Here is a 115,343-nt window from a genome sequence, read left to right as displayed (position 1 = left end):
CGTGGTTCCGTTTCTCAAGGTCGACAAGGGACTGGCGGACGAAGAGAACGGTGTCCAGCTGATGAAGCCGATCCCGGATCTTGATGACCAGTGCAAGGCCGCTGTCGCCAAAGGCATGTTCGGAACGAAAATGCGGTCGGTGATCAACAAGGCCAATGCGGAAGGCATTGCCGCCAATGTCGAGCAACAATTTGCATTCGGCAAACAGATCCTCGGACACGGTCTCGTGCCGATGATCGAGCCCGAAGTGAATATCAAAAGCGACGAGCGGGCTGAATGTGATCGCCTGTTGCTCGGCGAACTGACCAAACATCTTGATGCGCTGGATGATGATCAGCGCGTGATGCTGAAATTGTCTATCCCGGTGGAACCCAATCTCTACAAGCCGCTGATTGATCACCCCAAGGTGGTACGGCTTGTTGCCCTGTCCGGCGGATATTCCACCGATGATGCCTGTATCGAGCTCTCCAAAAACAATGGCATGATCGCCAGCTTCAGCCGCGGATTGCTGCAGGATCTCCGGGTGTCGCAAACCGATGAGGAATTTGACGCGGTGCTCGGCGGCGCCATTGATCAGATTTATCGGGCCTCGATCAGCTGAGACCGGAAGTGAGCGAAGCACCGCCTTGCCAGCTCTATCTGATTTCTCCACCGGACGTTTCGGGAAGTTTTCCAGACCAGCTTCGTAACGCGCTGGCGGCAGGTCCGGTCGCGGCGTTTCAGTTTCGGGTCAAGGACGTCGCTCTGGAAGAGGCAGTGGCCTTGGCCCAGCCACTCCAGGCCATTTGCGATGAACATGATGTCGCTTTCGTGGTCAATGATGATGTGGAATTGGCGCAGAAGCTGGATGCGGATGGCGTGCATCTCGGGCAGAGCGACATGGCATTGGCGGATGCGCGCAAACTGCTGGGTGACCAGGTCCAGATCGGGATCACCTGTCATGACAGTCGGCATCTGGCCATGGAGGCTGGCGAGGCAGGAGCGAACTATGTGGCTTTTGGCGCGTTTTTTCCAACCCAAACGAAGGAAACCACGCACAAGCCCGATGTCGATATACTCGAATGGTGGTCCAGGGTCATGGAAATCCCCTGCGTCGCAATTGGTGGCATTACTCCGGACAATTGCGGGCCGCTGATCAAGGCAGGCGCCGATTTTCTGGCGGTCAGCGGCGCCGTCTGGAGTGACCCGCAGGGACCGGCCTCGGCTGTGGCGAGGTTTTCAGAAATTCTCGATCAACAATAGCCGGCGGGCTGTCCGGTGGTAATCGCGGCATAGGACTGCATGTAATTTTTCACGAACTGTTCGACGGAGGGCAGGGTGAAATTCGGCATTTGTTCGAGATCACGGATATAGCCATTCACCGGGTGGAACCCGTGGATTCGCCGGACGAGTGCATCGCGGCCAAACAGGCCGGCGGCCAATGTTCCCTGATATTCGGTGTCTCCTGATCTGATGATTTCAGCCGGAACGCCCCACTCGATTTCTTCCATCGATCTACAATTGCCGATTGATAATCAACGGTATTGTATAAAAAAGACATCCCCTCTCAGGAAGAGACCGCCTTTCAGGAAGAACTGAATGTCTTGCCGATGGCAGAAGAGACATAATGGGCGACAAATCTGTTGACCGGCGGCGGAGAGAAATTGGGCAATTGCTCCATCTCCCGCAAATAGCCGTCGAAGGATTTGAACGCACATCGTTCGCCATTGGCGATCGAATAGCCGAACAGGCCAGCGGCGCATGCTGAAGTCGATTTCGATTCGCGTTCGATTTGATCCATGGATTGACGATATGCGCGGGTTGGGCCGGGGTATTGTATGAAACAGACAATCGACGACCAGTCTCTGCGCCGACCCGTGATGTGCAAGGCGTGCTAATCACTTGCCTAATAGGGAGCGCCGCGATAGAGCGCCGCTCAATCCCATTATTGATCAAGCGAGACTGGCCATGAAAATTAGCGGCGTAGACATTCGGCCCGGCAATATTCTGGACTATGAAAACGGCCTCTGGAAAGTTGCCAAGATCCAGCACACCCAGCCTGGCAAGGGCGGAGCCTATATGCAGGTGGAAATGAAGAACCTGGTCGACGGCCGGAAAACCAATGTGCGTTTTCGGTCTGCCGACAGCGTGGAAAAGGTGCGCCTGGATACCAAGGAGTTTCAGTATCTGTTTGCTGATGGCGATCTGCTGACATTCATGGACAAGGAAAATTACGAACAGATCACCCTGCCTGCCGACTTGCTTGGCGATGCGGTCGAGTTTCTGCAGGACGGCATGGATGTGCAGCTGGAACTTTATGAGGAAAAGCCGATTTCGGTCCAGCTGCCCGATCAGATCGAGGCGGAGATTGTTGAAGCAGATGCCGTGGTCAAGGGACAAACTGCGTCTTCCAGTTACAAGCCTGCGGTTCTGGACAATGGTGTCCGTGTGATGGTGCCACCGTTTATTTCGGCTGGTACACGGATCATTGTCGACGTTTATGCCCGGGAATATGTCGGGAAAGCCTGATTAGTAATTTTCCCCTCCCGCTTGCGGGAGGGGTCAGGGGAGGGCCTCGCTCACCCCGCCTTTGAACACGAGAAACCCACCCCCGGCCCCTCCCGCAAGCGGGAGGGGGGAGATGCAAAATGCCAGCACATTCCGCTCTTATCACCGTCATGGAACGGGCTGCCCGCAAGGCGGGGTCGCGTCTGCGCCGGGACTTTGGCGAAGTTGAACATCTGCAGGTATCGAAGAAGGGGCCGGCCGACTTTGTATCCAAGGCGGACATGCGCGCGGAGCGGATCCTGTATGATGAATTGCAGAAGGTCCGGCCGGGCTGGGGGTTCGTGCTTGAAGAAGGCGGCATGATCGAAGGCGAAGAAGGCAAGCCGCGCTGGATCGTCGATCCGCTCGACGGCACTACCAACTTTCTGCACGGCATCCCACATTTTGCCATTTCCATTGCGGTGCAGGAACGCGGCCTGGATGGGGTCAGCTGGGGCAAGATTACCAGCGGACTCATTTATGAACCCGTGTCCGACCAGACTTGGTGGGCTGAAATGGACAAAGGGGCGTGGCTGGGCGACAAGCGGCTGCGGGTATCCGCAAGGCGTGATTTGTCCGAATCCATCCTGGCGACCGGAATTCCTTTCCAGGGACATGGCGATCTTGCCGAATGGTCCCGGATCTTCGGTGCATTTGCTCCGCAGGTTGCGGGTATCCGGCGCTTTGGTGCGGCATCACTGGATCTCGCCTGGCTCGCTGCCGGTCGCTATGACGGCTTTTTTGAAGCGGATCTCCAGGTCTGGGATGTCGCGGCGGGCATCCTGATGGTGCGGGAAGCAGGCGGCTTTGTCACCGACTATACCGGGGGCAGTGAGCCGATTGCCCAGCGCGAAATTCTGGCCTCCAACGAAGCTCTGCACAGCAAGCTGCACAAAATCCTGGCACGCGCACTTCTGTAAAAGAATTCGCCACCCCACGGGCTTAGTGCGAATCCTTCTCAAAACGGCGCAAATTTAGCCCATTTCGCCCTTGCGGCAACTCCGGCCTGCCCCTAAAAGCGGGCGCATATTCCTAGCGAAGCGAGTCTGTTTTGGTCGATCTATCCGAATATGCGCCGATCCTGCTTTTTCTGGCAGTGGCACTGGTTCTTTCCTGTGCTTTTGTTTTCCTGCCAATGGGCGTTTCAAGACTGACCGGAACGCACAATCCAAGCGCCGAGAAGCTCTCCGAATATGAGTGCGGTTTTCCGGCTTTCGAAGACTCCCGCAGTCAATTTGATGTCCGCTTCTATCTGGTGGCGATCCTGTTCATCATCTTCGATCTCGAGGCCGCATTCCTCTTTCCCTGGGCGGTGTCGCTTGACCAGACCGGCTGGGTTGGCTGGAGCAGCATGATGATTTTTCTGGTCATCCTGACCGTTGGTTTCATTTACGAATGGAAAATGGGAGCGCTGGAATGGGAGTAGAAACCAACACTCCGGGTTCGGCAATTCTCAATGCCGACGGGACTCCAATGCGTGCGGATACGCCGCCGGATGAAGCCTTTTTCAAGGATCTGAATTCGGAAGTGAACGACAAGGGCTTTTTGGTCACGTCGACCGAGGAGCTTTTTCAGTGGGCCCGCACCGGATCATTGTGGTGGATGACCTTTGGCCTGGCCTGCTGCGCGGTCGAGATGATCCATGTGAACATGCCGCGCTATGATATGGAGCGCTTTGGCGCGGCGCCACGTGCCAGCCCGAGGCAATCGGACGTGATGATTGTTGCCGGAACGCTGTGCAACAAGATGGCGCCTGCGCTGCGCAAGGTTTATGACCAGATGTCTGATCCGAAATATGTAATTTCGATGGGCAGCTGCGCCAATGGCGGGGGTTATTATCATTACAGTTATTCGGTTGTTCGCGGCTGTGACCGGATCGTTCCGGTTGATATTTATGTACCCGGCTGTCCACCGACAGCCGAGGCGCTTCTTTATGGCGTGATGCAGTTGCAGCGGAAGATCCGCCGCATCGGAACGCTGGAACGATAGAGGGGCCTGGACCGCATGCCACATAGTGCCCCCGCCATTTCCAGCAACGAAGGCGTTGCTGACGCGCTCGTCAAATCACTCGGCTCTGCCGTACTCGACACGCTGGAAGCCCATGGTGAGATCAGCTTCACCGTGGATCGCAAAAAGCTGCCCGCCGTTTTGACCAAATTGCGGGATGATCATGAATATCAGCAGCTGGTCGAGATCGCCGGCGTCGATTATCCCGAACGCGCAGAACGGTTTGAAATCGTTTATCATTTGCTCAGCCTGACCAAAAATCACCGGGTCCGGGTCAAGGTCACGACAGACGAGGATACACCGGTCCCGACCGTCACCCATATCTGGGAAGTGGCCGGCTGGCTCGAGCGCGAGGTGTTCGATCTTTATGGCGTATTGTTTGACGGCAATACCGACCTGCGCCGGATCCTCACCGATTACGGTTTTCAGGGTCATCCGTTCCGCAAGGACTTCCCGCTCACCGGCTATGTCGAAATGCGTTATTCCGAAGAAGACAAGCGGGTGATCTACGAGCCCGTGAAGCTGGCTCAGGATTTCCGCAGCTTCGACTTCATGTCGCCCTGGGAGGGTGCAGATTACATCCTCCCCGGCGATGAAAAGAGCGAAGATGGTGAAGATAAGGAGGCCGGCGAATAATGGCTGACTATATCGACGAGTTACAGGGGCGGACGGACGAGGCGGATCCGACTGTTGGCGACGTCACGATCGAAAATTATACAATCAATTTCGGTCCCCAGCATCCGGCGGCGCATGGCGTTTTGCGGATGGTGATGGAGCTGGACGGCGAGACGGTCGAACGCGTCGATCCGCATGTCGGCCTGTTGCATCGCGGCACCGAAAAGCTGATCGAACACAAGACCTATTTGCAGGCGCTGCCCTATTTCGACCGGCTCGATTATTGTTCGCCGCTGGCCATGGAATATAGCTATGTGCTGGCGATCGAGAAGCTGCTCGATCTGGAAGTGCCGGAGCGCGGTCAGTATCTCCGGGTGCTGTTCGCCGAACTGACCCGGATCTGCAATCACATGCTCAACATCGGTGCGCATGTCATGGATGTGGGCGCGATGACGCCGAATATCTGGATTTTCGAAATACGCGAACAGTGCCTCGAGTTTTTCGAGCGGGCATCCGGTGCGCGCATGCACAGCGCCTGGTTCCGGCCGGGCGGTGTCCATCAGGACGTGCCGCTGAAGCTGCTCACCGACATGGCTGACTGGCTCGATGAATTCCCGAAACTGTTCGAAGATGCGATGAGCCTGGTTGTCGATAACCGGATCTTCAAGCAGCGCAATGTCGATATCGCGACGGTGTCCAAGGACGACGCGGTGCGCTGGGGTTTTTCCGGCCCTATGATCCGCGGCAGCGGTATCGCCTGGGATCTCCGCAAATCGCAGCCCTATGACGTCTATGACCGGATGGACTTTGAAGTCCCCGTCGGTACCAAGGGCGATTGCTATGACCGCTTCATGGTGCGGGTCGAGGAAGTCCGGCAAAGCGCGCGGATCATGCGGCAATGCCTGAATGACATGCCCGACGGCCCGGTCGCATCCACCGACCGCAAGATCGTCCCGCCCAAACGCGGCGAGATGAAACAGTCGATGGAGGCGCTGATCCATCACTTCAAGCTTTATACCGAGGGCTTCCACGTGCCCGCTGGCGAAGTCTATGTCGCCACCGAAAGCCCGAAAGGCGAATTTGGCGTCTATCTGGTCAGCGACGGCAGCAACAAGCCCTATCGCTGCAAGATCCGCCCGACCGCCTTCTCGCATCTGCAGGCGATGGACTTCATGACCAAGGGCCACATGCTGCCCGACGCGACCGCCATTTTGGGCGCAATCGACGTGGTGTTCGGGGAGTGTGACCGGTGAGTTTGTTCGAGCGCCAAACAGCGATTGTATACGATCATCTTTCCGCCTTTGCGGCACTCAATCTTGACATTGCTGATGAATGGGACGGTATTTCTGCAACTTGGAACACAGGTGAAGACGTACATGACTTCGTTGGAGTTTCACAACTTTGGAGAAGCATGTCGCAAGCGTGGGATTATTTGCCATCAAATTGGCGTATTACTGAAACTGATGGAGGTGTTTCTGCTTTGATAACACTTTCAGATGGACTTCGTGCAAAATCGATTGAAGCGGATTTTATTTTCAACGGCGATAACATTTCCAGCATAAATGTTCGTGATTTGGAAAGGCCAGTAGAAAACAATGGCTGAAGCACCCAATATCCCTGACGAGACCGAAGTCCGCGCGAAGTGGGGCGATTTTGCCTTTACGCCGGAGAATGAGAAGCTCGCCAAGTGGCAGATTGCCAAATATCCCGAGGGCCGTCAGCGCTCCGCGGTGATGGCGCTGCTCGATCTGGCGCAGCGCCAGGTCGGGGCGGATACCCAGACCCAAGGCTGGCTGCCGGTGCCGGTGATCGAATATGTCGCCGCCTATCTCGACATGCCCTATATGCGCGCCTATGAAGTCGCGACTTTCTACACCATGTACAATCTGGCGCCGGTCGGTCGCTATCATGTACAGGTTTGCGGCACCACGCCCTGCATGCTGCGCGGCAGCGATGATGTGATGGCGGCTTGTAAGAACAAGGGCATGGCCAAGGGCAAAACCACGCCGGACGGACTGTTTACGCTGACCGAAGTCGAGTGCATGGGCAATTGTTCCAATGCGCCAATGGTCCAGATCAACGACGATAATTACGAAGATCTGGATTACGATATCACCACGAAGATTCTGGAAGATCTCGCCGAAGGCAAAGAGGTCACACCGGGTTCGCAAATTGGTCGCAAGACCAGTGAAGCAGTGGGCGGCCCGACCAATCTCAAAGAAATGGTCGATGCCAATCATGACTACCGGAAGGAGTGGTGATGCCATGTTTCTCGACGGATATGCAGGCTGGGTTGCGCTCGCTGTGGTCGCCATCGGCGTCATTGGCGGCATCTGGGGTCGCGGGAGGAAAAAGTAATGGGCTTTGATTTCCTGCAGGACAAGGACCGCATCTTCACCAATGTCTACGGGTTCCAGCACTGGGGCCTGAAAGAAGCCGAAGCGCGCGGAGACTGGGACAAGACCGCCGATATCATCAAGCTTGGCAACGACAAGATTATCGAGGAAGTCAAGGCCTCCGGTCTGCGTGGACGCGGCGGTGCGGGTTTCCCGACCGGTCTGAAATGGTCGTTCATGCCGAAGGAATCGCCCAAGCCGAGTTTCCTCGTCATCAATGCCGATGAATCCGAGCCAGGCAGCTGCAAAGACCGCGAGATCCTGCGCAACGATCCGCACAAGCTGATCGAGGGAGCGTTGATCGCCGGTTTCGCGATGCGCGCGCGGGCTGCCTATATCTATATTCGCGGCGAATATATCATGGAAGCCAAGGTCATGGAGGCGGCCGTCAAAGAAGCCTATGACGCGGGCCTGATCGGCAAGAATGCCGCGAAGTCCGGCTATGATTTCGATGTCTTCGTCCATCGTGGGGCAGGGGCTTATATCTGCGGCGAAGAGACCGCGATGATCGAAAGCCTCGAAGGCAAGAAGGGGCAGCCGCGCCTGAAACCGCCATTTCCTGCAGGTGCGGGCCTTTATGGCTGCCCGACGACGGTCAATAATGTCGAAAGTATCGCCGTGGTTCCGACCATCATGCGACGCGGCGGCTCCTGGTTTGCCAGCTTCGGACGCGAAAACAATCATGGCACGAAACTGTTCCAGGTTTCCGGCCATGTCGAAAAGCCGGCGGTGTTCGAGGAAGCCATGTCGATCCCGTTTCGCGACATGATCGAAAAGCATTGTGGCGGCATTAACGGCGGCTGGGACAATTTGCTTGCGGTCATCCCGGGCGGCTCATCCGTTCCGCTGGTGCCGGCCGAGCAGATCATGGACGCGCCGATGGATTTTGACGGGCTTAGCGAGCTCAAATCCGGTCTGGGTACCGCAGCGGTGATCGTGATGGACAAGTCGACCGATATCGTTCGCGCGATTTCGCGGTTGAGCTATTTCTACAAGCACGAAAGCTGTGGCCAGTGCACACCGTGCCGCGAAGGCACCGGCTGGATGTGGCGCGTGATGGAACGGCTGCGCGACGGCGATGCGACGATCGAGGAAATCGATACACTGCACGAAGTCACCAAGCAGGTCGAAGGTCACACCATCTGCGCGCTCGGCGATGCCGCGGCCTGGCCAATCCAGGGCCTGATCCGCCACTTCCGCCCCGAGCTGGAACGGCGTATTCGCGAGAATGCCGGTGCGGAACCAGTGATGGAGGCGGCGGAGTGAACGTTGTAACCAAAGCTCTGCTACTGCTATTTTTGGTTTTCGGTGGCGTGTCTCTACCTGTAGCAGCGCAGGATGGTGCTGTCAGCGAGAATCCATTGATCGGAAACTGTTCCGATGCTCAACGAATAGCAAATCGAGCTTGGTCAATGTACATCGCAAAAAATGCGGTGAGCGATGACGATACCATTGCCAATGGTGCGAGGCTTCAAGGGTTATCGAGTTTGCTTTCATATTGTATGGTTCCCGGACCTGACGGCAAACCCAAATTAAATCTCAGTTCCTTGGATACTGAAGAAATGATGCAATATACCACGTTCGTTCCCGACGGCCCCATGTCTGATCTAGCAAAGTGTTTGGTGGATTCCGCGCCAAACGAAGCTAGTGCATTCATAGTTGCCGCTGATCGATTAGCCGTTAGCAAATATTTAGCCGAGAAATCCTTTGGCGCGTTTCCAGATGATGCATTTGTGAAAATGGTGGAAGCAAGTGACGGTTGTGGCGACCTACTGAACGAGCCCGTGAAAGCGGTCATGCTATATACGGACATAAACTGGTTTGTAAGAGTTGTTACAAAGCACGATGACATCATCGCGTGGCATAAACAGGCGGGGGGATCATAATGCCTAAAGTCACCGTAGATGGTGTTGAACTTGAAGTGCCTCAAGGCGCAACCGTGTTGCAGGCGGCGGAACTGGCGGGCAAGGAAATCCCGCGTTTTTGTTACCATGAGCGCCTGAGTATCGCCGGCAACTGCCGGATGTGTCTGGTTGAAGTGAAGCCCGGACCGCCCAAGCCGCAGGCCAGTTGTGCGCTGCCCGCTGCCGATGGGCAGGAGATCCGCACCGACAGCGAAATGGTCAAAAAGGCCCGCGAAGGGGTGATGGAATTCCTGCTGATCAACCATCCGCTGGACTGTCCGATCTGTGACCAGGGCGGCGAGTGCGATCTCCAGGATCAGGCGATGGCCTACGGCAAGAGTGGCTCGCGCTATGACGAGAACAAGCGCGCGGTGACCGAGAAATATATGGGTCCGGTGGTCAAGACCGTGATGACCCGCTGCATCCACTGCACGCGCTGTGTGCGCTTTGCCGAGGAAGTGGCTGGCGTTGAAGAAATCGGTGCGGTCGGACGCGGCGAGGGGATGGAGATCACCTCCTATCTTGAAGGCGCCGTGCACAGCGAGTTGAGCGGCAATGTCGTTGATCTCTGTCCTGTCGGTGCGCTGACCAGCAAGCCCTATGCTTTTGAAGCACGTCCCTGGGAACTGACCAAGACGCTGGGCATCGATGTCATGGATGGCGTCGGCACAAACATCCGCATCGACAGCCGCGGCCGCGAAGTGCTGCGCGCATTGCCGCGGGTCAATGATGACGTGAACGAGGAATGGGCAACCGACAAGACGCGCCATGCGATTGACGGTCTGATGAAACGCCGCCTCGACAAGCCCTATATCCGCCGCAACGGCCAGCTGGAAGCGGCGAGCTGGAATGAAGCGTTTCAGGCGATTGCCGATGTGAAGGCGGGTAGCTCGGTGGCCGCCATCGCCGGTGATCTGGTCGATTGCGAAACGCTGTATGCCGCGAAAAAGCTGCTGAAATCGATGAAATCGGACATGCTCGAAGGACGCCAGACCGGCCTGTCCTATGATGTGTCGAACCTGGCGGCAGTCAATTTCAACACGACCATAGCCGGGATCGAGGAGGCAGATGTTATCCTGCTGGTCTCGACCAACCCGCGCTGGGAAGCGTCGCTGGTCAACACGCGGATCCGCAAGGCCGTGCGCAAGGGCGGGGCGAAAATATTCGGCATTGGCCCCGAAGCGGACCAGACCTATCCGGTCGAATGGCTGGGCGATGACATGGGCCTGCTGTCCAGTCTGCCGAACAGCGTGAAGGATGCGCTGGAACAGGCCAAAAAGCCTGCAATCATTCTGGGTGGCGGCGCGCTCAGTGTCGAGGGCGCACATGGCGCAGCGCTGAAACTGGCCAAGGAATTCAAGCTGGTTCGAGATGACTGGAACGGTTTCAACGTCCTGCATATTGGCGCCTCGCGCACCGGCGGCCTGATGCTCGGCTATGCCTTTGACGGCGGCATCAAGGCGATTGCGGCGAAAAAGCCGAAACTGCTGTTCGCGCTGGGTGCGGATGAAATGGATTACGCGCCGTTTGAAAAGAGCTTCAAGGTCTATATCGGCCATCATGGCGATGCCGGGGCACATGCCGCCGATGTCATCTTGCCGGCGGCCGCCTATACCGAGAAAAACGGCACTTATGTCAATCTGGAAGGCCGGGTGCAGCAATCGAACAAAGCAATTTTCGCACCGGGCGATGCCCGCGAAGACTGGTCGATCCTGCGCGCGCTGTCCGACGTGATTGGCAAGAAACTGCCATTTGACAGCTTTGCCGAGTTGCGCGCCAAGATGGCCAAGGACCATCCGGAACTGGCCAGCGAAGGGCTGGTCAGCTTCGACTGGGCGCCGCCATCGGGTTTGCCTGACAAGCCAAAGGGGCAGGGCGTGCACCCGATCAAGGATTTCTACCTGACCAACAGCATCGCCCGCGCCAGCGCCACCATGCAGCGCTGCTCGGCGGAACTGCTCCATGCCGATGACGAAGTCCTGGAGGCTGCGGAATGAGTGACTTTCTGATCGTGATCGCCGCCATAGTCTCTTCGATCGTTTTCCTGTTGCTGGTCGTTCGGGTGTTCAGCTGGCTTGCCCATCGTGAACGCAAGCGGGCCGGGCACAAATATGCAAACCGGGGATCCGGAGGTGTCGGCGTTGGCGGCTATGTCGCCGGAGGGTATGGCGATGCTGGCGGCAGCGACGGCGGAGGTGGTGACTGATGACCGAATTTCTCCAATCCGTTCTGGGATACGAAATTGGCTGGTTTGTCGCGACCCTGGCGCTGATCCTGCTGATCGCACTGCCGCTGATGCTGGCCGTGGCGATGATCATCTATTTTGACCGCAAGGTGATTGCGGCGGTGGCGCTGCGGCGCGGTCCCAATGTCGTGGGTCCCTTCGGCTTGCTGCAAAGCTTTGCCGATGGCCTGAAAGTGTTCTTGCAGGAAACGATCATTCCGTCGAGCGCCAACAAGGGGCTGTTTTTGCTCGCGCCGATCATCACCTTTACCGTTGCCCTGCTCGCCTGGGCAGTGGTGCCGTTCAGCGAAGACATGGTGCTCGCCAATATCAATATCGGCCTGCTCTACATTCTCGCGATCAGCTCGCTGGGCGTTTATGGTGTGGTCATTTCGGGCTGGGCAAGTAACTCAAAATACCCGTTTTTCTCCGCCATGCGGGCCGCCGCACAGATGATTTCCTATGAGGTCTCTATCGGCTTCATCCTGATCTCGGTGGTGCTGTTCGCCGGGACGTTCAACCTCAATGACATTATCAAGGCGCAGGAAGGCCATATCTTCGGTGTGGTGAACGCCTATGGACTGAACCCGCTGCTTTTTCCGATGGCGGTGCTGTTCCTGATCAGCTCGATGGCGGAAACCGCGCGCGCACCCTTTGACCTGACCGAAGCGGAGAGCGAGTTGGTTGCGGGTTATCAGACTGAATATTCGTCCATGTCCTTCGCCCTGTTCTGGCTTGGCGAATATGCCAATATCCTGCTGATGTGCACGCTCAACGCGATCCTGTTCTGGGGTGGCTGGCTGCCGCCGATGAACGTCGATTGGATTCCCTGGTTCGACATTCCCGGAATTGTTTGGCTGTTCCTGAAGATATTCTTCTTCTTCTTCCTGTTCAGCTGGGCCTGGGCGACAGTCCCGCGCTATCGCTATGACCAGCTCATGCGCCTGGGCTGGAAAGTCTTCCTGCCGATCAGCCTGTTCTGGGTCTTCCTGGTCAGCGGCGTGGTCATGATCGACAAATTCGGGTGGCCGCTGTGAGAAAATTGGTCGCCTTTTCCATCATGGCCGTTTTTTGCGCTTCATCTGCCGTGGCGTTGACAACTTTGCCTATGTATCCGGCAAGTAAAACAGTTAAGTGTCACCTGCATTCGTTTGACGGACAGCTTGTGTCTATTTTGACCGGAGAAATTCGCGAAACCACGACCCTCGAAGGGGAAGAAGGCCTCCATAATCTGCTGAGTTTTTCCTCCATCGACGGCGAATTTTCAGATTTGGAAGTTAGATTGCCAGCAAAACAAATTTCATTTGGGATGAGTTTTAACAAAACCGTAGATCGTGATTCAAATTCATCGGTTCAGATTCCGCCTCCGCCTCCTAATGCTTTTGATCCCTATGTCAGTTACAATTTTGTTACTAACGTTGGTTCGCAACTCCAATGGTCGGTCAGTGTATCGGAATCAGGGAACTTGTCGGCGACTGGTATTTGTGAACTTAAACCAGTCTACGCTCCCGATGATGGAGACGAAAAATGACGCTTGTCCAATACATAAAAGCCTTCACGCTCTACGAGTTCATTCTCGCGCATGCGAAGACGCTGAAATATTTCTTCAAGGCGAAGAAGACGATCAACTATCCCTATGAGAAGAACCCGATTTCGCCGCGGTTCCGGGGCGAGCATGCCCTGCGCCGCTATCCGAACGGGGAAGAACGCTGCATCGCCTGCAAATTGTGCGAGGCGGTCTGTCCGGCGCAGGCGATCACGATCGAGGCGGAGCCGCGCGATGACGGATCCCGCCGGACGACGCGTTATGATATCGACATGACCAAGTGCATCTATTGCGGTTTCTGTCAGGAAGCCTGCCCGGTGGATGCGATTGTCGAGGGGCCGAATTTCGAATATTCGACCGAGACGCGGGAAGAACTGATCTACGACAAATCGAAGTTGCTGGAAAACGGCGACAAATGGGAGCGGGCGATCGCGGCAAACCTTGCCGCCGATGCGCCCTATCGTTAAGGCGCTGGCAGGACCGGACGGGGGTTAAAAGACAACGAACATGCAGGTTTTTGCTTTTTATCTTTTTGCATCCATCGTGATTGCCAGCGGAGCGTTTTGCATCTTCGCGCGCAATCCGGTGCATAGCGTCCTTTGGCTGATTCTCGCCTTTTTCAATGCTGCCGGCCTGATGGTTCTGGTGGGGGCCGAGTTTATCGCCGCCTTGCTGGTAATTGTCTATGTCGGCGCGGTGGCGGTGCTGTTCCTGTTCGTGGTGATGATGCTGGATATCGATTTCGCCGAATTGCGGGCCGGGTTCATGAAAAACCTGCCGCTGGGTCTGGTTCTGGCGGTGGTTCTGCTGGCCGAGATCATCATCGGCATCGGCGCCTGGAGCTCTGTCGGCACCGGCAATGCCGATGCCGCCGTCGGTCTGCCAGCGGGCGGCCCTTCGAATATCGAGGCGCTGGGGGCCTTGCTCTATTCCAAATATATCTTCCTGTTTGAGGCCGCGGGCATGGTGCTGCTGGTCGCCATGGTCGGCGCCATCGTCCTGACCCATCGTCAGCGCGGCGGCGTCCGCAAGCAGAATATCGGTGCCCAGGTCTCTCGCCGGCCCGAGGAAGCCATTCGCAATGTACAGCCGGAAATCGGCAAGGGGGTCGAACTGTGATCGGCATCGAACATTATCTCGTCGTCAGTTCCATTCTCTTCGTACTGGGCATGCTCGGCATTTTCCTGAACCGGAAAAATGTCATCATCATTCTGATGGCGATCGAGCTGATCCTGCTGGCCGTCAACCTGAACCTGGTGGCATTCAGCGCATTTCTTGGGGACATGACGGGGCAGGTCTTCGCCATGTTTGTTCTGACCGTCGCAGCTGGTGAGGCGGCGATCGGTCTGGCCATTCTTGTCATTTATTTCCGTCAGCGCGGCACGATTGCCGTCGATGATGTCAACCGGATGAAGGGTTAGGGACTTGTCGATCCAGCTTATCGTTTTCCTGCCTCTTCTGGCAGCAATTGTCGCAGGTTTTGGCAACCGGATCATCGGCAATGTGCCGGCGAAACTGGTGACCACCGGCGCCCTGTTCATCTCCTGTGCCCTGAGCTGGCCGATATTCCTCAGCTTCGTGAGTGGTAATGCGGTTGAACAGGTCGTTCCTGTGCTGACCTGGGTCCAATCCGGGGATCTGGATTTCTCCTGGGCGCTGCGGGTCGATACCTTGACTGCCGTCATGCTGGTCGTGGTGACCACCGTATCGGCGCTCGTGCATCTCTACAGCTGGGGGTATATGGACGAAGACCCCGATCAACCGCGGTTTTTCGCCTATCTGTCGCTCTTCACCTTCGCCATGCTGATGCTCGTCACGGCGGATAATCTGGTGCAGATGTTCTTTGGCTGGGAAGGCGTGGGGCTGGCTTCCTATCTGCTGATCGGTTTCTGGTTCAAGAAACCCACCGCCAATGCGGCGGCGATCAAGGCATTTGTTGTCAACCGGGTCGGCGATCTCGGCTTCATGCTGGGCATATTCGGCACATTCCTGGTATTCGGTACGGTGTCCATTCCCGAAATTCTCGAAGCCGCGCCCGGCATGGCCGGCTCGACCATCACCTTTGCCGGCATGCGCTGGGATACGATGACCATCCTCTGCCTGCTTTTGTTCATCGGGGCGATGGGCAAGTCGGCACAGCTCGGGCTGCACACATGGCTCCCAGATGCGATGGAAGGTCCGACACCCGTGTCGGCGCTGATCCACGCGGCCACCATGGTCACTGCCGGTGTTTTCATGGTCTGCCGTCTGTCGCCAATGTTTGAAACCAGCGAGGTCGCGCTGGCCGTGGTCACCATTGTCGGTGCCTGCACGGCCATTTTTGCGGCAACCGTTGGCCTTGTGCAGAATGATATCAAGCGGGTCATCGCCTATTCGACCTGCTCGCAGCTCGGCTACATGTTCTTTGCTGCCGGCGTCGGCGCTTATGGCCCGGCAATGTTCCACCTGTTCACGCATGCCTTCTTCAAGGCACTGCTGTTCCTGGGAGCCGGCTCGGTCATTCATGCGATGCATCACGAGCAGGACATGCGCTATTATGGCGGCCTCAGAAAACAGATCCCGCTGACCTTCTGGGCAATGATGGCCGGTACGCTGGCGATTACCGGGGTGGGCATATTGGGGGTCTTTGGCTTTGCCGGTTTCTATTCCAAGGACATGATCATCGAAAGCGCCTTTGCCAGCGGTACGGCAACCGGCCAGTTCGCTTTCTTCATCGGTGTTCTCGCCGCCCTGCTGACCAGCTTCTACAGCTGGCGTCTGATGTTCCTGACCTTCTGGGGCACGCCGCGCTGGATCCAGTCGGAGCATATCCAGCACAGCGTCCACAAGACACCGGAAGAGGCGGGCGAAGACCAAACCGGTGGCTATCATCCGCATGAAAGTCCGCCCAGCATGCTGATCCCGCTGGGATTACTTTCCATTGGCGCGGTGTTTGCCGGTTTCCTCTACTACTATCCCTTCACCGGAGCGGTCGAAGGCGCTGCCTTCTGGGGCGACAGCATTGCCTTTAATGTCGGTCTGATGGAGGCGGCCCGTGAGGTGCCACTCTGGGTCAAGCTGGCTTCTACCGTGGCCATGCTGACCGGCTTGGGCGTTGCCTTCCTGATGTACTTCCGGGGGCAGGACCGTCCGGCCCGTCTCGCGGCGACCTTCGAACCCTTGTACAAGTTCTTCTTCAACAAGTGGTATTTCGACGAACTTTATGACCTGATCTTTGTTCGTCCTGCCTTCTGGTTTGGCTGGATATTCTGGAAGAGGGGTGATGAGGGCACGATTGACCGGTTTGGTCCCAATGGCGTGGCCGGCCTCGTCGCAACCGGCTCTGGCGTGGCCAAACGCTTCCAGAGCGGTTTCCTCTATACCTATGCCCTTGTCATGCTGCTCGGACTGGCTGCCGCCGCGACATGGATTATTGTTCGGGGAGCCGGCGCATGAACCAGCTTGATTTCCCGATCCTGTCGCTGATGATGGGCCTGCCGATGCTGGCGGCGATCATCTGCCTGTTCCTCAATGCACAGGCGGCAAGGCTGCTCGCTCTGGCAACCACTTTGGCGCTGTTTGTCCTCGGCGTCGTGCTGTGGATCAATTACGATATTGGCGGTCCGCAATGGCAATATGTCGAACGCGCCGAGCTGTTCGGCAATTTCGCCTGGGCGCTGGGTATCGACGGCATTTCGATGATGCTGATCATGCTGACCGTTTTCCTGATGCCGATCTGCATCGGTGCCAGCTGGGAAGCGATCCAGGAGCGGGTTGGCGAATATATGTCCGCCTTCCTGTTCATGGAAGTGCTGATGATCGGCGTCTTTGCGGCGCAGGATCTGTTCCTGTTCTACATCCTGTTCGAGGCCGGACTGATCCCGATGTATCTGATCATTGGCATTTGGGGCGGTGCAAACCGGATTTATGCGAGCTACAAATTCTTCCTCTACACGCTGCTCGGATCGGTTGTGATGCTGATTGCAATGCTGTGGATGGTGCAGGAAGCCGGGACTTCGGATATCCCGACATTGCTCAATTACGACTTTGACCCGGCCGCCCAGACCTGGCTGTGGCTGGCCTTCTTCGCCAGTTTCGCGGTGAAAATGCCGATGTGGCCGGTCCATACCTGGCTGCCGGATGCCCATGTTCAGGCACCGACGGCAGGATCTGTTATCCTTGCGGGTGTGCTCTTGAAAATGGGCGGCTACGGCTTCTTGCGTTTCTCGATCCCGATGTTCCCGGAGGCTTCCGAGCAGTTCATCTGGCTGATCTTTGTCCTTTCAATGGTGGCGGTTGTCTACACATCGCTGGTGGCGCTGGTGCAGCAGGACATGAAGAAGCTGATCGCTTATTCTTCAGTTGCCCATATGGCAATCGTGACGCTGGGGCTGTTCGCGTTCAACCGGCAAGGTATCGAAGGCGCGATCATTGTGATGCTCAGCCACGGACTGGTCTCTGGCGCGCTCTTCCTGTGCGTTGGCGTGATCTACGACCGGCTGCACACCCGTGAAATCTCCCGCTATGGCGGCCTGTCAATCAACATGCCGAAATATGCGCTGCTGTTCATGCTGTTCACCATGGCATCGGTCGGACTGCCCGGAACCAGTGGCTTTGTCGGTGAATTCCTGTCGCTGGTCGGCCTGTACAAGGTCAACAGCTGGGTCACTTTGGTCGCAACCACGGGCATCATTCTCGGCGCCGGCTACATGCTCTATCTTTATCGCCGGGTCGCTTTTGGCGAACTGGTGCATGAAGATGTCAAGGCCATGCCGGACCTGTCGAAACGCGAAATGGCCCTGCTGGCCCCGATCGCGGCGGCGGTGATGTGGATGGGTGTCTATCCCGAAAGCTTCCTCGCTCCGATCCGCGGAGATGTCGGAACACTGGTGGCCCGTATCGACCGGGCTGCGCCGGAAGGTGACGCGCATCTGAAAATGGGCAGCGCCGAGGCGGTCACGGAACAAAAACTCTCAAGCGCTGACGGGGAATCGCACTGATGGATTATACAATTTCCCTGATTTTCACGATGCCGGAGATCATTCTGACGGTCAGCAGTCTGTTGCTTCTGCTGGTGGCCGCTTATGGTGGTGTCAAGTCGGCAAATATCGTGACGCTGCTTTCCATATTGGCGCTGGCAGGTTCTTCGTTGATGGCGCTCGTGTTTCTCACAAACCCGTCCTACGAATTTGGCGGTGATGCCTTTGGCGGTCTCTACCGCATGGATGCTTTTGGCAGTTTTGCGAAGCTTTTGATCTATTTCGCTGCGATTGTGTCGCTGATGGTTGCACCACGTTTTTTCAACGCCGGCGGTGAATATCGACCCGAATATCCGGTTTTGATCATCTTCGCTGCGATTGGCATGGGGATGATGGTGTCGGCCGCCGACATGCTGACACTCTATGTCGGTCTCGAACTCAACAGCCTGTCGGCCTATGTGCTGGCCAGTTTCATTCGCAATGACGAACGTTCGGCAGAAGCGGGGCTGAAGTATTTTGTGCTCGGCGCGCTGGCCAGCGGCATGCTTCTGTTCGGGATCTCGCTGGTTTACGGATTTGCCGGATCGACCAGCTTCTCGGTTATTGGCGACACGCTGACCGGAGATCTGTCCACCGGCCCGCTGATCGGTGTGGTGCTGGTTCTCGCCGGCCTGGCCTTCAAAATCAGCGCGGTGCCGTTCCACATGTGGACACCCGATGTCTACGAAGGTGCGCCGACGCCGGTTACGGCTTTCTTTGCCAGTGCGCCCAAGGTTGCCGCGATTGCACTGACCGTCCGGGTGATCATCGACGCATTTGGCGGTCAGACATCCACCTGGCAGCAGATCATCGTCTTTGTCGCACTGGCTTCCATTGTCCTCGGCGCAGTGGCGGCAATCGGACAGCAGAACATCAAGCGACTGCTGGCCTATAGCTCGATCAACAATGTCGGCTTCCTGCTGATCGGCCTCGCAGCCGGTACGGCACAAGGCGTCTCGGCGATGCTTTTCTATCTCGTCATCTATGTCCTGATGACGCTCGGCAGCTTCATCTGCGTGATGGAGATGCGCGACAAGGATGGCAAACCGCTGGAAAGCCTGTCCAGTCTCGCCGGTCTGTCACAAACCCGTCCTGGACTCGCGGCGGCATTTGCAGTGTTCATGTTCTCTCTGGCCGGTATTCCGCCATTGTTCGGTTTCTGGGGTAAGTTCCTGGTGTTTGATGCGGCCGTGGCTGCTGGCATGTTGCCGCTCGCCGTAATTGGCATCGCAGCTTCGGTCATTGGCGCGTTTTACTATATCAAGGTTGTGAAGATCATCTATTTCGATGAGCCTGCCAATGAGATCGTAGCAACCGGCAACAAGACCGAGAACGGGCTGATCGCGCTGATGGCTGTCGCTGTTTCTCCGCTGGGTTATCTGGCCATTCCGGCGCTGGCACCCGTGACATCGGCTGCGGCCAGGGTCCTGTTCTGACCATCCGGATTGAAACGGTCGCAGAAACCGGGTCCACCAATGCGGATCTGAAATCCCGCGTGCAGCAAAAGGATCCTTCGCTCACGGAAGGCCTGTGGCTGCGCGCCGAGCGGCAATCCGGTGGCAAAGGGCGTCTGGGCCGAGCATGGGAAAGCCCGGTGGGCAATCTCTATTGCAGTACAGTCGTCGATTGTCGGGATACGGATCCTTCTCCTTCAACCCTGTCCTTCGTCACGGCACTGGCTGTTAGTGACGGCATCGCCGCACATATTGAACCGGGTTCGATCAAACTGAAATGGCCCAATGATATTCTGGTGGGTGGAGCCAAGATTTGCGGTATCTTGCTCGAGCGCTGCGGGGACCATGTCATTGTCGGGACCGGTGTCAATGTCTCGGTGACGCCGGAAGTACAAGATCGACAGGTGACGAGTCTCCTCGACGAGGGCGCGGATCCCGAACTCTCTGCCGAAACGCTTCTCCAGGAAATCGCTGCCTCTTTTGCCCAATGGTTATCCCTATGGCGGCGAGATGGCCTTTTGCCGGTATTGCAGGAATGGCGGAAACGGGCGCATGCCGAAGGGACAATGCTGACCATCAACAAACACAGCAGCAATTCGCTAATCGGCAGCTATGCGGGGCTAAGTGACGAAGGTGCGCTGCGCTTGAGAAAGCCTGACGGAACGCTTATCGAGATACATGCCGGTGATGTGGAAATCGGTTAAAGGAAAGGTCCGCCCATGTTGCTGGCGATAGATGCTGGAAATACGAATGTCGTGTTCGCACTGTTTGACGGTGACGAGATCCGGGCGCGCTGGCGGATCGCGACTGATGCCCGGCGTACAGCGGACGAATATGTCGTCTGGCTGCGCCAATTGCTGGAACTGGAAAATCTTGCGTTGACGGATATCGATGCCGTGATCATTGGGACTGTGGTCCCCCGGGCGCTGCACAACCTTTCCGTATTGTCGGAAAAATATTTCGGCGTGACGCCACTGGTCGCAGGCCGTGGCGATGCCGCTTGGGGCGTGGCTCTCGATGTGGCGCAACCGGATACAGTGGGCGCTGACCGCGTCCTCAACGTGATTGCCGCGCACGAGAAATACAAGCAGGACATCGTCATCATCGATTTTGGTACGGCCACGACATTTGACGTCGCCGACTATGACGGGGCCTATAAAGGCGGCGTGATTGCGCCAGGCATCAACCTGTCTCTCGATGCGCTGGTCGGCAAGACTGCTCAATTGCCCAGAATTGCTCTGGAGGCACCCGAAGATACCAGCGTGATCGGCACGACCACTGAAAGCCAGATGCTGATCGGCATTTTCTGGGGTTATGTTGCCATGATCGAAGGGCTGGTGGAACGCACCAAACAACAGATCGGCCGACCGACCAAAGTGATTGCCACTGGCGGACTGTCCATTCTTTTTGATCAGCATACGGATGCCTTTGACATTCTGGAATCCGATCTGACACTCCAGGGTCTCCTGATCCTCTACCAGCGAGCAACCAAAGCTTCATGACAAAATCTGACAGTGAACTTCTTTTCTTGGCTCTGGGCGGGTCAGCGGAGATTGGCATGAACGTCAATCTTTATGGCTGCGATGGCAAATGGGTCATGGTGGATCTCGGCATGACGTTCGCTGATCCGGGTTATCCGGGCATCGATCTGGTGCTGCCCGATCTGGAATTCATTGAGAAGCGCAGTGACGATCTGCTTGGGATCGTGCTGACTCACGGGCATGAGGATCATATCGGAGCGATTCCCTATCTGGCCGGGGATCTCGACGTGCCGCTCTATGCCACGCCATTTACCGCCGGTCTGATCCGGCGCAAGCTCGAAGAGGCGGGTCTGGAACATGATGTCGAACTCAACATCATTCCCAATGAAGGCAGCTTTGAGCTCGGCCCGTTCGGCTTCCGCTATCTGCCGATTGCGCACAGCATAGCCGAAGGGAATGCCCTCCTGATTTCCACGCCGCACGGAAACATCTTCCATACCGGCGACTGGAAACTGGATGATGAGCCTTTGCTCGGAATTCCCGCCACGCCGGAAGAATTGACTGCAGTCGGGGACGAGGGCGTCCTCGCGATGATTTGCGATTCGACCAATGTCTTCAACAATGATCCCTCCGGATCGGAAGGGGATGTGTTTCGCAATCTTGCGCGCGTCGTGGAGGAAATCGACACCCGTGTGCTGATCACCACATTTGCCTCCAATGCGGCGCGCCTGCAAACACTGGGAGAAGTGGCAAAGGCGACGGGCCGGACATTATGTGTTGCCGGTCGTTCGCTGGACCGGATCATCGAAAACTCTCGGGAAACCGGCTATTTGAAAGACTTTCCGCCGGTGGTCGATTTCGAGGAAGCGATGAACCTGCCACGTGACAAGGTGATGATTGTGGCGACCGGCGGGCAAGGCGAGACCCGGGCCGCGCTCGGGCGGATTGCCGGCGACAGCCACAAGATCAAGCTGACCGCAGGCGATCATGTACTGTTCTCGTCCAAGCAGATTCCAGGCAACGAAATTGCAATCGGACGCATTCAGAATCAGCTTGCGGCCAAAGATGTGGTGATGATTACCGACCGCCAGGAGCATATCCATGTGTCCGGCCACCCCGGACGCCCCGAACTGGCCAAAATGTATGACTGGATCCGGCCCGACATCCTGGTGCCCGTGCATGGGGAAATCCGGCATATGAAGGAGCAGGCGCGTTTTGGTCGCGCACATGGCATTGCGCATACGGTGTTTCAGCAAAATGGCGACATTGTCCGCCTGGCACCCGGGAAGCCGGAAGTCATCGGTCAGGAACGGACCGGACGACTGGTTCTCGACGGAGATGTGATGATCCCGGCCGACGGTAGAACACTGAATGAGCGGCGCAAAATCGGCTATAATGGTTTGATATCCGTCGCTGTGGCTCTGGATGGAGATGGCAAACTGGCCGGAGATCCGGTCCTGCGGCTTGCGGGTGTTCCGCTGGAGCAAGATGAAGAAGAATTTCTCGATGAAATCGGGGAAGACATACAGAGCAAATTTGTCAAACCCGTCGGAGATCTGGAGCGATTTTCGGAAGAATTGCGGCTATTGGTGCGCCGGTCGGCGACGGAATGGACCGGGAAGAAACCGGTTGTCAAAGTCCTCGTAGTGGAGACCTGATCAAATGGAATGGACGTCCATCATTGCCATCTATGTGCTGTTCTGGGTGATATCGGCCTTTATCATCCTGCCGATCGGGATCCGCAATCATCATGAAGCGAATGTCGAGATGGTGGAAGGGCAGGCGGACGGTGCACCGGTCAACTTCCGGCCGCTGCGGGTCATATTGTGGACGACAGTTCTGGCGACGCTGGCCTTTGCCCTGTTCTACTTCAACTATGTCAACGAATGGCTGACCATCGATGATATCGACTTTTTCGACAGCCGTGAGCGGTTGCAATAAGCCCTAGCTGCGCAGGCGCTCAATCGCCTGGGCCAGAGCCACATAGAGCTTGCCGATATCCGACGAGAGTAGGGTCACGCTGATCGCACTGCCGTCGCGCGTGGCCAGGACACCGCGGAGCATGGCTTCAAAGTCATGGATATAGCGGTTCACATGCTCGCGGAATTCGGAATTGCCCTCATATTCTGCCAGAATCTCGCGGACCTCTCCGGAGTCCAGCAAACGCACGGCCCGGCGCGAGAATATCCCGCGATCACCTTTCAGATAGGCGGCCCATTGGGTATCCGTGACTTCATTGGACATCAGCTTGGTAATGTCGATCGCTGTGGAATTGAGGGACTCTGTCAGAAGCGCCACACGCCGCGTGAAATTCTCTTCGCTGCTCTGTTCGGCCTTTTCCTTGGCAAAGAGGATGCGTTGTTCGAGATTCGTCGTCATGTCCTCAATGGCGGTCAGCTGCTCGGTGAGGTGACCGGCGGTTGACTGGGTCGTTGCAACGGCGCTGGACACAGCGGATTCCAGTTTCGGCGCAATGGAGGCAATTTTCTCGTCAATGATCCGGTTCAGCGCCTCTTCGCTGACCTTTTCAAACTGGTCGGTGGAACCCATGATCGAGTTTTCCAGCGCATGGCGGGAGAATTCGGACGCCTGATTGGCGGTTTCCTTGACGCGGAGCAGGGCGCTGATCAATTTCTCGCCGGCACTTTCTGCCAGAGATTCATTCTCGTCCCGGATTTCCCGCAGCGATGCCGACATGGTGTCGATCTTCGCCAGCACGTCTTCCATTGACTCATTGCCCGCTTCCCGCAGTGCCTGCAGCTTGCTGCTCTGCGCCTCAATCGCTCCGTCGGCCCGTTCGATCTTGGCCGAAAGCGCATCCGTTTGCTGGGTAATCTTGGTGGCTTCCTGGGTCATGCGGTCGAACAGGAAGATGCTCTTGTCCGATTTTTCATTCATGCGGTCAAAGGCCGCCGGCAGTGTTTCATCCATTTCCCGGGCACCGCTGTCCAGCGCAATGAGCAGCTTCTCGATCTTCTCAATCATGCCATCAGCGACGCCATAGCCCTTGTTGAGGGATTGCTGCAGATTGTCATTATTCTGCCGCAACGCGTTCATTGCAAAGGCCAGTTTGGCGGTTTTCTCGCCGCCCTCATTATCCAGCTGGGCCACTTTCTCCGATATATCGAGGACATTGCGGTCCAGTTCCGCCACCAGTTCCTTGAGCCGGGTGTCTTCCTCATCCGCTGCCGTGCTGACAGCACGCAGGGAATCCTCGATCGCTGTCATATCCGCACGAATGGCCTGTGATGACCGTGACGTTTCGCTGGCTAGCTCTTCCTGCGCCTTGTGAAGCGCCTGGATCACCTCGTCAGCGGAGTTCTTGAGATCGCCGGCAATCTTGCTCGATCCGGTCTCTGTTTCCTGCAGCTGCCGGGCAAAATTTTCCTGAATGTCTTCTGCCGTACTCGCCAGTCCCTGCAGTGCTTCCGCAGACTTTTCGTTAAGCTGGTCAAGGCTTTGCTTGGCGTTCGTGCCCACTTCACCGACACGTTCCAGCGTCGTGATCATCCGGGCCATCTCGGCCTGGGCAGAGCGACCAGAATTGCCAATCTGGTTGGTCACATCCTTGGCGGTATTGATGACCACTGGCAGATGCTCGCGCAGCTGCTCCAGATTCTGGTAAGCCGCCGCACCAACCTCATCCAGTTTGGTCATTTTGCGCAGACCGTCGCTCAGCACTGCTTTGATACTGTCAGCTGCTGTGGTCAGCTTCTCGGTGGACTGGCTGCCAAGCGCGGCGAGTTCCCGGGTCTCTCCGGCGAGAAATTCCCGCGCCATCGACAATTCATTGTTCACGGACTTCAACCGGGTCTGCAATTGTTCCGATTCCAACCGCAGAGAAGAAGAGACGTCGGTAAAGCGTTTTGCTTCGCGTGTGCTGTTTCGCATGAACAAGAGGTAGGTCAGCGCGAACAATATTATCGGCAAAGACCAGTCGGAAATCAGCTCGATCCCGGCCTTCGGAGTCGGCAAAGTCACAAAAATGTCCTGATTCGCCCAGGCGAAAAAGCCGGTCCATGCCGCTATCGCGATGCCGAGCAATGCCGGAGCGAGATAGCCCTTGCCGGACGAATCATCCGCTATGTCATCGGCATAATGCGACCATTCGCTTTCTTCAGATGACGTCTCATCATCCTTGTTTTCAACAGAAAATTCTTCCGCTGCGGAATCCTTTTCGGCTGCTGACTTGTCGTCAGAGTTTTCATACTCGACATGATCATGAGGATCGCCCTCCTGATCATCCCGGATTTCCACGATTTTTGATCCACCTGTCATGGTTCCTGTTTACCATATTTTTTACAGAGAGAAACCTTAAGTTAACCACCACATCCTAAACCTCGGGCATGTCATTTGATTATGGAGCTCTGGATGCGGCCCTCGCGGCGGCCGTCGGCGACGATGAGTCGCTGATTGCGGAATTGCGAGGCGCATTTCTGGAAAGTGCCGAGCGGCAGGTTGATTTGCTGCGCCGCGCCCGTTGTGATGCCAACTGGCATTATGCTGCATGGCGGCTCAAGGGGCTTGCTGCCAGTTTTGGTGCAACGGATGTAATCGCCCTGGCAGAAGAGGCCTCCCGCTCCGCTCCGGGTGATCCGGTCATTTTGCGGAAGCTTGAGAACGCGATCGCGACTGATCAGGCCGATCGCAGCTAGCAGCGGTCTCCCCCGCTTCCTTCCACAACCAGATCACATCGTGAACCGCGCCTTATAGGGATGCCTGGGAGAGGCGATAAGCTTTGCATGAGCCATTAGGGCATTCTATGGACTGATCAGCATGATCATTCCTTTCGGCGGACCATATTTGTGAAACTGGCACTGATTTCCCTGCTTCAGAACAACAGCGAAGGAAACGGGCCGATTGGTTTGCATTCCCTGTTCGATGACAAGATTGTCGACCATCAAATTCGTCTCGCAAAATCCTTCGGTGCCGAGAAAATCCTATTGCTCAGTGACAATATGCCTGGCGCCCTGCTGCAGCATGTCGACATGCTGCAGCAAAATGGCGATGACATACAGATTGTCCGCAACGGAAAGGATATTGCGGAAATAGCAGGTGATGAGGGTGACATGCTTTTCCTCGGGGATGGCATTCTGCCATCGGGAGACATGTCCGGGGTTCTGGCGGGCAATCCATCGGAAATGATCCTGGTAACCGAAAATTCCGACAGGTTCGCCGCATTTGAACGTGTTGATCTGGAACATCGCTGGCTTGGCGTTGCGCTATTGAAGACGTCGCGGCTCAGGGAAATGCAGGAAATTCCCGATGACTGGGATTTTGGATCTGCGCTTCTGAGGACAGCGGTGCAGGCGGAATGTCACCGGGAAGTGATCTCCGAAAGTGATGTTGAGAATGGTCAGTTGTTCGCGCTGGATGATGCGGGAGCGATTGAGAATTATGTCACGTTCCAGCTGCGCGACCAGTCAGGAACACCTCGCAATTTCGTCGAGCGATTTGCTACCTGGCCGCTCGCCATGTGGACGACCCGCAAACTCGAAGCTGTTCCAAATTCAGGCCAATATCTGGGCATTGCAACAATATTGCTGGGGTTTTTTGCTGCCATTACGGCCTGGTTTGAGTGGGCTATTCCGGCCTTGTGCCTGCTGATTGCCGGGCAGGTCGTGATGAAGCAACTGGAGGCCATGGAATTAATGTCTGTCGGACGGCATCGCGGGGCGGACCTGGGACGACTGGGACTGGTCGCGGTTCCGGCAGTCCTTCTCATCCTGACGGTCAGGCTCTCGGATCCCAATGCCCTGGTCCCCAATTCCGTCATCATCCTGGCCCTGATGCTGAATCTTGTCGTGCTGAAGCTTTTGCCGAAATGGCCCCGGTTTGATGTTCTGCGTCCTGACCTGGCGTTGATACTCATAATCATCCTGGCAGGCGCCGTTTTCGGGCAAATATTTTCCGGAATATATGCCGGATTGACGCTTGGTTCGGCATTTTTGGCAGGCTGGGCTATTTCCAAATCTGCAAAACCCTGATTTATCAGTGGTTTCCAGCTTCGCGCGCCACTTGAGCTTAGCAGGATATTAACCACATTAACCTATGGCCAAAGCTATGGCAGACCGGGATTCTCAGAACAGGCCGCAATATGGCAGGGAGCTTCTGCAACGTGCAGCAAATGCCGCGCGTTCCAGCGTTTCCGTGGCTGACGATCTTTCGGCGGCGCTTTCGCCGCGGTCAGACGTGCGCTTTTCCGATCGCATGCTGTCGTTCAGCCGACAGTTTCTGCAATCGGTCGTCAGCCATGTCGAAAAGGAAGTCTGCAAGACTGCAATCGAGCATTTCGAGGCTGCTGATGAAACCCTGGCAGCAATTGCAGGAAGCGATCGGGTTCATAGCTACCAGCTGCTCGAGCAGGCAGGCGCACTCGAAAACCGGCAGCTGCTGAAATATGTCTTCATCCAGGCGCAGAAAGTCGAGCTGTCGTCGCGCCTTGTCCAGAAAATTTCCCGGTCGGAACTCGAAAGCATTCTGACGCGGTATCTTGATCATGACAACAAGCCGATCGCCGAGGCCGCGATGCAATTTCTTGTCGCACAGGGCAGGGAGGGCACCACCTCCGATACCGTCCTGGCGACGCGGGAAAGTTTGCCGGCAGAAATTCTCCATGGCCTGATCTGGCCGATCAGTGCGGCGTTGGCGAAACTGTCCGGATCGGGTGAAAGTCAGCTTATCGCGGCGAGCCGCAAGATACTGGCAGAGCATGATGAAGGTCAGTCTGCAGCAAGATGCGCCGAACGGCTCGCCCAGTTGCTGAATGCCAGCGATGATCCCGCCATACAGAGTCCCCATCCTCTGCTGGACGGTGTGGAGTTGTTCGTGGCCAGACTGGCCAGCATGGCGCGGTTGAATGCCGGTCAGGTGTACACTTTTACTGCTGAAGAGCGCATGGCTCGTCTCATTGTCACACTGAAGGCGCTTGGGATCGAACCGCAGTCAGCTTTGTCAATTCATGCATCCCTCGACGGTAACGGAGAATCCCTGACGGCTGCAAGTTATCAGGAGATTGACGCACAGGATGCCCGGCACCTGTTGCAGTCCTGGACTCTGGATCCGGCCTATCAGGCTGCCAAACATGCCCTTGATATCCCGATTTCAGGACAAACGGATCGATGACCGCAAAAGGCAACCTTGCGGAACCGGTCCGGGCGGAGCTGGGAGCTGACGGGCGCCTTCTTTCGGCGGACGCTCCATTAATTCGTCTGAACCGGCAATGCGGGGGCATTGACGGGGGACAACTGGCCATTCCGCAATTGGCCGATCTTGTTCGTCTGAGCAAAAGACTGGGGATGAATCTGTCCCGTTCGGCTGTTGCAGCCAATGAAGAGTCGACCATCGAGATGTGGGTCAAAACCCGAATTCCCGGAATGAACGGACCGGGCAGCGTCGGGATCGAGATTACGGAATGGCAGGAAAGTGAAGCGCCAGCGGAGGACTCGTTCTCGTTGCAACGCCAGCGTGATCTGGACCGGCTCAACGGTCGCGGCTCGGTGCGGACAGATGCCTCCCTGCGGATCATGTCGATATTTTTGCCGGGGAGACCCGAGATCGCTGCCGGGATGGTCGGTCAGATGCTGTGGGAGTGTTTCGAAACGCTGCCCGGCGGACAGGGAACCGGTGTCGCGGATGCCATTGAAGAGCGGCAACCGATACGCAATCAGTTGATGCAGCGCACGGGGCAAGCGTCGGAGAAATATGCATTCAGTGGACAGCCGTTAATTGACGGCGGCGGAATCTTTTCGGGATATCAGTTCTCGCTGGAACGTGAAGCAGCCACGGAGGCAGAAGCAGCAGATGGTGCAAAGGACCGGGCAGGACTGATTGGAGATTCCCTGTTCGGCCAGCAACTGGCCCCGGCTCTGCGCCAACCGCTCGACAAGATTATCGCCAATGCGGAAACGATCAGCAATCAGCTGGTCGGGCCATTGCGCGGGAATTATTCGGACTATGCGAACGATATCGCCGCAGCGGGACGTCATCTGCTGTCGCTTGTTGATGATCTTTCGGATCTGGAAGCCATCGAAAAGGCGAACTTCACGGTCGCGGCCGATGATATCGATCTGGTTGATCTGGCCCATCGCACGGCGGGGCTGCTGGCAGTCAAATCTGCCGATCACCAGATCCGTATCGATGTTCCGCCCGAAGAACGGGAAGCACCTGCAAAGGGCGAATTCCGGCGGGTTTTACAAATCCTCGTGAACCTCGTTGGCAATGCCATTCGCTATTCACCTGACGGTTCGGTGATCAAGATGCAGGTTCGGCAGGACGCAGATACGATCTCCCTACTGGTTACCGATCAAGGCGACGGCATTGCGCCGGAAGATCAGGCAAAGATCTTTGAGAAATTTGAGCGACTGGGCCGTTCCGGAGATGGCGGAAGCGGCCTGGGGCTGTTCATTTCGCGGCGACTGGCAGAAGCCATGGACGGCAGTCTCACCGTCGAGAGCCAGGTCGGCAAGGGCACCACCTTCACCCTGACGCTGCCTGCCCGGCAGAAATAAAAAGGGAGCGTCCTGCGCTCCCCTTTCTGAATTTGCAAGATGTTGAACGCGATCTAGCGGTCACCGATCGCCACATATTCGCGGTGCTTGGGTCCGGTATAGAGCTGACGCGGACGACCGATGCGCTGACCGGGATCGGAAATCATCTCGTTCCACTGTGCGACCCAGCCAACGGTACGGGCCAGGGCAAACAGGGCCGTGAACATCGATGTCGGGAAGCCGATGGCCGAGAGGATGATGCCGGAATAGAAATCGACATTCGGGAACAGTTTCTTCTCGATGAAATAAGGATCGTTGAGCGCCATTTCCTCGAGCTGCAGCGCCACGTCAAAGACCGGGTCATTGACCTTCAGTGCCGCAAATACCTCGCGCACGGTTTTCTGCATGACCGACGCCCGGGGATCGTAATTCTTGTACACCCGGTGACCAAAGCCCATCAGGCGGAATGGGTCATTCTTGTCCTTCGCACGCTCGATATATTCGGGAATGCGATCCGGATGACCGATTTCGTGGAGCATGTTGAGCGCGGCTTCGTTTGCTCCGCCATGGGCAGGGCCCCAGAGGCAGGCGATGCCGGCAGCGATACAGGCAAAAGGATTCGCTCCGGAAGACCCGGCCAGGCGAACCGTTGACGTCGAGGCATTCTGCTCGTGATCGGCATGCAGGATGAAGATCCGATCCATGGCTTTTTCAATGACAGGATCTACTTCATAGTCTTCTGCCGGGACGCCGAACGTCATGCGCAGGAAGTTGCCGGTATAGGACAGGCGGTTATCCGGATAGAGGAAGGGCTGACCAACGGCATATTTGTAGGCCATGGCCGCAATGGTCGGCATTTTTGCGATCAGCCGGTGGCTGGCGATCATCCGCTGCTGGGGATCGTTGATGTCGGTGCTGTCGTGATAGAATGCGGAAAGCGCGCCAACGACACCGCACATGATTGCCATCGGATGGGCGTCCCGGCGGAACCCGGAATAGAAACCGCGCAACTGGTCATGCAGCATGGTGTGCCGGGTAATGGTGTTGGTGAAATTCTCATATTCCGTCTGGTTCGGCAATTCGCCGCGGAGCAGCAAATGGGCCACTTCCATAAAGGTACTGTGCTCGGCCAGCTGTTCAATGGAGTATCCGCGGTGGAGCAAAATGCCTTCGCCGCCATCAATAAAGGTCAGTTCAGATTCGCAGCTCGCAGTCGAGGTGAAGCCGGGATCGTAGGTAAATGCGCCGGTTTGCGCATAGAGCTTGCGGATATCGACGACATCGGGACCCTCGCTACCCTGCATGACCTGGAATTCGTGATTGTCGCCGTTGAGGCCGAATGTTGCGCTATTGTTGCCCACAATATTGTCCTTTCTGCTCCTGAATGACTCAGGTTATTTTGTTTGATCTTCGAGACGTGCCAGCGACTCCTGCTTGCCCAAAAGCACAAGAACGTCAAAAATTCCGGGTGAACTGGTACTTCCCGTCAGAGCAGCGCGCATAGGTTGTGCGAGCTTTCCCAACCCCAGTTCGGCAGCTTCTGCTATCGCTTTTACACAGTCTTCCGTGGCCTCGAGTGTCCAGTCGTCAAGCTTGGCCAAGGCAGAATGAATCGATTCAAGCAGATGCCTTGCGTCAGCATCTAGCAGAGCTTGGGCCTTCTCGTCGAGGCCAAGTGGCCGTTTTTTGTAGAGAAAAACGCTATTTTCGGCGAGCTCATTGAGGTTTTTGGCCCGGCTCTTCAAAACCGGCATGGCCTGGGTCAGCAATTCGCCTTCTGCATCGGTCAAATCCCGTTCCATTAGCTTCCCAATCAGAGGGCGCGTGAGCGCAACCAGAACCGAATCATCAGCTTCGCGAATATATTGTCCGTTGAGATTCTGGAGCTTTTTGGCGTCAAAACGGGAGGGAGACTTACCAACTCCGGCCAGGTCGAACCACTCGATCGCCTGCGCCCGGGAGATAATCTCGTCATCGCCGTGCCCCCAGCCGAGCCGAAGCAGATAATTGAACATCGCATCTGACATGATGCCCATGTCCCGATAGGCTTCAACGCCCAGTGCGCCGTGCCTTTTGGATAGTTTGGCGCCGTCATTTCCGTGAATGAGCGGAATATGGGCATAGACCGGTTCTGCCCATCCCATTGCCCGGATCAGGGCGAGTTGGCGGAAGGCGTTGTTGAGATGGTCATCGCCGCGGACCAGATGAGTGACACCCATGTCATGATCGTCGACAACCACCGCCAGCATGTAAGTTGGCGTGCCATCCGAGCGGAGCAAGATGAAATCATCGATCTCGCTGTTTTGGACAGACACATCACCCTGAACCGCATCGGCGATGGTGACCTTGCCCTGTTGCTCGGTCTTCAGGCGGATGGCGAAAGGTGCACCCTCGGGAGCTTCCGAAGGATCGCGATCACGCCAGCGCCCGTCATAGCGCATCGGCTTTTTCTCGGCGCGCTGCTGTTCCCGCATTTCTGCCAGTTCTTCCGGCGTGGCGAAACATTTATAGGCATTGCCCGAAGCCAGCAATTCCCTTGCAACCTCGGCGTGGCGTTCTGCACGACGGGACTGGAATACCGGCTCGTCATCCCAGTCGAGCCCGAGCCAGTCGAGGCCTTCGAGAATCGCATCAATCGCCTCCTGTGTGGACCGGACCTTGTCGGTATCCTCGATCCGCAGCAGCGCCTTGCCGCCATGATGCCGGGCAAAAAGCCAGTTGAACATCGCCGTGCGTGCGCCCCCGATATGCAAAAAACCGGTGGGAGACGGGGCGAAGCGTGTGACGACCGGTGCGCTGCTGTTTACATTCACGGTTGAAAAGTTCCTGTGATAATTCGAGTGGATGCGAACGGATGTTCATTCGGACAGTTCAGACAAATCCGGCCTGTTTCCGGGCTTCCTGTTTCGGAGCACGGCAAGAGCCCGATTAGCTGGCAGCGCCCTTAGCATGGCGATAAGCCGCCGACAATTGCCAGAATCCATTCCGGTCACATCTGTGTTTCAGCGCCTGGAAAAACAGCTGGAGCGGGAGAGGGACCAGCTGCCGCTATGGGTGCCCGTTGCGCTGGGGATCGGGGTTGCGGCCTGGTTCCTCGCCGCCAGCATCTACTGGTGGCTGGCCCTGGTCGCGGTCTGCCTGGCCATCATCATTTTCTGCGCCAGGCCCGCCCGGACATATCGCGCAGCCCGGGCCATGCTCTGGGCAGCTCTGCTGATTGCAGCCGGTTGCCTTTTGGTCTGGGGACGATCGCTGATGGTTGCCGCGCCCGTCCTGGAAGGGCCAGCCATCGCCAGCTTCCACGGGGAAATAACCGGTTATGAGGAAATCCCCTCCCGCAACCAGATACGTTTGATGCTGAACCCTCTCGGATCGCCGAGGTTGCCGCCCAAAGTGCGCGTGAACCTGCCCCTGGACCAGGCGGACGCCGCCATGAAGCCGGGTGCGATCATCGCGCTTCGGGCGAGATTGATGCCGCCGGCCATGGCTGCCTTGCCTGGCGCCTATAATTTTGCGCAGCGGGCCTGGTTTCAGGGTCTGGGCGCAACAGGTCAGGTATTGGGCAAGGTGGAGATCATTCGGCCCGCTGAGCAACCGGCCTGGATTTCGGATTATCGCCAGCGTCTTTCGCGCCATGTACAGTCGCGAATGGCGGACGGGACCGGAGCCATCGGCGCGACGCTGGCAACCGGTGATCGCGGAGCCATATCGGAGGCCGATGCGGACTCCATGCGCAACAGTGGCCTCGCGCATCTCCTGTCGATCAGCGGACTGCATGTAACCGCTGTTGTGGGGGCTTTCTATCTGGTTGTGCTCAAGACGCTGGCTCTGGTGCCGATCCTGGCCCTGCGCTGGCGTCTGCCGCTGGTTGCGGCGGGCTTCGCGGCGATTGCTGCCATATCCTACACCTTGCTGACCGGCGCACAGGTTCCGACGATCCGGGCCTGCGTCGCGGCGTTGCTGGTCCTGGCTGCGCTCATGCTGGGGCGAAGCGCCTTCACCCTCCGCATGGTTGCTGCCGGCGCCCTGTTCGTGCTGGTTTTCTGGCCCGAAACACTGATGGGTCCCAGTTTCCAGCTGAGCTTTGCGGCGGTCACGGCCATCATTGCCTTGCACGAACACCCGGTGATGCAGCGATGGCTGGCTCCGCGCGAGGAGAACTATCTGCGGCGGATACGGCGGATTGTTCTGTCGCTTTTCTGTACAGGCCTGGTCGTTGAACTGGCGCTGATGCCTATCGCTCTCTATCATTTTCACAAGGCCGGATTATATGGCGCGCTGGCCAATATCGTGGCGATCCCGCTGACAACTTTCGTCATCATGCCGCTCGAGGCGCTGGCCTTGTTGCTTGATCTTTTTGGTCTGGGTGGCCCGGTCTGGTGGCTGTGCGAGAAGGCGCTGGCCGGCCTGATCAGCCTCGCCCATTTTGTGTCGACCCGCCCCGGAGCGGTAACCTGGTTCCCGACGGTGCCGCGGCTGAGCTTTGCGCTGGTGATTGCTGGCGGCTTGTGGTTGCTGCTGTGGCGCGAAAAGTGGCGCTATGGTGGCCTGGTGCCCATGCTCATCGGTACCGTGATGATGGTGACTGCCCGGCCAGCAGATCTGTACATCACCGGCGATGGGCGCCATCTCGCCTTGCGGACGAACGCGGACAGTCTGGTGATGCTGCGGACGCGCAGCGGCGAATTCATTTCCGACATGATCCGCGAAAATGCGGGAGTCACCAAAGCGTTTGCACGAATGGACGACTGGCCCGGTGCCCGGTGCAATGCCGACAGTTGCACCATATTGGTCGCCAGGATGGTCGGTGGAATCCAACGCGAATGGACGCTGGTAGCGCTCAGGAGCCGGCACTATATTCCGGAAATTTCCCTGGCCGCCGCCTGTCGCCGCGCGGATATCGTGGTCAGCGAGCGGCGGCTGCCCCGCAGCTGCCAGCCGCGCTGGATCAAGGCCGACAGAAGGCTGCTCTCCCGCACCGGAGGGCTGACCATCGATCTGGTGTCCGATCAGGTGGAAACCGTGCGTGGCCGGTCAGGCAATCATGTCTGGATGCGTTTTGTGCCGCCCTGACGTCAGTTGTAGCGACGCAGAAGTCCCGCCATCTTGCCCTGAATCCGCACCTCGCCCGGTCCGTAAACCTGCGGCTCATAGGCCGGGTTGGCCGGGTCGAGACGGACTTTGCCGGATTCCTGAAACAGATATTTGAGTGTCGCTTCTTCGTCATGGACAAGAGCAACGACGATTTCTCCGTTTCGTGCGGTTTCGGTGCGCTGGATCAGGGCATAGTCGCCATCCAGTATGCCGGCATCGATCATCGAGTCTCCGGACACTTCCAGTGCATAATGCTCACCCGATCCCAGTAGTGCTGCCGGTACGCTGAGCGAGGACTGGCCTTCCATCGCCTCGATCGGAACGCCGGCCGCAATCCGGCCGTGCAGCGGAATTTCGATGATGTCGTTGGCGGCAATGGGTAGTTCTCGCGCCGTCGACGCCGCAGGACGCGCCTCGGGGATGTTGACCACATTGGCCGGTGCCGATTGGACCACCCCGCCTTCAGGCAGCTTCAGCACCTCCAGCGCACGGGCCCGGTTGGGCAGACGGCGGATGAAGTCCCGTTCTTCCAGGGCACTGATCAAGCGGTGAATACCCGATTTGGACTTGAGGCCCAAAGCGTCCTTCATCTCTTCGAAAGAGGGAGAAACACCGGTTTCCTTCAGCCTTTCATCGATGAAACAGAGAAGTTCATGTTGTTTGTTGGTCAGCATGATCGTGCCTTTATCTTTAGAACGAATAAGGAACAATTATGAAACAAAAGGAGGCAAGTCAAGCGTTAAGTGATTTCCGCCGGACCCCTCATATGGCGATATAGGGCACAATGCTTCCGGCGGGTTGCTCTGGCGCGTGGGCGGGGCGGCAGAGCAGGGCGTTGGCGGCAGCAAGTACGGAGAGCTTGGCGCTGTCCTGGCTGTCATAGGCGGTAATGCCGCCCTGATCGACGCGCGCCCGAAGGAACTGGGCGCGTTTTTCCACTGCTGGCAAATCCGTGGTTGTGATCGCCGGTTGCTGGACGGGAAGACAGTCCCGGGCGCCAGCGTAGAGGCGGATCAGCGGCAACAGGAACAGGGTGGCGGTGACAAAGGCCGATCCGGGATTTCCGGGCAGCGCGAGAACCGTTGTTTCGCCCAGTTTTCCAGCCATGAGCGGCTTGCCGGGTTTCATCGCAATTTTCCAGAAATCAAGTTTGCCGCCGAGTTTTTCAAAGGCCGGAGAAACCAGATCATGATCGCCCACCGAAGCGCCGCCGATGGTGACGATGATATCGCAATCCCGCGCGCTTTCCAGCGCGGTGCAGATGGCATCCATCTGATCGGGAATCCGGCTCAGACTGCGGCTGACAGCCGGCAGATCGGAGAGCATCGCCGATATCATTACGTCATTGCTGGCGGGAATCTGATGCAAGTCCGTGGCTTCGCCCGGTTGGACGAGTTCGTCGCCTGTGGAAATGACGGCGACTTTTGGACGATTTCCCACCTGAACCGTGCCGTGCCCGGCGATAACTGCCTGACCCAGCCCCCGGGCATCCAGTCGGCTCCCTGCTTCCAGTACCCGGTCGCCTTGCGCGAAATCCCCACCGGCATGGCGGACATGCCGGCCCTTGACGGGGGAGGGGTCGGTGGTCAGCCGGATCTCTTGTCCATCGACCGCGACATTTTCCTGCATCACCACGGTATCCGCGCCGTCCGGCATCAGGGCCCCGGTGAAGATCCGGGCGGTTTCACCAGGTTCGAGCGCACGACAGGGCGGACTGCCCGCCTTGCATTCGCCGATCAGTTGCCAGGGCCCCGATCGATCTGCAAAGCGAATGGCATAGCCATCCATGGCCGACATGTCGGCCGCAGGCTGATTGCGCAAAGCCGCGAGGTCTTCAGCCAGATATCGTCCAAGGGCTTCCTGAACCGGAAGGGTTTCCGGGGGCAATTTTTTGCCGAGCGCAAGAACCCTTTCCTGGGCGTCTTCCAAAGGCAGAAGTGCGCCCATCAGGCGCTCCAGTCTCCGGATTTGCCACCGGTTTTGGAGAGCAGGCGAATATCGCTGATCACCATGTCCTTCTGCATCGCTTTCGACATGTCATAGATTGTGAGCAATGCGACAGAAGCTGCTGTGAGCGCTTCCATTTCGACACCGGTCTTGCCGGTCAGACGGGCCATGGATTCGACGGCGATTCCGTCATCCAGAAAGGTAAATTCGACCGCCACTTTACTGAGGGCCAAAGGATGGCAAAGGGGTATCAGATCATGCGTCTTCTTTGCCGCCATGATCCCGGCAATGCGCGCTGTTGCCAGCACATCGCCTTTCTGCATCATGTTGGTCTTTATAGCGTCCAGTGTGTCCAGATTCATCGATATCCGCCCCGCCGCACGGGCTTCGCGCACCGTTTCGGATTTGGCGGATACATCGACCATATGGGCTGTACCATCGCTGTCTGTATGCGTCAGTTTGCTCATGCCGCTTCCCTGTGCCCGGTCAAAAGCAGCCGGGTGGCGGCTTCGACGTCGGCCTGCCGCATCAGCGACTCACCGACCAGGAAACTGCGCGCGCCGCATTGGGACAGTCGCTCGCAATCGGCAAGGGTGAATATCCCGCTTTCCGAAATCATCATCCGGTCATCAGGGACCAGCTGCGACAACCGCTCGGTCTGTTCCAGACTCGTTTCAAATGTCTTCAGATTTCGGTTGTTTATGCCGAAAAGCGGAGATTTCAGCTGCAACGCGCGCTCCAGCTCGTCCTCGTCATGGACCTCGACCAGCACATCAAGGCCCAGTCCGATTGCGGCATCTTCAATTTCCTGCGCCTGGTGATCATCAAGGGCGGCCATGATGATCAATATCGCATCCGCGCCCAGTGCCCGGGATTCGACGACCTGCCAGGGATCAACCATGAAGTCCTTGCGCAGGCAGGGCAGGCTCGTCGCCGCGCGGGCGGCCACCAGATACGCATCCGCGCCCTGAAAATAGGGTTCATCGGTCAGTATGGACAGACAGGCCGCTCCCCCCGCTTCATACGCACTTGCATGAGCGGGCGGAGAAAAATCCTCGCGGATCAGACCTTTGGAAGGACTGGCCTTCTTGATCTCTGCGATCAGTGCAAATCCCGATTTGCTGCGAGTTTCAAGCGCTTTGGCAAACCCGCGTGAGTCCGATTGCTGTTCAATCTGCTCGTGCAGGTCCGCCATCGTCACCTCTGTCTTGCGGCGGGCAACATGTTCGCGTTTGGCGTCACAGATTTCGGTCAGCTTGTTCATGTTCCGGACTTCATAGGGCGGGGGATTACTGATTGGCAATCCAGCAATTGAGCAAGGCATTGGCCAGACCCTTGTCGATCGCCTCGGCGGCTTCCTCGACGCCCTCCTGCCAGCTGTCCGCTTCGCCTGCCACCATGAGGCCGGCGGCGCTGTTGAGCAAGACTGCATCGCGATAGGCCGAAGGTTCGCCCTGCAGCAAGTGTTTCAGGGCAGCCGCGTTGAAAGCCGCGTCGCCACCTTTGATCGCTTCAGCAGGGTGGGAAGTCAGGCCTGCATCTCCGGGAGATATGCGGCTTTTCACTATCTCGCCATTCTTCACTTCGGCGATCTGGCTCGGACCGGAAATGCTGATTTCGTCCAGTCCTTCCTCGCCGGAGACGATCATCGCATGCTCGTAGCCCAGGCGCAGGGCCGCTTCGGCATATCTGTCAATCAGGTCCGGCGAGGCCACACCGATCAGCTGCCGCTTCACCCGGGCAGGGTTGCACAGGGGGCCCAGCAGGTTGAAGATGGTGCGCCGTCCCAGCGCCTTGCGAATGGGGGCCAGCGGCCCCAGCGCCGGATGGTGATTGGGAGCAAAGAAAAAAGCGATGCCGATTTCGCGCAGGGATTCCTCTCCGCCGGTTGCCGCTTTGCCCAGATCCAGACCCAGCGCTTCCAGTGTATCCGCTGCTCCGGATTTGCTCGATGCTGCGCGATTGCCGTGTTTGGCGAGCGGAACGTCGCAAGCCGCCACGACAAGCGATGTTGCCGTAGAGATATTCAGGCTGTGGCTGCCGTCGCCGCCAGTCCCACAGACGTCGATCGCACCTTCCGGGGCTTCGACCGTGATCATGCGATTACGCATCTCGGTCGCGGCAACTGCGATTTCCGTCGCGGTTTCCCCGCGATCAGCCATCGTCACAAGGAAGGCCGAAATATCGTCAGCATCGCACTGTCCATCGAGAATTGCAGCAAAAGCCGCATGCGCGTCGTCAGGGGAAAGAGGCTGGCTGGGGTCAGGTAAAGTCATGACGTGGCGGTGTACCGGCGATGCGGCCTTTCTTTGCGGAAATTCAGACGGATTCGAGCCGGTTGCCCATCTTCGGGGAAAGACCGGCAAGTTTCATGAAATTGGCCAGCAAATCATGGCCATGTTCGGTGGCGATGCTTTCCGGATGAAACTGCACGCCATGGATCGGCAGACTTTCGTGGCGGAATCCCATGATCGAGCCGTCATCCGCGGAGGCGTTGACCGCGAGGCAGTCCGGCATATTCTCGACAATAAGCGAATGGTAGCGCGTGGCCACAAATGGAGACGGGAGACCAGCAAACACGCCGCTCCGGTCATGTGTCACCGGTGATGTCTTGCCATGCATCAGACCACCGCGCACGACTTTGCCGCCAAAATGCTGACCGATGCTCTGATGTCCCAGACAGACACCCAGCAAGGGTTTTGCCGCGTCCGCACAGGCTGCCACCAGATCCAGGGAGATACCCGCCTCATTGGGGGTGCAGGGGCCCGGTGAAATCAGAAACGCATCAGCACCAGTTGCCAGCGCCTCACTGGCGGACAGGGCATCATTGCGCTCCACCCGCACGTCAGCACCCAGTTCCATCAGATAGTGGACAAGATTGAACGTAAAGCTGTCATAATTGTCGATGACCAGGATCATGACGCCAGTGCCTAGTCCGAAAATCGCACGACGCCAAGTGTTTCGAAGGAGAATTGACCTTACGAGACGCTGTGTTAGGAGAATATGTCAGGGAGATGAAAATATGGGCGTACCCGTTACCGTAAACATACCGCACAAGCTGGGCGTAGCAGATGCCAAGGTTCGCATGGGCAATGGCGTGCATACACTGAGTGAATCCGTGCCGGGTGCGACGGTCACAGACCACCATTGGGAAGGCGATACGCTGCATTGCACGCTAGAGGCGATGGGCCAGAAAATCGGCAGCGAAATGCAGGTCCGGGAAGACGAAGTTTATGCGATTTTCGATCTGCCGCCGCTGCTTGGCATGTTCGCCAACAAGATCAAGGAAAAGCTTCAGAAAGAAGCCCCGAAAATGCTCGAATAGGTTTCAGGAGTTGTAGCTCCGGCTACTGGCCGAAACTGATGTCCTGTGCTCGCCGGATCGCCTCACGGGCAGCCGCCAGCAAGGCGCCGGATTTTGCTTCGCATTCGGCCTGTTCATAGGCGGGGTCGCTGTCCGCCACGATTCCCGCTCCGGCCTGCACATGCAGGGTCCCGTCCTTCACAATGCCCGTACGCAATACAATGCAGCTGTCCATACTGCCATCGGGTGAAAAATACCCTACGCCGCCAGCATAGGCCCCGCGGGTTTCCGGTTCGAGTTCGGCGATGATTTCACAGGCCCGGATTTTTGGAGCGCCACTGACAGTACCTGCCGGGAAGCCCGCAAACAGCGCATCAATGGCATCTTTTTCCGGATGCAGCTGACCAACCACATTGGACACGATGTGCATGACATGGCTGTAAAACTCGACCATGTAGCTGTCGGTGACTTCGACGCTGTGCGCGGAACTGACGCGGCCGACATCATTCCGCCCGAGATCGAGCAGCATCAGATGTTCGGCCCGTTCCTTCGGATCTGCCAGCAGGCTTTCCCGGTTTGCCTTGTCTTCCGCCGCATTTTTGCCCCGCGGCCGGGTTCCCGCAATCGGGCGGATGGTTACTTCGCCATCCCGGGAACGCACCAGAATTTCCGGACTGGAACCGATAACGGCAAAGCCGGGAAGATCTAGGAAAAACAGGAAAGGAGAGGGGTTTACCCGCCGCAGAGCCCGATACAGTTCTATGGGCGGCAGTGTGAAAGATGTTGTGAATCTCTGGGCCAGCACTACCTGAAATATGTCTCCGGCCTCAATATAGTCTTTGGCCTGCAGAACCATGTCGCGATAGCGGTCCGGTGGGCAGACATGGTCGAATTGCAGGTTTTCCGGATCAACGGAAGACATGTCAGGTGCTGAAGCGGACGGGATCATGCTGTCGAGCTGGCGCTCCACTTCATCCAGCCGTTCGCCCGCCATCTGGACTTTTTGGTCCTCGGATCCGGGATTGTCAGGCCAGACTGGTGACACGAGGAACATCTCGTCGGTTAGCCGGTCAAAGACGATAATCACCGTCGGTCGGACAAACAGCATGTCCGGAAGCTCCAGATCCGACTGCGGCGCTCGCGGCAGTTTCTCGACCAGCCCTACGGTTTCGTAACCAAAATAGCCGACCAGGCAGGCCAGAGCTCCGGGGAGGCCTTCCGGTACGTCCATCTGACAGCGATTGACTAATGTGCGCAAGGCGGTGAGGCTGTCTTGCTCCTGGGCAAAAAAAGCCGACCTGTCGGTCAGCCAGTTCGAGTTTATTGCAGCTTCTGTTCCCTCAGCCCGAAACACCAGGTCTGGCGCCAGGCCGATAAGGCTGTGGCGACCGCGCGTTTCTCCACCCTCAACCGATTCCAGCAGAAAATCACCGCGTTCGCCGGACATCAGCTTCAGCGCGGCTGAAACAGGCGTTTCGGTATCGGCAACCCGCTTTCTCCAGATCAGAGCAGGCTGACCGGATTCGAGGGCTGCTTTTGCTTCGGTGATTCCCGAGCTGCCTGCCATCAGATCTGGCTTGAAAAGAAGGCCATCATGTCAGTTTCTGCCAACAAGCTGGTTTTTCAGGGCGCTGATGGCACTGTCATTGCGTTCGACACCGACATCGGCCTTCATCGCATTGATGAACTGTTCGGTATATTCATTGCCGAAGACCTGCTGGAACTGTTGCTTGGTGGCGGCCAGAAGGTCTTCACGGCTCGCCGCATCACCTTCGATGATATTATCGAGCTGGACAACAAACCAGCCCTGATTTTGCGGCGCCCTGAGCGTTTTCGCGGTGCCTTCTGCCATGCTGAACATGAGGGTAAGTGGAGGAGGTACCTGACCCTGCTGGCTCTGCCTGGCGATGTCGGCCCGCGTGGACCGGATATTGTCGGGTCGGGGCAGTCGCACGCCAGATTCGGACATGGCCTGCGCCAGCGATGTGCCTTCTGCGAGTTTTGCGGCGATTTCATCTGCCACTGTCTTCGCCTTTTTGGCACCCTGGTCGAGCGCATAGTCGCGTGCCACCAGCTGCTCGATCGACTTGAGTGGCGGAGGCGCGGCTGCGGAGATCTCGGTTACGTCGAGAATGGCATATTGCTGCCCGGGCAGGATTTCGACGACCTGGGGATCAGAATCCTCTTCCATCGAGAAGGCGATCGGCAACATGCGCTGCATTTCGGGAATGGGACGATATTCCGCATCTTCCGGATTCTGTCCGTTTGCCAAAAGTTTTGGCGTGGTCTGAATATCCAGCTCTTCCGCAGCGGCGACGTCGGCAAGCGATGACCCGTCTGCGAAAGCGTCTTCCATCTGCACGGTCAGCTCGGCGAGCGCCTCATCGATTTGCTCGGCTGTCAGCACCCCGATAATTTCTGTCCGCGCCTGTTCCAGCGTTCGACCGGGATTTTGGTCGATGCCGTTGATCTTGACGATATGCCAGCCGAGCGCGCTCTGTGCGGGTTCCGAAACGCCGCCATTTTCTGCGCGAAAAGCAGCATCAGCGACAGCCTGGGATGCCAGGCCGGCAAATTGTGACCTGGTGGTCGAGCCGACTTCCGCTGCGGACAAACCAACCGACTGCGCTGCGGCTGAAAGCGACATCCCGCCGCTGACCTTTTCGGCCAGCGCCTGTGCTGCCGCCTCGGTCGGGAGGATGACCTGCTCAATATTCCGCATCTCGCTTGCGGCATATTGGGCCTTGTTCAGATTATAATAGCCCTGAATCTGTTCTTCGGTGGGATTGATGCGCTCATTGAATCTGGACTTGTCGAACAAGGCATAGCTGATCGTCCGTCGCTCCGGGATTGTGTAATTGGCGCTGTTCTCACTGTAGAAGGCCGCAAGTGCAGCATCGGCTGGCTCGCTGTTATCGACGAATACAGCGGATGGTATGACAGCAATCTTGCCTTCACGGGTTTCGAGGAGGAGCGAGGCGTAAGGCGTAACCAGTCTCTCGGGAACTGCCGTGGCGAAGCCGGCGACCGGCAACAGCTGCTCTGCCAGCAGGTTTCGGCTGAAATCTGCGCGCAACTGCTGTTCTTTCAGGCCCTGTTGTTGCAAGGCCCGGCGGAAGTTCTCTTCGCTGAATTGCCCGTCTGCTCCCTGGAAAGTCTGGATACTGGCGATCTCGCTGTCGACCAGCCGTTTGCCGGCGGTCATTCCATGTTCGTTACCAAATGCCGCAATCGCCACGCTGTTGATCAGCCGCTCCAGTACACTGTCAAAACCGCCGCCTTCGACATATGTTTTCAGGTCGAGGCTGGTATTCTGGCGCTGTTCGCCGCGAAAGGCGTTGTTCACCGAAGAGCCGAGTTCCGACGTTGTCAGTTCCGCATTGCCAACCTTTGCCGCGGTTCCGGAACCCGTGACGCCACCAAATGCCCCCGAGCCGGAAACATCGGCCGTGGCAAAAGCCACTGCGATCAGACCGACAAAACAAAAGGTCAGGAAGAGACCAATTTTGGAAGAGAAGATTCTGCGAAAAAAACCGATCATGAAGGACTGCAATTCTGTTGGATGAGAGAGTTATGTGGATGCTTTAGGCGGCTTGGGTTTGCGGTTCAAGCAAAAGCAAAAACATTCCGCCAACGCATTTCCAATCAGGACCAACGAAAGCAAATTGGCATACTGCCCGGAATTTGTTAGCAGCCCTGAACAAAAGTTTCGGAAGGGGCAATCAACATGGCCAATCGCAAGTTTATCGTCGGCAACTGGAAAATGAACGGACTGCGATCCGCATTGGGTGACATTGGCGGAATTGCCAAAATCGCGGAACAGAATTCCGGCGTTGACGTCGCCATTTGTCCACCCGCGACACTGATCGCAAGCGCGGCGGCGGAGTTTCCGGACGTTGCGATTGGCGCGCAGGATTGCCACCAGGCTTCCAGTGGCGCCCATACGGGTTGTCTTTCTTCTGATATGATCAAGGAAGCCGGCGCATCCCTGTCCATTCTGGGGCACAGCGAACGGCGTGCCGATCAGCACGAAACGGATGCCGATGTCAAAGCGAAGGCTGAGGCCGTCCGGTCCGCCGGGCTGGGGGCAATTATCTGTGTCGGAGAAACCGAAGAAGAGCGAGACGCCGGCTCGGCGGTATCAGTGGTTTGCGGGCAGCTGTCGGGGTCCTTTCCGGAAGGTGCTGATGGCGACTGGTTGACTATTGCCTACGAGCCGGTCTGGGCAATCGGAACAGGCCGGGTACCGGAAGCATCCGATGTCGAAGAAATGCATGCCGCGATCCGCAGCAAGCTGGGGGAGTTGATGGCAGATGGATCAGAAAACGTCCGCATTCTCTATGGCGGCTCGATGAATGGCGGAAATGCGGCCGAATTGCTGGCGGTTCCCAATGTCGACGGCGGTCTGGTAGGAGGAGCGAGTCTTTCCGCTGAGAAATTTGGCCCGATCATTGAAGCGGCTGCGGCATTCTGATCGACATTCCCGGCCGTTCGCGGTCCGGCAATCCTTGGCTTGAACTGGGCAGGGTCAGTCGCTATGTGCGCTGCACACCTATATTAGACCCTCTATCGAGTCCGGGAATCCCATGTTTCTTTTTCTTACTGTCGTTCAAGCCATTGTCGCCGCCATGCTGGTGGGCGTGATTTTGATGCAAAAATCCGAGGGCGGCGGTCTTGGGGTGGGCGGAAGCCCGTCGGGCATGATGTCGGCGCGCGGTGCAGCCGATCTGCTGACCCGGACAACAACGGTGTTGGCCATCCTGTTCGTGAGCCTTTCGGTAGCTCTTGCGGTTCTTGCGGCCAAGGAAGGCAAGCCTGCCACGATTGATCAGTCCTTGCAGAGGGACAGCGGAGCGGTTGTAGCGCCGGCGGAGCCTGTTGATGAGGTGCCTCTGGTTGGTGATGATCCGCTTGCGGCAGCCGCTGCGGCAGAAGCCGCTGACGATTCGTCACCATCCGATGATGCCGTGCCGCTGGATCAGTAACCGGACCAGCCTTCACTCGCGACGCCAGATGTAACTTTTCCGGCGTTATTGAAAAATATTTCGCTTTTTCGGATTCGCACGCTTGTCTTTTGGGCGCGAGAGGTCTTAAGCCTTTCCTCCCATGGCGCGATATATTTTTATTACCGGCGGTGTGGTCTCCTCACTTGGAAAAGGTCTTATGGCAGCGAGCCTCGGCGCGCTGTTGCAAGCACGCGGATATTCGGTGCGGATCCGCAAGCTGGACCCCTATTTGAACGTCGACCCGGGGACGATGTCACCCTATCAGCACGGCGAAGTTTATGTCACTGATGACGGGGCGGAAACCGATCTCGATCTCGGTCATTACGAGCGATTCACTGGCGTTCCGTCCCTGCAGTCTGACAATGTCACCTCGGGCAGGATCTACCAGTCGATCATTACCAAGGAGCGGCGTGGAGACTATCTGGGGGCCACGGTTCAGGTGATTCCGCACGTCACCGACGCAATCCAGGAATTCGCCCAGGATCAGCTGGACGGCATAGATTTTGTTCTGTGTGAAATCGGCGGAACGGTGGGGGACATCGAAAGTTTGCCCTTTATCGAGGCGATTCGGCAGCTGCGGAATGAAGTGGGCCGCGAGAACGCCATTTCGGTCCACGTGACTCTGGTGCCCTATATCGCCGCGGCCGGGGAACTGAAGACCAAACCCACCCAGCACAGTGTCCGGGAGCTGACGTCACTGGGAATTCAGCCCGACATTTTGCTTTGCCGTTGTGAGCATGATTTGCCCGATGGTGAGAGAGCCAAAATCGCGCAATTCTGCAACGTACGGAAGGAAGCGGTGATACCGGCGCTCGATGCGAGCAGCATTTACAATGTTCCGCTTCAATATCACGAACAGGGTCTGGATGCGGAAGTGCTCCACGCCTTTGGCATCGCCGATGCGCCGGAACCCGATCTGGCGCGATGGCACGATGTGATGGAACGGATTGAGAACCCGGAAGGCGAGGTCATTGTCGGTGTGGTCGGCAAATATGTGGGTCTTCAGGATGCCTACAAGTCCCTGCAGGAAGCGCTTTTTCACGGTGGCCTGGCGAACAGAGTCAAGGTTCAGGTGCGCTGGCTTGATGCCGAGCTGTTTGAGGATGACCGAGACCTCGCGGCCAAGCTGGAGCCGCTCCATGCCATATTGGTGCCGGGAGGTTTCGGCGAGCGCGGCAGTGAAGGCAAGATCGGGTCTGTCAAATTCGCCCGAGAACGGGATGTTCCGTTTTTTGGCATCTGTCTGGGCATGCAGATGGCCTGTATCGAGGCAGCCAGAAACATGGCGGGCATACCAGCGGCGTCGACAACCGAATTTGGGGAAACGTCTGAGCCGGTCGTCGGCCTGATCACCGAATGGATGACCGAAGAGGGGCTGCAGAAACGCGAGGCAGGCGGCGACCTCGGCGGTACCATGCGGCTTGGCGCCTATGATGCGGTTTTGCAGCAGGGATCGAGAATCAGCGAGATATATGGTGAACGCGAAATTAGCGAGCGCCACCGTCATCGCTATGAAGTCAACAAGAGCTATGTCGAGTCACTGGAAGATACCGGCCTGATATTTGCCGGCATGTCACCGGATGGTGAACTGCCGGAAACCGTGGAAAGGCCCGATCATAGCTGGTTTGTAGGCGTTCAGTACCATCCTGAACTGAAAAGCAAGCCGTTCGATCCACATCCGCTTTTCGCTTCGTTTATCGCTGCTGCGGTCAAACAAAGCCGACTTGTCTAATTTATCCAATCTATTTTACACAAAGTGACTATTGTCACATTTAAGCAGTGAGAAACGGATATCCGTTTTCATGCAAGGTGACCGGTGTTGGAGCGGGATGAAGTGAAAGCCGAGGAACTTGCAAACATATTGGCGGAGCACAGTCTTTTCGCTGATTGTGACGAAGCGGAACTGGCAGATATCATATTGCGCGGGCATTTTGTGCAATATGAAAAGGGAGATGAAATGATCATGCAGGGGGATCCTGGTAATTCGTTGCTGATATTGCTCTCGGGCAATGCCCGCACGAGCATGATCGCCAGCAACGGACATGAGATCGTTCTGGATTATGCCGAACCGGGCCAGGTTCTGGGTGAGATTGCTCTGCTCGACGGTGGAGACAGGACCGCCAGTGTCACGGCCATTGAGCCAACGACCGCATTGACCATTACACGGTCAGCATTCGAAGAAATATTGCAAAAACACAAGAACATGGCATTGCGCTTGCTCAAAGTCATGGCCACGCGGATCAGAACCGCTAACACCATGATCGAAGGGGACCGGGCTTATACCTCGGGGCCGCGTCTGGCTCGATATCTCTTGAGGTTATCGGTCGTCGGCGCAGAAGAGGGGCGTCTGAAACTGGATTTGAGTCAAAGTGAGCTCGGCAATTTCGCCGGAATGTCACGCGAACATATTAATCGGCAACTTTCAGCCTGGTCGGAAGACGGCATTGTATCGGTTGAAAGCGGGAAAGTGCGAATTCTCAACCACGCGACACTTTCCAACATTGCCAATGCGGATTCTTGATTGAAGTTGGCCATTTGCGACCCGGGCTAATTTCGTCAAGAGTGACACCAAGCGGGTGTCAGGGGTAGTCGGATCCTCATCCGGCTGCCCCATTTTTTTGCTTTTCAAGAGCGACGAGCAGAAACGAAAACAGGCAGCATCTTGTGAAGCTGCCTGCTAAAACTGGTTTCGGCAATTCCTGCCAGTGCTTAAGCGGCCTTGTCTTCCGAAGACTTGCGCTTGTCAGCAATTTTTGTGACTTTGGCATCGCCGTTGATCGCAATTTTTTGCGGCTTCATGGCATCGGGGATCTCCCGCACCAGGTCGATGATCAGCAGTCCGTCTTCAAGGGCCGCATTGTCGACGCGAACAAAATCGGCCAGTTCAAAGCGACGTTCAAAATTGCGGTTGGCAATTCCCATGTGCAGGAACTGCTTTCCGTCATTGTCGTCGTTATTCTTGTTTCCGGCGACCAGCAACAGGTTCTGCTGGGCAGTGATTTCGATCTCGTCTTCTTTGAATCCGGCCACTGCGAGCGTGATCCGGTAATGGTCATCGCCGCTGCGTTCGATGTTGAACGGGGGATAATTTTCGGATTGTTGGGTCCGGGCATTGTTTTCAAGCAGATCGAACAGGCGGTCAAAGCCGACAGTTGAACGACGATAGGGTGTAAAATCAAAACGATTCATGTCTTTATCCTCATATTGAGCAATCAAGGTTGTGGATCCGAAAATCGGCATCCGGTTTGGTGTGTAACGCCCAATCTGGCGCGTCACATTCAAAAGATATGAAGATTTTCCGACTTTTCAAGGTCCGGTTTCAAAAACCAAAAACGCCCGGAATCATTGCTGATCCCGGGCGATAATGGTGACGAAATAATTCGTCCCCCTGTTTTCCCTACCTATTCGCTTCCGCTTGTCCCCCAACATGCGGTGGAACCGGAAGGGATCCCTGAACCGTGACCTTTAACTGGTATCTGATTCGCCTTACTGTTTGCTTGCGAAAGCTGGTCTTGTCATGCGAATTTTCACAAATTTGAAATATTGGTTCAGCCTTGTGTCATATCCGCAACAGCAGTTTAACCAGTTAGATACTTGTTTGTGAGGCTTTGCGACCCTAAAGCCACATTGTACTTTCCGAGGAAGAACACACCAATATGCTCCTCTCCCGCTATGAATGGGTTATTGCAAAACGCTACCTTCTGCCAGGCAAGGGCGAGGGGTTCATTTTCCTCGTCGCGAGCATCAGTCTGGTCGCCGTCATGCTCGGCGTGGCCGCACTTATCGTCGTCATGAGCGTCATGAACGGATTTCGGGCCGAGCTTTTTGACAAGATCGTCGGGTTAAATGGCCATGCCGTTATTCAGGGCTATGGCGGACGGCTGCCGGACTGGCGCGAGCTTCTGGACGAAACCAGGGAAACCGAAGGTGTCGTGTCTGCCTCTCCGCTTATTGAACAGCCATTACTGACCACTTTTAATGGCCGGGTGGAAGCGGTCCTGGTTCGTGGCATGCTCGTCCCTGATATCCTGAATAACGACACGCTGGACGGGAAGACAGTCGCCGGCGATTTGGCCCGGCTCGAACCGGGAGCGGGACGCGTGGGCATAGGAAGCCGGCTTGCGACAACTCTCGGAGCGCAGGTGGGCAGTCAGATCACTGTCATCAACCCGCAAGGTCGTACCACCCCGTTTGGGACTGTTCCGCGCGAAATTTCCTATGAGGTCGCGGCAATTTTCGAGGTCGGGGTTTATGACTATGACAAGGCTTTCGTCATCATGCCGATGGAGGATGCCCAGACTCTTTTGCTGCTGGGGGACCAGATTGGCATGATCGAGCTGAAAACGATCGATCCGGAGAATGTCGGAAACATTTTGGAGCCATTGCTGCCCAAAGTGGCAGAGCGCGGCGTTATTACAGATTGGAAATCGATGAATGCGTCACTTTTCGAAACACTTCAGGTGGAACGAGTCGTGATGTTTGTTATTCTGTCGATCATCATTCTGGTCGCGGTGTTTAACATTTTGTCCTCTCTGATCATGCTTGTCCGGGCCAAGACCCGGGATATCGCGATATTGCGCACGATGGGCGCCACCCGGGCCTCGCTGACCCGGATATTTGTGGTGGTTGGCACATCGATTGGCTCGCTTGGAATCGTGGCGGGAATCATACTTGGTCTGATCGCGATCTATTTTCGCCAGAATGTCATCAATTTCGTCCAGATGCTGACCGGCCAAAATCTCTGGGACCCCTCCATTCGGTTTTTGACCGAATTGCCGGCCCGGACGGATCCCATGGAGGTCCTCGGCATTGCCATGCTGGCCCTGCTGTTCAGCTTTCTCGCCACCTTGTATCCTGCCTACAAGGCAGCCAGCACGGATCCCGTACAGGTGCTTCGCTATGAGTGATCACAACAAACAAAAGGTCGTGGAACTGCGTGACGTCCGGCGGAGTTTTTCGCAAGGCGACGTGCGGATCGACGTCCTGAAAGGCGTGAATCTGGATATTCGCTCCAACGAAATTGTCGCGTTGCTCGGACCATCGGGCTCAGGCAAATCAACCTTGCTGCAGGCCATCGGACTGCTGGAAGGCGGGTTCGAGGGTTCCATCAAGCTTGCCGGCGAAGAAACGGCGCACATGTCGGCCAGCGGACATACCCGCATCCGGCGGGAGTTGCTGGGTTTTGTGTATCAGTTTCATCACCTTCTTCCGGACTTTTCCGCGAAGGAGAATGTTGTGATGCCGCAACTTATCGCCGGAACCGGGAAAGCCGATGCCGAGGTGAGGGCCGAAGCGCTGCTAACCAGCCTCGGCTTGGACCAGCGTCTCGATCACAAGCCCAGCAAATTGTCCGGAGGTGAACAGCAACGTGTTGCGGTAGCGCGCGCACTGGCCAATGCGCCGAAGCTCGTGCTTGCCGACGAACCGACGGGAAATCTTGATGAGGCAACTGCCGATATCGTATTGGCCGAACTGATGTCGCTGGTCCGGGAAGAAGGCAGTGCCGCGTTGATAGCCACCCATAACGAACGTCTGGCTTCCAAAATGGACAGGGTGGTCAGACTTCACGAAGGGGTTTTAGACTAGGCTTTTCAGGCAGAAGAGAGATTGTCTTTGACTTTTGACCGGTGAATATCGATCTGGACTCTGAAAAGAACAGGCAAATGACAACAAACGGGGCGCATGAATGCAGATTACAGATTTCGAAGTGAAACAGGCGGACGGCTCGGCGCTGGACCTGTCCGCGCACAAGGGCAAGGTATTGCTGATAGTGAACACGGCATCGAAATGCGGTTTCACACCGCAATATGAAGGCCTGGAGAACCTGTATCAGGAATATGCTGACCGGGGATTAGAAATTCTCGCCTTTCCCTGCAACCAGTTTGGCAACCAGGAACCCGGCGACGCCGATGAAATCAAGAATTTTTGCAGTCTCAACTATGACGTCAGCTTCCCGCTCATGGCGAAGATCGAAGTCAACGGCGCCGATGCAGATCCGCTGTGGAAACATCTGAAATCGGAAAAATCCGGATTGCTGGGTTCGCGAATCAAGTGGAATTTCACCAAGTTTCTGGTTGATCGCGACGGCAATGTCGTCGCCCGGCACGGGCCTGCCGTCAAACCGGAACAGCTGAAAAGCGAAATTGAGGCACTGCTCTGAGTGTCACTCACAAGTTGCTGTGGAAAACCAGTCGATAGGTCACCACCCGCAATCTAAACATTGGCGAATCTCTCACGATCGCGATAGGCTGACGCCATGGCGCAAATCCCGTTCGTTCATCTCAGATCATTCTCTGCCTACACCATATTGGACGGCGCGATGGAGCCGAAAGCGATCGGTCCTGCCGCACTGGAACGGGGCTTTCCGGCGGTGGGTCTTGCTGATCGCATTGGCCTGTTCGCTTCCATGGCATTTGATGACGGCTGCCGGGCGAGTGGTATTCAGCCGATAACCGGATGTTTTCTGCGGGTGGCCAGGCCCGATCATTCAGGCGACAAACCGGTCATGGACTGGCTGGCGCTCTATGCTCAGAATGAGCAGGGTTATACCAATTTGTGTCGCCTCGTTTCGGCTTCGCACCTTGAACGACCGATCGAGATGGAAGCACATATCCCCTTTGAAATGCTGGAAGCGCATAATTCCGGCCTGATCGCCCTTACGGGCGGTGGTGAGGGTGCACTTGCGCGGCTGGTGGCCGAGGAACAGCAGACAGAAGCCGAAGCCTATCTGACGCGGCTGGAGAGAATTTTCGAAGGCCGGTTGTATATCGAATTGTCCCGCCGGGAAAATCCGGTGGAAATGGCTGCCGAAAAAGGACTGATCCGCCTTGCGATGGATCGTAGTATCCCGCTTGTTGCCACCAATCCCAGCTGTTTCGCCGATCCGGATTTTCATGAAGCGCATGATGCCATGACCTGTATCGCGGGTTCGGCCTATGTCGAGAATGACGACCGCGACAAACCCTCTCCCCATTTGTGGATGAAGAGCGCGCTGGTCATGGAAGAGCTGTTCGCTGACATTCCCGAAGCCCTTGAAAATACCGTCGTTATCGCGCAGCGCTGCGCATTTTCGCCGCCCCGGCGAGATCCGATATTGCCGAGCCTGGCTGGAGATCTGTCGGGGGAGGCAAACCAGTTGCGGGAGGATGCCAAAGCTGGCCTGGAAGCGAGGCTGGCAGCAATCGGCGAACTGGCTGACGAGGAGCGGCAAGTCTATTTTGATCGTCTGGCTTTTGAGCTGGACGTTGTCATCAACATGGGCTTTCCCGGCTATTTTCTGATCGTTGCAGACTTCATCAAATGGGCGAAGGAACAGGATATCCCGGTCGGTCCTGGTCGCGGGTCCGGTGCCGGATCAGTGGTCGCCTGGGCCCTGACGATCACGGATCTGGATCCCATAAAACTCGGGTTACTGTTTGAACGTTTCCTGAATCCGGAACGCGTGTCGATGCCAGACTTCGACATCGATTTTTGTGAAACGCGTCGCGGCGAGGTGATCCGCTATGTGCAGGAGAAATACGGAACAGGGCAGGTCGCGCAGATCATCACCTTCGGAAAGCTCAAGGCGCGGGCCGTTCTCCGGGACGTTGGCCGGGTACTGCAAATGCCTTATGGCCAGGTCGACCGGTTGACCAAACTGGTCCCCAACCATCCGACAGACCCCTGGGACCTGAAACGGGCGCTGAATGGCATTTCGGAACTGGCGCAGGACTATAAGCAGGCTGATGTGAAACGGCTGTTTGACCTGGCGATGAAACTCGAGGGATTGCCCCGCCACAGCTCGACGCACGCTGCCGGTGTTGTGATCGGAGACCGGCCGCTTGACCAATTGGTACCGCTCTATCGTGATCCGCGATCGGATTTGCCGGTAACGCAGTTCGACATGAAATTTGTCGAGCAGGCGGGTCTCGTCAAGTTCGATTTTCTGGGGCTGAAAACGCTTTCCGTTCTGAAAAAGGCCGTGGAACTGCTGGCCGAACGCAATATTGACGTGGATCTGGAATCGCTCGACTGGGATGATCCGAAGGTGTTCGAATTGCTCCAGAGAGGCGACACCGTCGGTGTGTTCCAGCTGGAATCCGAAGGCATGCGCCGGACACTGGCGGCCGTCAAACCCACGAACTTTGGGGACATCATTGCGCTGGTGTCACTATATCGTCCGGGTCCGATGGACAATATTCCCCTGTTTGGCGACCGCAAAAACGGGCGGGCCGAAATCGCCTATCCCCACCCGTTGCTCGAGGATATTCTGCAGGAAACTTACGGGATCATCGTTTATCAGGAACAGGTGATGCAAGCGGCCCAGGTCATCGCTGGCTACTCGCTGGGAGAAGCCGACCTGTTGCGCCGAGCGATGGGTAAAAAGATCCAGTCAGAAATGGACGCACAGCGAACGAGATTCGTCGAAGGTGCGGCTGCCAATGACGTGGGCCCCGAGCAGGCAAATGAACTGTTTGACCTGATTGATAAATTTGCCGGCTATGGTTTCAACAAAAGTCACGCTGCAGCCTATGCCCTGCTGGCCTACCAAACGGCCTGGCTGAAAGCCCACTATCCGCATGAATTTTATGCGGCATCCATGTGTTTTGACATGCATCAGAGTGAAAAGCTCAGCATCTTTGTCGATGACATGAAACGGCTGGGAGTCACGGCGCTGCCGCCCTCGATCAACAAAAGTCGGCCCTATTTCGCGGTAGAGGAACAGGAGGGCGCCCTGCTGGCGGTGCGTTACGCGCTCGCAGGACTAAAGAATGTTGGCGAAAAAGCGATGCAGGGACTGGTTGCCGAGCGGTCAGAAAGTGGCCGTTTTCAGTCGATCGATGACTTTGCCAACCGGATTGACCCGGCTGGTATGAACAAGCGGCAAATCGAAAGCCTCGCCGCCGCGGGGGCGTTTGATGAACTGGAACCCAATCGGGCACTGGTTCACGATGGCGCGGACATGATAATGTCTGTCGCGAACAGTGCTGCCGAAGCCCGGACCAGCGGGCAGGGCGGTCTGTTCAGCGATGGCGAATCCGGTGACATGCAGGCAATCCGGCTTCCGGATGCCGAGAGCTGGGATCTCAGCGAAATCATGATCCGTGAGCGGGATGCCTTTGGGTTCTATTTCGCATCACATCCGATATCGCAATATGCGGCGGTCACGTCCGCTCGCGGGGCGCTCACTTACGCATCGCTTTGCGAAGAAGGTCCGATCGCGGAAGGGCAGCGCAAACCCGCGGTCATGGCAGCGCTGATCGAGAATGTGCGCTGGCGGGAGAGCAAGCGGGGAAATCGCTTCATTCTCGCTGACCTGTCGGACAGCAGTGGCCAGTTTTCAGCCAGCTGTTTCGAAGAGGAGCAATGCGAAATTCTCGCCGAAATGGCCCGTGAAGGCCGCTGTGCGCTGCTCAATGTTGAACTGGATCAACGGTCCGATGACGAGGATCCACGTGTTGCGATCCGAAGAGTTCGTCCACTGGATCAGCTGGAAAAAACCACACGGACGAAGATGGAACTGGATATTCGGGACTTCGACGCCATGAGGGAATTGGCCAATATTCTTGCCGCACATTCGGGAGGGAAAAGCCAGCTGGTCGCCAGGGTTCCCGGTGACAACGGCCTCACTGTGGAAGTGAGCCTGGGAAACAGTTTCCAGCTGGATGCCCAGGTTGCAGAAACGCTGGACAAGGTCCCGGGTCTGGAAAATATTCGGCTGGGACCGGCCGGATTGCCGGGCAAGGCTCGCCCGAATTTAAGACTTGTAAGCTGATCCGATTCCGGGGAAAACCCGAATAAATCACAACAGACGGAGAGAATCTATGGCCGGAGCAATGCAGGCTAGTGCGCTCAAAATTTCCAATCTGATTGATCACGCCGCGCGTGAGCACGGAGACCGGGAAATCGTGACCTACTGGGCGGATGGTTCCCTGACTCGTTCCAACTGGGGTGAAGTCGGACGGGAATCACGGAAATTCTCGCAGGCTTTGCAACGGCTGGGCATGAAGAAGGGCGACCGGATTGCCACGATCGCCATGAATCACGTCCACCATCTGATCAGCTGGTACGGATCGGCCGGCATTGGCGGCATTCTCCACACCGTGAACCCCCGACTTTTCGAAGAGCAGCTGGTGTACATTATCAACCATGCGGAAGACCGGGTGCTGTTGTTCGACAAGATGTTCACGCCAATCATCGAAATGCTGAAGCCGCAGTTAAAAACGGTGGAGCACTATATCCAGTTTGACGGTGAGAAGGGCGATTATCCGACATTTCGCGAGCTGGTTGATGCCGAAGACGGCAATTTTGAGTGGGTGGACGTCGACGAAAATGATCCGTGTGGCTTGTGCTATACCAGCGGCACCACAGGCAATCCCAAAGGGGTGCTCTACGAACATCGCTCCAACGTGATCCATGCGATCACCGAAGTGCAGCCAGATGTGATGGATCTGGCGACGGGGTCCGTGATGTTGCCCGTTGTCCCAATGTTCCATGCCAATGCCTGGGGGCTGCCATTTGCTTGTGCGACGGTCGGTGCGAAAATGGTCTTCTCGGCGAGCAATGAAGCTCCGGTATTGTGGAAATTGATCAGGGAAGAGGGCGTAACGCACAGCGCGGGTGTTCCTACGGTCTGGCTGTCGATGTTCGCAGACATGGACTCCAATGGCGGGGATTATGGCAAGTTGCGCGTTGTTGTCATCGGGGGATCTGCCTGCCCGCGTTCGATGATCGAGCGGTTGATGTCTAACGGGATTCGGGTTGCGCATGCCTGGGGAATGACGGAAACATCGCCGATTGGTACCACGGGTGCGAAGCCGGCCAATTGGGACGAACTGGATTTCGACGCACAGGTCGACGTCATTTGCAAACAGGGTCGTCCGCCATTCGGCGTTGAACTGCGTGTTGTTGACGAAGAAGGCAACATCCAGCCCAGGGACGGTGAGTCCAGCGGGACCCTGGAGATCCGCGGACCCTGGATTATCAAGCGCTATTACCGTGCGGACGAAGATGCGGTTGCGGACGATCTGTGGTTCGATACGGGCGACGTTGCCGTTTTGCATCCCGATGGCACAATGCAGATCACGGACCGTGCAAAGGACGTGATCAAGTCGGGCGGCGAGTGGATCAGTTCGATTGAACTGGAAAATGCTGCGGTTGGCTGTCCGGGAGTGGCCGAAGCGGCCGCCGTGGGCGTTTATCATCCGAAATGGGATGAACGGCCGTTGCTCCTTATCGTGCGCAAGCCGGAGGCTGATGTGACTGGCGAAGATGTTATTGCCTTTTTGCAGGACAAGGTGGCCAAATGGTGGTTGCCGGACGAAGTCAAATTTGTCGACGAGCTGCCGCATACGGCGACGGGAAAGATCCTGAAGCGCGCGCTTCGCGACGAATATAAGGACTACAAGCTCGCCAGCCTGGCGGAGGCCTGACTTCGCCCTTTTTCAGGGTGATCAAAACAGTTCCATCTGGCTGCCAGGCAATATCGGCGGCTTGAACAGGTCGGTACGCAGCGCAAATTTGGTCGTTCCCAGTCCATGTTTGCGCACCGCAATTTTCGTGCGTTGATGCAACAGCCGCGCCCAGGGACCTGACCCTCGCATTCGTGCGTGAAAGCGGGGATCGTTGCGTTTACCACCGCGCATCGATGCGATGATGTTCATCACCTTGTCTTTCCGGTCGGGAAAATGGGACTCCAGCCATTCTTCAAACAGCGGAGCGACTTCATGCGGCAGGCGCAAGGGGATGATGGACAGACTGGACGCGCCTTTGGCTGCTGCGGCTTCGGTGATTGTCTCGATCTCGTGATCCGTGATCGCCGGAACAACCGGTGCGATATTGACATGCACATAGATGCCGGCGTCACTCAGTTGGCGAACAGCATCAAGCCGCTTGATCGCAGACGGTGCTCGTGGTTCGAGCAGGCGATGGACATGCCGGTCAAGAGAAGTGACGGAAATGGCCACCCCCACCAGATCCCGTTTGGCCAGTTTTCGCAAGATGGCCAGATCGTCGACAATACGATTGGACTTGGTGGTGATTGCAACCGGGTGACCCGTCTCGTGCATGACCTCCAGAATATCGCGCGTGATCCGGTAGTCCTTTTCGATTGGCTGATAAGGATCAGTATTGGTGCCCAGCGCGATCGGTGCTGGATTGTAGGAAGGCCGGGCGAGAGTTTGCCGGAGCAAACTGGCCGCATCGGGTTTGGCAAAGAGCCGGGTTTCGAAATCCAGACCGGGCGACAGGTCGTGATAGGCATGGGTTGGCCGCGCATAGCAATAAACACATCCATGTTCGCATCCCCGGTAGGCATTGATCGACCTGTCGAAAGGAAGGTCGGGCGACGTATTGAAACTCAGGATGGATCTGGGGTGTTCGATTGTCACTTCAGTGCGAAGTCCGGGGAGTGGCAGCTCATCCTTCGCCAGATCGTCCAGCCAGTCGCCATCGGCCTCCCGTGAGGGCAGATTGAATCGTTGGCTGTCCAGGTTGCTGACGGCTCCACGGCCCTTTAGCGGAGGGGCGCACGAATGCTTTGACTGAGAAGGCATGCCGTCATTTTAGCATGAGAACAAAAAAGGAACAAATGGAATTTATTCTGGAAAAATTTGCCTATTTTTCAAGCAATCGCGGCATGAGTTCGACGAAATTGCAAGGCCGGTGACGGCTGTCGAGTTGCGTGTCCAATATGCCGTCCCAGCCGTCCTTTACGGCCCCGTTGGAGCCTGGCAGAGCAAAAATATAGGTGCCTTGTGCCACAACCGCGCAGGCCCGCGACTGAACGGTAGAGGTGCCAATACTCTTGATGCTGAGCCAGCGGAACATTTCTCCGAAACCCGGAATATCTTTCTCTTTCACTTCATCCAGAGCTTCGGGGGTTATGTCGCGTCCAGTCAGTCCAGTTCCGCCGGTTGTGATAATGGCGTCGACACTGTCATCGGCTATCCACTGATTGAGTTGTTCGACAATCGCGGCTTTTTCGTCCCGGATAAGCGTGCGCTTGTGCAGAACATGGCCTTTGGCTGCAATCCGTTCTGCCAGAATATCCCCGGAGCTGTCTTCCTTGAGCGTACGCGTATCGGACACGGTCAGCAGCGCTATATTGATCGGTTTGAATGTGCGGCTTTCATCTATCGGCATGCGGTGACTCCGGAAATTTTGTCGTTGCTATAGCCCATATTCACACGGAAATTGAAACCATAATGAATAGGGGCTTTTCGCAGGCTCGCGAACCGTCTAATCGCATGGGTTCATGTCCAACGTTCCTGACCTTACCGCTGTCATTCTGGGGCTCGTTCTGGCCGCTTGGCTGGCCGCGGCTGCATGGGCCGTCTGGACTGGTTTGTCGATGAAAAGCAAGGCCCAGGCGACGTTGCGGCAAACCGGCCGGTTGGGGCGACTGCTTGAGACATCACCGGCGCTGCCTCTATTGGTACGATCAGACGGGAAGCTCGAGGCGTCCCAGCGCTTGATGCACTGGCTGGGATTTGATCATCTGCCGGCACATATTTCCGAACTGCATGCCCATGACGCCGGCATGAGCCGCGACGATCTGGAGGGACTGTCAAAGGATGTGAATCTGGCCCAGAAATCGGGTCGGGAGTTTACGCGAGCCGTTCAGGTTTCGGGCTCTGACAAGTCCTTGCTCATCAAGGGTGGACTTGCCGATCCCAAGATTGCGCCCAATGGCAGTGCTTTGCTCTGGGTTTTCGATGCGACCGAAAGCCAGGCGGAGATCAGAAGCCTGCAGGAGGAGAAAGCTAGCGCCCGGAATGCATTTGATGCCCTGTCGGCCCTGATCGAAGCCGCACCGATGCCGATGTGGCACCGCGATGCCGATTTCCAGCTCACTCTGGTCAACCAGGCTTATGTGCGGGCAGTAGATGCCGAGAGCGGGGCTGAGGTTGTCGAGCAGGCGATTGAGCTGGTCGAAACTATTGACGGTCTGAGCCCCAAGGATGCTGCAGCACGTGCTCTGGAAAAAGGCGCACCCTATGAGCGCGTCGTCGCCACAACAATCGGGGGGCAGCGACGCATGACGCAGGTTGTGGATGTGCCCCTGGGAAAATCCGGAATAGCCGGATATGCGATCGATATTCAGGAGCTGGAAGATGCACGCAAAGAGCAGCGCCGCTTCAGCGAATCACAGCGCGACATGCTCGACAAGATTTCCGCTGCAGTGGTCCAGTTTGATGCCGACAAGTCTCTGAAATTCTGCAACCTTCCGTTCCAGCGCATCTTCTCGATGCGGCAGCAATGGATTGCGGAGCGTCCCGAGTTTCCGAGGGTATTGGACCGGATGCGCGAGATGAACCGTATACCTGAGGTTCGGGATTTTCCTGAATGGCGGGAAGAGAAAACGCACTGGTTCCAGTCGAAGGATTCGATCGAGGAAAACTGGCTGCTGGCGGACGGCACCCATTTGCGGGTGCTCGCCAATCCGACTCCCGATCGCGGACTGCTGGTGATATTCGAAGACCGGACAGAGCAGGCTCAGCTGGCCAGCGCACGGGACATCCTTCTGCGGGTTCGAACAGCGACTTTCGACAATCTGTTTGAGTCCATTGCGGTCTTTGCAGCCGATGGCAAACTCAACATCTGGAATCACCAGTTCGCCAGCAACTGGCGGCTCGACGAAGAGGAGCTTGGCAAGCATCCCAGAGTAGACTCCCTGATGCAGAAGATGGCCGGACAGTTGAAGCAACCGGCCCGGATTTCCGAAGTCCGCGAGATGGTTCGAACGGCAACATCCGAACGCGTGCAGCAGGAGGGCCGGATCACATTCGCAGACGGGCGCAAATTCCAATATGCCGCAATACCGCTGCCGGATGGGAATGCCTTGTTCACGATGCTCGACATTTCCGACAGCAACAAGATCGAAGAAGCACTAAGGGAACGCAACGAAGCCCTTGTTGAAGCGGACTCCATAAAGGCGAGCTTCCTCGCCAACATGAGCTATGAATTCCGGACACCGCTGACTTCGATCGGCGGCTTTGCAGAACTGCTCGACAATGATGTCGCCGGTCCATTGACCGATCAGGGGCATGAATATGCCCGGGCGATCCTGCAGTCGGTCAAGCGTCTGGGGAGCCAGATCGACAATGTCCTGGATCTCAGCCAGAGCGAAGCCGGGGCGCTGCCCATTGCAAAGGAAAAGGTAAACCTGAACCGGCTGGTTGAGAAAGTGGCAGACCATTTTGCCGACGAGGTTCAGACGCTGAACATCGATGTTGAGCTGCAACTTGACGAAACTCTCGGCTCGGCAATGGCGGATCAAAAGCGTCTGGGTCAGGCCATCTCTCAGGTTATCGACAATGCCATCCGCTATACCGGGAAGGATGGGCGGATCCTGATTAACGGCAGCGGCAATGTGAAGCAGGCAGTTATCCATATTTCCGACAATGGTCCTGGCATGACGGCCGGACAGCAGTCCAAGGCGTTTGACAGTTTTGCGCGATCCCGAAACCAGAAAGCGGGAGAAAGCAGCGGCGGTCTCGGATTGCCACTGGCAAGGCAATTGGTGCTGGCGCATGGCGGAGATCTCACCCTGACCTCCGAGCCAGGACAGGGAACACTGGTGTCGATCTACTTGCCGAGACAATGACGACCGCTAGTCGCAATCTCGAATCGGTGCAGGCAACCGAAACATTTGGTGCTGAAATCGGCCGGCGGCTGCGCATCGGTGATACAGTTGCGCTTCGCGGCACGCTTGGTGCGGGTAAAACCACGCTGGCGCGCGGGATAATGCACGGGCTTGGATTTGATGCGGAAGTGCCCAGCCCAAGCTTCGCCATTGTTCAGCAATATGAGCCTCCCGAGACCCGGTTGCCGATTGCGCATGTGGATTTCTATCGCATCGAGGATCCGCGGGAAATTGTCGAGCTGGGTCTCGACGAGATTTTGCAATTCGGTGCGATGATCGCCGAATGGCCGGAGCATCATCCGGACTTTCCGTGGACTAACGGTCTGCAGATCGAGATGAAAATCAAACCAGATGACACACGCCTGTTGACTTGGCAGGCCGGTCCGGCTTGGAAGGACAGATGGCCACCAACATGACACCTCCGGCGCAGGCCGTACCCTTTCTCGAACAACATGGATGGACCACTCCCAAATTGACGGCTGTGGCCGGGGACGCCTCCTTTCGGCGATATTTCCGGGTTGATTCCGGTGCCCGTCACGCCATTCTGATGGACGCACCTCCGCCACATGAGGATCCCAGACCCTTTATCGATATTGCATGCCATCTGCGTTCCCAGGGCTTTGCTGCACCTGAGATTCTGGCGCAAGATCTGGACCAGGGTCTGGTTTTGCTGGAGGATTTTGGCGATCAGCGAATGCGCGAACATGTGGATCACCATCCGGAAGAGGAAGAGGCGGTTTACCGGCACGTTGTCGACCTGCTGGCCGAACTCCGGCAGCAGCCTGCAGCTGATATTCCGCCATACAGCCGGGACGAATATGTGCGAGAGGTCAACCTGTTGACCGAATGGTATTGTCCTGCCCAAGGGCTGGAAGTGGACCTGCCAGGCTTCGAAAGGGCCTGGGATCAGGTCCTCCAATCCATACTGGATGTTCAGGAACCGCCCGTCACCGTTCTGCGCGATTATCATGCAGAGAATATCATGCTGCTGAAAGATGGTCGTCTCGGCTTGCTGGATTTTCAGGATGCTCTGGCCGGCCATCGCGCCTATGATCTTGTGTCGATGTTGCAGGATGCCCGGCGCGATGTTTCAGACGAGCTCGAAGCTGCCATGATTGCACATTATCTGTCAGTCACGGGTGAGACTGATCCGGAACAGTTCCGCAGCCACTATGCGATATTGGGTGCACAGCGAAACACCAAGATCATCGGGATATTCACGCGCCTCTGCAAACGGGATGGGAAGGCGCGCTACCTGGATTTCCTTCCGAGGATGTGGGGACTCCTGGAAAAAGACCTGCGGCATCCGGATCTGGCCCCGGTTGCAGCCTGGTTTGACGAAAATATTCCCGCTGAGATTCGGCAACAGCCAGTTCCGGTTGAGGCCCCGATTTCATGACGGATGTGCAAACAGCCATGATCATGGCCGCCGGCCTTGGCAAACGCATGCGGCCGCTCACCGCCACGCGGCCGAAGCCGCTTGTCAAAGTTGCCGGCAAGGCGATGATTGACCACTGTCTCGACAAGCTCTGGGAGGCGGGGATCACCAGGGTGGTGGTGAATGCACACTATTTGCCTGATGCCCTGGAAGCTCATTTAAAAAGCGTCAATTACCCGTTTGAAATCCGGATTTCCGATGAGCGTGCCCAGTTGATGGAAACTGGCGGTGGACTGGTTCAGGCGGAACCTCTGGTCGAGGAGGACAGGTTTTTTTGCATCAACTGTGACAATCTCTGGTCAGATGGCCCGACCAACAGCCTGCAGCGTCTGTCGGAACGGTGGGATGATGATGAGATGGATGCGCTGTTGCTGCTTGTGCCTCAGACATCTGCGCATAATTACAAGGGCGCCGGGGATTTCCGACTGGATGAACATGGACGCGTCACAAGGCGCCTTCCAAACCGGCAAGCCCCGTTCATTTATACGGGCATTCAGCTGCTGTCGAAGCGCTTGCTTCGCGATGCGCCGGACGGTCCGTTTTCGACGAACATCCTGTGGAGCCGGGCGATAGAGGAAAAGCGTCTGTTTGGCATCGTCCATGAGGGCGACTGGTTTGAAGTGGGCACTCCCGAGGCGATAGCGCCCACCGAAGCTGCGCTGGCCAGTGCCTGATCGCGTCAAACCGCATATTTACAACATAGCCGCTCATGGCGGATTTGCCGATGCACTGGCGCAGGGGCTGATTGACAGGTTTGATGACAAGGCGTTCGGCCTCGCCAGACTGCTCCTCATACTTCCCAATAACCGGGCGCGAAAAGCGGTTCAGGATGCCTTTGTTCGTCTGAGCGATGAGGGGCTTCTCTTGCCGCAGATGGCAGTGATCGGGGATCTCGATCTCGATGAATCGGTTGGAGTGGCGCTGGATAGCGGGGAACTCGCGCTCGATATTGCTCCCGCAATAGAACCGCTTGATCGCCTGTTGATGCTGGCGCAACTGATCGAACAACAGAGCAAGGCGAGAGGTGAGCCGGTGCTGGCGAAAGATGCCCTTCGGCTGGCCCGGGAATTTGCGCGGACCCTTGATCAACTGACTGTCGAAGAAATTGATGTGCGGAAGTTGCTCGATCTGGAGGTGGAGCCGCATCTGTCGGACCACTGGCAAAACTCTCTGTCCTTTTTCCGCACCGTTGCCGAGAAATGGCAGAAGCAATTGCACACGCTTGGTTATTCCGAACAGGCAAGCCGGCGGAACCGGTTGTTCGATAGCCTGTCCCATATCTGGTCCAGTGCGGCATCGGAACGGACGATCATTGCGGCGGGTATCACGACCTCAGCGCCAGTCATCGCGCGCTTTCTCCGCACCATCGCATTTTTGCCGAGAGGTATGGTGGTGTTACCGGATCTGGATCTGGTCATGCCCGATGAAGAATGGGCGTTACTGGATTCCGGAGATTCCAGTCAGGAGGGTTTTTCGGTCCGGCGTGCGCAGGAGACGCACCCCCAGTTTCATTTGAAAATCCTGCTTGAACGGATGTCCGTCGCTCGTGTGGAGGTGATGCGCTGGCCGCGGACCGGGGAAAGCGGTGCGGTGGCCAGAAGGAGCAAGGCGCTCAGTCACGCTTTTGCGATTCCCGAACTCACGTCCCGCTGGTCAGACTTGCCGGCGTCCGAACGCAGCCTGGCCGGCGTTCAGACCGCAGAGGCGAAGACCAGTGGTGAAGAAGCGCAAATCGTTGCCTTGCTCGCTCGCGAGGCGCTGGAACAACCAGAGCGACGCGTTGCGATCGTCACGCCGGACAGGACCCTCGCGGCGCGCATCGCCGGTCACCTGAAACGCTGGGACATTCAGGCGGATGATACAGCTGGTCAACCATTGTCAAAGCTCCCCGAGGGAATCCTTTTTCTCAATCTGCTGGCCGTCGCTGCAGAAGGCTTCGCGCCTGCTGCCTTGCTGGCTCTGCTCAAACATCCGTTGGTCCGCTCCGGAGAGAATCGACTGGACTGGCTGGACAATGTTCGCAAGCTGGATCTGTTGCTGAGGGGACCGCGACCGGCTCCGGGGCTAAAAGGCATCGACAATTTGCTGATATCGGATGACCGGCGCACAAGAGTATTGCGCGAGGAAGTATCAGGCTGGTGGTCTGAGATCCGGCCAATGTTCGAAAACCTGAGCGTGATGCTGAAATCGCCCCTCGACTGGGCAAACCTATTGGCTGAAATTCGGTCTGTTGCCGGATTGCTGACAGGTGACCAGCTGTGGAAAGGTCCTGGTGGCCGGGCATTGGCGGATTTTCTGTCGGAATTGCAAGTTCGTGACACACTTGGCCCTGGAAGTATTCAAGCGGCAGAAATTGGAGAATATTTCGAAACCTTCCTTTCCGAAATCGCTGTCCGCGCCCCTTATGGAGGACATCCCAGGATAGCGATTTTCGGTTTGCTGGAAGCCAGGTTGCAGCAGGCAGATCTGGCTATTTGCTGCGGGTTGAACGAAGGCAGTTGGCCCCAGAAAATCAGCCCGGACCCATGGCTGGCGCCGATGGTGCGCAAGTCACTGGGCCTGCCGGAACAGGAACGTCAAATCGGATTATCGGCTCATGATCTGGTTGGCATCATGGGCAGCAAGGATGTTATCCTTACGCGCGCCTTGCGGGATGACAATGGTCCGGCCCTGGCATCGCGCTTTCTTCTGAGACTACAGGCCATGTGCGGCACCAGCCTGCGCACGCATTCCGATGCGCGCCGTCTTGGACAAATGATCGACTGGCCTGCAAAAAGGATCAAGCTGGCCCGTCCAGCGCCAAACCCGCAAGTGGAACAACGGAACGTTCCGTTTGCTGTTACGCAAGCTGATCGCCTGAAAGCCGACCCATTCGCATTTTACGCGAGCAAGATCATGGATCTGTCTGCGCTGGAAAAGGTGGACGCGGAACCGGGAGCGGCCTGGCGGGGAACGGTGATCCACCAGATTCTGGAGGATTGGGCCAAACAGGATCGCTATGATCCGGATCGCCTCATTCAGCGGGCCGAGCGCTTTTTGAACGACCGGAACTCGCATCCGCTGATGCGCAGCCTGTGGGCTCCCAGGCTCATGGAAGGTCTGCGATGGATTGCGGCTACCGTGTCGGAGAATTCAAAATCTGGCCGAGTACCGGTGCTGTCAGAACAATATGGCGTGTCCGAAATTGCAGGTGTGGAATTGTCCGGCATCCCGGACCGGATTGACCGGCTGCCTGATGGAAGCCTGGCCATTGTGGATTACAAGACCGGTGGCCCACCCAGCAATCGTGCGGTCCGTGAAGGTTTTAACTTGCAGCTGGGCTTGCTGGGCGCATTGGCGGAGCAGGGAGCCTTTGGCGAGGTTTCCGGCCAGGTCTCAGCTTTCGAATATTGGTCGCTTGCCAAGAAGAATGATCTGTTTGGTCATGTCCAGTCACCAACCAGGGGACAGGGTGACAATTTTGTCGCTGCGGATGAAATGGTCGATCGTTCGGTCGCGCAGTTTAATGACACCGTGGATCGCTACATCCGCGGGTCCGAACCGATGACGGCAAAGCTTCATCCCGAATATGGCTATGCGGATTATGATCAGCTGATGCGGCTGGAGGAATGGTATGGTCAAACCAGCGCGGAAGATCCGAAATGAGCCGGCTCCATTCTTTGGCAGAAGAGCAGACAAGAGCGGTGCAGCCCGAAGACAATATCTGGCTCAGTGCTTCGGCAGGTACCGGGAAAACCCAGGTGCTCACAGCGCGGGTATTCCGCTTGCTGCTGCGCGAGAATGTTGATCCCGAGCACTTGCTCTGTCTGACTTTTACGAAAGCAGGAGCCGCAGAAATGGCAGAGCGCATCCGCAGCCAGCTCGCGGCCTGGGTGCGGATGCCGCAAAAAGATCTGCGTCAGGACCTGCACGCCATCGGCGCAAGCAATGACCCGGCCACTCAAGAAAGGGCACGCACACTTTTTGCTCGTGTACTCGATGCCAGAGGTGGCGGATTGCGGATCATGACGATCCACAGCTTTTGTCAGTCCTTGCTGGCGTCTTTCCCTGAAGAAGCCGGAATTGCTTCTCTTTTCCGGCCGCTAGAGGAACGGGACCAGAAAATTCTCGCCCGGGAAGCCCTGGCGGACATGTTGCAAGAAGAGGAGACATCCGGAAGAACTGACATTATTCAGGCGGTCCAGGCTTTATCCGTTCGCATGGGAGAGGATGCTGCGGAGCAGTTCCTGATGCGGTGCGCTCAAAAGGCAGATGCGATGGAATTTTTGCCTGCCAGGGTCGTCCCGTTTGTGCGCGGGATTCTGAACCTGCCCATCGAAGAGGATCCCGTGACCTGGCTGACTGATGCATGTCAGGATGAAAAATTTGATCGGCATGTTCTGCAGGCATTGCAATCTGCAATGGCCGGATCCGGGGGCAAAAAGGAACAAGAACGACAGCTCGTCATCGGCGATTGGCTGGCTGCTGATCCCAAGGCTAGAGCGCAAAACCTGCAAGAATTGCACGAGGCGCTGGCCACGAAATCTGCTGGCACGGTCTACAAGCCAACCAAAGGCTTGCTGGAGGCATTGCCTGATTATGACAAGGTGGCTGGCGAGTTGGTGGACTGGAGCAGTGAACTGCGCGGCAAGGCGACATTGTTTCAATATGCGGACCTGTTGGCCGGTGCGCTCGAAGCTGGACGGGCGTTCTATTTTCGCTACCGGGACGCCAAGCGGCTGCGAGGCGGGGTCGATTTTGATGACATGATCCGGATGACCGCGAAGTTGCTGAGGCAGGGCGATATGGCTGAATGGATCCGCTACAAGCTGGACCAGCGAACCGACCATATCCTGGTGGACGAAGCACAGGATACCAATCTGGCCCAATGGGATATCGTTCATGCGCTAGCTGACGAATTTTTTGCTGGATTGGGCGCCAGCGGCGACCGTTTGCGGACGCTTTTCACCGTTGGAGATTTCAAGCAGGCCATCTTCGGTTTCCAGGGAACAAGTCCTCACAATTACACACAGGCACGGGATGATTTTTTTGAACGTGCCAAGGCTTCTGGCCGGTCGTTCAAATCACTGTCCCTTGATCGCAGCTTTCGCTCAACACCGCCTGTGCTGGAAGTGGTGGACCGGACGTTTGAACAGATTGGCTATCGCGATCTCGGTCTCGGCAAGGCCATTCGACAACATCGCAGTTTCTTCGATCAGCAGCCGGGCAGCGTCACGTTATGGAAGCCTGTAATCCATGGCATTAACGCCAGTGAAGGAGACGACGAAACATGGCTGGAAGACGAAAAGCGGGTTTTTGCACAGCGACTTGCGGACCAGATCAAATGGTGGCTGTCCCCGGACAATGGATTGTGGCTCAGTCAGAAAAAACGGTTTGCCAAGCCGCAGGACATCATGATTCTGGTCAGCAAAAGAGACGAACTGAGCGCGTTGATCGTCGCCCGGCTGTTTGCCGAGAACATTCCGGTTGCGGGGATCGACCGGATTCGCTTGAACCAGCCGCTGGTCGTGCAGGATCTGCTGGCCTCCATTCGCTTTGTCCTGCAACCGCATGATGACCTTAATCTGGCAAGTCTGCTTGTGTCTCCGCTGCTTGGCTGGTCGCATGATGACCTGCTTAAACATGGTTATCGCGGACCGAAGCACAATGACAAATCGCTCTGGGATTTCCTCAAAGCCGGGAACTCACACGGCGAGGCGATTGAGGCGCTGCGTGACTTGCTGAACATGGCGGACTTCAACACGCCCTACCAGTTCCTCGAAACCATATTGTCCGGTCCGATGCAGGGTCGCATGAAACTTCTGGCCAGATTGTCGCATGCCGCTCTCGATCCAATGGAAGAGTTGATGAACCTGGCTCTCGAGTTTGAGCAAAATCATGTGCCGACACTTCAGGGATTTCTCGACTGGTTCGATCGCGGAGATGTGGAAATAAAACGGGACCAAGGTGAGGTTGCAAATGAAGTTCGCCTGATGACGGTTCATGGTGCAAAAGGTCTGCAGGCCCCGGTGGTTGTCCTTGCCAATGCCACTTTCGACCCGGCGAACAAACAGCATACCGGATTTGATATCCCGCTGGGGCAGGGGATCGGTGCGAATCTTGACTATCCCCTTGTCCCTCCCCGGAAAGCCGAGCGTGTCGGGGTTCTTGCCGAGCATGCGGACTATGCCGCAGCCCGGGAGATGGAAGAGCACTGGCGACTTCTCTATGTCGCGATGACCCGGGCAGAAGAGCATCTTTTTGCCGGTGGTGTCCTTGGGCCACGGGCACGAGGCAGAATCCCGGATTCCAGCTGGCATGCAGCGATCGGACGCGGACTGGAGTCGTTGGAAAGGGATGAGCAGAGTGTCAAACTCTGGGGCACGGCACAGATATATGCGATGAAGGCTCTGAACAGTGCGCGCAAGGTTGTTCCGGCGGACCATGATCGGTCGTCGCTCGACAAGTCGGATCTTCCGGGCTGGCTGTATCAGCCCGCCCCCCAGGAATCACGGCCACCGAGGCCACTCACGCCATCAGATCCCGGGATTGATGACGCTATCAACCCGCCTGCCGGTATCGCAGGCAGAAAAGCGATGGAACGCGGGAAACTGCTGCACAGTCTTTTTCAGCGACTACCGGACATTGCACCAGAACGCCGTGCAGATGTTGCGGACCGCTGGCTGGAAAACCAGAAAGGAATTGCAGATCCAGCGGAGCGACAGGAGCTTGCTGAAGAGGTTTTGCAAGTGCTGGGGCATCCGCAATGGGCCGGGTTTTTTAATGTCGATGCATTGGCCGAGGCGCCGGTCGCCGCGGTTGTCGACGATTATGTCATTTCCGGCACCGTGGATCGCCTGGTTATCGAGGACAACAGAATCCTTGTCATCGATTTCAAGACGGGTCGAAAGCTGCCCAGGGATGCGGGAGATGTGCCAAGCTCCTACCTCCGGCAAATGGCCGCTTATCGGGCGGCGTTGCAGAAAATATTCCCCGATCGCCAGGTTCAGGCCGCGTTGCTGTTTTCGGAAGGTCCCCTTTTGCTGGAACTACCTGCCGAGTTGCTTGACCATCACAAGCCTGGCTTTGTGCGGCCATGAAAATCCTATTCTGGCAAAAGCTTGAGCAATGCCGCCAGTGCACCTAGATTGAACCTGTAACCGCGAAGGAGATTCCCCATGGCGACAAAAGCAATAAGTGATGACAGTTTTGAACAGGACGTTCTGAATGCAGACGGCCCGGTTCTTGTAGATTTCTGGGCAGAATGGTGCGGACCATGCAAGATGATCGGTCCCGCGCTTGAGGAAATCAGTGACGAAATGGGTGAGAAAGTAACCATCGCCAAACTGAATATTGACGACAGCCCGGATGCCCCCGGAAAATATGGTGTTCGCGGAATTCCGACGATGATCCTGTTCAACAATGGCGAACCGGTCGAAACCAAGGTCGGAGCGGCCCCCAAAAGTCAGTTGAAATCCTGGCTCGAAGGCGCGCTTCCCGCCTGATCAGAAAACAGGTCACAGAGCAGCTCGGCGGCTTCATCCCACAATTTTTGGGATGAAGCGCCGAGCAGCCCGGTTCTGCGGTCTGCAGGATGGTAGGCAGACCCGTCCCATCGCGCAGCCTTTCCTCCGGCTTCGTTGAGGAACAGGATGCCCGCGGCATGATCCCAGGGCAGAGTTCTTTCAAAAACAGAGACATGATTGGTGCCCAGGACAAGCCGGGGATATTGCTCGGCTGCGCAACGGGGGATATCCACGATCTGGTAGTGACCTTCGGCGCGTTCCAGCAGCTTTTCACGCTGATCTGCTGCCATGAAGCCGGTCGCCAGAGCAGCGATAGGCATCTTTGGTTCGTCCTGGCTGACCCTGATCCTGTTTCCGTCTATCCAGGCACCCTGGTTTTTCCCGGCGAAACATACGCGATTGGCAAGGGGATCGTATAGCCAGCCCGCTATGGTTTCGTTCCGCTCGCTCAGCGCGATCAATATCCCGAAGGGTGGTTGGCCCGCCGCGAAATTGCCTGTCCCGTCAATCGGATCGATGATCCATGCCAGCTCACCGGACAGGCGCTCGAGAATGTCCGGGTCTGTTGCCGCGGCTTCTTCCCCCACGATGGCAGCCGCGGGCAACAGGTCTGCCAGCAATCCGTGCAGCATCTCTTCGCTGAGACGATCAGCAATCGTGACCAGATCTCCCGGTGATTTTTCCTCGATATCTTCCGAACGCAGGTTACGAAAATGCGGCAAAATGACTTCCGCAGAGACTTTCCGCAGGATTTCCTGAACATCGTCGTTCAGCCGTTTGCCGATCATGCGGGAGACAATATCTGGCCGAGCCGGGGAAAGTGCACATGGACTTTGCCGGTCAGATCATCTGTTCTCTCGATACTGATTCGACGCCTGGAAAGTCCGACGAGCCTTCCGCTCACGGTTGCCGGGTCAGGTGTTTCGGTTTTGACGGCGACCAGGTCTCCAGCCTGAAAGCCCGAACCCGCTTCCACATCGCACAGGCCCGTTGGCTCGGAATCGGCGGCCAGTTCTATCGCCTGCTCACCGGACCAATCCTCAAAATCTCCATATCCAATCGCGTCAATCCGGTCGTACCATGCTTTGACTTCCGTACCGAAATCGTCGGGCTGCTTGCCCGCGAAGCCGACGAAACGGATATTCATATAGAGCAGCAGATCGGCATGGCCCGGGCTGGAACCGCAGACATAATCGCGGCCATCAGCCAATGTCTCGGCAAGCAAGGTTGCTCCTGCTTCAAACTGGCCGACCAGATGCGGAACAGCAGGAAGAAATCTCTCCCGGTCCATTCCAAAGCGTTTGGCTCGATCGGCCCAGAATTCATCGGATACGATTGTCGGGTCGGTCCCCAGCGCGGTGCCGACTGCCGGCATGAACCAGAGACCTCCGGACCAGAGCGCGATCATCCGACCGGCAAAGCCCATCGGTTCAGGGTACAGGCTTGGCTCCGGTTTCAATTCTTCGAGGACGTCGACGATCAGAGCCGTGTCGCAATAGATGTCGGCGCCGACCTGCAGCACGGGAATCCGCTCATATCCTCCGGTCAGCGCGCTCAGATCCGGTTTGGGGCAGATATCCGGTTGCTCCACCGATTTCCAGGACAGGCCTTTCAGTCCGAGCGCGAGGCGCATGGCCTGACCAAAGGGAGAATTTTCATAGTGATGCAGAACGAGATTTTGTATTTTTCAGCTCCTGTAGTCCGCGTTTATCGTGATATATCCATGGGTCAGATCACAGGTCCAGACCGTCGCTCTTCCGCTGCCCAGGCCGAGGTCGACCGCGATTTCAATTACCTCGCCTTTCAGGTGCTCGGCAACCGGGGCCTCGTCATAGTCCGGTACGACAACGCCGTCGCGGGCGACGGTCATTCCCCCAAAGCTGATACTGAGCCTGTCGCGATCTGCGGGTTCTCCCGCCTTGCCGACCGCCATGACCACACGGCCCCAGTTCGCATCTTCGCCAGCGATGGCGGTTTTCACCAGCGGCGAATTGGCGACGGACATCGCAACCTTTTTGGCACTTTCGTCAGAAACTGCCCCCGTAACTGCAACTTCGATAAATTTGCTTGCTCCCTCGCCGTCCCGTACCACCAGGTGCGCCATTTGCCGGCAAAGATCGGACAGTGCCGCCTGAAAAGCGTCGGCACCGTCATCATCAAAACCTTCTAACGCGGCGGCATCCGATCGCCCCGTCGCAAATGCAAGAACCGTGTCGCTCGTCGATGTATCGCTGTCCACGGTGATGCAGTTAAAGCTTCTGGCCGTCGCGGCATTCAGCATTTCCTGCAGGAAATCAGCGCTCACGGTCGCATCGGTAAAAACATACCCAAGCATCGTCGCCATGTCCGGCGCAATCATTCCGGACCCTTTGACAATCCCGTTCAGATGGACGGTGGTTCCACCGATGACGGCACTAACGGTCGCCATTTTGGGAAAAGTGTCAGTCGTCATGATCGTTGAGGCCGCAGATTCCCAGTCACAGGGTTCGGTGCTAAAGGCCTGCTTCAGTCCGTCGTTCGCGCGTTCCCGGGGCAACGGCTCGCCGATAACACCGGTAGAGGACACAAAAATTTCCTCCCGGGTGCATTTGAGGTGACTGCTGGCCAGGTTCAGTATGAGGTCAACCGCTTCCATTCCCCGTGCACCCGTAAACGCATTGGCATTTCCGGCATTGACCACCAGCGCGCGGGCTTTTCCGCCCGGCAGGGATTTGCGGCACCATTCGACTTCGGTTGACGGGCACTTGCTTTGCGTCAGCACGCCAGCGACTGACGTTCCTTCCGCCAGTTCGACATAGGTCAGATCGCAGCGATCCCATTCCTTGTACCGGGCGCGGGCAATGCGGCAGGTAACTCCCGCTATTGCTGGCAATGCTGGTTGTTCGGATGGGGCAAGCGGTGATTTTGTCATGACAGCCCCTGCGATAGCCGATCTTTGGCGTTCGTCAATTGACTATCTGGCCCGTCAACCCTACATCGCGTGCTAAAGGGAAAAGCTTTGCAACGAGCCGGTTTGGCGCATTGGGAAGCTCAGCAAATACAGGACAACAACATGCTCGGCGGTTTAGCCAAATCCTTCTTCGGGTCATCCAATGACCGCTACGTAAAATCCATGATGAAGATCGTTGATCAGATCAACGCTTTTGAACCGGAAATCGAAGCCCTCAATGACGATGAATTGCAGGCAAAAACGCCGTATTTCCGGGATCGGGTGGCCAATGGCGAAACGCTCGATGACATTCTGCCGGAAGCCTTTGCCGTCGTTCGGGAAGCAGCGAAACGGACATTGGGCCAGCGGCATTATGACGTGCAGATGGTGGGCGGCATTGTGCTGCACCGGGGAGAAATCTCAGAAATGCGCACCGGCGAAGGAAAAACGCTGGTGGCGACCCTCGCATGTTACCTGAACGCGATTGAAGGCAAGGGCGTTCATGTTGTCACAGTAAATGACTATCTGGCCCGCCGTGACGGCGAATGGATGAGCCAGGTGTATAATTTCCTTGGCATGAAGGTGGGTACCATTGTCCCAAACCTGCCGGAGCCAGAGCGTCGGGAAGCTTATGCCGCAGACATTACCTACGGCACCAATAATGAATTTGGTTTCGACTATCTCCGCGATAATATGAAGCATGACCGGTCGCAGATGGTCCAGCGGCCGTTTAATTTCGCGATCGTCGATGAAGTCGACTCTATCCTGATCGATGAGGCGCGAACACCGCTCATCATCTCAGGACCGACCGATGACAAGTCCGATCTGTACATTTCAGTAAATGAGATTGTTCAGCACCTGACTGAGGAAGATTACGAAAAGGACGAGAAAACCAGAAATATTTCCCTTACCGAAGAAGGTACCGAAAAAGCCGAGCGCCTGCTGGAAGAGGCGGGGCTGCTCGAGGGCAACAATCTGTATGACTATGAAAACACGCAGGTGGTGCACCATCTCAATCAGGCGCTGATGGCCAATGTCATGCGCAAGCGTGACACAGATTATATCGTCAAGGACGGCAAGGTGATCATCATTGACGAGTTTACCGGCCGGATGATGGATGGACGGCGCTGGTCCAACGGTCTGCATCAGGCGGTGGAAGCCAAGGAAGGCGTCCAGATCGAGCCGGAAAACCAGACCATGGCTTCGATTACCTTCCAGAATTATTTCCGCATGTACCCCAAGCTTTCCGGCATGACAGGCACGGCCGAGACCGAAGCTGCGGAATTTTTCGAAATCTACAAAATGAATGTTGTGACCATCCCCACCAACAAACCGGTGCAACGGATCGACGAGAATGACGAATTCTACAAGAACACCATCGACAAGTTCAAGGCGATTGCCAAAACCATCAAGGAACATGCTGAAAAAGGCCAGCCCGTGCTTGTTGGAACGGTATCGATCGAGAAGTCCGAACTTTTGTCTGATTTTCTCGAGAAAGAGGGGGTCAAGCATAGCGTCCTGAATGCCCGCTTCCACGAGCAGGAAGCGCATATTGTCGCCCAGGCCGGCAGCCCCGGTGCAGTGACCATCGCCACAAACATGGCTGGACGTGGTACTGATATCCAGCTCGGCGGCAATATCGATTTCCGCATCGAGGACGAGCTTGGTGACATGGAAGACGGTTCCGAAAAGGACAAGGCGATCGCGAAGATCGAAGAAGAAGTCCGGGCGCTTCGGGAAGAAGTCCGGGCCGCGGGCGGGCTGTTCGTTCTGGGAACGGAACGGCACGAAAGTCGACGCATTGACAACCAGCTCCGCGGCCGTTCGGGGCGTCAGGGCGATCCCGGGCTCAGCCGTTTCTACCTGTGCCTTGAAGACGATCTTCTGCGTATCTTCGGTACCGAGACGATGTTTGCCAAGATGATGAACAAGAATCTCGAGGATGGCGAAGCGATTGGTGGGAAATGGTTATCCAAAGCCATTGAAACTGCCCAGAAAAAGGTCGAAGCGCGCAACTATGAGGCGCGGAAACAGGTTGTCGAATATGATGACGTGATGAATGACCAGCGAAAGGTCATTTATGAACAGCGCGCGGAAATCATGGATGCGGAGACCGTCGGGGATGTCGTGGAAGACATGCGGCACGAAACGGTCAATGCCATGGTTGCCGATGCCTGTCCGCCAGGCAGTTATCCTGAGCAATGGGATATTCCAATGCTCAAGACCCGGGTTGAAGAAGTGCTCGGACTGGAACCGGATCTGGATTCCTGGATGACCGAGGAAACCCTCGAGCCAGAGATCATCGAAACCCGGATCTCGGAAATGGCCGACGATGAATTTAACCGGAAAGTCAAAGAGATCGAGCCGGATATCTGGAAACAGATTGAGAAATCCATTTTGCTGGAATCTCTCGATCACCACTGGAAGGAGCATCTCGCCACACTGGATGCCTTGCGCCAGGTCGTTTTCCTCAGGGCCTATGCACAAAAGAAACCGCTCGACGAATACAAGCAGGAGGCGTTCGGTCTTTTTGAACGCATGCTGGAGGTCATCCGGGAAGGCGTGACGAAAACCATCGCAGTCAGCCAGTTTCATCGCCAGGAAGAAATTGAAATTCCCGAATTGCCGGAGCTTCCCGATTTCCTGACGACACATATCGATCCACTGACTGGCGAAGACAATAGCGCCGACATAGACGGCGGTACCCTCGGCACCGTGTCGACCACGCTTCCCCCGCGCCAGTCGCCGCCGCTGGCCAATCCCGGCGTCGATTTACCGCCGGGCCAGAAAGTCAGCCGGAATGCCCCTTGTCCTTGTGGATCGGGACGCAAGTACAAGCATTGCCACGGCAAGAACTGATTTGGACATGTGCCGGATAGGCAGGCCCTGATTTGACGATCAGCCTTCCCGTTCTGGCGTTTTTGTTTTTTGCCGTTGCCGGTCTCTATGCAGCGGTAGGATTTGGTGGCGGGTCCACCTATATCGCTTTGCTGGCCCTGTCCGGCATGGACTATCGGCTGATCCCTTTGATCGCACTGACTTGCAACATCATCGTGGTCAGTGGTGGCACGCTGCGATTCCAATTGCGCAAACTCATAGACTGGTCGCGGATCTGGCCGCTTCTGCTCTTGTCCGTACCGGCAGCCTGGCTAGGCGGATCCCTGGCGATTGATCGGAATCTGTTTCTGCTTTTATTGGGCGTTTCGCTGGCTATGGCCAGTCTGCTTCTTTTCGCTGAATCCTGGCTGCAAAACACGCGGTTAACATCCGCTGGCGATCTGGCACGAAAAGCCTGGTTTCTTCCCCTGACCGGAGCGGCAATCGGCCTTCTGTCCGGCATGGTCGGTATCGGCGGGGGGATTTTTCTGGCCCCGATATTGCTGCTTGCGAACTGGGCGGACAGCCGGCGTGTGGCTGCAATCGCCAGTGTGTTCATTCTGGTGAATTCCGTCAGCGGTTTGACCGGGCAGCTGAGTAAATCGGGATGGGGACAGGGGGGACAAGACATATTGTCCTACTGGCCACTTTTCGTCGCCGTTTTGCTGGGTGGCCAGATCGGCAGTCATCTCGCGAGCAAAGCCCTTCCAGAGACTTGGATCAAGCGGATGACCGCTGTTCTTGTTCTTTATGTGGCGCTCAGGATATTTTGGCAGCAAGCGAGTTGAGCAGCGTCAAATCTTGATTTCGCCATCGTGAAATCGCTGAATATCGCCGATATCCTTGAATTTCCAGCCAGTTCCGGTATGTCAGTGCTTCTACACACAAAGGAGGCTTGGATGAATCTTCGGAAAACTTCACCGGCATTTTCGGCATTGGCCGGCTTGCTTTTACTGAGTGCATGCGGACAGGGTGGAGAGGCTGAACGGGCTTCCGAAGACAGCGCCGATGCGGGAGCGACCACGCTGCCGAACGGTATGACCGTAAAAGAACAGATTGAAGCACGACAGGGCCAGCTTGAAAAAATCGGCGAGTCTTTCAAGACAATCTCCGATCAGCTCAAGTCTGACAGCCCCGATGTTGCAGCCATCCAGGCCGCTGCGGCTTCGGTACCTGAAAATGCCACCGGGATGGCGGACTGGTTTGCGGAAGGCACCGGACCTGATTCCGGCGTCGAAACCGACGCTCTGCCGATCATTTGGGAAGAAAAGGATGATTTTCTTGCGAAAGTGACCGCTATGCAGGAAGCAGCTGTCGCGCTGGTTGCAGCAACCGAAGGTGGGGACGTGGCGGCCATTGGTGCGGCGTTCCGGGAAACAGGTGGAACCTGCAAGGCTTGCCACGACAAATATCGCCTGGATGACTAAAGCCGGATGACGGCTGACCCCCGATCCGTTCTCGTCTGGGACTGGCCAGTTCGCCTTTTTCACTGGTCAATCGTCCTGTTGATTCCGGCTCTCTGGTGGACAGCCGAAGAGGGCTATATGGACTGGCATCGGCGATTTGGACTGACGATGCTGGGCCTTGTTATCTTCCGCCTGATCTGGGGATTTGCCGGAAGCTGGACAGCCAGGTTTATGCCGATGCTGAGACGGATTACTTCTGTTCCGGCCTATCTCCGCGAACTGCGGGCCGGCACTCACAAGCCGGTTTTTGGCCATAACCCCATGGGTGTCCTGAGTGTCTTTGCTCTCCTGCTGATGCTGAGCATTCAGGTTGGGACCGGGCTGTTTACGGTTGACGTGGATGGTCTCGAATCCGGTCCGCTTTCGGTGCTGGTCACTTTCGATACGGGTCGGGAACTGGCTGACATTCATGAACTGAATTTCGATCTGCTCTCCATTTTTATCAGTCTGCATATCGTTGCGATCCTGACCTATCGGTTCTGGCTCAAGGATCATCTTGTTGCGCCCATGATAGGCGGCAGCCGGCCGCGATCGGACTTTGCTGCAGATACAGTACATCCTGTCCGCTCCAGTCCGGTTATGCTGACTCTTGCGGTACTTATCGCCCTGGCTGGCGTATATGCGGCTCTGAACGCCGCGTAGACCAGGGACTTGATCTAGCGCCCCGGGAAGTCGTCGGGCTTGTTGATATCTATCGAGCCGCCATCACTCACCGGAAAAATGCCGCGCCCGAACCAGACATATTGGGCAGTGGAAGAATTCAGGTCATTGTCATATTCTTCCCGTGCATAGGTGTCGGGATACCCCATAAGCTGTAATGTGGTGGGAAATATCTGACTGGCACTGTGGCTGGTTGGTAGTTGCGGGGTGTAATCCGCAATCTTTCCGGGAGGCAGAAACGCCAGCAATGGGACGGAAAACTCGGCCTCAACGGGCTGGGTGCTACAATGCGGTAGCAAACCCGGGCCGATATTTTGCCCGTGATCCGATGTATAGAAGACTGCTATTTCCGAACGATCCGTGTCCTTGAACAGCTCGTCAAAAAAGCCCTTTTTGGAATAGGAAACCGCCTGTTTATATTGCGTCATTATCGAACTGCCAGCCACCAGATCTTCTCTGGGAAAATGATCACGATATTGAAAATGCACACCGCGGAGCAGAACCAGGACAAATTTTCTGCCATCTGATTTCAATAGCCCGTTTAAATGTTGCGCAATCTTGAAATCGGTCCGCAATCCGCCTTTCATCGCCCGGTAATTGTCTAACAGCTTGCGTTCCGGCGCGAGCAGCAGATTCTGGGGCGGTCCTGAGACCTGCCCATCGATCAAGGTTGTTTCATAGCCGGCCTTTCTCGCATATCCCCAGATCGAAGGACTGGTCCGCAGATCGGTTTTTTCGTCCACGTTCCGGACGTTGACACCGGATCGCAAGGCAACATTTGCGGGCGTGCTGCAATTACCCATTGAAGCGACCTTGCCATAATCCACAATCGCCGTTTCGGTGATGCCCGGTTTGATGATTTCCGAAAATATCTCGTGGGAAACGCTTTCGTCCACAATCCACAGAATCTTGTCTGTGCCGACACCGTTTTGCGGCGCTACTGCGATGTTTCGCCTTTTGGGAGGTGGTTCCGCCGTCACCAGTGTCGCCAGATAACCATAAACATTTCTTTCGGCCGCCTCCGGGCCGAAGCCGGTTGCCGGCCAGACCAGTGAAGGTAACAAGGCGATCAAAATGACAGGGACTGACGAAACAGTCTTGCGAGGCAGGCGAGCCTGGATGAAATCCTTGACGGGCTGGCGCATGGCTCTTCGGGTGCCCCACAACAACAGGATCGCCAGCAAAAGTTTTCCTATCGCGATCATCAAAGGGATAGCAAACTCCGATGCCGCATTTCCGGCCTGTCGGGCTTCTGTCAGCACCCACGCCATCTTCTGCAGGTCGATTGTGTCATTGAGCAACTGGCCATATGTGATGTTGACCGCAGAGGAGATCGCAACGAAGATCAGCGTTCCTGTGAACCAGCTTTTGGGCAGGATCACTACCGCCACGAGCAATAACAGGCCCTGAATTCCAAATGAGAATAGCGACGAAATCGCGGTATCGTAGTCATGGGCAGCCGCCCGGTACAATATGGATTGCGTGAGCAGATGCTGATTCAGAATGGCGTAGGCCATGCCGAATAACAGCAGGCCCAAACCCGCTCGGAGGAGACTTTTCTGTGCCAAGCTCGTCACCAAATCCTGAAAAAATTCCAGATCAGCGTTCCGGAATGACAGAAATCGGTTAAAAAGTGCTGATTCTGAAGGTAACCCGGATTGTGCGGAAGCGAAGTCGCTGTCACGAGGCGTGGACTGGATTCCAAAACCGGAAAAAATGGCTCCCCGAGTAGGATTCGAACCTACGACAACTCGATTAACAGTCGAGGGCTCTACCGCTGAGCTATCGGGGAACAACCATCATTCGATGACGAACAGCGGGCCTATAGCAACGTCATTCGCAGCCTGCAAGCCATCAAACAACAAATTGTTCCATGGCAATTCGGTCGTCCAGTGCATGCTCGGGATCGAACAGCATTGTCAGGGCCTGATTGCGGTCTATGGCCACCGTCACACGGCTGACATCCCGGATTTCCTGCTGATCGCCAACAGCACTGACTGGCCGTTTTTCGGCATTCAGCACCCGGATTCCGATTTGCATTTTGTCAGGCAGAATTGCACCTTTCCAGCGGCGTGGACGAAACGGGCTGATCGGTGTCAGGGCCAGAAGATTGCAGGACAAAGGCAGGATCGGACCATTTGCTGACAGGTTATAGGCTGTAGACCCAGCGGGTGTGGCAATGAGCACGCCATCGCACACAAGTTCTTCCATCATGATCCGTCCGTTGACCTCGATCTCCAGTTTCGCCGTCTGGCGCGTTTCACGCAGCAGTGAGACTTCGTTGATCGCAGGCAGGGAGAAACTGGCGCCGGAAATGGTCTCGACTTCCATCCTGAGTGGTTTGACCTTGAACGCCCGGGCTTTTTCCAGTCGCTGGGTCAGGTCCGCTTCATGCCAGTTGTTCATCAGAAAGCCGACGGTTCCGAGATTCATGCCATAGACGGGCATGATCTTGCGGCGGTTCAGCATCTGGTGCAGCGTCTGCAACATAAAACCATCGCCGCCGAGGACCACGGCCTTGTCAGCCTCATCAAGGGAAACCCATTCCATCAGCGGTTGCAGTTTTTTCCCCGCTTCCTGGGCCTGCGGGGTGGGGGACACGATAAGTGCCCATTTTGTGTCGGTCATCCGCCCGTAACGTTCATGTGACGCTCCAAAATGTCTGCGGACCCGTCGAGTTGCGCATTAAATTCATGTCTCAACGGCTTGAGCTTCAAAGCTTTTTGAAGCAACCGATCAACAGCCTCAATGCCTTCATTGCGCACTGCGCTTCGTAAATCAACATGGGCATTGTGCCCCAGACACATAAATATCTTGCCGTCGGTGGTCAGACGCAGGCGATTGCAGCCATCGCAAAAATTCTGGCTGAGCGGGGTTATGGTGCCGAGCCGCAACCCCAAAGGCCTGACCATGTGATAGCGCGCGGGCCCCGCACTGCGATATCCGACAGGTTCCAGATCATATTCGCGCGTCAGCGGAGCGATGAACTCTTCAGCGGGGATATGTTCCAGCTTGCGGTCTGCTCCAACGTCACCGAGTGGCATGGTTTCGATGACCGTCAGGTCATGACCTTCCCGGGCACAATATTCGGCCATGGGGAGCAGATCTGTTTCATTGAAATCACGCAGGCCAACCATGTTTATCTTGACCCGAATGCCGGCATTCTTTGCTGCATCGATTCCTCTCAGCACCTGAGCAATGTCTGCACCGCGCGTGATTTCCCGGAATCTCTCGGGGTTCAGCGTATCCATACTGACGTTGATCCGGCGGACATTGTGATTTGCAATATGGTCTGCATATTCTTCCAGCAACGACCCGTTGGTGGTCATTGTCAGTTCCTCCAGCTCGCCGGACTGAACCTTGCGGCCCAGCCGCTGGATGACATCACCCATATCGCGTCTGACCAGCGGTTCGCCGCCGGTCAGGCGGATCTTGCGGATGCCGTGCCCGATGAATCTTTCGGCTATGAGGGTGATTTCTTCGAGCGTGAGCAATTCGCTTTTTGGCATGAATGTCATTTTTTCCGACATGCAATACTGACATCGAAAATTGCACCGGTCGGTCACCGAGATGCGCAGATAGTCGATTTTCCGGCCAAATCCGTCCTGCATGCCTGTCTCACCTGTCATGAATGGCCAATTCTTAGCGATTTGTTGAAGCGCGGGCAATGGTTGAGAAAGATTTGGCTGCTATGCAAAAGAATAGGATATCTGCGCTCTCAGCGCGGTCTGGACGAACCAAACGAAGGAATATTCCGGTTACACCTGCGCAATCTGCATCTATCGAACAGCCTGCGGCAAAACATCTGTTCTTGCTGTCGTTCCACGACCGGGATCCGCTTGCTGCGGAACTCTCGGGCCTGGGCTGGCGAGTGAGCTCTGCGCGCCGGGGGGATGAACTGCATAGCCGGATTGCGTCTTCGCGGGCTTTGATCGCAGTAATTGATGTCCGCGATGCGGAAGCAGAAGGGCAGGCGGCGATTGCGGAAGTACACGCCATTGATCCCCGCGGTAGCCTCGCCATTCTGGCGCTGGGGGATGCCGTGCGACAATGCGATATAGCTGCAAAATGCTATATCGCAGGGGCCACGCATTTTCTGGATTTGGGAAATGACAATGCAGACCTGGCACAGGCGTTGAAGTTCGCCAATCGATATGCCGAAAACATGCGCGGGGGCAGGAATGCAACGGATCAGCTCCAGCAGCTTCTGGCCCGCTCGGATGAGGCATGGTCTTTCCGAAAATCGGACCTGAATGATGTGATGTTTAGTGATCAGATGCGCCTTGGTCTCGGACCAGACCAGATTTCTCGCTATCCGGTCACCGGGTTCTATCGGAATATGACTGACAAGGATCGTGCGAGGGTGAGGGGAGCGATGGGTCGGCTGCGCAGCGGTTCCGCACAGGCTGCGATCCCCCACCACTGGAATGGCGAAAAGGTTATTCATCATTTGCATGATGCCGGGGACCGCCTTCATGGTCGAATTGAACGCCTGTATTCAGACCCGGCGGCGGAAAACTGGATGGAACGGGATCTGCTCTCCGGCCTGCGCAATGGTGCAGCTGCCCGGACCTGGATCCGCGACGGCATGGAACAGGGCAGGGAAATCGGTTTTGTCGCAATGGGCCTCAAGAATTTCGAGACCATCAACGCCGCTTATGGGCGTTCTGTGGGCGACGAGGTCATGCGGCGTATTGGGCAAAGACTGATCGCGACAACTACGGAGCATTCCAGCGAAAGTATTTTGGTAGCGCGGATGGATGGTCAGAATTTTGTCGTCGCGCTAAACTTGGGCGAAGGTGTGACGGACACACCGGCTTTTGCCGACGGGCTGCTGAACAAGGTATTCGACCCCGTCTCCATTGATGGACGGAAAATTCGTCTCACTGCCCGGGCGGGCGTGGCCAGTGGTCAGGGGCCGGGCGATGAAGCCTCACTTGTGAGGCGAGGGATCCTGGCACTTGCCGAAGCGATGGCGTCGGATTCGGTGATGATCAAAATCAGTGCCTCAACCGACAAGGATGTCTTGCTGGAACAACAATTGGAAGGTGAACTTGCTCACGCCTTGGAGCGGAACGAGATCACCATTTCGTTCCAGCCGCAAATCCGGACCGATACGGGGCAGCTTATCGGAGCGGAAGCCTTGGCGCGCTGGAACCATCCCAAATTCGGATTTCTGGGTGCCGGAACGCTTTTTGCCGTTGCTGACCGCGCCGGTTTGATGGAATTGCTGTCTTTGCACATTCACAATCGCGTTCTTGAGCTCGCTGCGCAATGGCCGGAAAGTCTGTCATTTCTGAGACTGTCAATCAATGTGACTGCTGGCGATCTGGCGAGCAGAAGATTTGTGACGAATATTTCGGACGCAATCGGAAAATCCGGATTTTCCGGCGATCGCCTGACCCTGGAAATAACGGAATCCGAATTGATTTCTGATCTCGATAGCGCTGCTGACCGGCTGAAGGAATTGCGGGAACTGGGGCTGCGCGTTGCCATTGACGATTTTGGCACTGGCTATAGCAGCCTGGCCTATCTCAAAAACCTGCCCCTGGACTATCTCAAGATTGACAGCGGACTGACTGGCGATATTTCCGGATCGGAGAAGGACCAGGTGGTTGTCAGGTCGATTATTTCCATGGCGCACAGCCTCGGATTGTCGGTCATTGCCGAGGGCGTGGAAACCGAAGAACAACTCGCACTTTTGTCCGAACAGGGCTGCGAATTCTACCAGGGATTCCTGCGGTCCGGGCCACTCGTACCGGAAGAATTCGAAATATTCGCTCTGCGCAGCGACTAATTGGTGCGATCAACTATTTTTGACGCGCCAGTTTGGACAATCCTGTAGTGAGCTGCGACAGACCATGCAGGCGCGATCGTGGATCGCGCCAGCGTCGTTCGATAAACAACTTGTTGTCGGGACGGATTTTAGCCGTCCCTTTCAACCGTTCGGCATAGGCCAGCAGTCCGGGAACGTTCGGAAACACATCATTGTGGAAACTGACAAGCGCGCCACGCGGCCCCATTTCGATCTTGGCGATATGCGCTTTTACGCAGTTCATCTTGATTTCCATCAGTTTGAGCAGATTGTCTGTTTCCACCGGCAAATCGCCGAATCGATCGATCATCTCGGCGGCAAATGCCTGAATCTCCTGATGGTCCTGCAAATTGTTCATGCGCCGATACAGACCCATGCGCAGTGACAGATCGGGCACGTAATTCTCGGGAATGAGTATGGGGGCATCAACAGTAATTTGCGGGGAGAAATCCTGGCTCTCCCGTTCCAGCCCGGCACCCTTGGCTTTTGCGTCCAGAATCGCATCCTCGAGCATCGACTGGTAGAGTTCGAATCCGACCTCGCGGATATGGCCCGATTGCTCGTCCCCCAGCAAATTGCCGGCTCCACGAATATCCAGATCATGGCTGGCAAGCTCGAAACCGGCCCCAAGGCTATCGAGATCGCCTAGAATTTTGAGACGTTTTTCGGCTTTTTCCGTAATGACCCTGTCCCGCGGTGTAACCATGTAGGCGTAGGCACGGGTCTTCGACCGGCCGACGCGGCCGCGGAGCTGATAGAGTTGCGCTAGCCCAAAGCGATCCGCCCGGTGGATGATCAAGGTGTTGGCACTGGGGATGTCCAGGCCGCTTTCTACAATTGTTGTGGAAAGCAGCACGTCATATTTCCGGTCGTAGAAGGCAGACATTCGTTCCTCAACCTGGGCTGGCGGCATCTGGCCATGGGCAACAACATAGGTGATTTCCGGGACATGCTCTTTCAGAAATTCCTGAATTTCGGTCAGATCCGCAATTCTCGGCACGACAAGAAATGACTGACCGCCGCGAAAATGTTCGCGCATGAGCGCTTCGCGCAGCGGTACCGGATCCCACGGCATGACATAGGTGCGCACAGCCAGTCGGTCGACGGGAGGTGTCTGGATTACCGATAGCTCCCGCAATCCTGTCATCGCCATCTGCAAAGTCCTGGGAATGGGTGTGGCAGTCAGTGTCAGAACATGCACATCGGCCTTCATTGCCTTCAGACGTTCCTTGTGAGTGACCCCAAAACGCTGCTCTTCATCAACAATGATCAGTCCCAGCCGCTGAAACTCGACCGATTTGGCGAGCAGCGCGTGGGTGCCGATCACGATATCAATATTTCCGCTGGCTAGCCCTTCTTTCGTCTTCTTCGCTTCGGAAGGTGGGACCAGCCGGGACAACCGGCCGATATTGACGGGGAAAGGACGGAAGCGTTCCTCGAAATTGGAGAAATGCTGACGGGCGAGCAAGGTGGTGGGGGCGATAATCGCCACCTGCATGCCGGACATGGCAGCCGCAAAGGCGGCGCGCATGGCAACTTCGGTTTTCCCGAACCCGACATCGCCGCAAACCAGCCGGTCCATGGCCTTGCCGGATGCCATGTCCTCGAGCACTTCCTCGATGGCCTGCTGCTGGTCTTCGGTCTCCTGATAGGGGAATCGGTCGACAAATCCCGCCATGTCCGGGGCTTCCACCCGGGCCGGAGTAGCTGGCTGGAGCGCCCGCGCGGCGGCTGTCTTCAGCAGCTCATGAGCTATGGCACGTATGCGCTCTTTCAGTTTGGACTTGCGACGCTGCCATCCTTCACCGCCCAGCCGGTCGAGAACCACATTCTCGCCGGCCTCGCCATAGCGGCTGAGTACATCAATATTTTCTACCGGGACGAAAAGCTTGTCCCCGCCCGCATATTTCAGGGCTACACAATCATGCGGACTTTCGCCCACCGGAATGGAGACAATGCCTTCGTACAGGCCAATGCCATGCTCGAGGTGGACAACCAGATCGCCCTGTTCGAGCGCAGAGAGCTCCTCGATAAACGCGTCGCCACTCTTGCGCCGACGTGATTTGCGGACAAGACGGTCTCCGAAAATATCCTGTTCTGTGAGCAGCGCAATTTCGTCGGTCCGGAAACCGGAAGCCATGGGCAGGACGGTCAGCGCGACCGAATTGTCGCCGGAAATACTGGATGTCCAGTCATCACAAAGCACTGGCGTCTTGACGTCATGATCATTGAGCAGGTCAAAAAGTCGCGCCCGGGACCCTTTTGTGTAACTTGCCAGAACAACCCGAAGGCCAGATTTGGCAAGGCTGTTCACGTGCGCGGACAGCGCCTTGTAGATGTTTTCGTTGCGCGCCCGTTCCGGCGAGAAATCGCGAGGGGAGGAAACCGATAATGAAATGACGGTTGACGATTCCGGTTCGTCAAATTCGCTGATCCGGTGGATGGGACCATTTTCCTGGATCGCCTGCCACTCTTGAGGAGACAGGTACAGTTGATCCGGCGGCAACGGGCGGTAGCTGGAAAGATTGGCCTTGTCCGCTTCCTGGCGGTTTTTGTAATAGTCAGCAATCGCGGCAAATTGCGCCTCTGCGGCCGCTTCGGTTGCCACATCGGCGAGGATCACTACATCGTCACCGACATATTCGAAGAAGCTGACCAGCCGCTCTTCCAGCAATGGCAGCCAGTGTTCCATTCCCGACAAACGCCGACCATCGGAGATGGACTGATATAGCGGATCACCTGTGGATTCGGCTCCAAACAATTCCCGATACCGGGTACGAAAGCGGGTGATACTGTCCTTGTCGAGGAGGAATTCGGATACCGGCAACAATTCAAACTGATCCACCGACCCGGTTGTACGCTGGTCCGCTGGATCAAATGTCCGCAGGGACTCGATCTCATCTCCGAAAAGATCGATTCTAAGGGGACTTTCGGCCCCTGGCGGAAAGAGATCTATCAACCCGCCGCGGGCAGCAAATTCACCGCTGTCCGCCACGGTATCCACTCGGACAAAACCGTTGGAATATAACCAGGAAATCAGCTTTTCCTGCTCGATCACGGCTCCCGGCGCAAGTCGCGTCACCATTTCGCCGATCCGCGCAGGATCCAGCAGCTTTTGGGTTACGGCATTAACAGTCGTCACAACCAGCTGCCTGCCAACCGGCTCTGCTGCCAGCCGGGCCAGTGCTGCCAGCCGGTCCGCACTGGTATGCAGTGCCGGGGAGGCGCGGTCATAAGGAAGGCAATCCCAGGCCGGAAATTCAATAATGTCCAGATCTGGCTCGAAATATCGGGCTGCTTCGGCAACAGCGCTCATGGCTGCATCGTCGGTCGCGATATAGACGGTGCGTTTCCCGGAATTCGCTGTAATCTCACCAAGACAGAGCGACCGATAGCCGGAGGGCACACCGGCCACGGTCAGCGGATGCTGCGCATCAAAGAGGGAAGAGAGCGGAGTCACTTTTTCGATAAGTCCCAGGAAATCGCGATGCTATTTGGCAAAATCAATGAAATCGAGTTTTCGAAAATCATCCATTTGCGGGCCTTCAAATTGCACGGGAACCGGCAATGTCCCAATTGCCCAGGCCATGACGTCGACATCTTCCTGTTCGAGCAGCTCCTCAAACCAGTCCAGCTGGGCATCTGACCAGGTCGCTCCATATTTGTCGAAAAACCCGCCAATCATGTTGTCGGCTTCTCGCGTTCCCCGGTGCCAGGCCCGAAAGTACAGCTTTTTGAGTCGGATTTCCCGTTTCATACATGCTCCAGATGGTTCTTTGGCTGTTCGCCGGTACACTGCCCAATCACGACATGGAGATGGCTGGCTTAATCATCCCGCGCGCGTATAAAGCCGGATAGCCATGCGACCCGAGATTCTCAATCCATTATTTGGGGAAACCCAGTCTTTGACCGGGGTGGGCAAGGCGCTGACCAAACCCCTGGCCAAACTGGGCCTCACACGGGTGAAAGACCTTCTCTATCATGCACCATCCTACTGGATGCGGAGAAAACATGTCGAGACAATCGATGCGCAGGATGTCGGCCAGACAATTGTCGCGAAAATCACCCCGGTAGATTATCGCAGTGGCGGTCCGCGGAGCCCGTTTCGGGTGCATGCGACCGATGGGGAGGGGAACAGCATCAGCCTGACCTTCTTTGGCCGCAATACCGGCTGGCCGAGGAAACTGCTCCCGCTTAATGAACAGAAAGTCATCACCGGCAAGCTGGAACAATATGGAGACGAGTTGCAGATCCTGCATCCGGATGTTTTCGCTCCGTCGGAAACTGGCGATATTGCCGAGGTTGAGCCGGTCTACCCGCTGTCCGAAGGTTTGGGCAACAAACGGATGCGGCAGCTGATATCGCAAGCGGTTGAAATGGCCCCCGAACTGCCGGAATGGATCGAGAGCAGCCTGCTGAAGACCCGGCAGTGGCCGGCATGGCGACAGGCGATTGGTTCACTGCACGGCAATGCCAACGCCGAGCCATCTGTTCCGGATCGACTGGCCTATGACGAAGTCTTTGCCAATCAGCTGGCCTTCATGCTGATCCGGGCCAGCAACCGCAGGAAGAAAGGTGTGCCCATCAAGGGCGATGGACGGTTGCGAGATCAGATCCAGTTGCCCTTTGAGCTGACCGGTGCACAGAAACGATGTATCGGCGAAATCGATGGCGATCTGGCGCAGTCCTCTCCGATGCTGCGATTGCTCCAGGGTGACGTCGGCTCGGGCAAAACGCTGGTTGCGTTGATGGCTTTGCTGAACGCGGTGGAAGCCGGCTATCAAGGCGCTTTTCTGGCACCAACCGAGATTTTGGCCCGGCAGCATTTTGCGGGCCTGCAAAAGCTGCTCGCCGGCATTCCTGTCAATATTGCGATTCTGACTGGCCGGGAAAAAGGCAAGGTGCGGGAATCGACGCTGATGGGCCTGGCGGACGGATCGATCCAGATCCTGGTGGGGACCCATGCCATTTTCCAGGACAAGGTCCAGTATCGCAACCTGGCTCTTGCCGTCGTCGATGAACAGCACAAGTTCGGTGTCTCACAACGGCTGATGCTGACCCGCAAAGCGAAGCAGGCGCCCCATTTGCTTGCAATGACGGCGACGCCCATACCCAGAACGCTGACGCTGAGCCAATATGGCGAGATGGATGTGTCGCGGATCGACGAACTGCCGCCGGGCCGGCAGGCGATTGAGACCCGTGTCATAGCGGACAGTCGGCTGGACGAGATCATGGACGGCCTGTCCCGACATATCGCCAGCGGGAAACAGGCCTACTGGGTTTGCCCTCTGGTGGAGGAAAGTGAAAAGACCGACCTGATGGCGGCCGAAGAGCGCGCGGCTTCCCTGCGCGCACGTTTCGGGGACAAGGTCGGACTGGTGCATGGCCGGATGAAGGGTCCGGAAAAAGACGCCGTGATGGAGCGGTTTGTCAAAGCGGAGAGTCAGATCCTGGTGGCCACCACGGTGATTGAAGTCGGCGTTGACGTTCCTAACGCCAGCCTGATGATCATTGAGTCAGCGGATCGCTTCGGTCTCGCCCAGTTGCACCAGTTGCGCGGGCGCGTGGGCAGGGGGGACGTGAAATCCAACTGCCTGTTGCTTCGCGGGCAGAGTCTCAGTGAAACGGCGAGGGCCCGTCTGACTCTTTTGCGGGAGACCAATGACGGTTTCCGGATAGCAGAGGAAGATCTGAAGCTGCGCGGGGCCGGAGAACTGCTCGGAACCCGGCAGTCTGGTGATGCAGGTTTCCGCATTGCTTCGCCGGAGCAAGTGACAGAGTTGATTGGACCGGCGAGCGATGATGCCCGCCTTCTGCTGGATCGCGACGGCGGACTTAGCAGTGCAAGAGGCGAGGCGGCACGAATTGCACTCTATTTGTTCGAACGGGACTGGGGCGTAAGTCTGATTCGGAGCGGTTGAACCCGTTTACGCTGGCTGACTCATTTTATCGAGCATTGCCATGAAATCGGACTGGCGAATAACGCGCTCATATTCGAATCCGGAACGACCACCATGTGACCATACAAGAAAAGCTTCAATCCGTCCGGCAACGGGGAGCCGAACGGTGACCCGGTCACCCTTTTTCAAAGGGACATCATGAACGATTTGACAACCATGGGCAGAAACATTGCTGATTTTGGCCGAAAACTCGCCCTCTTTGCGGGTCTCGCAAATAGTCTGATAATCCACCGGAAAACGCGTGGCACGACGCATGTCGGGGACTGGCTGTTTGGGCATGCCTTGCATGTTGAATGCTCCGTCAATTCTTAATTCAGACGGTTAACAGAGCTTTCCGAAGAAATGGTAAATCCGGACGATGATTGCAACCTAGCTAGCCTTGCGCAAAATTCCGTGTTTTTTCTTGCCTGCAGAGATTTTGATGTCGTCGCCGGAAATCTCGATACGGGAGCCTGTGTCCTTGATCTGGACATCATCAACACGTGCCCCGCCGCCGCTGACGAGGCGCTTGGCTTCACCTTTGGAAGCGCAAAACCCGATCCCGACCAGCGCGTCGAGAATGGACAGGTTGTCCTCTCCGGTTTCGAAAATGGGCAAATCGCCACCGGCATGGCCCTGCTCAAAGGTTTTTTGCGCCGTTTCCGCCGCCTGTTTGGCGGCCTCTGGACCATGAGCGAGCGTGGTAGCCGTGTCGGCAAGCAGCTTTTTCGCATCATTGATTTCGGAGCCTTCCAGCGCTTCCACGCGGGCAATCTCTTCCAGATCGATGTCCGTAAACAGCCGCATGAACTTGCCGACATCGCGGTCATCGGTGTTGCGCCAGAACTGCCAGTAGTCATAAGGGCTCAACCGGTCGGCATTCAGCCAGATCGCGCCATCCACGGACTTGCCCATTTTCGAGCCATCCGACTTTGTAATCAGCGGGGTTGTGACGCCAAAAAGCTCTGCGCCGTCAATGCGCCGACCGAGCTCGATTCCATTGACGATATTGCCCCATTGATCGGATCCGCCCAATTGCAATTTGCAGCCATGTTTCCGTGACAGCTCCAGAAAATCATAAGCCTGCAGGATCATGTAGTTGAATTCGAGGAAAGTGAGCGGCTGTTCCCGGTCGAGGCGCAGTTTCACTGAATCAAATGTCATCATGCGATTGATCGTGAAATGCCGGCCAACGTCCCGCAAAAACGGGATATATTCGAGATTGTCGAGCCAGTCCGCATTGTTCACCAGAACGGCATCTGTTGGTCCGTCACCAAAAGTCAGAAAACGCTCGAAACAGTTCCGGATCGAGTCAATATTGGCAGCAATGCCGTCATTGTCGAGCAGCTTGCGCACCTCGTCCTTGCCCGAAGGGTCCCCGACCTTGGTCGTGCCGCCGCCCATGACGACAATCGGCTTGTGCCCGGCCTGCTGCAGGCGGCGCAGGAGCATGATCGAAACCAGATTTCCGACGTGCAGGGAATCTGCGGTCGCATCAAAACCGATATACCCGGGCACGACAGATTTCGCAGCCAGGGCATCAAGACCCTCCGCATCTGTTAACTGGTGGATATAGCCGCGATCATTGAGTAGACGCAGGAGATCTGATTGATATTCGGTCATGGAGAGCGCGTTACATGGGAACCGGGAAACTCGCAATATGCGTTTGAGCCTGCAGTGCCATCCTGACACGCCAGGCGAGGCTGTTACCGCCGTGAGTGTTCACTTGAACTGGTCCCCGGGTAAGGCACTGGTGCTGGATTATTGGGTTGAAGGGGATTGTTCATCGATCATCTGGCCCACCGGAGAAGCGGCAACAAGAGCTGATGGATTGTGGCAGACGACCTGTCTGGAGTTGTTTGTTCGGCAAGGGCAGGGGCCAGGCTATGCCGAGTATAATTTTTCGCCCGATACGCGCTGGGCCGCCTATGCGTTCGGAGATTACCGGGAAGACATGCAGCCATTGCATCTGGCCGATCCGCCGCGGGTGACCCAGGTTGAAACCAGCGATCCGAAGGCGACTCAAGTGCGAGTGATGCTGAACGAAGCGTCACTGACCGCTACCGATCTCATCGGCCTCTCCGCGATTATCGAGGAAAAAGATGGGCGGAAGTCCTGTTGGTCTCTGGCTCACCCCACCGGAAAACCGGATTTTCATCACCGGGATTGTTTTGTGCACCAACTCAGGGCAACGTGAACTTATGAAATTTGGCATTGATCGATTGTTGTCCGAACCGGAATTGCGTGCGCCACTGCAAGGCAAGCGGGTGGCTTTACTTGCGCATCCGGCATCGGTTACCGAAAACCTGACCCATTCGCTGGACGCGCTGGACGCTTGTGACGGCATTACGCTTTCTTCCGCTTTTGGGCCGCAACATGGCCTGCGCGGCGACAAGCAGGACAATATGATCGAATCACCGGACTATGAGGATCCGGTTCACGGCATACCGGTCTTCAGTCTCTATGGTGAGGTGCGCCGGCCGACCGCTGCAATGATGGACAGTTTTGATGTCATCCTGATCGATTTGCAGGATCTGGGATGCCGCATCTACACTTTTATCACCACGTTGCGGTACATTCTTGAGGCGGCTGCAGAACATGGCAAGGCGGTGTGGGTTCTCGACCGGCCCAATCCCGCTGGCCGACCGGTTGAAGGTTCACTGCTCGAACCAGGCTGGGAGAGTTTCGTCGGGGCCGGTCCCTTGCCGATGCGGCATGGCATGACGCTCGGAGAACTGGGCAAGTGGTTTATCGCCGGCTTACAACTTGATGTCGATTATCAGGTAATCGAAATGCAGGGATGGCATCCGGGAGAGGCGCCTGGCTTTGGCTGGCCGACCGACCGGATCTGGATCAATCCGAGTCCCAATGCGCCCAATCTGCCGATGGCTCGCGCCTATGCAGGCACCGTCATGCTGGAAGGCACGACCTTGTCCGAAGGGCGCGGCACGACCCGGCCACTCGAACTTTTTGGCGCTCCGGATATTGATGCGCGGGCGGTGATTGCCGAAATGCACAAGCGGGCACCCCAGTGGCTGGAGGGCTGTATCCTGCGGGAATGCTGGTTCGAGCCGACATTTCACAAGCACCAGGGGCTGTTGTGTCACGGGGTCCAGATTCATGCCGAGGGGCCTCCCTACAAACACGAGCAGTTCCGGCCGTGGCGCATCCAGGCCCTGGCTTTCAAGGCCATACGAAAGCTCTATTTCGGCTATGAGCTGTGGCGCGACTTCCCCTACGAATATGAGGAAGGCAAGCTGGCGATCGATGTGATCAATGGCGGGACCATGCTCAAGGACTGGGTGGATAATCCCTCCACGATCGCCAATGATCTCGATGGCGTGGTTGTCCCTCAGGAGCGGAGCTGGTCAGCCGAACGGGAAGCGTTTCTGATCTACTAGCTGACGGTGCCGACAGATTATGTTGCAACGCAACATAATCCTTGCATCGCCGGCGGCATATGATATTTTGGCGCCATGTTGCCGAACAAGGAATTTCTGGAAGGCGTGGCGCTGAAAAAATGCGTGACCGCCACCTATAACCGGACCAGTTTCAAGCTGGCGCCGCATATTCTCTACACACGTCATGACGAAATGTATGTCGATGCCGTAGCCCTTGAACATGAAGGTCAGCCGCCGCGGGAAATCAAGCTCGGAACGTTCAAGCTGGCCGGACTGAAAGACGTGTCCGTCGAAGATCAGTCCTTCGAGCTTTATGACGTGTTTGACCCGTCAGCAGAAAAATACCAGGGCACGACCTTGCTGGCGGTCGAAGCCTGATTTTCAGTCGCGGGTTTCCCGGACCAGATCATCCACCATTTTCCTCAGCCGGTGATTTTCGGCGAGCAGATCGCTCATCATATCTCTGGACTGGATCAGCATGAAGGATTTCCCGGGCTGGGGAACGATCAGGCCCGAATTTCCGGATGTGCGTTTTGGTGTTTTGCTGATCATGCGCTTTGCGGGAACTTTCAACCAGCTGTTGATTGATCGAACCATGCGGCTCTGATTCCAGTGCCGGATCGCACCGGACTTGATCTTGCCAAAGATGACGGACGGATGAGAAGCGTTGTAAACAACCAGTTGACTGCCGGTTTTCACAGACCGCGGAACAGGAAAAGCCACATATGCCTCCATATTGCAGTTACTACTACAACATCTGGTATATTCGGGAATCCGGGAGCGCCAAGAGCTATTAGGCCCGAATTGGGCCTATTGTCAGGTCAGCCCTGCTTGCGGGTCAGTTCCTTCATCGCATCTCCCAGCCCTTCGAGGGTGAGCGGATACATGCGGTCGTTCATCAATTCCTTGACGATCTTCACACTCTGCGAATAGCCCCATTGCTTTTCGGGGACGGGGTTGAGCCAGGCAGTGGCCGGATAGGTATTGGTCATCCGCTGCAGCCAGGTGACGCCGGCTTCCTCGTTGAAATGTTCCACCGATCCACCCGGATGCGTGATTTCATAGGGGCTCATCGACGCATCACCGACGAAGATCAGCTTATAGTCATGGCCATATTTGTGGAGGATATCCCAGGTGTTGGTCCGCTCGGAGAAACGCCGGCGATTGTCCTTCCAGACGCCTTCGTAAACACAGTTGTGGAAGTAGAAAAACTCCAGGTTCTTGAATTCGGACGTCGCGGCGCTGAACAGTTCTTCGCAAAGCTTGATGAACGGATCCATTGAGCCGCCAACATCCAGAAACAGTAACAGCTTGACTGCATTGTGCCGTTCGGGGCGCATATGGATGTCGAGCCAGCCCTTTTTCGCCGTCCCGTTGATCGTGCGATCAATATCCAGCTCGTCGGCCGCCCCTTCGCGGGCAAATTTCCGCAACCGGCGAAGTGCCACCTTGATGTTACGGGTGCCCAGCTGCTTGGTGTTATCGAGATTCTGAAACTCCCGCTTGTCCCAGACCTTGATTGCTTTCTTCTGACCACCTTCGCCGCCGATTCGGACACCTTCGGGATTGAAACCGCTATTGCCGAAAGGCGAGGTGCCGCCCGTGCCGATCCATTTGCTGCCACCCTCGTGACGCTTTTCCTGTTCCTCGAGACGCTCTTTCAGCGCTTCCATGATTTCGTCCCAGGTGCCCAGAGACTCGATCTTCTTCATTTCTTCCTCGTCGAGGAATTTTTCGGCAACCGCCTTCAGCCAGTCGAGCGGGATTTCCTGCTCTTCCATGCCATAGCTGGTCTCGATACCCTTGAAGACCTTGGAAAAGACCTGATCAAAGCGGTCGAGCAACCCTTCGTCCTTCACGACCGTCGCACGGGAAAGATAATAGAAGTCCACCGGACTGCGCCGGATCACTTCCTTGTCCAGTGCCTCAAGCAGAACCAGATGTTCTTTCAACGACGCATTGATTCCGGCGGCGCGGAGTTCATCCATGAAGTTGAAAAACATTACAGTTCTCCGGTTTTAGCGCGCTTCGCGTTTCGCCATGAACGCCAGGCGCTCAAACAGCATCACATCCTGCTCGTTTTTCAGCAGCGCTCCGTGAAGGGGCGGGATGGCCTTGCTGGGATCCTGGGACTGCAAAACTTCCAGCGGCATGTCTTCGGAGAGAAGCAGTTTCAGCCAATCGAGCAGTTCCGATGTGCTCGGCTTCTTCTTGAGGCCGGGAACATCGCGCACATCGTAGAAAATATCCATTGCCTTCTTGACGAGTACGCCCTGGATGTCCGGGAAATGCACATTGATAATTTCCTGCATCGTCTCGCGATCGGGGAATTTGATGTAGTGGAAGAAACAGCGGCGCAGAAACGCGTCGGGCAGTTCTTTCTCGTTATTGGATGTGATCACGACGATGGGCCGGTCGGCGGCCTTGACGGTCTCCTTGGTCTCGTAAACATGGAATTCCATGCGATCCAGTTCCTGCAACAGATCGTTCGGAAATTCGATATCCGCCTTGTCGATTTCGTCGATCAGCAGCACCGGCAGGTCCGGGGACGTAAAAGCTTCCCAGAGCTTCCCGCGGCGGATGTAATTGGAAATGTCGTGAACCCGTTCGTCGCCCAGCTGACCGTCGCGCAAGCGTGCAACCGCATCATATTCATACAGGCCCTGATGAGCCTTTGTGGTGGACTTCACGTTCCATTCAATAAGCGGAGCGCCGGTGGCCTTGGCAATTTCATGTGCCAGGACGGTTTTGCCGGTACCCGGCTCGCCTTTGACCAGCAAGGGCCGGCGCAAAGTCACGGCTGCGTTGACCGCAACTTTCAGATCATCAGTTGCAACATAGTCCTTGGTACCGTCAAAACGCATTTTTCTTTTTCCCTTGCCGTAAACGTCAATGGCATAGCGATAGGGAAAAGGCCTGTTACAGGCAAGTTAATCATTTAGTTAAGACGATATGCCGATCAGGAGATCAGGCAGCCTGCCGGGCCTTGCTTCGCGCTTCCAGCAGCTGCCAGAGTCCCCGATGCTGTGCGAGGATCTGTTCGGCACCGAAATTGACGGCGCGTTCGATAGCTGCCGACTGATTGACTGCCCGGGAAAGATCCAGCGTAATGTCGCTGTCCGGCAGGATCGCCTCGCGCGGTTCAACGCCCAGCTTGATCGCGACCTTGTCGAGCAGCGGCCGCACGGCATGCCAGTCCAGAACCAGTGCGAATGAGGCGCCCAGGGCGCATCCGTCGCGATCAGACTGTGACAACATGTCCAGTGCCTTGCGCTGCGCAAGCACCGTGGCATTGCTCTGATCGCTGGCACCAACGCCGGAAATCGGTCCTGCGGCCACTGTCAGCTTGGTCAGGAACGCACGTTCCGCGGAAAAGGCTTCCATGGCCCGAACCAGCCATTTTCGGGCCGCGATATCAGCGGTCTTGTTCGCCGCGTGATCGACCACGCCCGGATGACGACCGTGCAAAATGCAAAGGAAGTGGGCCAGGTCGGCAATATCGGCTCCCGAAACGGAGTCGAAATCCGTCAACATCCGCTGGACATGGGCCGCGCTATGGCTGCCATGCTCCCGGACATGGTCGACGAGACTGGCTTGTGCCGACGGTATCGGATTGGTTTCTGGCATCTGGCTCACATTACTCAAGGGTTTACGAGACCGCTGCCGGTCCCGAATATCCCTGTAATAGAGCAGAATTCTAAAGAGGCAGTTTACCGCCCGTTAGGGATATGCAAACCATGATTGGTAATCCCGGGAAAACCGGCTCACTGATCCAGAAAACTGCGCATTTTGCGACTGCGACTGGGATGTTTCAGCTTGCGTAGGGCCTTGGCTTCAATCTGCCGGATCCGCTCTCGGGTCACGCTGAACTGCTGACCGACTTCTTCCAGAGTGTGATCGGTGTTCATGCCGATGCCGAAACGCATGCGCAGTACCCGTTCCTCACGCGGTGTCAGGCTTGCCAGAACGCGGGTTACGGTTTCCTTCAGATTGGACTGAATCGCGGCATCCACTGGAATGATCGCATTCTTGTCCTCGATAAAGTCGCCGAGATGCGAATCCTCTTCGTCGCCGATCGGTGTTTCGAGAGAGATGGGCTCTTTCGCGATCTTCATGACCTTGCGCACTTTTTCGAGTGGCATGGAAAGACGCTCGGCCATTTCCTCCGGTGTCGGTTCGCGGCCCTGTTCGTGCAGGAATTGACGCGATGTCCGCACCAGTTTGTTGATCGTCTCGATCATGTGGACCGGGATCCGGATGGTCCGGGCCTGATCGGCAATCGAACGGGTTATCGCCTGACGAATCCACCAGGTGGCGTAGGTCGAAAATTTGTAACCGCGACGATATTCAAATTTGTCGACCGCTTTCATCAGGCCGATATTGCCTTCCTGGATCAGATCCAGGAACTGCAGACCGCGATTGGTATATTTTTTGGCGATCGAAATCACCAGGCGCAGATTGGCTTCGACCATCTCCTTCTTGGCGATTCGCGCTTCGCGCTCGCCTTTCTGGACCATGTTGACGATCCGGCGAAATTCATCGAGTGAAGTGCCGGTAGCCGCAGCAATGTCGGAAATTTCCGACCGGATGCGCTCGACAGAGCTGGCTTCCTTGGCCGCGAAGGCTGCCCATTTTTTGTCCGCCTTGGACATGCTGGCGAGCCAGCCGTCATCGAGCTCGTTGCCGATATAGCTTTCCAGAAACGCGCGGCGCGGCACCTTGTGCCGCTCTGCCAGGCGCAGCATCTGTCCGCCAAGCGCGGTTAGCCGCCGGTTGAACGAGTAAAGCTGATCCACCAGGAATTCGATCTTGTTGGCATGAAACTGCACGCTTTCCACGAGAGCGGTCAGCTGCTCGCGCAAGGCGTGATATTTCTTTTCCGAAGCCGCGGGAAAGTCCTTGCCGGCGGCAAAGGCTTCCATGCGCGTGTTCTGCAGTTTCGAGAATTTCTTGAAAACAGATGTGATCTCGGCAAATTTTTCAAGCGCTTCCGGCTTCAGGGCCTCTTCCATCTGTGCCAGCGAGAGGGTGTTGTCTTCCTCTTCTTCCTCGACACGTTTGGCGCGGCGCTCGGTCAGCTTGTCTTCATCATCCTCTTCCCCGTCCTCCGCTTCGGGCTCGTCTTCGATTTCGTCATCATCCTTGTAGGAAGGGCCGGCGGTCTTTTCGCTGATCTCGCCGTCATCATCGTCTTCCTCTTCCAGGTTTTCCGGAACAGGGTCCTTGGAAAGCATGGCGTCGAGATCGAGGATTTCGCGCAGCTGCATCTCGCCGTCATTGAGGGCAGTGGACCATTCGATAATGGCGTTGAAAGTCGTCGGGCTCTCGCAAAGGCCCCAGATCATGGTGTCGCGACCGGCTTCAATGCGCTTGGCAATGGCGATTTCGCCTTCCCGGCTGAGCAGTTCCACGGCGCCCATTTCGCGCAGATACATGCGGACAGGATCGTCGGTCCGGTCACCCGCCGCCTTTTTTGGCGCAGCCGCAGCAGCTTTCTTGTCCTTGTCCTTGCCGTCGATCGATTCGACTTCTTCGCCGCCCATTTCTTCGGCCGCTTCGTCATCATTCTCGACCACGCGCACGCCCATTTCGGAAATGGACGACATAATGTCTTCAATCTGTTCGTTCTGGTCCTGAGGCAGCGCTTCGTTGAGCTCGTCAATCGTGATGTAGCCGCGCTTCTTGGCCTTGGTAATCAGTTTCTTGATGGATGATCCGTTCAAATCAATCAGGGGAGCGTCTTCCGCTGCCGATTTTTTTGCTTTGCTTGCCAATGCCTGTGGCCCCTACAATTAAAATCCAACCGAATGCAGAAACCGATGTTGTTCAGACAACATCGTCGATCTGGGTGAGTTCCATCAAGCGATCGTGAAAAGCCTGTTTTGCCTGACGCAGCCTTTGCTGTTCGGCGTAACTTTCCTCGTCAAGATTATCCTGTACCCGTCTCGTTGCTTCTGCCAGCGCTGCTTCCAGTCCGGGGCGCGCGGTTATCACCTGTATCGCCTCCGACAAATCCCTGTGCGCCCGTTCGATCAATTCAGACGGGGCAGGATCTGGCAGTTTGCGGTTGAAAGTGAAATTCAGCGCATCGGCCCGTAACAGCCCTTTTGCGACATTATAACAATCTGTCTGTTCCAATATGGTAAGAAGGCCCTGCATATCAAGCGTTTCTTTACGCATGGCCTGTCTTACCAGCTCCGACAAAAGGTCCTGAAGCTGCGAATCGGCGAGTTTGAACAGGGTGAGTTCTTCAAAATGCCTGGAAATCTGGGACGGATGGCGGATCAGGCCACCCAGAATCGCCTTCGCGATCCTGAGGTCATGTCCGCTGACCGAAACCGATTTTGTGTCATCGGTTGCGGTGGAGGCGGAATATTTTGCGGTGAACGGTGATCCCGGACGCCGATATCGACGATCCTGGGCTGCGGAACCGCGATTGGCGAAGAAGGCTTTCTCGTAGCGCTCCTGGAATTCCTGCCGATAATGCTGGGCGATATCCTGATCCGATATATCCCGGACATGGTCCGACAGACGCTTCTTCAGCCCGGCCTTGCTTTCCGGGCTATCAAGCGGTTCTGCCGCCAGCTCGTGAGACCAGATCTTTTCACTGAGAATCTGCGGTTTTTCCAGCAATGCGGCAAAGGCCCGGGGCCCTTCGGCACGGATCAGGTCATCGGGATCCTGACCGGCGGGCAGGGAGATGAAGTTCAGGCTGTGCGAAGGGCGGAGCAGGGGGAGGGCGCGGTTGGCGGCGCGCATAGCGGCCTTTTGCCCGGCATTGTCCCCGTCAAAGCAGAGGATCGGCGCTTCCACCATCTTCCAGATTCGTTCGATCTGGTGCTCGGTCAGCGCGGTGCCGAGCGGTGCGACCACATCGGGAAAACCGGCCTGGGCCAGCGCGATCGCGTCCATATAGCCCTCTACGACCAGTATCCGCCCGGTCTGGCGGGAGGCCGGTGAGGCTTTGTCGAGATTGTAGAGCGTGCGGCCCTTGTCGAACAGCGGCGTATCGGGCGAGTTCAGATATTTGGGCTCGCCATCGCCCAATATCCGCCCGCCAAAGGCAATCACCCGGCCGCGCGGATCGCGGATCGGGATCATCAGCCGGCCACGGAACCGGTCATAGGGATCGCGGTCATCCACCTTGATCAGCAACCCCGCCTCAACCAGCCGGTCCACGCCATGCGATCCCAGGGCCTCTTTCAGCTTGCTGCGGGAGTCGGGCGCAAATCCAAAACCGAATTCCCGGACGGTCTGAGCTGTTATGCCCCGGTTTTCCAGATACTGCCGCGCCTGCACACCCTCGATTCCGCCCAGCTGATGCACGAACCAGTCCTGCGCTGCCGCCATGACGTCATGTAGCGTGGCTCGCTGTTCCTGCCGCCTGGCGGCCCGCGGATCCGGGGCGGGAACCTCCATCTGCGCCTCGGCGGCGAGGTCCTTCACGGCATCCATAAAACTGAGTCCACGCTGATCAGTCATCCAGCGAATGGCATCGCCATGCGCACCGCAACCAAAGCAGTGATAGAAACCCTTTTCATCGTTGATCGTGAAGCTGGGCGTCTTTTCGTTGTGAAACGGGCAACAGGCCTTGTACTCGCGCCCGGCTTTCTGAATCTTCACCGTCCGCCCGATCAATGTCGACAGCGTGACACGCGATCGCAGTTCATCAAGCCATTGCGGGGACAGGGTCATAGATTCCCCTCCCGCCTGCGGGAGGGGTCAGGGGAGGGCATGCCGGAGACAATAAGCTCTATTTCCCTCACAACGCCCTCGACATTGGTCATCACATCCCGATTGCTGAATCTGGCCACCCGATAGCCATGATTTTCCAGGTCCTTCGTTCTGGCCAAATCATAACCCTGTCGGGTGTCATGAGAATAGCCATCAATTTCAATTATGAGCTTGAGTTCGCGACAAAGGAAGTCGGCGAAATACGGGCCCACTGGCATCTGTCGGCTGAATTTGTATCCTGCAACCCGGCGATTGTTCAGGTATTTCCACAATTCACGTTCGGCGGGTGTCGCCTGATTGCGCAGGGTTTTGGCGCGATTGGTATCTCTTTTCCTGAAGGTTACCACAATGCTTTCGTTCAATCCCACCCCTAACCCCTCCCGCGGGCGGGAGGGGGACTAGTCAGCTTAGCGCCGCCTTTACCAGGCTGCTGGCCTTGCCCATGTCGATTTCGCTACCGTGGCGTTTTTTCAGTTCGCCCATGACGCGGCCCATGTCTTTCATGTCTGAAGCACCAAGTTCTGCCTTGATCCCGTCGATCAGGGCGGCGGTTTCCTCTTCGCTCAATTGCGCGGGGAGAAATTCCTCGATCACCGAGAGCTCATATTTTTCCTGTTCGGCGAGTTCGGTCCGGCCGCCTTCCTCATACATGGAAATCGACTCGCGGCGCTGTTTGGCCATCTTTTGCAGGACATCGGTGACCATTGCGTCATCATCCCCGCCCCCGTCCTTGGTGCGCAGTTCGATATCCTTGTCCTTGATCTTGGCAAGAATGGCCCGAGTCGCGGCGGTGCGATCCTTGTCCTTTGCCTTCATCGCCTCGATTTGCGCGGCTTTCACGGAGTCGCGAATCATGGGAACCTCTCTTTTTGGAATAAGCGTTAACCCTAGCGGGAAGATTCCGGATTTCATAGATTGTGCCCAAAATATTTCGCCCCTAGTGCCAGCGAAATTTTGTGCCTACCAAGAGACCCGAGAGGACAACGCCCATGACCGATGCAAATATCCCCGAAGCTCCCCAGGGCGCAACCGGGATATTGGTGTTGGCCGATGGTACAATCATATGGGGACGCGGCTTTGGCGCGACCGGTTCGGCGGTCGGGGAAGTCTGCTTCAACACCGCGATGACCGGCTATCAGGAAGTGATGACCGACCCCAGCTATGCCGGGCAGATTGTCACCTTCACCTTCCCCCATATCGGCAATGTCGGCACCAATGACGAGGATGTCGAGGCGGACACGCCCCATGCTCTGGGCTGCATCGTCCGGGAAGATGTGACAGCTCCGAGCAATTTCCGCGACCAGAAGCCGTTTGACCAGTGGATGGCGGAACAGGGGCGGATTGGCCTCAGCGGTGTCGATACAAGGGCGCTGACCCGGCGGATCCGGGAAGCGGGAGCCCCCAATGCGGTGATTGCCCATGATCCGGAAGGCAATTTTGATATCGATGCCTTGCTGGGACAGGCACGGGACTGGGCCGGACTGGAAGGCATGGATCTCGCCAAGGAAGTGACCGGGCATCAGACGAAAATCTGGGAATCGGGCATCTGGCGTCTGGGTCACGGTTATGCGCCAATCCCCCTCCCGCCTGCGGGAGGGGCCAGGGGAGGGCCAGAATCCTCCGATTCAGACTTGCACTCCCCCGACCCCTCCCGCGAGCGGGAGGGGAGAGACAGGCCGCATGTCGTGGCGATGGACTTTGGCGCGAAGCGGAATATCTTCAGAAATCTTGTGAAAGCTGGCGCAAAAGTCACTGTGGTGCCTGCGGAAACCAGCTTTGCCGATATCATGGCGCTAGAACCTGCCGGCGTGTTCCTGTCCAACGGCCCCGGCGATCCGGCGGCGACAGGGGAATATGCCGTGCCTGTGATCCGGCAGCTGCTCGAGGCGGATATGCCGCTGTTCGGCATCTGCCTCGGCCACCAGATGCTGGCGCTGGCGGCAGGGGCGAAGACGGTCAAGATGCACCAGGGCCACCGCGGCGCCAACCACCCGGTCCAGCGCGTCGGCGGGGATTGGGATGCCAGCGAAGGTCTGGTCGAAATCACCAGCATGAACCACGGCTTTGCGGTGGATACCGACACGCTGCCCGCTACCGTGGTCGAAACCCACAAAAGCCTGTTCGACGGCAGCAATTGCGGCATTAGCATCACCGGCAAACGCGCCTTTGGCGTGCAATATCACCCCGAAGCGAGCCCCGGCCCGCAGGACAGTTTCTACCTGTTCGAGAAATTTGTGGGGGGATTGTAATGCTGAAGGTTATTGCAGTCGTCATTTGTTTTGTGTTTGCCTCGGCAGCTGTCGCAAACTCAGACGACAGTGAGCGTCCGAAAAGAATAAACCCGGTTTTGAAGGCAGCAAACGAATGCGGCATCGAAAGTGGGTTTATTAGGGCGGCTTACGAGTCTCGACCAGATGTCGGAATCTTCAATGTTTTAACACCTCCGGACGGTCTCAGCGAAGCTGCGGCAAGATGTTTGATTTATTGGAATCAAAGCAGGGCAAATGTCCTTGTCTTTGATGATATTCGCTTCAATCGAATTCAGGAAAAAGTTGGTCAAGAGTTCTCCAGCGGGTACGTATTTGCGATGGCTTCTGCATGGCTTAGAGGCGCGCGGTTAATCGAAAAGCTAGAGCCATTTGACCCTGATGCGACCTCTCTTGCTGATCACATCGTGCGTATTGAAAAAACATGTGGAGCGGAAGCAGGGCAATTATTGAGAGTGGCTCCTGAGGCTGGCCCTTACAACGTAACATTAGTTGATTTGGATTCTTCAAAAATTCCAACTGATGAGAGCGTTTGGCAATTCGAATGTGCGATGCAGTCGATAATGCTTTCGATTTCGAAAAGTGATGAAATTAGATTTGGATTCCTTGGCAATGAGGAAATGAATGAAGAAGACATCGATTAATGCCCAAAAGAACTGACATCTCCTCCATCCTCATCGTCGGCGCTGGCCCCATAATCATCGGCCAGGCGTGCGAGTTCGACTATTCGGGGACCCAGGCGTGCAAGGCGCTGAAGGAAGAGGGCTATCGGATCATCCTGGTCAACTCCAATCCGGCGACGATCATGACCGATCCGGAAATGGCCGATGCGACCTATATCGAGCCGATCACGCCGGAAATTGTCGCCAAGATTATCGAGAAGGAACGCCCGGATGCGATCCTGCCGACCATGGGCGGCCAGACGGCGCTGAATACCGCGCTTTCGCTCAACAAAATGGGTGTGCTGGACAAATACAATGTCGAGATGATCGGTGCGGATGCCAAGGCGATCGACATGGCCGAGGACCGCGAGCAATTTATCGCGGCGATGAACCGGATCGGGCTCGAAAACCCGCGTTCGGCCATTGCACATAGTGTCGAGCAGGCAATGGAGGTGCTGGATGACCTGGGCCTGCCTGCCATCATCCGGCCGAGTTTCACCATGGGCGGGACCGGCGGCGGGGTCGCCTATAACCGCGAGGAATTCGAGGAAATCGTGCGCGGCGGGCTCGAAGCCAGCCCGACGACCGAGGTGTTGATCGATGAGTCGCTGATAGGCTGGAAGGAATATGAGATGGAGGTCGTCCGCGACAAGGCGGACAATTGCATCATCATCTGCTCGATCGAGAATGTCGATCCGATGGGTGTCCACACAGGCGATTCCATTACCGTGGCACCGGCGCTGACGCTGACCGACAAGGAATATCAGATCATGCGCAACGCCTCGCTGGCGGTGCTCAGAGAAATCGGAGTCGAAACAGGGGGTTCGAACGTACAGTTCGCAGTCAATCCGAAAGATGGACGGCTTGTCGTCATCGAAATGAACCCGCGGGTTTCGCGCTCTTCTGCGCTCGCTTCCAAGGCGACCGGCTTCCCGATTGCCAAGGTCGCGGCCAAGCTGGCCGTCGGCTACACGCTGGACGAGATCGACAATGACATTACCGGTGCCACGCCCGCGTCATTCGAACCGACCATCGACTATGTCGTGACCAAGATCCCGCGCTTTGCCTTTGAAAAATTCAAGGGCGCCGAGCCTTTGCTGTCCACCGCCATGAAGTCGGTCGGCGAAGTCATGGCGATTGGCCGCAACATCCATGAATCGATGCAAAAGGCCCTGCGCGGGCTGGAAACCGGGCTCGACGGCTTCAACCGGGTGCCGGAGCTGGAAGGCGCCGAACGGGACGATATCATCGCCGAGCTGGCAAAAGCGACGCCCGACCGGCTGCTGGTGGTGGCCCAGGCGATGCGTGAGGGCTTCAGTAACGAAGAAATTCACGACATCGCCTTTTACGATCCCTGGTTCCTCGACCGGATCCGGGAGATTATCGATGCCGAGCAGGAGATTCTCGACAATGGCCTGCCCAACGGCCCGGAAGCGCTGCGCAAGCTGAAATCCATGGGATTCTCGGATCAGCGGCTCGCCAAACTGGCCGTCGATGCCGTTCATGTCGCGGGCGGGGCAGGGCGCGCGGTAGCGGGCAGCCACGGGCTGGTCCATGATGCAGTCGCCGCCATGGCAGGCGCGACCACCGAAAAAGAGGTGCGCGAACTGCGTCACAAGCTGGGTGTCCGCCCGGTGTTCAAGCGGATCGACACCTGCGCGGCGGAGTTTGAAGCCAAGACGCCCTATATGTATTCCACCTATGAAGCGCCAATTTTCGGCGCGCCGGAGAATGAGGCGCAGCCGTCGGACCGCAAGAAAGTGGTTATCCTGGGCGGCGGACCGAACCGGATCGGGCAGGGGATCGAGTTTGACTATTGCTGCTGCCACGCCTGTTTCGCGCTGTCCGACGCGGGTTTCGAGACGATCATGGTCAACTGCAACCCGGAAACGGTGTCGACCGATTACGACACGTCTGACCGGCTCTATTTCGAGCCGCTGACGGCCGAGGATGTGCTGGAGATTCTCGATGTCGAGCAGAGCACGGGCGAACTGGCGGGCGTGATCGTGCAATTTGGCGGTCAAACGCCGCTGGGCCTGGCCTCCGCACTGGAAGATGCGGGCATACCAATTCTCGGCACCACGCCGGATTCGATCGATCTGGCGGAAGACCGGGACCGGTTTGCCAAACTGGTCAATAAACTGAAGCTGAAACAGCCGGACAACGGCATGGCACGCACCGAGGAGGAAGCGGTGAAAATCGCCGAGCGGATCGGCTATCCGGTGCTGATCCGGCCGAGCTTCGTGCTCGGTGGCCGGGCAATGGAGATTGTCGACGGTCCGGCGCAGCTGGAAAATTATATCAACACGGCGGTACAGGTTTCGGGGGATCAGCCGGTGCTGGTCGACCAGTATCTGCGCGACGCCGTGGAAGTCGATGTCGACGCGATTTGCGATGGTGAGGATGTGGTCGTTTGCGGCGTGCTCCAGCATATCGAGGAAGCCGGCGTCCACAGTGGCGACAGTGCCTGCACCATCCCGCCCTACAATCTGCCCGCTGATATCATCGTGGAAATGGAACGTCAGGCTGGAGAGCTGGCACGGGGCCTGAAAGTGCGCGGGCTGATGAACATCCAGTTCGCGGTCAAGGATGGCGAGGTCTATCTGATCGAAGTCAATCCGCGGGCCAGCCGGACGGTGCCCTTTGTCGCTAAAGCCATCGGGACGCCGATTGCCAAGATTGCCGCCCGGGTAATGGCCGGAGAGAAGCTTAAAGACTTGCCAGTGATTGACAAGAATATCGAACATATTGCTGTAAAAGAGGCGGTCTTCCCGTTCAGCAGATTCCCCGGAATTGACCCGGTTCTGTCGCCGGAAATGAAGTCCACCGGCGAGGTCATGGGGATCGACAGCAGCTTCCCGATCGCTTTCGGCAAGGCGCAACTGGGGGCGAGCAACCATCTGCCTGATGGCGGTACGCTGTTTGTCTCAGTCAAGGAAACCGACAAAAAGGTTATCGAACCTGCTGCCCGCATGGCGGAGCAGCTCGGATTTGACATAATTGCCACCAGCGGAACCGCCCGCTATTTGCAGGAAAAAGGCATCACAGTGGAGCAGGTCAACAAGGTCGCAGAAGGCCGGCCGCATATCGTCGACCGGATCAAGGATGGTGAAGTGGCGCTGATTTTCAACACGACCGAAGGCTGGCAGTCGCTCAAGGACTCCAAATCCATCCGGGCATCGGCGCTGAACGGTAAAATTCCCTACTATACGACGGCCACGGCGAGCGTTGCCGCCATGGAGGCAATCGCGGCGATGCGTGACGAGACGCTTGAAGTTCGTGCACTTCAGTCCTATTATAAGGCTTCGCAGACGTAATTCCCCGACAAATTGTAGACTGCGGGCGAACTTCGGCAAGAAGGGCGCCGGGAAACTGTTTTTGACGCTCCGGGGCAGAAAACCGGGGCGAACGGAAGGAAGAAAGGCCAAAGATATGGCTGTAGAAAAAGTACCAATGCTGCAGGAAGGCCACGACAAACTCGAGGCGGAACTGAAAGCACTGAAAGAAGAGCGGCCGCGGATCGTGGATGCGATCGAAGAAGCCCGCGCGCACGGGGATCTTTCGGAAAATGCCGAATATCATGCGGCGAAAGAGCGCCAGGGACAGGTGGAAGCGACCATCGCCGATCTCGAGGACAAATTGTCACGCTCCCAGGTTATCGATCCCACGACGCTGAGTGGCGACAAGGCAGTATTCGGTGCGACGCTGACCCTGCTCGACGAAGATGACAAGCCGGTGAAATATCAGCTGGTTGGTCAGGCCGAAGCCGATGCCAAGGCCGGCAAGATCAGCTATAACAGCCCGATCGGCCGCGCCTTTATCGGCCGCAGTGTCGGCGAGGAAATCGAAGTCACGGTTCCGTCCGGCGACAAATATTACCTGCTCGAGAAAATCGAGTTTATCTGAACCGATCATGCACCTGCCCCAGGGAAAACTGACCAACGGACTGATCATCGCCAATGTGGTGATTTTCCTGCTGTTGTGGGTTTCCGGACTGGAGCAGGATGCGATCCTGCGCGGGGCGTTTTTTCCGATCCGCCTCGGCGAAGGCTATCCGGCACTGGACCAGGTTGCGGGGATTGTTCCGGCCTGGCTGACGCCCATGTCATCGGCCTTTTTGCATACCGGGCTGATGCATATCGCATTCAATATGCTGATGCTGCTGTTCTGCGGCCGTTTCGTCGAACAGGCGCTGGGGCCGCAGCTGATGGCGCTCCTCTATGTGCTGGGCGCTTATGCCGCGTCGATCGCGGAGTTTCTGTTCAACAGCAGCTCGACCATTCCGGTGGTCGGGGCCAGCGGCGCGATTTCTGCGGTTCTCGGGGCTTATGCGCTGCTGTTTGCGCGCAATGAGGTCAAGGCGGTGGGGCCGGTGCCGGGCCATATCGTCCGGATTGTCTGGTTGACCCTGGCCTGGATCGGCATTCAGCTGATGATCGGAATCGCGACGCGCGGGGATCTCCACGGCATCGCGATTTATGCGCATATTGGCGGCTTTGTGGCCGGACTGTTGCTCACCCGGCCGCTGCTGGAATGGCGCTTCCGCTCAGCCTGAGCGGAGCAACGGATTCACTCTTCTTCCGGTAATTCCGGTTCGAGCAGCTTGTGCAGGTGCACAACGACATATTTCATTTCGGCATCGTCCACGGTGCGCTGGGCATAGCCGCGCCATACTTCCTCGGCTTCTTCATAGTCCTTGTAGACGCCGACCAGATCGACTTCGTCGAGATTTTCATAGTCCAGTCCGCGCGGATCCTTGACCCGACCGCCCATTACCAGGTGGATTTTGCTGCGTTCACTCATGCTTGGCCCCGTCTGCATTCATTTTGATTTGTCGGTTTTGACCGCGTCTGTCGCGGCTTCGGCGGCGCTCTTAGCAGCCTCACCGGCTTTGCCAAGCAGATCTTTGATCTGGTCCTGCACGCTGTCCCTGGAAAGGCCGAGCGTATCGATCTGTTCCTGACCGGCATCTTTCGCGGCATCATAGGCCTTGCGGGCAGTTTCGTTGATTTTCTTGCCCGCGGCGCCGACATATTTCGTTTCCGCCTTGCTGCGTGGAAGCAGCGCGCCGATCAATGCACCGAGTGCCACACCTCCTGCCACGACGGCCAGCGGGCTCTTGGCAATGGTTTCTTCCGATTTGCCGACGGCCTTCTTCGCAGCATCCCGTGTCGCTGCGACGCTCTGGGCGGCCTTTTCCTTGCCTTCACCCAGCAGAACGGCGGCCCGCTGCTTGCTTTCGGACATTTTTTCGACCGCGGCATCCTTGCTCTCGCTGGCTTTTTCCCGGGCGTTGTCAAATCGCTCGCGGGACGCGGCACGGGCCTTTTCGATATTGTCTGACAGGTTACTCATGGCTTACTCCTTGGGATCGGGGGTCTGACTGGCCGAACGACCGGCAATCAGCCGGGTCAGCGGCTTGCGCAGGGTCACGAGCGCAGCTGCCGCGATCACCGATGCCGTTATGCCGGGGTTGGATTTCACGGTTTCGACAGCTGTCATCCCTGCATCCTGTGCCTTGTTCAGCGCATTGTCTTTCGCTTCCCGCATCAGGTTTTTGGGTTTCACGCGATCTTTTGTTTCGGCGATATTGTCACGCAGGTTCTCGCGCGCGGCTTTTCGCTCGATTGCGATTTCCCGCAAACTGAATATGTCGTCATTTTTCGGTGTCATCGGTCTCTTCGTCCAGCGGCAGTTTTCGCGCCCGTTTTATCGCCATTGTGATCAGGATGGTAGTCAAAAGCAATGTCGTTCCGGTGACGAGGCCTGTGGCGGCTACCGGACCGAGATAATGCGAGGCAATCAGCAGAATCCCGAGGATCATCGCAAGGATGGTGGTAATCCCAAGCGTCGCGCCGACCGTGAACAGGATCAGGACCGTGCGCGTGGCCTGCAGATTCACGGACAGCTTGGTCTTGTAATATTCCAGCTCAACCTGCGCGAGCGTGCGCGCGTCCTCGACCAGGTCGGCGAACTGGTCACGGAGCGGCTTGCGGTCGCCGGGATGACCGGCGCCGGAGTCGCCGGCGACCGTGTCGTTTTCGACCGCAACAGATTCGTCCGCAGCCGCGATGGGCTGCGGAACGTCACCCGCCGGTTCTGACTGCTCTTGCTTCAACGCATTATCCCGTCTGGAGATGGATCAGTCTGACGGTACAGGACCTAGCTGCGATCATCCATCCCTGATTTGATCAGACGTGACACGAGAAATCCGACGACAGCCGCGGCGCCGATGGCAACAGCGGGGCTTTTGCGTACGAACTGGCGCGCATCTTCAACCATTTCGTCGACATCTTTCTGGTCAAGCTTGTCCGCAAAGGTATGGACGGCATCCGCAGCCGAACGCGCATAGTCGCCATATTTTTCACCGACATTTTCGTCCAGCGTCCTGGCGCTGTCATCGATCAGCTTGCCGAGATTGCCAATCGCGTCCCCGGTGCGCTCCTTGCCCTGATTGGCAGCAGCGCGCGCTTTATCGATCGCCTTGTTCTTGAGATTGTCGGTATCGATGATTTTTGATTCAGAAGCGGCCGCGCGTGTCGCACCGGCCTTGAGCGGTGCCGACGGCTTCGGTGTCGTCTTTTTGCGAGTTGTCGATTTTCGCGCAGTGGTCGTCTTTGCGGCGGTCTTTTTGGCAGCGGTTTTCTTCGCCGCCGGCTTCCTGGTTGCAGCCTTTTTCGCTGCCGGTTTCGCGGATGCCGGCTTTTTGTCCTGTTCAGTTGCCATGTTGGTATTTCCTCTTGAAGTTTCCCTCGCCCATATAATTCAATTGATATCGCTATCGATCGAACTTCCCTTAACAGCGAGATGGGGGCTAATCATCAGAAATCAAGGGTTAAGCAGGTGGTTCCGGTTGCCACGCAGGCGCTGGCACATTAAGGGCTTGGGCTTTCATTGTCAGTTCTCCAGGAGCCTCTTTCATGACCGCCATTCTTGATATCCTCGCCCGCCAGATTCTGGACAGCCGCGGCAATCCCACAGTCGAAGTCGATATACTTCTCGAAGATGGCAGCTTCGGCCGCGCAGCGGTGCCGTCCGGCGCATCGACCGGGGCTTATGAGGCGGTTGAGCTGCGAGACGGAGATGCTGGCAAATATCTGGGCAAGGGCGTGACGAAGGCCGTCGATGCAGTAAACGGAGAAATAGCGGACCTGCTGCGCGGATTTGATGCGGAAGACCAGGAAGAACTGGACGCCGCGATGATCGCCCTGGATGGCACCGACAATAAGGCCCGTCTGGGCGCGAACGCGATCCTGGGTGTCAGCCTGGCAGCGGCCAAGGCCGCGGCGGATGCGCGGGGGTTACCGTTGTATCGTTATGTCGGCGGCGTATCGGCGCGGGTGCTGCCGGTGCCGATGATGAACATCATCAATGGCGGGGAACATGCGGACAACCCGATCGACTTCCAGGAATTCATGGTCATGCCGGTTGGTGCCGACAGTCTGACCGAAGCAGTGCGCTGGGGTGCGGAGATTTTTCACACGCTCAAAAAAGGATTGTCCGAAAAGGGCCTGGCAACGGCCGTTGGTGATGAGGGTGGTTTTGCGCCGAATCTGGGTTCGACCCGTGACGCGCTCGATTTCGTCATGGCCTCGATCGAAAAGGCCGGTTTCAAAGTCGGTGATGAAGTCGTTCTCGCGCTGGATTGCGCAGCGACCGAGTTTTTTCGCGATGGCAAATATCATATCTCGGGGGAGGGCAAGGTCCTGTCTCCGGCTGAGATGTCCGATTATCTGGCCGATCTCTGCAAGGATTATCCGATCAAGTCGATCGAAGATGGGATGTCGGAAGACGATTTTGAAGGCTGGAAGCTGCTGACCGACGCGGTCGGGGACAAGGTTCAATTGGTTGGCGATGATCTGTTTGTGACAAATCCGGCCAGATTGTCGCAGGGCATATCTGACGGGCTGGCCAACAGCCTGTTGGTGAAGGTCAACCAGATCGGCACCTTGTCGGAGACCATGGAAGCTGTGAGGATGGCGCACAACGCCTCTTACACCGCCGTCATGTCGCATCGCTCCGGTGAAACCGAAGATGCAACTATCGCGGATCTCGCCGTGGCGACCAATTGCGGACAGATCAAGACCGGCAGTCTGGCGCGTTCCGACCGGCTGGCGAAATATAATCAGCTGATCCGGATCGAGGAAGAGCTGGGCAATGTTGCCCATTATGCGGGGCGGTCCATCTTTTCCTGAGGGCATATATCCGATGTAGTGGCCGATGACCGCGATTAATTCGTTAAAATGCTTGCCAGCGAATCAATAATCTGATTCAAGGATGTCCATGGCAAAAAAGGAAAAAATTGGCAGTTTGATCAAGGCGGCTCTCGGGCCAGGCTTTGCTCTGCTGACACTTCTGGCCATTGCCGGATATGCGGTCCTGGGGCCGACCGGTATCCTTGCCTGGGGCGAGTATCAGCGCACCCTAGATGATCGCGCGCAGTTGCTCGTGACCCTGGAGGAAGAGCGTGACGCTCTGAAAAACCGGGTCGCGCTTCTGGATCCGGAAGGTGCCGATCCGGATCTGACGGGCGAGCTCATCCGCAAGGAACTGAATGTGGCTCATCCCGACGAGATTATCATCCCCCTGAAATAGGTTGCCCGTGAAACCGGTTCTCGGAATCCATCGGGATTTTGACGGCTTGACCGTCTAAACGCTTGGGAAATTCTTCCGAACTGTTTAAGGTGCCGTCGAACAGAAAACAGGAAATCGCAAGCGTGGCAAAAACTCCCCGGAAAACTTCCACCAAAGCCAGAACAACAACCAAATCAAAGTCGAAGCCTGCAGCCAGATCTGCTGCAAAAGCTCCGGCGAAACGCGCGGCAAAGGCGCCAGCGAAAACGGCTGCAAAGTCTCCCGCCAAGCGCACGCCGAAACCGCGTGCCAAGTCCCCGGCCAAGTCCCCAGCCAAGTCTCCAGCCAAGTCTGCCGCCAAACCGGCGGCCAGTCGGCTGCCTGTGCTGAAGACTCCAATCTACAAGGCCAGCAAATCCGAACTGATGGATTTTTACGAGCAGATGCTGCTCATCCGGAGATTTGAAGAAAAGGCCGGGCAGCTTTACGGCCTCGGACTGATCGGTGGCTTCTGTCACCTGTATATCGGGCAGGAAGCGGTTGTGACCGGCCTGCAGTCGGCTATCGAACCAGGCAAGGACAGCGTGATTACCGGTTATCGGGATCATGGTCACATGCTGGCCTGCGGTATTGATCCCAATATCGTTATGGCCGAACTCACGGGCCGGGCGTCAGGCATCTCCAAAGGCAAGGGGGGTTCGATGCACATGTTCTCGGTTGAGCATGGCTTCTATGGTGGTCACGGTATTGTCGGCGCACAGGTTTCGCTCGGCACAGGCCTGGCCTTTGGACATAAATACAAGGAAGACGGTGGCGTCTGTCTCGCATATTTTGGCGACGGGGCGGCCAATCAGGGGCAGGTATACGAAAGCTTCAATATGGCGGAGCTCTGGAAATTGCCGGTCATCTTTGTGATCGAGAACAACCAGTATGCGATGGGAACGAGCGTCAACCGGTCTTCGTCGGAAGATCAGCTCTACCGCCGTGGTGAGAGCTTCCGCATTCCTGGCATGCAGGTCGATGGAATGGACGTGCTCGCGGTGCGCGGTGCAGTGGAAGAGGCCCTGAAATATGTCCGTGCCGGAAAGGGGCCAGTGCTGATGGAACTGAAGACCTATCGGTATCGCGGACACAGCATGTCGGACCCGGCCAAATATCGCAGCCGTGATGAGGTCCAGGGTGTGCGCGAAAAATCGGACCCGATCGAACGCCTGAAAGCGATGCTGCTCAAGCAGGGTGTTAAGGAAGAGGAGCTGAAGGCCCTCGACAAATCCGTGCGCAAGACCGTGATGGAGGCGGCAGATTTTGCTGAAGAATCGCCCGAACCGGAATTGTCCGAACTGTATACTGACGTTCTGGTGGAGCAATATTGATGGCGATCTCCCTGAAAATGCCTGCCTTGTCCCCGACAATGGAAGAAGGAACGCTCGCGAAATGGCTGGTAAGCGAAGGTGATGAAGTCAGCTCTGGTGACATTCTCGCCGAGATCGAAACCGACAAGGCCACCATGGAGTTTGAGGCTGTTGACGAAGGCGTGATTTCGAAAATCATCGTTCCGGAAGGAACCGACAATGTTGCTGTTGGTGCCGTGATCGCAGAAATGATCGGGGAAGATGACGACGCAGATGACAATGCATCTCCTGCGCCCGAACCGGCCGCCGAACCGGAACAGCCGGCGGCAGAAGAAGCGCAAGCAGCTGCAGAAGCGCCAGCACCGGTTTCGCGCGCGAGTGATCCTGACATACCGGAAGGCACGTCCATGGTTTCGCTGACCGTGCGCGAAGCCTTGCGTGATGCGATGGCAGAAGAAATGCGGGCAGACGGCGACATCTTCGTCATGGGTGAGGAAGTTGCGGAATATCAGGGGGCCTACAAGGTCACGCAGGGACTGCTCGATGAATTTGGTCCGAAGCGGGTGATCGACACACCGATTACCGAACATGGATTTGCCGGTATTGGTGCCGGTGCGGCAATGGGCGGGCTGAAACCGATAGTCGAGTTCATGACTTTCAATTTCGCCATGCAGGCGATTGATCACATCATCAATTCTGCCGCAAAGACAAATTACATGTCCGGTGGCCAAATGCGCTGCCCGATTGTGTTTCGCGGTCCCAATGGTGCCGCGTCCCGCGTCGCGGCGCAGCACAGCCAGAATTATGGCCCCTGGTATGCCAGCGTCCCCGGCCTGATTGTCATTTCACCCTATGACGCCGCAGATGCAAAAGGCCTGCTGAAAGCTGCCATTCGCAGCCCCGATCCGGTGGTATTTCTCGAGAATGAACTGCTTTACGGCCGATCATTCGAACTGCCCGAGCTGGATGACCATGTGCTGCCGATCGGCAAGGCACGGATCATGAGGGAAGGCACGGATGTGACCATCGTCAGCTATTCGATCGGTGTAGGACTGGCTCTGGAGGCAGCGGACAAGCTGGCCGGAGACGGTATTGATGCTGAAGTTATCGACTTGCGCACGTTGCGGCCGCTGGACACTGAAACAGTGTTGCAAAGTCTCGCAAAAACCAATCGCATGGTGGTCGCCGAGGAAGGATGGCCGGCCTGTTCGATTTCCAGCGAGATTGTCAGCCTGTGCATGGAACAGGGTTTTGATGATCTCGATGCGCCGGTTATGCGGGTCACCAATGAAGATGTCCCGCTACCTTATGCGGCAAATCTCGAAAAGGCTGCCCTGATTGACAGTCCCCGGATCGTGGAAGCGGCCAAAAAGATATGCTATCGCTGAGCTAAACCCGCTTTTTCGGGGTCAGGTCGACGTATAGAGATTGCAGGTCGCAGCCGGTTCTCCGTCTGCCACCACCCCGGCGCCGAGGTTGCGGTTGTCGCGGATGTTAAACACGGCTTCGTGGCGGATGATCTTGTTCTGATAAAACAGATCACCGAACAATGGCTCATGTTCGTAGATGATTTCGACAAACATGACTGCGGTTCCGTCTGATGCCGTGACCTCATTCCCGGCTTCGCCCATTCCGGCAAAGGAAGTGCCGGTGGCACCGGTGTCTTCGGTACCATAGTCGGACTGATAATTGGCCTTCCCCTTGCACCGCTGCCAGTGGATCCACTGGCCACCGTCACCGTTGCGCTCCAGGCTCGACAGGATAACGCGTCCGCGCTCGAGGATTTCAATATCTCCGGCCTGGAGGCCGAGGCCGGTCAGCATCTGATTGACATCACTCTCATAAACGGTCCGAGAAGTGGAATTGGCGATGGCCTGACCCATGCGGGAGGCATTGTCCGACAGGTTGAGCGCAGCCTGGCTGACGCGCAGGCTGGTCAATGTCAGATTTGCGGTTTCCAGTCCGAACATGCCCAGTCCGGTAAAGATGGGCAGGGCGTAGGCAAATTCCGTCAGGGCAAGACCCGACTTGTTACGGGCCAGTCTTGTCAGAATGCCAGGTTTTTTCCGGCTTCCTGCTGCAGGCAGGGTTTTTTGACTGTCAGTCATG

Annotated in this window: 107 protein-coding genes, 1 tRNA gene and 1 pseudogene (2 of these 109 running past the window's edge); 66 read left to right on the top strand and 43 right to left on the bottom strand. The window is 56.7% G+C overall.

The window, feature by feature from the left end:
• Positions 1–601: the 3' portion of a fructose bisphosphate aldolase gene (locus tag BUQ90_RS13275; protein ID WP_074205646.1), read on the top strand. It extends 287 nt beyond the left edge of the window; only the last 601 of its 888 coding nucleotides appear in the window; its start codon lies off the left edge, out of view; the stop codon is at positions 599–601.
• 8 nt (positions 602–609) lie between these two features.
• Positions 610–1,242, top strand: a complete 633-nt coding sequence (gene thiE / locus BUQ90_RS13270; RefSeq protein ID WP_074205645.1) for a thiamine phosphate synthase — start codon at positions 610–612, stop codon at positions 1,240–1,242.
• Here thiE and BUQ90_RS13265 read toward each other — a convergent pair.
• Positions 1,233–1,490 carry a hypothetical protein gene (locus BUQ90_RS13265; protein WP_074205644.1) on the bottom strand — a complete coding sequence of 86 codons (258 nt, stop codon included), beginning with the start codon at positions 1,488–1,490 and terminating at the stop codon, positions 1,233–1,235. The two genes, thiE and BUQ90_RS13265, sit on opposite strands and share 10 nt — an antisense overlap.
• 74 nt (positions 1,491–1,564) lie before the next feature.
• Complete coding sequence (locus tag BUQ90_RS13260) at positions 1,565–1,780, bottom strand: hypothetical protein (protein ID WP_074205643.1); 216 nt, start codon at positions 1,778–1,780, stop codon at positions 1,565–1,567.
• A 167-nt stretch (positions 1,781–1,947) separates the two neighbouring features.
• Between BUQ90_RS13260 and efp the strand changes: the two genes are divergently transcribed.
• From efp to BUQ90_RS13150, 24 genes and pseudogenes are all read left to right on the top strand, one after another.
• Complete coding sequence (gene efp / locus BUQ90_RS13255; protein ID WP_074205642.1) at positions 1,948–2,508, top strand: elongation factor P; 561 nt, start codon at positions 1,948–1,950, stop codon at positions 2,506–2,508.
• Positions 2,509–2,627: 119 nt separating this feature from the next.
• Positions 2,628–3,446 (top strand): inositol monophosphatase family protein, encoded by an 819-nt coding sequence (locus BUQ90_RS13250; RefSeq protein ID WP_074205641.1) that lies wholly within the window; start codon positions 2,628–2,630, stop codon positions 3,444–3,446.
• A gap of 131 nt (positions 3,447–3,577) precedes the next feature.
• Positions 3,578–3,952, top strand: a complete 375-nt coding sequence (ndhC, locus tag BUQ90_RS13245; RefSeq protein WP_074205640.1) for an NADH-quinone oxidoreductase subunit A — start codon at positions 3,578–3,580, stop codon at positions 3,950–3,952.
• Positions 3,943–4,515 carry a NuoB/complex I 20 kDa subunit family protein gene (locus BUQ90_RS13240; RefSeq protein ID WP_420812019.1) on the top strand — a complete coding sequence of 191 codons (573 nt, stop codon included), beginning with the start codon at positions 3,943–3,945 and terminating at the stop codon, positions 4,513–4,515. Before ndhC ends, BUQ90_RS13240 begins: the two co-directional genes overlap by 10 nt.
• 15 nt (positions 4,516–4,530) lie before the next feature.
• Positions 4,531–5,136 (top strand): annotated as a pseudogene (locus BUQ90_RS13235) (NADH-quinone oxidoreductase subunit C); the annotation flags it as partial.
• A 32-nt stretch (positions 5,137–5,168) separates the two neighbouring features.
• Complete coding sequence (locus BUQ90_RS13230) at positions 5,169–6,401, top strand: NADH-quinone oxidoreductase subunit D (protein WP_074205638.1); 1,233 nt, start codon at positions 5,169–5,171, stop codon at positions 6,399–6,401.
• On the top strand, positions 6,398–6,751 hold the full coding sequence (locus tag BUQ90_RS17610; protein WP_143182869.1) for a hypothetical protein: 354 nt from the start codon (positions 6,398–6,400) through the stop codon (positions 6,749–6,751). The genes BUQ90_RS13230 and BUQ90_RS17610 overlap by 4 nt, the downstream gene beginning before the upstream one ends.
• Positions 6,744–7,409, top strand: a complete 666-nt coding sequence (locus tag BUQ90_RS13225) for a complex I 24 kDa subunit family protein (protein WP_074205637.1) — start codon at positions 6,744–6,746, stop codon at positions 7,407–7,409. The genes BUQ90_RS17610 and BUQ90_RS13225 overlap by 8 nt, the downstream gene beginning before the upstream one ends.
• 96 nt (positions 7,410–7,505) lie before the next feature.
• Entirely contained in the window at positions 7,506–8,810 is a 1,305-nt protein-coding gene (gene nuoF / locus BUQ90_RS13220) for an NADH-quinone oxidoreductase subunit NuoF (protein WP_074205636.1), read from the top strand.
• Positions 8,807–9,430, top strand: a complete 624-nt coding sequence (locus BUQ90_RS13215) for a hypothetical protein (protein ID WP_143182868.1) — start codon at positions 8,807–8,809, stop codon at positions 9,428–9,430. Before nuoF ends, BUQ90_RS13215 begins: the two co-directional genes overlap by 4 nt.
• Positions 9,430–11,445: an NADH-quinone oxidoreductase subunit NuoG gene (nuoG, locus tag BUQ90_RS13210; RefSeq protein ID WP_074205634.1), complete on the top strand. Its 2,016-nt coding sequence runs from the start codon at positions 9,430–9,432 to the stop codon at positions 11,443–11,445. The genes BUQ90_RS13215 and nuoG overlap by 1 nt, the downstream gene beginning before the upstream one ends.
• Positions 11,442–11,654, top strand: coding sequence for a hypothetical protein (locus tag BUQ90_RS13205; protein WP_074205633.1), 213 nt, complete (start codon positions 11,442–11,444; stop codon positions 11,652–11,654). Before nuoG ends, BUQ90_RS13205 begins: the two co-directional genes overlap by 4 nt.
• On the top strand, positions 11,654–12,709 hold the full coding sequence (gene nuoH, locus BUQ90_RS13200) for an NADH-quinone oxidoreductase subunit NuoH (RefSeq protein WP_074205632.1): 1,056 nt from the start codon (positions 11,654–11,656) through the stop codon (positions 12,707–12,709). Before BUQ90_RS13205 ends, nuoH begins: the two co-directional genes overlap by 1 nt.
• Complete coding sequence (locus BUQ90_RS17605) at positions 12,706–13,203, top strand: hypothetical protein (RefSeq protein ID WP_143182867.1); 498 nt, start codon at positions 12,706–12,708, stop codon at positions 13,201–13,203. Before nuoH ends, BUQ90_RS17605 begins: the two co-directional genes overlap by 4 nt.
• Positions 13,200–13,685 carry an NADH-quinone oxidoreductase subunit NuoI gene (gene nuoI / locus BUQ90_RS13195; protein WP_074205631.1) on the top strand — a complete coding sequence of 162 codons (486 nt, stop codon included), beginning with the start codon at positions 13,200–13,202 and terminating at the stop codon, positions 13,683–13,685. The genes BUQ90_RS17605 and nuoI overlap by 4 nt, the downstream gene beginning before the upstream one ends.
• Before the next feature lie 40 nt (positions 13,686–13,725).
• A complete protein-coding gene (locus BUQ90_RS13190; RefSeq protein WP_074205630.1) occupies positions 13,726–14,337 on the top strand; it encodes an NADH-quinone oxidoreductase subunit J in 612 nt (203 codons plus the stop codon).
• Entirely contained in the window at positions 14,334–14,639 is a 306-nt protein-coding gene (nuoK, locus tag BUQ90_RS13185; protein ID WP_074205629.1) for an NADH-quinone oxidoreductase subunit NuoK, read from the top strand. The genes BUQ90_RS13190 and nuoK overlap by 4 nt, the downstream gene beginning before the upstream one ends.
• Positions 14,640–14,643: 4 nt before the next feature.
• Positions 14,644–16,653 carry an NADH-quinone oxidoreductase subunit L gene (gene nuoL, locus BUQ90_RS13180; protein ID WP_074205628.1) on the top strand — a complete coding sequence of 670 codons (2,010 nt, stop codon included), beginning with the start codon at positions 14,644–14,646 and terminating at the stop codon, positions 16,651–16,653.
• On the top strand, positions 16,650–18,197 hold the full coding sequence (locus tag BUQ90_RS13175) for an NADH-quinone oxidoreductase subunit M (protein ID WP_074205627.1): 1,548 nt from the start codon (positions 16,650–16,652) through the stop codon (positions 18,195–18,197). The genes nuoL and BUQ90_RS13175 overlap by 4 nt, the downstream gene beginning before the upstream one ends.
• Complete coding sequence (gene nuoN / locus BUQ90_RS13170) at positions 18,197–19,651, top strand: NADH-quinone oxidoreductase subunit NuoN (protein WP_074205626.1); 1,455 nt, start codon at positions 18,197–18,199, stop codon at positions 19,649–19,651. The genes BUQ90_RS13175 and nuoN overlap by 1 nt, the downstream gene beginning before the upstream one ends.
• On the top strand, positions 19,624–20,373 hold the full coding sequence (locus tag BUQ90_RS13165) for a biotin--[acetyl-CoA-carboxylase] ligase (protein ID WP_338044548.1): 750 nt from the start codon (positions 19,624–19,626) through the stop codon (positions 20,371–20,373). The genes nuoN and BUQ90_RS13165 overlap by 28 nt, the downstream gene beginning before the upstream one ends.
• A gap of 15 nt (positions 20,374–20,388) precedes the next feature.
• Positions 20,389–21,171, top strand: coding sequence for a type III pantothenate kinase (locus BUQ90_RS13160; RefSeq protein ID WP_074205624.1), 783 nt, complete (start codon positions 20,389–20,391; stop codon positions 21,169–21,171).
• Complete coding sequence (locus tag BUQ90_RS13155; RefSeq protein WP_074205623.1) at positions 21,168–22,808, top strand: ribonuclease J; 1,641 nt, start codon at positions 21,168–21,170, stop codon at positions 22,806–22,808. Before BUQ90_RS13160 ends, BUQ90_RS13155 begins: the two co-directional genes overlap by 4 nt.
• Before the next feature lie 4 nt (positions 22,809–22,812).
• Positions 22,813–23,091, top strand: a complete 279-nt coding sequence (locus BUQ90_RS13150) for a DUF1467 family protein (RefSeq protein WP_074205622.1) — start codon at positions 22,813–22,815, stop codon at positions 23,089–23,091.
• Positions 23,092–23,094: 3 nt separating this feature from the next.
• Here the strand turns inward: BUQ90_RS13150 and BUQ90_RS13145 are convergent, their stop codons facing one another.
• Positions 23,095–25,428: a coiled-coil domain-containing protein gene (locus BUQ90_RS13145; RefSeq protein ID WP_143182866.1), complete on the bottom strand. Its 2,334-nt coding sequence runs from the start codon at positions 25,426–25,428 to the stop codon at positions 23,095–23,097.
• Between the two features lie 68 nt (positions 25,429–25,496).
• Between BUQ90_RS13145 and BUQ90_RS13140 the strand changes: the two genes are divergently transcribed.
• The 4 genes from BUQ90_RS13140 (at position 25,497) to BUQ90_RS13125 (ending at position 29,660) form a co-directional block, all read left to right on the top strand.
• Positions 25,497–25,805 (top strand): Hpt domain-containing protein, encoded by a 309-nt coding sequence (locus BUQ90_RS13140; RefSeq protein WP_074205620.1) that lies wholly within the window; start codon positions 25,497–25,499, stop codon positions 25,803–25,805.
• 150 nt (positions 25,806–25,955) lie between these two features.
• Positions 25,956–27,137, top strand: a complete 1,182-nt coding sequence (locus tag BUQ90_RS13135) for a hypothetical protein (protein ID WP_074205619.1) — start codon at positions 25,956–25,958, stop codon at positions 27,135–27,137.
• Positions 27,138–27,213: 76 nt separating this feature from the next.
• Positions 27,214–28,275, top strand: a complete 1,062-nt coding sequence (locus BUQ90_RS13130; protein ID WP_074205618.1) for a DUF2336 domain-containing protein — start codon at positions 27,214–27,216, stop codon at positions 28,273–28,275.
• The gene (locus tag BUQ90_RS13125; RefSeq protein ID WP_074205617.1) at positions 28,272–29,660 is read left to right on the top strand and encodes a sensor histidine kinase; all 1,389 of its coding nucleotides are present in this window, start codon (positions 28,272–28,274) and stop codon (positions 29,658–29,660) included. Before BUQ90_RS13130 ends, BUQ90_RS13125 begins: the two co-directional genes overlap by 4 nt.
• A 53-nt stretch (positions 29,661–29,713) precedes the next feature.
• Here BUQ90_RS13125 and BUQ90_RS13120 read toward each other — a convergent pair whose 3' ends face one another.
• Together BUQ90_RS13120 and gltX are read right to left on the bottom strand one after the other, a co-directional pair.
• Complete coding sequence (locus tag BUQ90_RS13120; RefSeq protein ID WP_074205616.1) at positions 29,714–31,000, bottom strand: citrate synthase; 1,287 nt, start codon at positions 30,998–31,000, stop codon at positions 29,714–29,716.
• A 33-nt stretch (positions 31,001–31,033) separates the two neighbouring features.
• Complete coding sequence (gltX, locus tag BUQ90_RS13115; protein WP_074205615.1) at positions 31,034–32,452, bottom strand: glutamate--tRNA ligase; 1,419 nt, start codon at positions 32,450–32,452, stop codon at positions 31,034–31,036.
• 136 nt (positions 32,453–32,588) lie between these two features.
• On the opposite strand from gltX, the gene BUQ90_RS13110 reads away from it, so the two are divergent.
• On the top strand, positions 32,589–34,712 hold the full coding sequence (locus tag BUQ90_RS13110) for a ComEC/Rec2 family competence protein (protein WP_084192799.1): 2,124 nt from the start codon (positions 32,589–32,591) through the stop codon (positions 34,710–34,712).
• 2 nt (positions 34,713–34,714) lie between these two features.
• Here BUQ90_RS13110 and lexA read toward each other — a convergent pair whose 3' ends face one another.
• The 6 genes from lexA to BUQ90_RS13080 form a co-directional block, all read right to left on the bottom strand.
• Positions 34,715–35,407 carry a transcriptional repressor LexA gene (gene lexA / locus BUQ90_RS13105; RefSeq protein ID WP_074205614.1) on the bottom strand — a complete coding sequence of 231 codons (693 nt, stop codon included), beginning with the start codon at positions 35,405–35,407 and terminating at the stop codon, positions 34,715–34,717.
• Between the two features lie 88 nt (positions 35,408–35,495).
• On the bottom strand, positions 35,496–36,680 hold the full coding sequence (locus BUQ90_RS13100; protein WP_074205613.1) for a molybdopterin molybdotransferase MoeA: 1,185 nt from the start codon (positions 36,678–36,680) through the stop codon (positions 35,496–35,498).
• The gene (gene moaC, locus BUQ90_RS13095; protein ID WP_074205612.1) at positions 36,680–37,147 is read right to left on the bottom strand and encodes a cyclic pyranopterin monophosphate synthase MoaC; all 468 of its coding nucleotides are present in this window, start codon (positions 37,145–37,147) and stop codon (positions 36,680–36,682) included. Before moaC ends, BUQ90_RS13100 begins: the two co-directional genes overlap by 1 nt.
• Positions 37,144–37,944: an indole-3-glycerol phosphate synthase TrpC gene (gene trpC, locus BUQ90_RS13090; RefSeq protein WP_074205611.1), complete on the bottom strand. Its 801-nt coding sequence runs from the start codon at positions 37,942–37,944 to the stop codon at positions 37,144–37,146. Before trpC ends, moaC begins: the two co-directional genes overlap by 4 nt.
• A gap of 25 nt (positions 37,945–37,969) precedes the next feature.
• Positions 37,970–38,956 carry an anthranilate phosphoribosyltransferase gene (gene trpD / locus BUQ90_RS13085; RefSeq protein ID WP_074205610.1) on the bottom strand — a complete coding sequence of 329 codons (987 nt, stop codon included), beginning with the start codon at positions 38,954–38,956 and terminating at the stop codon, positions 37,970–37,972.
• A gap of 43 nt (positions 38,957–38,999) precedes the next feature.
• Positions 39,000–39,599, bottom strand: a complete 600-nt coding sequence (locus BUQ90_RS13080) for an anthranilate synthase component II (RefSeq protein WP_074205609.1) — start codon at positions 39,597–39,599, stop codon at positions 39,000–39,002.
• A gap of 103 nt (positions 39,600–39,702) precedes the next feature.
• Here BUQ90_RS13080 and BUQ90_RS13075 point away from each other — a divergent pair, with 103 nt between their 5' ends.
• Positions 39,703–40,005 carry a polyhydroxyalkanoic acid system family protein gene (locus tag BUQ90_RS13075; protein WP_074205608.1) on the top strand — a complete coding sequence of 101 codons (303 nt, stop codon included), beginning with the start codon at positions 39,703–39,705 and terminating at the stop codon, positions 40,003–40,005.
• A gap of 22 nt (positions 40,006–40,027) precedes the next feature.
• Here BUQ90_RS13075 and trpE read toward each other — a convergent pair whose 3' ends face one another.
• On the bottom strand, positions 40,028–41,551 hold the full coding sequence (trpE, locus tag BUQ90_RS13070) for an anthranilate synthase component I (protein WP_074205607.1): 1,524 nt from the start codon (positions 41,549–41,551) through the stop codon (positions 40,028–40,030).
• 30 nt (positions 41,552–41,581) lie between these two features.
• A complete protein-coding gene (locus BUQ90_RS13065; protein ID WP_074205606.1) occupies positions 41,582–43,525 on the bottom strand; it encodes a peptidylprolyl isomerase in 1,944 nt (647 codons plus the stop codon).
• 186 nt (positions 43,526–43,711) lie between these two features.
• Between BUQ90_RS13065 and tpiA the strand changes: the two genes are divergently transcribed.
• The 4 genes from tpiA to BUQ90_RS13045 all read left to right on the top strand — a co-directional run bounded on the left by tpiA (position 43,712) and on the right by BUQ90_RS13045 (position 47,511).
• Positions 43,712–44,458, top strand: coding sequence for a triose-phosphate isomerase (tpiA, locus tag BUQ90_RS13060; protein WP_074205605.1), 747 nt, complete (start codon positions 43,712–43,714; stop codon positions 44,456–44,458).
• 112 nt (positions 44,459–44,570) lie between these two features.
• The gene (secG, locus tag BUQ90_RS13055) at positions 44,571–44,969 is read left to right on the top strand and encodes a preprotein translocase subunit SecG (protein WP_074205604.1); all 399 of its coding nucleotides are present in this window, start codon (positions 44,571–44,573) and stop codon (positions 44,967–44,969) included.
• 121 nt (positions 44,970–45,090) lie between these two features.
• Positions 45,091–46,722 (top strand): CTP synthase, encoded by a 1,632-nt coding sequence (locus tag BUQ90_RS13050; protein WP_074205603.1) that lies wholly within the window; start codon positions 45,091–45,093, stop codon positions 46,720–46,722.
• 84 nt (positions 46,723–46,806) lie between these two features.
• Positions 46,807–47,511: a Crp/Fnr family transcriptional regulator gene (locus BUQ90_RS13045; RefSeq protein WP_239447432.1), complete on the top strand. Its 705-nt coding sequence runs from the start codon at positions 46,807–46,809 to the stop codon at positions 47,509–47,511.
• A 188-nt stretch (positions 47,512–47,699) separates the two neighbouring features.
• On the opposite strand, the gene BUQ90_RS13040 is transcribed toward BUQ90_RS13045, so the two are convergent.
• Complete coding sequence (locus tag BUQ90_RS13040) at positions 47,700–48,179, bottom strand: Hsp20 family protein (RefSeq protein ID WP_074206419.1); 480 nt, start codon at positions 48,177–48,179, stop codon at positions 47,700–47,702.
• 467 nt (positions 48,180–48,646) lie between these two features.
• Between BUQ90_RS13040 and BUQ90_RS13035 the strand changes: the two genes are divergently transcribed.
• From BUQ90_RS13035 to BUQ90_RS13015, 5 genes are all read left to right on the top strand, one after another.
• Positions 48,647–49,897 (top strand): lipoprotein-releasing ABC transporter permease subunit, encoded by a 1,251-nt coding sequence (locus BUQ90_RS13035; RefSeq protein WP_074205602.1) that lies wholly within the window; start codon positions 48,647–48,649, stop codon positions 49,895–49,897.
• Positions 49,890–50,576 carry an ABC transporter ATP-binding protein gene (locus BUQ90_RS13030; protein WP_074205601.1) on the top strand — a complete coding sequence of 229 codons (687 nt, stop codon included), beginning with the start codon at positions 49,890–49,892 and terminating at the stop codon, positions 50,574–50,576. Before BUQ90_RS13035 ends, BUQ90_RS13030 begins: the two co-directional genes overlap by 8 nt.
• Positions 50,577–50,676: 100 nt before the next feature.
• On the top strand, positions 50,677–51,150 hold the full coding sequence (locus BUQ90_RS13025; RefSeq protein WP_074205600.1) for a glutathione peroxidase: 474 nt from the start codon (positions 50,677–50,679) through the stop codon (positions 51,148–51,150).
• 96 nt (positions 51,151–51,246) lie between these two features.
• On the top strand, positions 51,247–54,744 hold the full coding sequence (gene dnaE, locus BUQ90_RS13020) for a DNA polymerase III subunit alpha (RefSeq protein ID WP_074205599.1): 3,498 nt from the start codon (positions 51,247–51,249) through the stop codon (positions 54,742–54,744).
• A 49-nt stretch (positions 54,745–54,793) separates the two neighbouring features.
• Positions 54,794–56,401 (top strand): long-chain fatty acid--CoA ligase, encoded by a 1,608-nt coding sequence (locus BUQ90_RS13015; RefSeq protein WP_074205598.1) that lies wholly within the window; start codon positions 54,794–54,796, stop codon positions 56,399–56,401.
• Between the two features lie 21 nt (positions 56,402–56,422).
• Here the strand turns inward: BUQ90_RS13015 and BUQ90_RS13010 are convergent, their stop codons facing one another.
• Positions 56,423–57,523 carry a PA0069 family radical SAM protein gene (locus BUQ90_RS13010; protein ID WP_074205597.1) on the bottom strand — a complete coding sequence of 367 codons (1,101 nt, stop codon included), beginning with the start codon at positions 57,521–57,523 and terminating at the stop codon, positions 56,423–56,425.
• 61 nt (positions 57,524–57,584) lie between these two features.
• Entirely contained in the window at positions 57,585–58,112 is a 528-nt protein-coding gene (gene moaB / locus BUQ90_RS13005; RefSeq protein WP_074205596.1) for a molybdenum cofactor biosynthesis protein B, read from the bottom strand.
• Positions 58,113–58,224: 112 nt separating this feature from the next.
• On the opposite strand from moaB, the gene BUQ90_RS13000 reads away from it, so the two are divergent.
• The 7 genes from BUQ90_RS13000 to trxA all read left to right on the top strand — a co-directional run bounded on the left by BUQ90_RS13000 (position 58,225) and on the right by trxA (position 69,537).
• Positions 58,225–60,576, top strand: a complete 2,352-nt coding sequence (locus BUQ90_RS13000; RefSeq protein WP_074205595.1) for a sensor histidine kinase — start codon at positions 58,225–58,227, stop codon at positions 60,574–60,576.
• The gene (tsaE, locus tag BUQ90_RS12995; protein ID WP_074205594.1) at positions 60,573–61,031 is read left to right on the top strand and encodes a tRNA (adenosine(37)-N6)-threonylcarbamoyltransferase complex ATPase subunit type 1 TsaE; all 459 of its coding nucleotides are present in this window, start codon (positions 60,573–60,575) and stop codon (positions 61,029–61,031) included. Before BUQ90_RS13000 ends, tsaE begins: the two co-directional genes overlap by 4 nt.
• Positions 61,028–62,014 (top strand): aminoglycoside phosphotransferase family protein, encoded by a 987-nt coding sequence (locus BUQ90_RS12990; protein WP_074206418.1) that lies wholly within the window; start codon positions 61,028–61,030, stop codon positions 62,012–62,014. The genes tsaE and BUQ90_RS12990 overlap by 4 nt, the downstream gene beginning before the upstream one ends.
• Positions 62,011–62,727, top strand: a complete 717-nt coding sequence (locus BUQ90_RS12985; protein WP_074205593.1) for a nucleotidyltransferase family protein — start codon at positions 62,011–62,013, stop codon at positions 62,725–62,727. Before BUQ90_RS12990 ends, BUQ90_RS12985 begins: the two co-directional genes overlap by 4 nt.
• A complete protein-coding gene (gene addB, locus BUQ90_RS12980) occupies positions 62,720–65,698 on the top strand; it encodes a double-strand break repair protein AddB (protein WP_074205592.1) in 2,979 nt (992 codons plus the stop codon). The genes BUQ90_RS12985 and addB overlap by 8 nt, the downstream gene beginning before the upstream one ends.
• The gene (addA, locus tag BUQ90_RS12975; protein ID WP_143182864.1) at positions 65,695–69,132 is read left to right on the top strand and encodes a double-strand break repair helicase AddA; all 3,438 of its coding nucleotides are present in this window, start codon (positions 65,695–65,697) and stop codon (positions 69,130–69,132) included. The genes addB and addA overlap by 4 nt, the downstream gene beginning before the upstream one ends.
• Positions 69,133–69,210: 78 nt before the next feature.
• On the top strand, positions 69,211–69,537 hold the full coding sequence (gene trxA / locus BUQ90_RS12970) for a thioredoxin TrxA (RefSeq protein ID WP_074205590.1): 327 nt from the start codon (positions 69,211–69,213) through the stop codon (positions 69,535–69,537).
• Here the strand turns inward: trxA and BUQ90_RS12965 are convergent.
• From BUQ90_RS12965 to argJ, 3 genes are read right to left on the bottom strand one after another with little or no spacing between them, the layout of a single operon-like run.
• Positions 69,498–70,346, bottom strand: a complete 849-nt coding sequence (locus BUQ90_RS12965) for an inositol monophosphatase family protein (protein WP_074205589.1) — start codon at positions 70,344–70,346, stop codon at positions 69,498–69,500. The two genes, trxA and BUQ90_RS12965, sit on opposite strands and share 40 nt — an antisense overlap.
• Positions 70,343–71,227 (bottom strand): glutathione S-transferase family protein, encoded by an 885-nt coding sequence (locus BUQ90_RS12960; protein WP_275425821.1) that lies wholly within the window; start codon positions 71,225–71,227, stop codon positions 70,343–70,345. The genes BUQ90_RS12965 and BUQ90_RS12960 overlap by 4 nt, the downstream gene beginning before the upstream one ends.
• A gap of 18 nt (positions 71,228–71,245) precedes the next feature.
• Entirely contained in the window at positions 71,246–72,469 is a 1,224-nt protein-coding gene (gene argJ, locus BUQ90_RS12955) for a bifunctional glutamate N-acetyltransferase/amino-acid acetyltransferase ArgJ (protein ID WP_074205587.1), read from the bottom strand.
• Positions 72,470–72,610: 141 nt separating this feature from the next.
• Here argJ and secA point away from each other — a divergent pair, with 141 nt between their 5' ends.
• From secA to BUQ90_RS12935, 4 genes are all read left to right on the top strand, one after another.
• Positions 72,611–75,346, top strand: coding sequence for a preprotein translocase subunit SecA (gene secA, locus BUQ90_RS12950; protein ID WP_074206417.1), 2,736 nt, complete (start codon positions 72,611–72,613; stop codon positions 75,344–75,346).
• 32 nt (positions 75,347–75,378) lie between these two features.
• Positions 75,379–76,152 (top strand): sulfite exporter TauE/SafE family protein, encoded by a 774-nt coding sequence (locus tag BUQ90_RS12945; RefSeq protein WP_239447431.1) that lies wholly within the window; start codon positions 75,379–75,381, stop codon positions 76,150–76,152.
• A gap of 111 nt (positions 76,153–76,263) precedes the next feature.
• A complete protein-coding gene (locus BUQ90_RS12940) occupies positions 76,264–76,791 on the top strand; it encodes a c-type cytochrome (RefSeq protein WP_159437109.1) in 528 nt (175 codons plus the stop codon).
• Positions 76,792–76,797: 6 nt separating this feature from the next.
• Entirely contained in the window at positions 76,798–77,472 is a 675-nt protein-coding gene (locus tag BUQ90_RS12935; protein WP_074205585.1) for a cytochrome b/b6 domain-containing protein, read from the top strand.
• Positions 77,473–77,486: 14 nt separating this feature from the next.
• Here BUQ90_RS12935 and BUQ90_RS12930 read toward each other — a convergent pair whose 3' ends face one another.
• From BUQ90_RS12930 to moaA, 4 genes are all read right to left on the bottom strand, one after another.
• Positions 77,487–79,058, bottom strand: a complete 1,572-nt coding sequence (locus BUQ90_RS12930) for a sulfatase-like hydrolase/transferase (protein WP_159437108.1) — start codon at positions 79,056–79,058, stop codon at positions 77,487–77,489.
• A 149-nt stretch (positions 79,059–79,207) separates the two neighbouring features.
• Positions 79,208–79,282 (bottom strand) — tRNA-Asn (locus BUQ90_RS12925).
• A gap of 62 nt (positions 79,283–79,344) precedes the next feature.
• Positions 79,345–80,118, bottom strand: coding sequence for an NAD kinase (locus tag BUQ90_RS12920; RefSeq protein ID WP_074205583.1), 774 nt, complete (start codon positions 80,116–80,118; stop codon positions 79,345–79,347).
• The gene (moaA, locus tag BUQ90_RS12915; RefSeq protein ID WP_074205582.1) at positions 80,115–81,119 is read right to left on the bottom strand and encodes a GTP 3',8-cyclase MoaA; all 1,005 of its coding nucleotides are present in this window, start codon (positions 81,117–81,119) and stop codon (positions 80,115–80,117) included. The genes BUQ90_RS12920 and moaA overlap by 4 nt, the downstream gene beginning before the upstream one ends.
• Before the next feature lie 242 nt (positions 81,120–81,361).
• Between moaA and BUQ90_RS12910 the strand changes: the two genes are divergently transcribed.
• Complete coding sequence (locus tag BUQ90_RS12910) at positions 81,362–83,287, top strand: putative bifunctional diguanylate cyclase/phosphodiesterase (protein ID WP_159437107.1); 1,926 nt, start codon at positions 81,362–81,364, stop codon at positions 83,285–83,287.
• A 13-nt stretch (positions 83,288–83,300) separates the two neighbouring features.
• Here BUQ90_RS12910 and mfd read toward each other — a convergent pair whose 3' ends face one another.
• Together mfd and BUQ90_RS12900 are read right to left on the bottom strand one after the other, a co-directional pair.
• The gene (gene mfd / locus BUQ90_RS12905; RefSeq protein ID WP_074205581.1) at positions 83,301–86,765 is read right to left on the bottom strand and encodes a transcription-repair coupling factor; all 3,465 of its coding nucleotides are present in this window, start codon (positions 86,763–86,765) and stop codon (positions 83,301–83,303) included.
• A 30-nt stretch (positions 86,766–86,795) separates the two neighbouring features.
• Positions 86,796–87,062: an FAD assembly factor SdhE gene (locus BUQ90_RS12900; RefSeq protein ID WP_074205580.1), complete on the bottom strand. Its 267-nt coding sequence runs from the start codon at positions 87,060–87,062 to the stop codon at positions 86,796–86,798.
• A gap of 103 nt (positions 87,063–87,165) precedes the next feature.
• Here BUQ90_RS12900 and recG point away from each other — a divergent pair, with 103 nt between their 5' ends.
• A complete protein-coding gene (gene recG / locus BUQ90_RS12895) occupies positions 87,166–89,226 on the top strand; it encodes an ATP-dependent DNA helicase RecG (protein ID WP_074205579.1) in 2,061 nt (686 codons plus the stop codon).
• Positions 89,227–89,232: 6 nt separating this feature from the next.
• Here the strand turns inward: recG and BUQ90_RS12890 are convergent, their stop codons facing one another.
• Both BUQ90_RS12890 and tyrS read right to left on the bottom strand, forming a co-directional pair.
• On the bottom strand, positions 89,233–89,553 hold the full coding sequence (locus BUQ90_RS12890; protein WP_143182861.1) for a PilZ domain-containing protein: 321 nt from the start codon (positions 89,551–89,553) through the stop codon (positions 89,233–89,235).
• An 81-nt stretch (positions 89,554–89,634) separates the two neighbouring features.
• Positions 89,635–90,867, bottom strand: coding sequence for a tyrosine--tRNA ligase (tyrS, locus tag BUQ90_RS12885; RefSeq protein ID WP_074205578.1), 1,233 nt, complete (start codon positions 90,865–90,867; stop codon positions 89,635–89,637).
• A gap of 37 nt (positions 90,868–90,904) precedes the next feature.
• On the opposite strand from tyrS, the gene BUQ90_RS12880 reads away from it, so the two are divergent.
• The 3 genes from BUQ90_RS12880 (at position 90,905) to BUQ90_RS12870 (ending at position 93,023) form a co-directional block, all read left to right on the top strand.
• Positions 90,905–91,441 (top strand): DOMON-like domain-containing protein, encoded by a 537-nt coding sequence (locus BUQ90_RS12880; protein ID WP_074205577.1) that lies wholly within the window; start codon positions 90,905–90,907, stop codon positions 91,439–91,441.
• A gap of 4 nt (positions 91,442–91,445) precedes the next feature.
• Positions 91,446–92,645: an exo-beta-N-acetylmuramidase NamZ family protein gene (locus BUQ90_RS12875; RefSeq protein WP_074205576.1), complete on the top strand. Its 1,200-nt coding sequence runs from the start codon at positions 91,446–91,448 to the stop codon at positions 92,643–92,645.
• A 75-nt stretch (positions 92,646–92,720) separates the two neighbouring features.
• Positions 92,721–93,023 (top strand): hypothetical protein, encoded by a 303-nt coding sequence (locus BUQ90_RS12870; RefSeq protein WP_074205575.1) that lies wholly within the window; start codon positions 92,721–92,723, stop codon positions 93,021–93,023.
• A 3-nt stretch (positions 93,024–93,026) separates the two neighbouring features.
• On the opposite strand, the gene BUQ90_RS12865 is transcribed toward BUQ90_RS12870, so the two are convergent.
• From BUQ90_RS12865 to BUQ90_RS12830, 8 genes are all read right to left on the bottom strand, one after another.
• Positions 93,027–93,368 (bottom strand): hypothetical protein, encoded by a 342-nt coding sequence (locus tag BUQ90_RS12865; RefSeq protein ID WP_159437106.1) that lies wholly within the window; start codon positions 93,366–93,368, stop codon positions 93,027–93,029.
• Between the two features lie 98 nt (positions 93,369–93,466).
• Positions 93,467–94,648, bottom strand: a complete 1,182-nt coding sequence (locus BUQ90_RS12860) for a vWA domain-containing protein (RefSeq protein ID WP_074205573.1) — start codon at positions 94,646–94,648, stop codon at positions 93,467–93,469.
• A 15-nt stretch (positions 94,649–94,663) separates the two neighbouring features.
• Entirely contained in the window at positions 94,664–95,509 is an 846-nt protein-coding gene (locus BUQ90_RS12855; protein WP_074205572.1) for an AAA family ATPase, read from the bottom strand.
• Between the two features lie 103 nt (positions 95,510–95,612).
• A complete protein-coding gene (locus BUQ90_RS12850; protein WP_143182859.1) occupies positions 95,613–96,272 on the bottom strand; it encodes a DUF6975 family protein in 660 nt (219 codons plus the stop codon).
• 137 nt (positions 96,273–96,409) lie between these two features.
• A complete protein-coding gene (gene rpoD, locus BUQ90_RS12845) occupies positions 96,410–98,419 on the bottom strand; it encodes an RNA polymerase sigma factor RpoD (protein WP_074205570.1) in 2,010 nt (669 codons plus the stop codon).
• A gap of 52 nt (positions 98,420–98,471) precedes the next feature.
• Complete coding sequence (gene dnaG, locus BUQ90_RS12840) at positions 98,472–100,340, bottom strand: DNA primase (RefSeq protein WP_074205569.1); 1,869 nt, start codon at positions 100,338–100,340, stop codon at positions 98,472–98,474.
• Positions 100,337–100,741 carry an endonuclease domain-containing protein gene (locus BUQ90_RS12835; RefSeq protein WP_239447430.1) on the bottom strand — a complete coding sequence of 135 codons (405 nt, stop codon included), beginning with the start codon at positions 100,739–100,741 and terminating at the stop codon, positions 100,337–100,339. Before BUQ90_RS12835 ends, dnaG begins: the two co-directional genes overlap by 4 nt.
• Positions 100,742–100,781: 40 nt before the next feature.
• Positions 100,782–101,234, bottom strand: coding sequence for a GatB/YqeY domain-containing protein (locus tag BUQ90_RS12830; RefSeq protein WP_074205568.1), 453 nt, complete (start codon positions 101,232–101,234; stop codon positions 100,782–100,784).
• A gap of 134 nt (positions 101,235–101,368) precedes the next feature.
• On the opposite strand from BUQ90_RS12830, the gene carA reads away from it, so the two are divergent.
• The 5 genes from carA (at position 101,369) to BUQ90_RS12805 (ending at position 107,863) form a co-directional block, all read left to right on the top strand.
• Complete coding sequence (gene carA, locus BUQ90_RS12825; protein WP_074205567.1) at positions 101,369–102,628, top strand: glutamine-hydrolyzing carbamoyl-phosphate synthase small subunit; 1,260 nt, start codon at positions 101,369–101,371, stop codon at positions 102,626–102,628.
• On the top strand, positions 102,628–103,290 hold the full coding sequence (locus BUQ90_RS12820) for a hypothetical protein (protein ID WP_074205566.1): 663 nt from the start codon (positions 102,628–102,630) through the stop codon (positions 103,288–103,290). Before carA ends, BUQ90_RS12820 begins: the two co-directional genes overlap by 1 nt.
• Complete coding sequence (gene carB / locus BUQ90_RS12815) at positions 103,290–106,625, top strand: carbamoyl-phosphate synthase large subunit (protein WP_074205565.1); 3,336 nt, start codon at positions 103,290–103,292, stop codon at positions 106,623–106,625. The genes BUQ90_RS12820 and carB overlap by 1 nt, the downstream gene beginning before the upstream one ends.
• A 115-nt stretch (positions 106,626–106,740) precedes the next feature.
• On the top strand, positions 106,741–107,214 hold the full coding sequence (gene greA, locus BUQ90_RS12810; RefSeq protein WP_074205564.1) for a transcription elongation factor GreA: 474 nt from the start codon (positions 106,741–106,743) through the stop codon (positions 107,212–107,214).
• Between the two features lie 7 nt (positions 107,215–107,221).
• Positions 107,222–107,863 carry a rhomboid family intramembrane serine protease gene (locus BUQ90_RS12805; RefSeq protein WP_074205563.1) on the top strand — a complete coding sequence of 214 codons (642 nt, stop codon included), beginning with the start codon at positions 107,222–107,224 and terminating at the stop codon, positions 107,861–107,863.
• A gap of 14 nt (positions 107,864–107,877) precedes the next feature.
• Here BUQ90_RS12805 and BUQ90_RS12800 read toward each other — a convergent pair whose 3' ends face one another.
• Genes BUQ90_RS12800 through BUQ90_RS17710 form a run of 5 tightly spaced genes read right to left on the bottom strand, consistent with a single transcriptional unit; the run spans position 107,878 to position 110,034 of the window.
• The gene (locus tag BUQ90_RS12800; RefSeq protein ID WP_074206412.1) at positions 107,878–108,111 is read right to left on the bottom strand and encodes a DUF4170 domain-containing protein; all 234 of its coding nucleotides are present in this window, start codon (positions 108,109–108,111) and stop codon (positions 107,878–107,880) included.
• Between the two features lie 18 nt (positions 108,112–108,129).
• Complete coding sequence (locus tag BUQ90_RS12795; protein WP_084192697.1) at positions 108,130–108,663, bottom strand: hypothetical protein; 534 nt, start codon at positions 108,661–108,663, stop codon at positions 108,130–108,132.
• Positions 108,664–108,666: 3 nt separating this feature from the next.
• Positions 108,667–108,981: a hypothetical protein gene (locus BUQ90_RS12790; protein WP_074205562.1), complete on the bottom strand. Its 315-nt coding sequence runs from the start codon at positions 108,979–108,981 to the stop codon at positions 108,667–108,669.
• Positions 108,965–109,426 carry a phage holin family protein gene (locus BUQ90_RS12785; RefSeq protein WP_074205561.1) on the bottom strand — a complete coding sequence of 154 codons (462 nt, stop codon included), beginning with the start codon at positions 109,424–109,426 and terminating at the stop codon, positions 108,965–108,967. Before BUQ90_RS12785 ends, BUQ90_RS12790 begins: the two co-directional genes overlap by 17 nt.
• 44 nt (positions 109,427–109,470) lie before the next feature.
• On the bottom strand, positions 109,471–110,034 hold the full coding sequence (locus BUQ90_RS17710) for a hypothetical protein (protein WP_074205560.1): 564 nt from the start codon (positions 110,032–110,034) through the stop codon (positions 109,471–109,473).
• 194 nt (positions 110,035–110,228) lie between these two features.
• On the opposite strand from BUQ90_RS17710, the gene eno reads away from it, so the two are divergent.
• On the top strand, positions 110,229–111,503 hold the full coding sequence (gene eno / locus BUQ90_RS12775) for a phosphopyruvate hydratase (RefSeq protein ID WP_074205559.1): 1,275 nt from the start codon (positions 110,229–110,231) through the stop codon (positions 111,501–111,503).
• 88 nt (positions 111,504–111,591) lie between these two features.
• The gene (locus tag BUQ90_RS12770) at positions 111,592–111,903 is read left to right on the top strand and encodes an FtsB family cell division protein (RefSeq protein WP_074205558.1); all 312 of its coding nucleotides are present in this window, start codon (positions 111,592–111,594) and stop codon (positions 111,901–111,903) included.
• On the opposite strand, the gene BUQ90_RS17885 is transcribed toward BUQ90_RS12770, so the two are convergent.
• On the bottom strand, positions 111,887–112,195 hold the full coding sequence (locus tag BUQ90_RS17885; RefSeq protein ID WP_239447429.1) for a hypothetical protein: 309 nt from the start codon (positions 112,193–112,195) through the stop codon (positions 111,887–111,889). The genes BUQ90_RS12770 and BUQ90_RS17885 overlap by 17 nt on opposite strands.
• Positions 112,196–112,259: 64 nt before the next feature.
• Between BUQ90_RS17885 and pdhA the strand changes: the two genes are divergently transcribed.
• The gene (pdhA, locus tag BUQ90_RS12765; RefSeq protein ID WP_074206410.1) at positions 112,260–113,255 is read left to right on the top strand and encodes a pyruvate dehydrogenase (acetyl-transferring) E1 component subunit alpha; all 996 of its coding nucleotides are present in this window, start codon (positions 112,260–112,262) and stop codon (positions 113,253–113,255) included.
• Positions 113,255–114,622 carry a pyruvate dehydrogenase complex E1 component subunit beta gene (locus BUQ90_RS12760; protein ID WP_074205557.1) on the top strand — a complete coding sequence of 456 codons (1,368 nt, stop codon included), beginning with the start codon at positions 113,255–113,257 and terminating at the stop codon, positions 114,620–114,622. The genes pdhA and BUQ90_RS12760 overlap by 1 nt, the downstream gene beginning before the upstream one ends.
• A 21-nt stretch (positions 114,623–114,643) precedes the next feature.
• Here the strand turns inward: BUQ90_RS12760 and BUQ90_RS12755 are convergent, their stop codons facing one another.
• Together BUQ90_RS12755 and BUQ90_RS12750 are read right to left on the bottom strand one after the other, a co-directional pair.
• Positions 114,644–115,342, bottom strand: coding sequence for a TadE/TadG family type IV pilus assembly protein (locus tag BUQ90_RS12755; protein ID WP_074205556.1), 699 nt, complete (start codon positions 115,340–115,342; stop codon positions 114,644–114,646).
• Positions 115,339–115,343, bottom strand: partial view of a TadE/TadG family type IV pilus assembly protein gene (locus tag BUQ90_RS12750; RefSeq protein ID WP_074205555.1) — the final stretch only. 592 nt of this gene lie beyond the right edge of the window; 5 of the gene's 597 nt are visible here — the last part of the coding sequence; its start codon lies beyond the right edge, outside the window — the gene reads right to left on this strand; the stop codon is at positions 115,339–115,341. The genes BUQ90_RS12755 and BUQ90_RS12750 overlap by 4 nt, the downstream gene beginning before the upstream one ends.

The organism is Parasphingorhabdus marina DSM 22363 (assembly GCF_900128895.1).
GTDB classification, from domain to species: domain Bacteria; phylum Pseudomonadota; class Alphaproteobacteria; order Sphingomonadales; family Sphingomonadaceae; genus Parasphingorhabdus; species Parasphingorhabdus marina.
Note: the sequence above shows the minus strand (reverse complement) of the source record. Positions and strands in the feature narration are given on the sequence as shown.

Coding starts and splice junctions, on each gene's coding strand:
- BUQ90_RS13265 (WP_074205644.1), bottom strand. CDS start 1,490: ATGGAAGAAATCGAGTGGGGCGTTCCGGCTGAAATCATCAGATCAGGA.
- BUQ90_RS13260 (WP_074205643.1), bottom strand. CDS start 1,780: ATGGATCAAATCGAACGCGAATCGAAATCGACTTCAGCATGCGCCGCT.
- efp (WP_074205642.1), top strand. CDS start 1,948: ATGAAAATTAGCGGCGTAGACATTCGGCCCGGCAATATTCTGGACTAT.
- BUQ90_RS13250 (WP_074205641.1), top strand. CDS start 2,628: ATGCCAGCACATTCCGCTCTTATCACCGTCATGGAACGGGCTGCCCGC.
- BUQ90_RS13240 (WP_420812019.1), top strand. CDS start 3,943: ATGGGAGTAGAAACCAACACTCCGGGTTCGGCAATTCTCAATGCCGAC.
- BUQ90_RS13230 (WP_074205638.1), top strand. CDS start 5,169: ATGGCTGACTATATCGACGAGTTACAGGGGCGGACGGACGAGGCGGAT.
- BUQ90_RS13225 (WP_074205637.1), top strand. CDS start 6,744: ATGGCTGAAGCACCCAATATCCCTGACGAGACCGAAGTCCGCGCGAAG.
- nuoF (WP_074205636.1), top strand. CDS start 7,506: ATGGGCTTTGATTTCCTGCAGGACAAGGACCGCATCTTCACCAATGTC.
- nuoG (WP_074205634.1), top strand. CDS start 9,430: ATGCCTAAAGTCACCGTAGATGGTGTTGAACTTGAAGTGCCTCAAGGC.
- BUQ90_RS13205 (WP_074205633.1), top strand. CDS start 11,442: ATGAGTGACTTTCTGATCGTGATCGCCGCCATAGTCTCTTCGATCGTT.
- nuoH (WP_074205632.1), top strand. CDS start 11,654: ATGACCGAATTTCTCCAATCCGTTCTGGGATACGAAATTGGCTGGTTT.
- nuoI (WP_074205631.1), top strand. CDS start 13,200: ATGACGCTTGTCCAATACATAAAAGCCTTCACGCTCTACGAGTTCATT.
- BUQ90_RS13190 (WP_074205630.1), top strand. CDS start 13,726: ATGCAGGTTTTTGCTTTTTATCTTTTTGCATCCATCGTGATTGCCAGC.
- BUQ90_RS13175 (WP_074205627.1), top strand. CDS start 16,650: ATGAACCAGCTTGATTTCCCGATCCTGTCGCTGATGATGGGCCTGCCG.
- nuoN (WP_074205626.1), top strand. CDS start 18,197: ATGGATTATACAATTTCCCTGATTTTCACGATGCCGGAGATCATTCTG.
- BUQ90_RS13160 (WP_074205624.1), top strand. CDS start 20,389: ATGTTGCTGGCGATAGATGCTGGAAATACGAATGTCGTGTTCGCACTG.
- BUQ90_RS13155 (WP_074205623.1), top strand. CDS start 21,168: ATGACAAAATCTGACAGTGAACTTCTTTTCTTGGCTCTGGGCGGGTCA.
- BUQ90_RS13150 (WP_074205622.1), top strand. CDS start 22,813: ATGGAATGGACGTCCATCATTGCCATCTATGTGCTGTTCTGGGTGATA.
- BUQ90_RS13145 (WP_143182866.1), bottom strand. CDS start 25,428: ATGACAGGTGGATCAAAAATCGTGGAAATCCGGGATGATCAGGAGGGC.
- BUQ90_RS13140 (WP_074205620.1), top strand. CDS start 25,497: ATGTCATTTGATTATGGAGCTCTGGATGCGGCCCTCGCGGCGGCCGTC.
- BUQ90_RS13130 (WP_074205618.1), top strand. CDS start 27,214: ATGGCAGACCGGGATTCTCAGAACAGGCCGCAATATGGCAGGGAGCTT.
- BUQ90_RS13125 (WP_074205617.1), top strand. CDS start 28,272: ATGACCGCAAAAGGCAACCTTGCGGAACCGGTCCGGGCGGAGCTGGGA.
- BUQ90_RS13110 (WP_084192799.1), top strand. CDS start 32,589: ATGGCGATAAGCCGCCGACAATTGCCAGAATCCATTCCGGTCACATCT.
- lexA (WP_074205614.1), bottom strand. CDS start 35,407: ATGCTGACCAACAAACAACATGAACTTCTCTGTTTCATCGATGAAAGG.
- BUQ90_RS13100 (WP_074205613.1), bottom strand. CDS start 36,680: ATGGGCGCACTTCTGCCTTTGGAAGACGCCCAGGAAAGGGTTCTTGCG.
- moaC (WP_074205612.1), bottom strand. CDS start 37,147: ATGAGCAAACTGACGCATACAGACAGCGATGGTACAGCCCATATGGTC.
- trpC (WP_074205611.1), bottom strand. CDS start 37,944: ATGAACAAGCTGACCGAAATCTGTGACGCCAAACGCGAACATGTTGCC.
- trpD (WP_074205610.1), bottom strand. CDS start 38,956: ATGACTTTACCTGACCCCAGCCAGCCTCTTTCCCCTGACGACGCGCAT.
- BUQ90_RS13080 (WP_074205609.1), bottom strand. CDS start 39,599: ATGATCCTGGTCATCGACAATTATGACAGCTTTACGTTCAATCTTGTC.
- BUQ90_RS13075 (WP_074205608.1), top strand. CDS start 39,703: ATGGGCGTACCCGTTACCGTAAACATACCGCACAAGCTGGGCGTAGCA.
- trpE (WP_074205607.1), bottom strand. CDS start 41,551: ATGGCAGGCAGCTCGGGAATCACCGAAGCAAAAGCAGCCCTCGAATCC.
- BUQ90_RS13065 (WP_074205606.1), bottom strand. CDS start 43,525: ATGATCGGTTTTTTTCGCAGAATCTTCTCTTCCAAAATTGGTCTCTTC.
- tpiA (WP_074205605.1), top strand. CDS start 43,712: ATGGCCAATCGCAAGTTTATCGTCGGCAACTGGAAAATGAACGGACTG.
- secG (WP_074205604.1), top strand. CDS start 44,571: ATGTTTCTTTTTCTTACTGTCGTTCAAGCCATTGTCGCCGCCATGCTG.
- BUQ90_RS13050 (WP_074205603.1), top strand. CDS start 45,091: ATGGCGCGATATATTTTTATTACCGGCGGTGTGGTCTCCTCACTTGGA.
- BUQ90_RS13040 (WP_074206419.1), bottom strand. CDS start 48,179: ATGAATCGTTTTGATTTTACACCCTATCGTCGTTCAACTGTCGGCTTT.
- BUQ90_RS13035 (WP_074205602.1), top strand. CDS start 48,647: ATGCTCCTCTCCCGCTATGAATGGGTTATTGCAAAACGCTACCTTCTG.
- BUQ90_RS13030 (WP_074205601.1), top strand. CDS start 49,890: ATGAGTGATCACAACAAACAAAAGGTCGTGGAACTGCGTGACGTCCGG.
- BUQ90_RS13025 (WP_074205600.1), top strand. CDS start 50,677: ATGCAGATTACAGATTTCGAAGTGAAACAGGCGGACGGCTCGGCGCTG.
- dnaE (WP_074205599.1), top strand. CDS start 51,247: ATGGCGCAAATCCCGTTCGTTCATCTCAGATCATTCTCTGCCTACACC.
- BUQ90_RS13015 (WP_074205598.1), top strand. CDS start 54,794: ATGGCCGGAGCAATGCAGGCTAGTGCGCTCAAAATTTCCAATCTGATT.
- BUQ90_RS13010 (WP_074205597.1), bottom strand. CDS start 57,523: ATGCCTTCTCAGTCAAAGCATTCGTGCGCCCCTCCGCTAAAGGGCCGT.
- moaB (WP_074205596.1), bottom strand. CDS start 58,112: ATGCCGATAGATGAAAGCCGCACATTCAAACCGATCAATATAGCGCTG.
- BUQ90_RS13000 (WP_074205595.1), top strand. CDS start 58,225: ATGTCCAACGTTCCTGACCTTACCGCTGTCATTCTGGGGCTCGTTCTG.
- tsaE (WP_074205594.1), top strand. CDS start 60,573: ATGACGACCGCTAGTCGCAATCTCGAATCGGTGCAGGCAACCGAAACA.
- BUQ90_RS12990 (WP_074206418.1), top strand. CDS start 61,028: ATGACACCTCCGGCGCAGGCCGTACCCTTTCTCGAACAACATGGATGG.
- BUQ90_RS12985 (WP_074205593.1), top strand. CDS start 62,011: ATGACGGATGTGCAAACAGCCATGATCATGGCCGCCGGCCTTGGCAAA.
- addA (WP_143182864.1), top strand. CDS start 65,695: ATGAGCCGGCTCCATTCTTTGGCAGAAGAGCAGACAAGAGCGGTGCAG.
- trxA (WP_074205590.1), top strand. CDS start 69,211: ATGGCGACAAAAGCAATAAGTGATGACAGTTTTGAACAGGACGTTCTG.
- BUQ90_RS12965 (WP_074205589.1), bottom strand. CDS start 70,346: ATGATCGGCAAACGGCTGAACGACGATGTTCAGGAAATCCTGCGGAAA.
- argJ (WP_074205587.1), bottom strand. CDS start 72,469: ATGACAAAATCACCGCTTGCCCCATCCGAACAACCAGCATTGCCAGCA.
- secA (WP_074206417.1), top strand. CDS start 72,611: ATGCTCGGCGGTTTAGCCAAATCCTTCTTCGGGTCATCCAATGACCGC.
- BUQ90_RS12940 (WP_159437109.1), top strand. CDS start 76,264: ATGAATCTTCGGAAAACTTCACCGGCATTTTCGGCATTGGCCGGCTTG.
- BUQ90_RS12935 (WP_074205585.1), top strand. CDS start 76,798: ATGACGGCTGACCCCCGATCCGTTCTCGTCTGGGACTGGCCAGTTCGC.
- BUQ90_RS12920 (WP_074205583.1), bottom strand. CDS start 80,118: ATGACCGACACAAAATGGGCACTTATCGTGTCCCCCACCCCGCAGGCC.
- moaA (WP_074205582.1), bottom strand. CDS start 81,119: ATGACAGGTGAGACAGGCATGCAGGACGGATTTGGCCGGAAAATCGAC.
- BUQ90_RS12900 (WP_074205580.1), bottom strand. CDS start 87,062: ATGAAACGGGAAATCCGACTCAAAAAGCTGTACTTTCGGGCCTGGCAC.
- recG (WP_074205579.1), top strand. CDS start 87,166: ATGCGACCCGAGATTCTCAATCCATTATTTGGGGAAACCCAGTCTTTG.
- BUQ90_RS12890 (WP_143182861.1), bottom strand. CDS start 89,553: ATGCAAGGCATGCCCAAACAGCCAGTCCCCGACATGCGTCGTGCCACG.
- tyrS (WP_074205578.1), bottom strand. CDS start 90,867: ATGACCGAATATCAATCAGATCTCCTGCGTCTACTCAATGATCGCGGC.
- BUQ90_RS12880 (WP_074205577.1), top strand. CDS start 90,905: ATGCGTTTGAGCCTGCAGTGCCATCCTGACACGCCAGGCGAGGCTGTT.
- BUQ90_RS12875 (WP_074205576.1), top strand. CDS start 91,446: ATGAAATTTGGCATTGATCGATTGTTGTCCGAACCGGAATTGCGTGCG.
- BUQ90_RS12870 (WP_074205575.1), top strand. CDS start 92,721: ATGTTGCCGAACAAGGAATTTCTGGAAGGCGTGGCGCTGAAAAAATGC.
- BUQ90_RS12860 (WP_074205573.1), bottom strand. CDS start 94,648: ATGTTTTTCAACTTCATGGATGAACTCCGCGCCGCCGGAATCAATGCG.
- BUQ90_RS12855 (WP_074205572.1), bottom strand. CDS start 95,509: ATGCGTTTTGACGGTACCAAGGACTATGTTGCAACTGATGATCTGAAA.
- BUQ90_RS12850 (WP_143182859.1), bottom strand. CDS start 96,272: ATGCCAGAAACCAATCCGATACCGTCGGCACAAGCCAGTCTCGTCGAC.
- dnaG (WP_074205569.1), bottom strand. CDS start 100,340: ATGACCCTGTCCCCGCAATGGCTTGATGAACTGCGATCGCGTGTCACG.
- BUQ90_RS12830 (WP_074205568.1), bottom strand. CDS start 101,234: ATGATTCGCGACTCCGTGAAAGCCGCGCAAATCGAGGCGATGAAGGCA.
- carA (WP_074205567.1), top strand. CDS start 101,369: ATGACCGATGCAAATATCCCCGAAGCTCCCCAGGGCGCAACCGGGATA.
- BUQ90_RS12820 (WP_074205566.1), top strand. CDS start 102,628: ATGCTGAAGGTTATTGCAGTCGTCATTTGTTTTGTGTTTGCCTCGGCA.
- carB (WP_074205565.1), top strand. CDS start 103,290: ATGCCCAAAAGAACTGACATCTCCTCCATCCTCATCGTCGGCGCTGGC.
- greA (WP_074205564.1), top strand. CDS start 106,741: ATGGCTGTAGAAAAAGTACCAATGCTGCAGGAAGGCCACGACAAACTC.
- BUQ90_RS12805 (WP_074205563.1), top strand. CDS start 107,222: ATGCACCTGCCCCAGGGAAAACTGACCAACGGACTGATCATCGCCAAT.
- BUQ90_RS12800 (WP_074206412.1), bottom strand. CDS start 108,111: ATGAGTGAACGCAGCAAAATCCACCTGGTAATGGGCGGTCGGGTCAAG.
- BUQ90_RS12795 (WP_084192697.1), bottom strand. CDS start 108,663: ATGAGTAACCTGTCAGACAATATCGAAAAGGCCCGTGCCGCGTCCCGC.
- BUQ90_RS12790 (WP_074205562.1), bottom strand. CDS start 108,981: ATGACACCGAAAAATGACGACATATTCAGTTTGCGGGAAATCGCAATC.
- BUQ90_RS17710 (WP_074205560.1), bottom strand. CDS start 110,034: ATGGCAACTGAACAGGACAAAAAGCCGGCATCCGCGAAACCGGCAGCG.
- eno (WP_074205559.1), top strand. CDS start 110,229: ATGACCGCCATTCTTGATATCCTCGCCCGCCAGATTCTGGACAGCCGC.
- BUQ90_RS12770 (WP_074205558.1), top strand. CDS start 111,592: ATGGCAAAAAAGGAAAAAATTGGCAGTTTGATCAAGGCGGCTCTCGGG.
- BUQ90_RS12760 (WP_074205557.1), top strand. CDS start 113,255: ATGGCGATCTCCCTGAAAATGCCTGCCTTGTCCCCGACAATGGAAGAA.
- BUQ90_RS12755 (WP_074205556.1), bottom strand. CDS start 115,342: ATGACTGACAGTCAAAAAACCCTGCCTGCAGCAGGAAGCCGGAAAAAA.